General features: G+C 47.1%; 113 protein-coding genes and 4 pseudogenes (2 of these 117 running past the window's edge). 77 read left to right on the top strand and 40 right to left on the bottom strand.

The annotated features are described in order from the left end of the window. Positions 1-355, bottom strand: the 5' end (the start) of a protein-coding gene (locus MKY16_RS19725; protein ID WP_340956735.1) for an NAD(P)H-binding protein. The gene continues 524 nt to the left of window position 1, outside the view; 355 of the gene's 879 nt are visible here — the first part of the coding sequence; it begins with the start codon at positions 353-355; the stop codon falls past the left edge of the window. Positions 356-618: 263 nt separating this feature from the next. On the opposite strand from MKY16_RS19725, the gene MKY16_RS19720 reads away from it, so the two are divergent. Beyond that, entirely contained in the window at positions 619-891 is a 273-nt protein-coding gene (locus MKY16_RS19720) for an alpha/beta fold hydrolase (RefSeq protein ID WP_238437842.1), read from the top strand. Positions 892-928: 37 nt separating this feature from the next. Here MKY16_RS19720 and MKY16_RS19715 read toward each other — a convergent pair whose 3' ends face one another. The 3 genes from MKY16_RS19715 to MKY16_RS19705 form a co-directional block, all read right to left on the bottom strand. Further along, positions 929-1,669 carry a GTP pyrophosphokinase gene (locus MKY16_RS19715; protein WP_340956733.1) on the bottom strand — a complete coding sequence of 247 codons (741 nt, stop codon included), beginning with the start codon at positions 1,667-1,669 and terminating at the stop codon, positions 929-931. A 155-nt stretch (positions 1,670-1,824) separates the two neighbouring features. Next, on the bottom strand, positions 1,825-2,634 hold the full coding sequence (locus tag MKY16_RS19710) for a histidinol-phosphatase (protein WP_013311787.1): 810 nt from the start codon (positions 2,632-2,634) through the stop codon (positions 1,825-1,827). Between the two features lie 60 nt (positions 2,635-2,694). Then, positions 2,695-3,597, bottom strand: coding sequence for a LysR family transcriptional regulator (locus MKY16_RS19705; protein WP_023990132.1), 903 nt, complete (start codon positions 3,595-3,597; stop codon positions 2,695-2,697). Positions 3,598-4,026: 429 nt separating this feature from the next. Between MKY16_RS19705 and MKY16_RS19700 the strand changes: the two genes are divergently transcribed. From MKY16_RS19700 to MKY16_RS19680, 5 genes are all read left to right on the top strand, one after another. Then, positions 4,027-4,485, top strand: a complete 459-nt coding sequence (locus MKY16_RS19700) for a chemotaxis protein CheX (RefSeq protein ID WP_029518260.1) — start codon at positions 4,027-4,029, stop codon at positions 4,483-4,485. Between the two features lie 39 nt (positions 4,486-4,524). Beyond that, complete coding sequence (locus MKY16_RS19695; RefSeq protein WP_029518261.1) at positions 4,525-5,304, top strand: SDR family NAD(P)-dependent oxidoreductase; 780 nt, start codon at positions 4,525-4,527, stop codon at positions 5,302-5,304. Between the two features lie 122 nt (positions 5,305-5,426). Continuing rightward, positions 5,427-6,818 (top strand): DEAD/DEAH box helicase, encoded by a 1,392-nt coding sequence (locus MKY16_RS19690; RefSeq protein WP_029518262.1) that lies wholly within the window; start codon positions 5,427-5,429, stop codon positions 6,816-6,818. A gap of 18 nt (positions 6,819-6,836) precedes the next feature. Next, the gene (locus MKY16_RS19685; RefSeq protein ID WP_013311782.1) at positions 6,837-7,583 is read left to right on the top strand and encodes an ABC transporter ATP-binding protein; all 747 of its coding nucleotides are present in this window, start codon (positions 6,837-6,839) and stop codon (positions 7,581-7,583) included. A 2-nt stretch (positions 7,584-7,585) separates the two neighbouring features. Next, positions 7,586-8,809: an ABC transporter permease gene (locus tag MKY16_RS19680; protein ID WP_340956728.1), complete on the top strand. Its 1,224-nt coding sequence runs from the start codon at positions 7,586-7,588 to the stop codon at positions 8,807-8,809. A 111-nt stretch (positions 8,810-8,920) separates the two neighbouring features. Here the strand turns inward: MKY16_RS19680 and MKY16_RS19675 are convergent, their stop codons facing one another. Then, entirely contained in the window at positions 8,921-9,037 is a 117-nt protein-coding gene (locus MKY16_RS19675; protein WP_023990126.1) for a hypothetical protein, read from the bottom strand. A gap of 206 nt (positions 9,038-9,243) precedes the next feature. Here MKY16_RS19675 and MKY16_RS19670 point away from each other — a divergent pair, with 206 nt between their 5' ends. Next, complete coding sequence (locus MKY16_RS19670; RefSeq protein WP_029518264.1) at positions 9,244-10,521, top strand: sensor histidine kinase; 1,278 nt, start codon at positions 9,244-9,246, stop codon at positions 10,519-10,521. Positions 10,522-10,622: 101 nt separating this feature from the next. Here the strand turns inward: MKY16_RS19670 and MKY16_RS19665 are convergent, their stop codons facing one another. Next, positions 10,623-11,921 (bottom strand): aminotransferase class I/II-fold pyridoxal phosphate-dependent enzyme, encoded by a 1,299-nt coding sequence (locus MKY16_RS19665; protein ID WP_029518265.1) that lies wholly within the window; start codon positions 11,919-11,921, stop codon positions 10,623-10,625. Between the two features lie 180 nt (positions 11,922-12,101). On the opposite strand from MKY16_RS19665, the gene MKY16_RS19660 reads away from it, so the two are divergent. Continuing rightward, on the top strand, positions 12,102-12,887 hold the full coding sequence (locus tag MKY16_RS19660) for a helix-turn-helix domain-containing protein (RefSeq protein ID WP_069012637.1): 786 nt from the start codon (positions 12,102-12,104) through the stop codon (positions 12,885-12,887). 187 nt (positions 12,888-13,074) lie between these two features. On the opposite strand, the gene asd is transcribed toward MKY16_RS19660, so the two are convergent. Both asd and MKY16_RS19650 read right to left on the bottom strand, forming a co-directional pair. Beyond that, positions 13,075-13,872, bottom strand: a complete 798-nt coding sequence (asd, locus tag MKY16_RS19655) for an archaetidylserine decarboxylase (RefSeq protein ID WP_029518267.1) — start codon at positions 13,870-13,872, stop codon at positions 13,075-13,077. Between the two features lie 88 nt (positions 13,873-13,960). Then, positions 13,961-15,088, bottom strand: a complete 1,128-nt coding sequence (locus tag MKY16_RS19650; RefSeq protein ID WP_029518268.1) for a YheC/YheD family endospore coat-associated protein — start codon at positions 15,086-15,088, stop codon at positions 13,961-13,963. Between the two features lie 204 nt (positions 15,089-15,292). Here MKY16_RS19650 and MKY16_RS19645 point away from each other — a divergent pair, with 204 nt between their 5' ends. Then, on the top strand, positions 15,293-16,456 hold the full coding sequence (locus tag MKY16_RS19645) for a glycosyltransferase family 4 protein (RefSeq protein ID WP_340956725.1): 1,164 nt from the start codon (positions 15,293-15,295) through the stop codon (positions 16,454-16,456). Between the two features lie 113 nt (positions 16,457-16,569). After that, positions 16,570-17,349: a WIAG-tail domain gene (locus MKY16_RS19640; protein ID WP_340956723.1), complete on the top strand. Its 780-nt coding sequence runs from the start codon at positions 16,570-16,572 to the stop codon at positions 17,347-17,349. Positions 17,350-17,479: 130 nt separating this feature from the next. Here the strand turns inward: MKY16_RS19640 and MKY16_RS19635 are convergent, their stop codons facing one another. Next, the gene (locus MKY16_RS19635; protein WP_340956721.1) at positions 17,480-19,279 is read right to left on the bottom strand and encodes a M4 family metallopeptidase; all 1,800 of its coding nucleotides are present in this window, start codon (positions 19,277-19,279) and stop codon (positions 17,480-17,482) included. Positions 19,280-19,747: 468 nt separating this feature from the next. Then, the gene (locus tag MKY16_RS19630; RefSeq protein ID WP_340956719.1) at positions 19,748-21,526 is read right to left on the bottom strand and encodes a M4 family metallopeptidase; all 1,779 of its coding nucleotides are present in this window, start codon (positions 21,524-21,526) and stop codon (positions 19,748-19,750) included. Positions 21,527-22,085: 559 nt separating this feature from the next. On the opposite strand from MKY16_RS19630, the gene MKY16_RS19625 reads away from it, so the two are divergent. From MKY16_RS19625 to MKY16_RS19540, 18 genes are all read left to right on the top strand, one after another. Further along, positions 22,086-23,015, top strand: a complete 930-nt coding sequence (locus MKY16_RS19625) for a glycosyltransferase family 2 protein (protein WP_029518272.1) — start codon at positions 22,086-22,088, stop codon at positions 23,013-23,015. Continuing rightward, positions 23,012-23,947: a glycosyltransferase family 2 protein gene (locus tag MKY16_RS19620; protein WP_340956717.1), complete on the top strand. Its 936-nt coding sequence runs from the start codon at positions 23,012-23,014 to the stop codon at positions 23,945-23,947. Before MKY16_RS19625 ends, MKY16_RS19620 begins: the two co-directional genes overlap by 4 nt. Further along, positions 23,944-24,744 carry a glycosyltransferase family 2 protein gene (locus MKY16_RS19615; RefSeq protein ID WP_069012642.1) on the top strand — a complete coding sequence of 267 codons (801 nt, stop codon included), beginning with the start codon at positions 23,944-23,946 and terminating at the stop codon, positions 24,742-24,744. Before MKY16_RS19620 ends, MKY16_RS19615 begins: the two co-directional genes overlap by 4 nt. After that, positions 24,741-25,472, top strand: a complete 732-nt coding sequence (locus MKY16_RS19610; protein WP_340956716.1) for a sugar phosphate nucleotidyltransferase — start codon at positions 24,741-24,743, stop codon at positions 25,470-25,472. The genes MKY16_RS19615 and MKY16_RS19610 overlap by 4 nt, the downstream gene beginning before the upstream one ends. Positions 25,473-25,544: 72 nt before the next feature. Then, positions 25,545-27,005 (top strand): glycosyltransferase family 2 protein, encoded by a 1,461-nt coding sequence (locus tag MKY16_RS19605; RefSeq protein ID WP_340956714.1) that lies wholly within the window; start codon positions 25,545-25,547, stop codon positions 27,003-27,005. A gap of 118 nt (positions 27,006-27,123) precedes the next feature. Continuing rightward, entirely contained in the window at positions 27,124-27,411 is a 288-nt protein-coding gene (locus MKY16_RS19600; protein ID WP_013311765.1) for a hypothetical protein, read from the top strand. A 29-nt stretch (positions 27,412-27,440) separates the two neighbouring features. Further along, positions 27,441-27,773: a hypothetical protein gene (locus MKY16_RS19595; protein WP_029518277.1), complete on the top strand. Its 333-nt coding sequence runs from the start codon at positions 27,441-27,443 to the stop codon at positions 27,771-27,773. Continuing rightward, positions 27,773-28,123 carry a hypothetical protein gene (locus MKY16_RS19590; RefSeq protein ID WP_039272663.1) on the top strand — a complete coding sequence of 117 codons (351 nt, stop codon included), beginning with the start codon at positions 27,773-27,775 and terminating at the stop codon, positions 28,121-28,123. Before MKY16_RS19595 ends, MKY16_RS19590 begins: the two co-directional genes overlap by 1 nt. Beyond that, positions 28,071-28,430 (top strand): hypothetical protein, encoded by a 360-nt coding sequence (locus MKY16_RS19585; protein WP_039272662.1) that lies wholly within the window; start codon positions 28,071-28,073, stop codon positions 28,428-28,430. Before MKY16_RS19590 ends, MKY16_RS19585 begins: the two co-directional genes overlap by 53 nt. 181 nt (positions 28,431-28,611) lie before the next feature. After that, positions 28,612-29,703 carry a CgeB family protein gene (locus tag MKY16_RS19580; RefSeq protein ID WP_029518280.1) on the top strand — a complete coding sequence of 364 codons (1,092 nt, stop codon included), beginning with the start codon at positions 28,612-28,614 and terminating at the stop codon, positions 29,701-29,703. Positions 29,704-29,736: 33 nt separating this feature from the next. Then, positions 29,737-30,870, top strand: coding sequence for a CgeB family protein (locus MKY16_RS19575; RefSeq protein WP_029518281.1), 1,134 nt, complete (start codon positions 29,737-29,739; stop codon positions 30,868-30,870). Between the two features lie 60 nt (positions 30,871-30,930). Beyond that, positions 30,931-32,592, top strand: a complete 1,662-nt coding sequence (locus tag MKY16_RS19570; RefSeq protein WP_029518282.1) for a glycosyltransferase — start codon at positions 30,931-30,933, stop codon at positions 32,590-32,592. 121 nt (positions 32,593-32,713) lie between these two features. After that, a complete protein-coding gene (gene wecB / locus MKY16_RS19565) occupies positions 32,714-33,805 on the top strand; it encodes a non-hydrolyzing UDP-N-acetylglucosamine 2-epimerase (RefSeq protein WP_209949724.1) in 1,092 nt (363 codons plus the stop codon). Further along, complete coding sequence (locus tag MKY16_RS19560) at positions 33,798-34,784, top strand: polysaccharide biosynthesis protein (RefSeq protein ID WP_029518284.1); 987 nt, start codon at positions 33,798-33,800, stop codon at positions 34,782-34,784. Before wecB ends, MKY16_RS19560 begins: the two co-directional genes overlap by 8 nt. Continuing rightward, positions 34,781-35,635, top strand: coding sequence for a dTDP-4-dehydrorhamnose reductase family protein (locus MKY16_RS19555; RefSeq protein WP_069012647.1), 855 nt, complete (start codon positions 34,781-34,783; stop codon positions 35,633-35,635). Before MKY16_RS19560 ends, MKY16_RS19555 begins: the two co-directional genes overlap by 4 nt. Continuing rightward, positions 35,596-36,594, top strand: coding sequence for an NAD-dependent epimerase/dehydratase family protein (locus MKY16_RS19550; RefSeq protein ID WP_029518286.1), 999 nt, complete (start codon positions 35,596-35,598; stop codon positions 36,592-36,594). Before MKY16_RS19555 ends, MKY16_RS19550 begins: the two co-directional genes overlap by 40 nt. After that, positions 36,591-37,307: a glycosyltransferase gene (locus MKY16_RS19545; protein ID WP_340956711.1), complete on the top strand. Its 717-nt coding sequence runs from the start codon at positions 36,591-36,593 to the stop codon at positions 37,305-37,307. Before MKY16_RS19550 ends, MKY16_RS19545 begins: the two co-directional genes overlap by 4 nt. Before the next feature lie 28 nt (positions 37,308-37,335). Continuing rightward, positions 37,336-38,535, top strand: coding sequence for a glycosyltransferase (locus MKY16_RS19540; protein ID WP_340956710.1), 1,200 nt, complete (start codon positions 37,336-37,338; stop codon positions 38,533-38,535). On the opposite strand, the gene MKY16_RS19535 is transcribed toward MKY16_RS19540, so the two are convergent. Beyond that, on the bottom strand, positions 38,532-38,918 hold the full coding sequence (locus MKY16_RS19535) for a hypothetical protein (RefSeq protein ID WP_231109445.1): 387 nt from the start codon (positions 38,916-38,918) through the stop codon (positions 38,532-38,534). The genes MKY16_RS19540 and MKY16_RS19535 overlap by 4 nt on opposite strands. Before the next feature lie 166 nt (positions 38,919-39,084). On the opposite strand from MKY16_RS19535, the gene MKY16_RS19530 reads away from it, so the two are divergent. The 4 genes from MKY16_RS19530 to MKY16_RS19515 are packed head-to-tail and all read left to right on the top strand — an operon-like array spanning position 39,085 to position 43,011. Next, positions 39,085-40,326: a sialidase family protein gene (locus MKY16_RS19530; protein ID WP_069012649.1), complete on the top strand. Its 1,242-nt coding sequence runs from the start codon at positions 39,085-39,087 to the stop codon at positions 40,324-40,326. Then, positions 40,326-41,552 carry a sialidase family protein gene (locus MKY16_RS19525; RefSeq protein WP_029518291.1) on the top strand — a complete coding sequence of 409 codons (1,227 nt, stop codon included), beginning with the start codon at positions 40,326-40,328 and terminating at the stop codon, positions 41,550-41,552. The genes MKY16_RS19530 and MKY16_RS19525 overlap by 1 nt, the downstream gene beginning before the upstream one ends. A gap of 33 nt (positions 41,553-41,585) precedes the next feature. Then, entirely contained in the window at positions 41,586-42,806 is a 1,221-nt protein-coding gene (locus MKY16_RS19520; protein WP_029518292.1) for a glycosyltransferase family 4 protein, read from the top strand. A 31-nt stretch (positions 42,807-42,837) separates the two neighbouring features. Beyond that, positions 42,838-43,011 (top strand): hypothetical protein, encoded by a 174-nt coding sequence (locus MKY16_RS19515; protein WP_165148594.1) that lies wholly within the window; start codon positions 42,838-42,840, stop codon positions 43,009-43,011. Positions 43,012-43,076: 65 nt separating this feature from the next. Here the strand turns inward: MKY16_RS19515 and MKY16_RS19510 are convergent, their stop codons facing one another. Together MKY16_RS19510 and MKY16_RS19505 are read right to left on the bottom strand one after the other, a co-directional pair. Continuing rightward, a complete protein-coding gene (locus MKY16_RS19510; protein WP_029518293.1) occupies positions 43,077-43,499 on the bottom strand; it encodes a hypothetical protein in 423 nt (140 codons plus the stop codon). A gap of 25 nt (positions 43,500-43,524) precedes the next feature. Further along, entirely contained in the window at positions 43,525-43,872 is a 348-nt protein-coding gene (locus tag MKY16_RS19505; protein WP_029518294.1) for a hypothetical protein, read from the bottom strand. A 245-nt stretch (positions 43,873-44,117) separates the two neighbouring features. On the opposite strand from MKY16_RS19505, the gene MKY16_RS19500 reads away from it, so the two are divergent. From MKY16_RS19500 to MKY16_RS19490, 3 genes are all read left to right on the top strand, one after another. After that, positions 44,118-44,765 (top strand): DUF1796 family putative cysteine peptidase, encoded by a 648-nt coding sequence (locus MKY16_RS19500; RefSeq protein ID WP_340956709.1) that lies wholly within the window; start codon positions 44,118-44,120, stop codon positions 44,763-44,765. After that, entirely contained in the window at positions 44,758-45,384 is a 627-nt protein-coding gene (locus tag MKY16_RS19495) for a DUF1796 family putative cysteine peptidase (RefSeq protein WP_340886304.1), read from the top strand. Before MKY16_RS19500 ends, MKY16_RS19495 begins: the two co-directional genes overlap by 8 nt. Positions 45,385-45,515: 131 nt before the next feature. Further along, complete coding sequence (locus tag MKY16_RS19490; protein WP_029518297.1) at positions 45,516-46,448, top strand: NAD-dependent epimerase/dehydratase family protein; 933 nt, start codon at positions 45,516-45,518, stop codon at positions 46,446-46,448. Between the two features lie 66 nt (positions 46,449-46,514). Here the strand turns inward: MKY16_RS19490 and MKY16_RS19485 are convergent, their stop codons facing one another. The 5 genes from MKY16_RS19485 to MKY16_RS19465 form a co-directional block, all read right to left on the bottom strand. After that, positions 46,515-46,841: a PTS sugar transporter subunit IIB gene (locus MKY16_RS19485; RefSeq protein ID WP_029518298.1), complete on the bottom strand. Its 327-nt coding sequence runs from the start codon at positions 46,839-46,841 to the stop codon at positions 46,515-46,517. 29 nt (positions 46,842-46,870) lie between these two features. Continuing rightward, positions 46,871-48,307 carry a glycoside hydrolase family 1 protein gene (locus MKY16_RS19480; protein WP_340956708.1) on the bottom strand — a complete coding sequence of 479 codons (1,437 nt, stop codon included), beginning with the start codon at positions 48,305-48,307 and terminating at the stop codon, positions 46,871-46,873. A 70-nt stretch (positions 48,308-48,377) separates the two neighbouring features. Continuing rightward, positions 48,378-49,673 carry a PTS sugar transporter subunit IIC gene (locus tag MKY16_RS19475; RefSeq protein ID WP_029518300.1) on the bottom strand — a complete coding sequence of 432 codons (1,296 nt, stop codon included), beginning with the start codon at positions 49,671-49,673 and terminating at the stop codon, positions 48,378-48,380. Positions 49,674-49,691: 18 nt separating this feature from the next. Beyond that, entirely contained in the window at positions 49,692-50,060 is a 369-nt protein-coding gene (locus MKY16_RS19470) for a PTS lactose/cellobiose transporter subunit IIA (protein WP_029518301.1), read from the bottom strand. A 123-nt stretch (positions 50,061-50,183) separates the two neighbouring features. Continuing rightward, entirely contained in the window at positions 50,184-52,109 is a 1,926-nt protein-coding gene (locus MKY16_RS19465) for a BglG family transcription antiterminator (protein WP_081317619.1), read from the bottom strand. Between the two features lie 159 nt (positions 52,110-52,268). Between MKY16_RS19465 and MKY16_RS19460 the strand changes: the two genes are divergently transcribed. Both MKY16_RS19460 and MKY16_RS19455 read left to right on the top strand, forming a co-directional pair. Beyond that, positions 52,269-52,667 carry an Rrf2 family transcriptional regulator gene (locus MKY16_RS19460; RefSeq protein WP_029518303.1) on the top strand — a complete coding sequence of 133 codons (399 nt, stop codon included), beginning with the start codon at positions 52,269-52,271 and terminating at the stop codon, positions 52,665-52,667. A gap of 114 nt (positions 52,668-52,781) precedes the next feature. Further along, positions 52,782-53,687, top strand: a complete 906-nt coding sequence (locus MKY16_RS19455) for an NAD(P)/FAD-dependent oxidoreductase (protein WP_029518304.1) — start codon at positions 52,782-52,784, stop codon at positions 53,685-53,687. Positions 53,688-53,749: 62 nt separating this feature from the next. Here the strand turns inward: MKY16_RS19455 and MKY16_RS19450 are convergent, their stop codons facing one another. Next, positions 53,750-53,968 carry a DUF5316 family protein gene (locus MKY16_RS19450; RefSeq protein WP_318628028.1) on the bottom strand — a complete coding sequence of 73 codons (219 nt, stop codon included), beginning with the start codon at positions 53,966-53,968 and terminating at the stop codon, positions 53,750-53,752. 57 nt (positions 53,969-54,025) lie between these two features. Then, positions 54,026-55,054, bottom strand: coding sequence for a LacI family DNA-binding transcriptional regulator (locus MKY16_RS19445; protein ID WP_069012656.1), 1,029 nt, complete (start codon positions 55,052-55,054; stop codon positions 54,026-54,028). Positions 55,055-55,298: 244 nt separating this feature from the next. Here MKY16_RS19445 and MKY16_RS19440 point away from each other — a divergent pair, with 244 nt between their 5' ends. The 4 genes from MKY16_RS19440 to MKY16_RS19425 are packed head-to-tail and all read left to right on the top strand — an operon-like array spanning position 55,299 to position 60,627. Then, the gene (locus MKY16_RS19440; RefSeq protein ID WP_340956701.1) at positions 55,299-56,579 is read left to right on the top strand and encodes an apiosidase-like domain-containing protein; all 1,281 of its coding nucleotides are present in this window, start codon (positions 55,299-55,301) and stop codon (positions 56,577-56,579) included. A gap of 33 nt (positions 56,580-56,612) precedes the next feature. Continuing rightward, positions 56,613-57,647 carry a Gfo/Idh/MocA family protein gene (locus MKY16_RS19435; RefSeq protein ID WP_340956699.1) on the top strand — a complete coding sequence of 345 codons (1,035 nt, stop codon included), beginning with the start codon at positions 56,613-56,615 and terminating at the stop codon, positions 57,645-57,647. Positions 57,648-57,658: 11 nt separating this feature from the next. Then, positions 57,659-58,768, top strand: coding sequence for an ethanolamine utilization protein EutH (eutH, locus tag MKY16_RS19430; protein WP_340956697.1), 1,110 nt, complete (start codon positions 57,659-57,661; stop codon positions 58,766-58,768). A gap of 5 nt (positions 58,769-58,773) precedes the next feature. Continuing rightward, entirely contained in the window at positions 58,774-60,627 is a 1,854-nt protein-coding gene (locus MKY16_RS19425) for a beta-glucoside-specific PTS transporter subunit IIABC (protein ID WP_069012668.1), read from the top strand. Positions 60,628-60,718: 91 nt separating this feature from the next. On the opposite strand, the gene MKY16_RS19420 is transcribed toward MKY16_RS19425, so the two are convergent. The 4 genes and pseudogenes from MKY16_RS19420 to MKY16_RS19405 form a co-directional block, all read right to left on the bottom strand. Then, positions 60,719-61,813, bottom strand: coding sequence for a glycosyltransferase family 4 protein (locus MKY16_RS19420; protein WP_340886291.1), 1,095 nt, complete (start codon positions 61,811-61,813; stop codon positions 60,719-60,721). Positions 61,814-61,864: 51 nt separating this feature from the next. Continuing rightward, complete coding sequence (locus MKY16_RS19415; protein WP_340956696.1) at positions 61,865-62,959, bottom strand: tetratricopeptide repeat-containing glycosyltransferase; 1,095 nt, start codon at positions 62,957-62,959, stop codon at positions 61,865-61,867. A 58-nt stretch (positions 62,960-63,017) separates the two neighbouring features. Continuing rightward, positions 63,018-64,109, bottom strand: a complete 1,092-nt coding sequence (locus tag MKY16_RS19410; protein WP_318628029.1) for a glycosyltransferase — start codon at positions 64,107-64,109, stop codon at positions 63,018-63,020. Between the two features lie 198 nt (positions 64,110-64,307). Continuing rightward, positions 64,308-65,522, bottom strand: a pseudogene (locus MKY16_RS19405) (NTTRR-F1 domain); the annotation flags it as partial. A 442-nt stretch (positions 65,523-65,964) separates the two neighbouring features. On the opposite strand from MKY16_RS19405, the gene MKY16_RS19400 reads away from it, so the two are divergent. Genes MKY16_RS19400 through MKY16_RS19385 form a run of 4 tightly spaced genes read left to right on the top strand, consistent with a single transcriptional unit; the run spans position 65,965 to position 70,131 of the window. Next, positions 65,965-67,080, top strand: a complete 1,116-nt coding sequence (locus tag MKY16_RS19400; protein ID WP_029518314.1) for an ABC transporter ATP-binding protein — start codon at positions 65,965-65,967, stop codon at positions 67,078-67,080. Further along, on the top strand, positions 67,077-67,799 hold the full coding sequence (locus MKY16_RS19395) for an ABC transporter permease (protein ID WP_029518315.1): 723 nt from the start codon (positions 67,077-67,079) through the stop codon (positions 67,797-67,799). Before MKY16_RS19400 ends, MKY16_RS19395 begins: the two co-directional genes overlap by 4 nt. Before the next feature lie 5 nt (positions 67,800-67,804). Next, positions 67,805-69,196 (top strand): GldG family protein, encoded by a 1,392-nt coding sequence (locus tag MKY16_RS19390; protein ID WP_340956688.1) that lies wholly within the window; start codon positions 67,805-67,807, stop codon positions 69,194-69,196. Continuing rightward, a complete protein-coding gene (locus MKY16_RS19385; protein ID WP_340956686.1) occupies positions 69,193-70,131 on the top strand; it encodes a DUF4340 domain-containing protein in 939 nt (312 codons plus the stop codon). Before MKY16_RS19390 ends, MKY16_RS19385 begins: the two co-directional genes overlap by 4 nt. A 75-nt stretch (positions 70,132-70,206) precedes the next feature. Here MKY16_RS19385 and MKY16_RS19380 read toward each other — a convergent pair whose 3' ends face one another. Then, positions 70,207-70,404 carry a hypothetical protein gene (locus MKY16_RS19380; RefSeq protein WP_445744872.1) on the bottom strand — a complete coding sequence of 66 codons (198 nt, stop codon included), beginning with the start codon at positions 70,402-70,404 and terminating at the stop codon, positions 70,207-70,209. Positions 70,405-70,596: 192 nt separating this feature from the next. On the opposite strand from MKY16_RS19380, the gene MKY16_RS19375 reads away from it, so the two are divergent. Genes MKY16_RS19375 through MKY16_RS19365 form a run of 3 tightly spaced genes read left to right on the top strand, consistent with a single transcriptional unit; the run spans position 70,597 to position 71,852 of the window. Further along, entirely contained in the window at positions 70,597-70,953 is a 357-nt protein-coding gene (locus tag MKY16_RS19375) for a sigma-70 family RNA polymerase sigma factor (RefSeq protein WP_340956682.1), read from the top strand. Beyond that, the gene (locus tag MKY16_RS26155; RefSeq protein WP_080658658.1) at positions 70,896-71,138 is read left to right on the top strand and encodes a helix-turn-helix domain-containing protein; all 243 of its coding nucleotides are present in this window, start codon (positions 70,896-70,898) and stop codon (positions 71,136-71,138) included. The genes MKY16_RS19375 and MKY16_RS26155 overlap by 58 nt, the downstream gene beginning before the upstream one ends. Before the next feature lie 54 nt (positions 71,139-71,192). Next, entirely contained in the window at positions 71,193-71,852 is a 660-nt protein-coding gene (locus tag MKY16_RS19365; protein WP_039272637.1) for a hypothetical protein, read from the top strand. A 72-nt stretch (positions 71,853-71,924) separates the two neighbouring features. On the opposite strand, the gene MKY16_RS19360 is transcribed toward MKY16_RS19365, so the two are convergent. Further along, on the bottom strand, positions 71,925-73,502 hold the full coding sequence (locus MKY16_RS19360) for an esterase/lipase family protein (RefSeq protein ID WP_340956680.1): 1,578 nt from the start codon (positions 73,500-73,502) through the stop codon (positions 71,925-71,927). 194 nt (positions 73,503-73,696) lie between these two features. Here MKY16_RS19360 and MKY16_RS19355 point away from each other — a divergent pair, with 194 nt between their 5' ends. Beyond that, complete coding sequence (locus tag MKY16_RS19355) at positions 73,697-74,686, top strand: YhcN/YlaJ family sporulation lipoprotein (RefSeq protein WP_029518322.1); 990 nt, start codon at positions 73,697-73,699, stop codon at positions 74,684-74,686. A gap of 104 nt (positions 74,687-74,790) precedes the next feature. Here the strand turns inward: MKY16_RS19355 and nagA are convergent, their stop codons facing one another. Genes nagA through MKY16_RS19340 form a run of 3 tightly spaced genes read right to left on the bottom strand, consistent with a single transcriptional unit; the run spans position 74,791 to position 77,604 of the window. Next, complete coding sequence (gene nagA, locus MKY16_RS19350) at positions 74,791-76,011, bottom strand: N-acetylglucosamine-6-phosphate deacetylase (RefSeq protein ID WP_081317555.1); 1,221 nt, start codon at positions 76,009-76,011, stop codon at positions 74,791-74,793. Then, a complete protein-coding gene (gene nagB / locus MKY16_RS19345) occupies positions 76,008-76,736 on the bottom strand; it encodes a glucosamine-6-phosphate deaminase (RefSeq protein ID WP_340956678.1) in 729 nt (242 codons plus the stop codon). The genes nagA and nagB overlap by 4 nt, the downstream gene beginning before the upstream one ends. Before the next feature lies 1 nt (position 76,737). Beyond that, positions 76,738-77,604 (bottom strand): MurR/RpiR family transcriptional regulator, encoded by an 867-nt coding sequence (locus MKY16_RS19340; RefSeq protein ID WP_340956677.1) that lies wholly within the window; start codon positions 77,602-77,604, stop codon positions 76,738-76,740. A 357-nt stretch (positions 77,605-77,961) separates the two neighbouring features. Here MKY16_RS19340 and MKY16_RS19335 point away from each other — a divergent pair, with 357 nt between their 5' ends. The 12 genes from MKY16_RS19335 to MKY16_RS19280 all read left to right on the top strand — a co-directional run bounded on the left by MKY16_RS19335 (position 77,962) and on the right by MKY16_RS19280 (position 90,306). Then, positions 77,962-78,240, top strand: coding sequence for an acyl carrier protein (locus tag MKY16_RS19335; RefSeq protein WP_013311713.1), 279 nt, complete (start codon positions 77,962-77,964; stop codon positions 78,238-78,240). Between the two features lie 49 nt (positions 78,241-78,289). Then, positions 78,290-79,483, top strand: a complete 1,194-nt coding sequence (locus MKY16_RS19330; protein ID WP_340956675.1) for a radical SAM/SPASM domain-containing protein — start codon at positions 78,290-78,292, stop codon at positions 79,481-79,483. A 55-nt stretch (positions 79,484-79,538) separates the two neighbouring features. Then, positions 79,539-80,915 carry a peptide ligase PGM1-related protein gene (locus tag MKY16_RS19325; RefSeq protein WP_340956673.1) on the top strand — a complete coding sequence of 459 codons (1,377 nt, stop codon included), beginning with the start codon at positions 79,539-79,541 and terminating at the stop codon, positions 80,913-80,915. A gap of 17 nt (positions 80,916-80,932) precedes the next feature. Then, the gene (locus tag MKY16_RS19320) at positions 80,933-81,178 is read left to right on the top strand and encodes an acyl carrier protein (RefSeq protein ID WP_013311710.1); all 246 of its coding nucleotides are present in this window, start codon (positions 80,933-80,935) and stop codon (positions 81,176-81,178) included. A 37-nt stretch (positions 81,179-81,215) separates the two neighbouring features. After that, entirely contained in the window at positions 81,216-82,301 is a 1,086-nt protein-coding gene (locus MKY16_RS19315) for a hypothetical protein (RefSeq protein WP_340956671.1), read from the top strand. Between the two features lie 62 nt (positions 82,302-82,363). Then, positions 82,364-83,356: an ABC transporter ATP-binding protein gene (locus tag MKY16_RS19310; protein WP_340956668.1), complete on the top strand. Its 993-nt coding sequence runs from the start codon at positions 82,364-82,366 to the stop codon at positions 83,354-83,356. After that, the gene (locus MKY16_RS19305; protein WP_029518331.1) at positions 83,346-84,152 is read left to right on the top strand and encodes an ABC transporter permease; all 807 of its coding nucleotides are present in this window, start codon (positions 83,346-83,348) and stop codon (positions 84,150-84,152) included. The genes MKY16_RS19310 and MKY16_RS19305 overlap by 11 nt, the downstream gene beginning before the upstream one ends. 1 nt (position 84,153) lies before the next feature. Continuing rightward, positions 84,154-84,966: an ABC transporter permease gene (locus tag MKY16_RS19300; protein WP_340956666.1), complete on the top strand. Its 813-nt coding sequence runs from the start codon at positions 84,154-84,156 to the stop codon at positions 84,964-84,966. Between the two features lie 49 nt (positions 84,967-85,015). After that, positions 85,016-86,548, top strand: coding sequence for a hypothetical protein (locus MKY16_RS19295; protein WP_340956663.1), 1,533 nt, complete (start codon positions 85,016-85,018; stop codon positions 86,546-86,548). Between the two features lie 17 nt (positions 86,549-86,565). Next, a complete protein-coding gene (locus tag MKY16_RS19290; RefSeq protein ID WP_340956661.1) occupies positions 86,566-87,726 on the top strand; it encodes a UDP-glucuronosyltransferase in 1,161 nt (386 codons plus the stop codon). Then, entirely contained in the window at positions 87,723-88,811 is a 1,089-nt protein-coding gene (locus MKY16_RS19285; protein WP_340956659.1) for a Gfo/Idh/MocA family protein, read from the top strand. The genes MKY16_RS19290 and MKY16_RS19285 overlap by 4 nt, the downstream gene beginning before the upstream one ends. 82 nt (positions 88,812-88,893) lie before the next feature. Continuing rightward, a complete protein-coding gene (locus MKY16_RS19280; RefSeq protein ID WP_340957599.1) occupies positions 88,894-90,306 on the top strand; it encodes a type III PLP-dependent enzyme in 1,413 nt (470 codons plus the stop codon). A gap of 214 nt (positions 90,307-90,520) precedes the next feature. Here the strand turns inward: MKY16_RS19280 and MKY16_RS19275 are convergent. The 3 genes and pseudogenes from MKY16_RS19275 to efeO all read right to left on the bottom strand — a co-directional run bounded on the left by MKY16_RS19275 (position 90,521) and on the right by efeO (position 94,611). Continuing rightward, positions 90,521-92,339, bottom strand: a pseudogene (locus MKY16_RS19275) (FTR1 family iron permease). A 24-nt stretch (positions 92,340-92,363) separates the two neighbouring features. Continuing rightward, complete coding sequence (gene efeB, locus MKY16_RS19270) at positions 92,364-93,728, bottom strand: iron uptake transporter deferrochelatase/peroxidase subunit (protein WP_209949748.1); 1,365 nt, start codon at positions 93,726-93,728, stop codon at positions 92,364-92,366. Positions 93,729-93,732: 4 nt separating this feature from the next. Continuing rightward, on the bottom strand, positions 93,733-94,611 hold the full coding sequence (gene efeO / locus MKY16_RS19265; RefSeq protein WP_069011021.1) for an iron uptake system protein EfeO: 879 nt from the start codon (positions 94,609-94,611) through the stop codon (positions 93,733-93,735). Between the two features lie 304 nt (positions 94,612-94,915). Between efeO and MKY16_RS19260 the strand changes: the two genes are divergently transcribed. Then, positions 94,916-95,143 carry a helix-turn-helix domain-containing protein gene (locus MKY16_RS19260; RefSeq protein ID WP_007431813.1) on the top strand — a complete coding sequence of 76 codons (228 nt, stop codon included), beginning with the start codon at positions 94,916-94,918 and terminating at the stop codon, positions 95,141-95,143. Between the two features lie 149 nt (positions 95,144-95,292). Here the strand turns inward: MKY16_RS19260 and MKY16_RS26150 are convergent. Further along, positions 95,293-95,803: pseudogene (locus tag MKY16_RS26150) on the bottom strand (ISL3 family transposase); the annotation flags it as partial. A gap of 148 nt (positions 95,804-95,951) precedes the next feature. Here MKY16_RS26150 and MKY16_RS19250 point away from each other — a divergent pair. From MKY16_RS19250 to MKY16_RS19240, 3 genes and pseudogenes are all read left to right on the top strand, one after another. Next, positions 95,952-96,128: a hypothetical protein gene (locus MKY16_RS19250; protein ID WP_340956654.1), complete on the top strand. Its 177-nt coding sequence runs from the start codon at positions 95,952-95,954 to the stop codon at positions 96,126-96,128. A gap of 461 nt (positions 96,129-96,589) precedes the next feature. Continuing rightward, positions 96,590-99,640, top strand: a complete 3,051-nt coding sequence (locus MKY16_RS19245) for an SIR2 family protein (protein ID WP_340956653.1) — start codon at positions 96,590-96,592, stop codon at positions 99,638-99,640. Between the two features lie 21 nt (positions 99,641-99,661). Next, positions 99,662-99,778 (top strand): annotated as a pseudogene (locus MKY16_RS19240) (LuxR C-terminal-related transcriptional regulator); the annotation flags it as partial. 130 nt (positions 99,779-99,908) lie between these two features. Here MKY16_RS19240 and MKY16_RS19235 read toward each other — a convergent pair. Beyond that, positions 99,909-100,085, bottom strand: coding sequence for a hypothetical protein (locus MKY16_RS19235; RefSeq protein WP_157136339.1), 177 nt, complete (start codon positions 100,083-100,085; stop codon positions 99,909-99,911). 213 nt (positions 100,086-100,298) lie between these two features. Between MKY16_RS19235 and MKY16_RS19230 the strand changes: the two genes are divergently transcribed. From MKY16_RS19230 to MKY16_RS19205, 6 genes are all read left to right on the top strand, one after another. Next, on the top strand, positions 100,299-100,940 hold the full coding sequence (locus MKY16_RS19230) for a hypothetical protein (RefSeq protein ID WP_340956649.1): 642 nt from the start codon (positions 100,299-100,301) through the stop codon (positions 100,938-100,940). Further along, entirely contained in the window at positions 100,930-101,043 is a 114-nt protein-coding gene (locus tag MKY16_RS19225) for a putative holin-like toxin (RefSeq protein ID WP_340956647.1), read from the top strand. Before MKY16_RS19230 ends, MKY16_RS19225 begins: the two co-directional genes overlap by 11 nt. Before the next feature lie 364 nt (positions 101,044-101,407). Next, positions 101,408-101,890 carry a hypothetical protein gene (locus MKY16_RS19220; RefSeq protein ID WP_069011022.1) on the top strand — a complete coding sequence of 161 codons (483 nt, stop codon included), beginning with the start codon at positions 101,408-101,410 and terminating at the stop codon, positions 101,888-101,890. Between the two features lie 141 nt (positions 101,891-102,031). After that, positions 102,032-102,523 (top strand): hypothetical protein, encoded by a 492-nt coding sequence (locus MKY16_RS19215; RefSeq protein WP_013311697.1) that lies wholly within the window; start codon positions 102,032-102,034, stop codon positions 102,521-102,523. A gap of 86 nt (positions 102,524-102,609) precedes the next feature. Then, a complete protein-coding gene (locus MKY16_RS19210; RefSeq protein WP_029518340.1) occupies positions 102,610-102,873 on the top strand; it encodes a hypothetical protein in 264 nt (87 codons plus the stop codon). Positions 102,874-102,937: 64 nt separating this feature from the next. Then, the gene (locus MKY16_RS19205; RefSeq protein WP_340957598.1) at positions 102,938-103,324 is read left to right on the top strand and encodes a hypothetical protein; all 387 of its coding nucleotides are present in this window, start codon (positions 102,938-102,940) and stop codon (positions 103,322-103,324) included. A 73-nt stretch (positions 103,325-103,397) separates the two neighbouring features. Here the strand turns inward: MKY16_RS19205 and MKY16_RS19200 are convergent, their stop codons facing one another. From MKY16_RS19200 to MKY16_RS19190, 3 genes are all read right to left on the bottom strand, one after another. Next, entirely contained in the window at positions 103,398-104,753 is a 1,356-nt protein-coding gene (locus tag MKY16_RS19200; RefSeq protein WP_250240177.1) for a dipeptidase, read from the bottom strand. A 189-nt stretch (positions 104,754-104,942) separates the two neighbouring features. Further along, entirely contained in the window at positions 104,943-105,119 is a 177-nt protein-coding gene (locus MKY16_RS19195; protein ID WP_080658659.1) for a YjfB family protein, read from the bottom strand. A gap of 56 nt (positions 105,120-105,175) precedes the next feature. Further along, positions 105,176-107,146 carry a methyl-accepting chemotaxis protein gene (locus tag MKY16_RS19190; protein WP_340956644.1) on the bottom strand — a complete coding sequence of 657 codons (1,971 nt, stop codon included), beginning with the start codon at positions 107,144-107,146 and terminating at the stop codon, positions 105,176-105,178. Positions 107,147-107,310: 164 nt separating this feature from the next. On the opposite strand from MKY16_RS19190, the gene MKY16_RS19185 reads away from it, so the two are divergent. Then, positions 107,311-107,727 carry a hypothetical protein gene (locus tag MKY16_RS19185; protein ID WP_340956641.1) on the top strand — a complete coding sequence of 139 codons (417 nt, stop codon included), beginning with the start codon at positions 107,311-107,313 and terminating at the stop codon, positions 107,725-107,727. 219 nt (positions 107,728-107,946) lie between these two features. Here MKY16_RS19185 and MKY16_RS19180 read toward each other — a convergent pair whose 3' ends face one another. Then, entirely contained in the window at positions 107,947-109,074 is a 1,128-nt protein-coding gene (locus MKY16_RS19180) for an SGNH/GDSL hydrolase family protein (RefSeq protein WP_340956640.1), read from the bottom strand. 257 nt (positions 109,075-109,331) lie between these two features. Then, a complete protein-coding gene (locus tag MKY16_RS19175; RefSeq protein WP_340956638.1) occupies positions 109,332-110,045 on the bottom strand; it encodes a GT-D fold domain-containing glycosyltransferase in 714 nt (237 codons plus the stop codon). A gap of 215 nt (positions 110,046-110,260) precedes the next feature. On the opposite strand from MKY16_RS19175, the gene MKY16_RS19170 reads away from it, so the two are divergent. From MKY16_RS19170 to MKY16_RS19150, 5 genes are read left to right on the top strand one after another with little or no spacing between them, the layout of a single operon-like run. Next, positions 110,261-110,968, top strand: a complete 708-nt coding sequence (locus MKY16_RS19170) for a glycosyltransferase family A protein (protein WP_340956636.1) — start codon at positions 110,261-110,263, stop codon at positions 110,966-110,968. 19 nt (positions 110,969-110,987) lie between these two features. Beyond that, positions 110,988-111,968 carry a polysaccharide biosynthesis protein gene (locus MKY16_RS19165; RefSeq protein ID WP_322252280.1) on the top strand — a complete coding sequence of 327 codons (981 nt, stop codon included), beginning with the start codon at positions 110,988-110,990 and terminating at the stop codon, positions 111,966-111,968. Positions 111,969-111,970: 2 nt separating this feature from the next. Beyond that, positions 111,971-113,314: a nucleotide sugar dehydrogenase gene (locus MKY16_RS19160; protein ID WP_340887102.1), complete on the top strand. Its 1,344-nt coding sequence runs from the start codon at positions 111,971-111,973 to the stop codon at positions 113,312-113,314. After that, positions 113,307-114,182, top strand: coding sequence for a class I SAM-dependent methyltransferase (locus MKY16_RS19155; RefSeq protein WP_165148709.1), 876 nt, complete (start codon positions 113,307-113,309; stop codon positions 114,180-114,182). The genes MKY16_RS19160 and MKY16_RS19155 overlap by 8 nt, the downstream gene beginning before the upstream one ends. Further along, positions 114,179-115,294 (top strand): tetratricopeptide repeat-containing glycosyltransferase family 2 protein, encoded by a 1,116-nt coding sequence (locus MKY16_RS19150; RefSeq protein WP_340956633.1) that lies wholly within the window; start codon positions 114,179-114,181, stop codon positions 115,292-115,294. The genes MKY16_RS19155 and MKY16_RS19150 overlap by 4 nt, the downstream gene beginning before the upstream one ends. Here MKY16_RS19150 and MKY16_RS19145 read toward each other — a convergent pair. Beyond that, positions 115,286-115,343, bottom strand: the 3' end of a protein-coding gene (locus MKY16_RS19145; RefSeq protein WP_340956631.1) for a DUF72 domain-containing protein. Its footprint extends 821 nt past the window's final position; 58 of the gene's 879 nt are visible here — the last part of the coding sequence; its start codon lies off the right edge, out of view — the gene reads right to left on this strand; the stop codon is at positions 115,286-115,288. The two genes, MKY16_RS19150 and MKY16_RS19145, sit on opposite strands and share 9 nt — an antisense overlap.

The following is a 115,343-nucleotide window of genomic DNA, read 5'->3' as shown; positions in this document are numbered from 1 at the left end:
GAGGGTCAAAGATGCTCTCTGTCAGCACTTCCGGGCTCGAATCATAGACGGATAGGCTGGAGATCACAATATACCTCTTGGCTATAGCATCAAAAATGCGGCAGGCTTCGCTTGCTTCATCTGGGGAAAAGCAAATATTATCATAAACAACGTCCCACACTTGCTCACCTACGGCCTCAGCGAGCGCTTGCGGGTCGGTACGGTCTGCACAAATCCGCTGAACGCGGTCAACAAACGAATCGCTTGCTTGGCCCCGTGTGAGGATGGTAACGGAGTTCTCGGAACTCTCTAGCAGACGTTCCACCAGTCTCTTGCCAAAAAAGTGCGTTCCACCCAGTACAAGTATCTTTTTCATACTTACATCACTCCTCCTAGAATGGTTTTCATTTATATTAAGATAGACGGACTAATGAATGTAAAAGATACAGGACGCAATGAAAAAAAGGAGGATCATATGCCATACGTAGAGATTCAGGATTTAGAAATGTATTACGAAAAAATGGGTACAGCTGCGAGGCAATGTGGCTTTATATTGTGCGGTGAAGCACCCTCAAATGTTTGCGACCGTTACGACCATAGGCTGTAGTGGAGTCGCATGTCCTGAGGGGGCAGATGAATTTGATTATGCGTCAGAGCGCACAGGATTGGCGCCAATATCCGCAATTGACACGTAGTGAGTTAAGTAGCATTACGTGCCCTGCATTATTTATCGCGGGTGAACATGACGATTTCGCCACAGAAGAGCAACTCCTGGAATTATGCTCAGGGGCCCAAGACTCACGTTATCTAATTGTTCCGGGTTGTAGTCATCGACCGCACATGCTTAGAGAGAAGCCGATCTTAATCAATGATTCTATTCTTTCATTTTTGAACAAACATGCGATTCGTTGAACCAATCATTCGCATAGCGGTGGAGCACCGCCTAATCTTACTCTCCTAGAAGCTTCAAGAAATTGGCCGGCACCGTAATTTGCTGATTATTAATCATAATCTTCCGAAGCTCCTCCATGGAGTCCTCTTCACCTCTAGCGTCTTTAATCTCCTTAATTTCACGATGCAGTCGCTCCATTTGGAGATCTAGCGCATTAGCGGAGTCTGCTGCGTTCTTTAATTCACGTGTCAGACTTTCGGGAACGGACTGGTTGTACTTATAAAAGATTTTATGCTCCAGGCTGGCCCAGAAATCCATCGCAATGGTTCGAATTTGCACCTCTACGCAGACTAGCTCCTCACAATCCGACATGAATACAGGGACTTGAACCAACAAATGCAGACTTTGGTAACCGTTCGGCTTGGGATTCTTGATGTAATCCTTAATTTCCAGTACCTTCAAGTCACTTTGTCTCTGAAGCATGTTACTGACATCATAAATGTCAGAAATAAAAGAGCAAGTAATACGCAAACCTGCGATATCCTTGATATGATCTTTGATAGCATCGAGCGATAACTCGCTATTTTTACGAATCATTTTATTCATGATGCTCTCAGGAGATTTAAGGCGTGATTTGGTATGCTCAATAGGGCTGTAATCGTGCAATGCTTGAAATTCCTGCTTTAATATTTCAATCTTGGTTTCCATTTCGTCGAGCGCAAATTTATAGATGAGCATAAATCGCGTGATGTCATGCTTTAGCTTTTTGAGTTTGTCCATAGGATCTTCCAAGTGCATATGTAATTCTCCTCACACATAGATGTCATAATCTTGCTAAGCGTTCGCCTTTGCAATGGAATTATCACCTTATAAATTACAATCCCCAACAATTCCATTGCAGCAGCGTTCGTAAGATCAAATGATTTGCGGAGCGGCAATTCCCACCTTGAATTTTAAAGCGCCACAGGAATTTTACGTTTTTCTTTAAAGTAGACCCATTCCCGGAAGCCAATATCCTTCAACATTGCCTTTACTTCTTCCCAGTCATCGCCTACCCGCGAAGGCTTATGGGCATCCGAACCAAAAGTGACCTCCACACCAAAATGGTGCGCTCTTTCTAAAATAGAAGCAGACGGGTACCATCCGCCACTTAGCTTGGTTTTACCCGAAGTGTTAATTTCAATCGCCACATTGGATTCCGCAATTACCTGCAAGGTTTCATCAATGGCTTCATCAGCAGGAATGTCTGAAAAGGCTGGAAAGTTCCCCTTCATTGCGTCAATATGGCCTAAAATCTGAAACATGCCGCTTCGCGCAGATTCCTGAATGAGCGCATAGTAGGCTTGTTTGACCTCGATTTTACGAGCGTCGCTTAATTTGTTCCAACGGTTACGGTTAAAAATGCTGTCCCCTTCGACATTGTGAATCGACCCAATGAGATAATCAAATGGATAAGGAGCCAGAGTGGAACGATATAATTCAGCAAAATCAGGAAAATAATCCGTTTCCAATCCGAGGAGCACGTCAATACGGCCTTCGTATTCTTTTTTAAGCTGTTGTACCTCTTCTACGTATTCAGCAAGCTGTGATTTGGCCATATAAATTTTAGGAAAAGCCTGATCCTGTTCGCTGCCCAGGAAAGGGGAATGGTCCGAAATACCAATCGCTTGTAAGCCCGACTGAATGCCTGCTTCAATGTAATCTCGAATGTTTCCGTCTGCATGACCGCAGCGGAAATGATGGGTGTGCAGATCAAATTTCATAGCCTGTCTTCCTTTCGTAATCAGGGTTTATATTGCGTATGTTGTTCATAGCGAATTACGTTATTCAGAACTGGTGAAATTCGTCTCCGGCATCCCCTTCAGATCACTTAAAAATTGCTGCATGGCTGAGTTTAGATATCGGCCGGATTTATAAATCACTCCTACCGGATGACTAACTTCCAACTCAGGAATATGGATCATTTTTAATGTGCCTGCACGCAGTTCAGAAGTGACCGATAGTCTGGAAATAATGGCCGCACCGAGATTAATTTCGACCATCCGTTTGACTTCCTCACTGCTGGACAACTCAATCACGACATGAGGCACGATTTGGTGCTTTTTAAATACATCGTCTACGAATTTTCGTCCCACCGTATCAGGAGAGAGCAGAATCAGCGGAATTTCCCGAAGGGCTTCAATGGTAGCATGTGGTTGTGAAGCCAGCGGATGAGTAGGAGACACGACTAGCTCAAAGGAATCGTAATACAGAACCGAAGTGCTTAAATTAGGATTACGTTCGATCAGATAGCCGATGCCAACATCAATAAGTCCGTTCTCCACCTGCTGATAAATCATGGAGGAAGCCATGGATTGAATGGAGGTTTTGATGAGAGGGAACTGATCCTGAAAGTAGGAAAGCACGCGCGGTAAAATTTGAATAGCGATGGATGTTGTGGTACCCAGCGCAATGTGACCCTGTGGTGTTTCGTTTAGATCGTACAATTTTTGTCTTAATTCCTCAACAACCTCTAATATGCGCTCGGCATGTTCCAAAAAAACAGCTCCCCGGTCGGTCAGGGTGACAGGCTGGTTGCGGTCAATCAGGATGGTTTTGAACTCATCCTCTAGACTTTTAATTTGGGCGGACACCGCCGGCTGCGTCAAATTGAGAAGTTCTCCGGCTTTGCGGAAGCTCATCGTTTTGGAAATCATGATAAGTGTTTCGAGTTGACTGATGTTCATGAAGTTCCTCCTCTCTTTTCTTAATCTTATCGCAGCTGTATAGAATGAATATTTTTAGCCAATCCATAGGTTCATATGTAAAACCGTCGTTATGCTTTATTTCATTAAATTATAGGTTATTCGAGCAGGAAGGGCAATGAATCGAAGCAGAGCACCTTAAAGTGTGGTATATTGGGAAATAAAGACTAAAGTCCTGATATCCTTCAAAAATAATCAATCTAAAACCGGTAAGAAGTAAAGATATAGGACATTATTCACATTTTTTGTGGTTTAGCTATAAAAAATTACCGGGTAGCTGTCGATAAGTGATATAGAGAGCATTTTAATGAGGATCGATTCGTTTTACAGTAATATTTAATTAAAAAATTCTAATTTAAATGGGACTTTTGTTGTGTGTCTAAAAGCCCATCGTAAAGGGGCGCTTTGATCGTGAAGGCAGAAGTGATAAATCCTTTTTTGGAGTCGGCGCGACGGGTCATTGAACAATTGATCCAAGTATCTCCTTCATCCGGAAATCTTGGTGTGAAAAATGTCGAGCTGGTGGACGACCACATCTGGATTATGATCGGGATGACCGGACAGCTTAGCGGAAATATTGTGTTCGGCCTGAATGAACAGGTGGCGCTACGTATGGTATCAGCGATGATGGGCGGATTTGTGTTGACTGAAATTGATGAGATGGGAAAAAGCGCAATTTCAGAATTGGGCAATATGATTAGTGGTAATGCCAGTACGATTTTGTCCAGTCAGGGAATTGTCGTGGATATTACGCCTCCGCAGGTCATGAAATCAGAAAACTTGACCACTTTTGTGCCTCAGCGTGCCCTTTATATTCCGCTCACGGTGGAAGGAATCGGTGAGCTGGATATTCAGGTGATGATCTCTTAATATTAAAGGAGCAAGTTTCTTTAATGTGGAGGGATGAGCGTGAGTATACTACAGGACAAGATAGTTGTGATTACAGGTGCATCCAGTGGGATTGGCGCCCTTTGCGCTCAGTTGTTAAGCGAAAAGGGCGCGATTCCTATTTTAACAGCACGCTCGCAGGAGCGACTGAAGCAAGTATCTGCGGGAATCAGCGGCAGACATGAGCTTATTCAACTGGACGTCACCCGCCAGGAGCAGGTAGAGGCTGTTGCTGCACGAGTATTGGGACAGTACGGACGGGTCGATATATTACTTAACAATGCAGGCTACGGAAAGTTTGAGTATTTTAATGAAACCGACCTGACGGAGTTTGAACAAATGATGGACGTGAACTACATGGGTGTTGTTCGCTGCATCAAGGCGTTTCTGCCACAAATGACAGAGCGGGGCCTTGGACAGATTGTCAATGTAGCATCAATGGCCGGGAAAATCGGGACAGCCAAATCGTCTTCTTACACGGCGACGAAGCATGCTTTGCTCGGTTTCAGCAATGCGCTCCGGCAAGAGCTGCGCGGGAGTGGAGTGACTGTAACGACGATTAATCCGGGGCCGATCGACACACCGTTTTTTGAGTTGGCAGATCCTTCAGGAGGATATGTTCGAAATGTAAGCTGGTTTATGCTACAACCAGATAAGGTAGCACGGCATATCGTAAGAGCGATGGAGCTTCGCAAGGAGGAGGTTAATCTGCCACGGTGGGTATCTCCTTTTCTCAAGCTGTATCAGTTAGCTCCCAGACTGACCGACAGGCTGGGTCATGGGGTGATGAATAAGAAATAAAAGATGTCCCGTAAGCCATTAGCTATGGTGAGGGACATCTTTTATTTTTGTGATTTGGTAACAGGGCTATTTTCGCATATAATGGAGAGTAACGAATTTACGTATAGGGGTTGGACCTTTTCATGACATTGAATTTTGAATCGCTCGGCGTTGAACAAGATCTGTTGGACAAACTGACTGAGCATGAAATTACACAGCCTTCGCCAGTTCAGGCAGAGGCTATACCGGAAATAATGAAGGGAAAGCATGTATTGGCGCGCTCACAAACTGGCACAGGCAAGACACTGGCTTATTTGCTGCCGCTGTTGCAAGCGATTGATCCGCAGAAAAAGGCTACGCAAAAGCTGATACTAGCTCCAAGCCAGGAACTGGCCATGCAAATTGTACGTGAGGGTCAGCGCTACGGTGAGCATCGCGGAATCCGTGTACTCGGTCTGATTGGTGGGGCGGCTATCAAACGTCAAATCGAAAAGCTCAAGGATCATCCACAGCTTGTCGTGGGCACACCAGGACGTGTACGGGAACTCATCGCTTCAAAAAAGTTGAAAATGCACAATATTACAGCCATTGTTATCGATGAGGTGGATCAGATGTTCCAGCTCGGCGGAGCAGGCGATGTAACCAATATATTGGGCACCGCCCAACGCGATCGTCAATTGGTATTCCTGTCCGCAACGCTGAACGACGAGATTCAGTCGCTGGCGAAACGGGAGATGCGTGAATACGTAGAAATTGGGATTGATCCCGACCAGAAGACGGCCAGTGGACTGGAACACTATTACTTTGTATCTGAAGAACGGGATAAGGTGGATATGCTGCGCCGTCTGGTACGTCATTTTAATCCGAGAAAAGCGCTGGTGTTCGTGAATACAACCAATGCCATCGGGGAGATTGAGGCCAAGCTCAAGCATATGGGGCTGACTACGGCATCCTTGTATGGAGATGCGGATAAAGTCACGCGTAGCAATGTGTTGGCCCGATTCCGTGAGGACAAGCTCAAAGTGCTGGTCGCTTCGGATGTGGCAGCCCGTGGTCTGGATATTGAGGGCCTTGAAATGGTTATTCATTTTGATCCGGCTACGGATAGTCAAGCTTATGTTCACCGTGCAGGACGGACAGGACGGATGGGACGCAAAGGATTGGTGGCATCGGTTGTCACTGACCGTGAAACGTTCATCATGCGTAAGTTCTCCCGTGAACTGGGCATTGACATCGCAGAGCGTGCGTTGCATGGAGGTCGAGTAGTTGTGCCGCGTCCGGCGGATGCCAAGCGTGCACCTGTAAGACCCTCCGAGGCTAGATCCTTATCTAACGGAGCATCGGCGGAGGACCGAAAGGCACCTGTTCGTGCCGAAAACGGACGTCCTGGCAGGAATTCCGCGAACGGTTCAGCTCCAGGCAAGAGCAAAGGTGCAGCCTTGTCCAAAGCAGGAAAAGCACAGCGCGAGCGTGATCGCAAAAACAAGGGTGCACCAAGATGGCTGAAGGAAAAAGGATCAAAACCGAACGAGTAAGGGAGAAGAGGGGGAGCCATGGAACAACAGCCTGTGTTGCAAATTAACGGACTGACCGGCGGATATAGCGCCAAGCGCCCGGTGTTGCATCAGATTTCGCTGGATGTGAAACCGGGCGAAATGGTAGGACTGATTGGTCTGAACGGGGCCGGGAAAAGTACGACCATGAAGCATATTTTGGGCCTGATGACACCGCAGGCCGGAGAAATTCGTGTGCAGGGGCATAAGCAGGATGAAAATCCCGAGGAATATCAGGGAGCCATTGCTTTTGTACCTGAATCTCCAGAGCTGTATCCTGAAATGACGGTGATGGAGCATATGGAATTCACGGCCAGAGCGTACGGAGTTAGCGAAGCAGATTTCCGCACACGCAGTGATCAAATGCTGGACTTGTTCCGTATGCGGGATAAAAGTGGAAGTATGTCGATGCACCTGTCTAAAGGGATGCGCCAGAAAGTGATGATTATGTGTGCATTTTTAGCGGGACCGCCGTTGTATGTCATAGATGAACCTTTTTTGGGTTTGGACCCGCTTGGTATTCGTTCCCTGCTTGACTTTATGTTAGAGATGAAGCGTTCGGGTTCGTCCATTCTACTCAGTTCTCATATTTTGTCCACGATTGAAAATTATTGCGATCGTTTCATTGTACTTCATCAGGGTGCCATCATTGCGCAGGGTACGCTGGACGAAGTGACAGCACAGGCGGGTAAGCCGGGCATGCCGCTGGAAGATGCATTTTATGAGCTGGTACAGGGCAGGGAATGAGCATGGATTTGCAACGTCTGCATAAAGAAAGACGTGTAGCGTTCTGGGGACAGGTGTTGCCTTATCTGGGCTATGTCATTCAGAGCGGTCTGGCGGTGGTGTTCGGCTTTGCACTGATTGCCTTTGCCGCATGGTACACGTCGCTACTAATGCATACTCCACCGGATTTGCCCATCCGCTGGATCATGCTTATTGTGGCTATTCCGATTGCTCATGCGAGCTTTCGTACGTATTTAAACGCAGCGGATATTGTTTTTCTCCGTCCACAGGAGCACGCAATGCACTATTATTTTAAGGCCAGCCTGATTCGGGGTGTGGTGTATAAAATATTCGGTTTGCTATTGCTGTCTATTATCGTGTGGCCGCTGTATATTCGCAGTGATTCCGCGCCTAAGCCGTTGCTACTGACCCTGCTACTGTTCGTGCTATTAAAGCTGCTATTCAGCTACGGCGGCTGGCAAGAGCTTCGTATGGTATCGATTGGCGGGAGTATAGGCTATCGTCTGCTTCGGTGGGTGTTGGCTGTGCTGATGGTAGCCGCATGGCTATGGCAGCCTCCACTACACAGCGTACCATTTATCATATTGGTCGGTGTGGTGTACGTGCTTGTTCTGCGTTTTCCGGTCAAGCTGCTAGTGGCTTGGGAAAAGCTGATTCGTACAGAGGGTATGCAGGCTGCTCGGGTGATGCGCACTTTGGGCTGGTTTGTCGATGTGCCCGCCCTTACGCAGAGAGTGACGCCGCGCCGTTGGCTATCCTGGTTGGGAGGTAACATACCTTGGAACAGAAGGGGAGCGTATCGTTATCTGCTGTTTAAGACGTTCCTGCGCACAGAGCCAGCAGGTATTGTCATTCGGCTTGGGATTCTGGGGTTGTTAACTATATATATCACCCATGCTAGTTGGATTGGTATTGCAGTATATTTATTTTTCATATTCCTCATTGGTGTACAGGTCACTTCACTAAGGCAGTATCACAAGGATTCGTTATGGCTTCAGTTGTATCCGATTCCTGCGCATAGTCGTCGTGCGTCTTTTCTCGACTTTGTTGTTCGGTTGACGTTGCCGGCTGCTGTGGTTCTGTGGCTTCCTTTTCTGGCAAAGGGAACGGAAGATCTACTGTCTACACTGCTCACGTTGCTTGGGGGAGTTGCAGTAGTGTTCCTGCTACGAGGCGCTCAAGCCAAAAAATGGCGTTTGGACGGTCAGGATGAAGAAGAAGTGTGATTTGTATCTATGTGAATAAAGTAAAGGCTAATTCGCAGGCAGCACTTGCTGCTTGCGAATTAGCCTTTTTTTGTACTGCTATCATAGCCGTGGGTGCAGATATCCGTCAGCTTATATAAAGATCGTTTTGCTGATGATAACTAATAAAATGAACAGTACCAGAATTGTTCCTGTGCTTGTGAATGCGCCGTAACCACCGTAACCGCCTCTTGTTTCTTCTGCTCCCATGCTCATTCTCCTCTCGGTCATTGTGATAAAGGATACATCGTATCTTATGAAGTGGATTTTCAGATTGCGTGGGCCATTGCTCAGGTATGTTGCTGAATCGCCTTATATTTTTCATCAGATGTAGGGGAGGAGAGAGGAAAAGACACGTATTGTCGAGAATAGAAGAAGTACGTAATCATTATCACTTGGAAAGTGGGAAAGACGAGATGCTGATAGATAAGCTGCTCGTGAACATATTTCTTGTGTTTGTACCGTTATTGGTATATAGCGCTTTGTCAGATCATCGGCATATGAAACATACCCCGTTGCTTATGGGAGGGGTGCTGGGTGTGTCTTCTGTGCTTTGCCTTATGTTTTCGTATATTTGGTATGGACTATTTTGGGATCTTCGATATGTTCCTCTGATCCTTTCTGTTTTATATTTTGGTCCTAAGGCAGGGCTTCTGAATATAACGTTGATGGTGATGGCTCGTATGTATATAGATCCTGAGTCTATAGTGGTGAGTTTTCCCAGCATGATGTTGTGTTATTTGGGGCCTCTCTTGGTGAGAAAAAAGTTTATGCAGCTCAATAGTATATTGCTTCGGGTGGGCATGAATATGCTAATGAGTATATGGACCAGTATTGCCATGTTTATATTTCTGTTAATACATTCCTGGGTCAATGGAAGGCTAGATAAGGATGAGATCGAGCTGATCCGGGCAATACTCTGGTTCGGTATGATTCAATTCCTAAGCATTGGAGCCTCCTCTTTCTGGATGGAGTTTAGTTTGGAACGGGAAGAAATGAGAAGAAAGATTAAATATGCTGAGCATCTGAATACGTTAGGTGAACTGGCTGCCTCTATGGCTCATGAAGTACGGAATCCATTGACCGTTATTAAAGGGTTCTTGCAAATGGTTCAGTCAGGGCTAGAAGGGAAAAATCGCAGATATATTGCTTTGGCACTAGCAGAGGTCGATCGGGCTGAAAGAATTATTAGCGACTATCTGAACTTATCCAGACCGCAGATTGGGAACACAGAGCTGATGGATCTGTCTGGCATGGTTCAACAGATTGTTTTGCTTTTGAAACCGATGGCGACCAAGCAAGGCGTAAGACTGTATACTGAGCTAAGGAATGAAATATACGTACATATGGATCGTAATCAGCTGTTACAGGCGTTAATACATGTGACGAAAAATGCGATCGAAGCTGCGGATGATGGAGGCAGGGTATACATAAAGCTGGCGATTCAGGAAGAGAAGGCATGTCTGCATATTAGGGATACAGGAAAAGGCATGAGTCAGGAGCATCTGGAGCGAGTGGGTACTTTGTTTTTTTCAACCAAAGAGGTAGGAACGGGACTGGGAACGGTCGTCTCCTTTCGAATCATTGAAGCCATGAACGGAAGTATACACTATGAGAGTGAGCCCGGAGTCGGAACGGAGGTAGTCATCCTGCTGCCACTCGCACAAGAATCAATGCTCGCTGCTGAAGGATAGTTTGTTTCGAAGTGTGACTTACAATGGTTCAGCCCATTAAAAAGCGGTATGCCACAACATCCGGCATACCGCTAATGATGCTATATTGAATCTGTTACATATTATGCGTTCAACAAATCTTGTGCGCCACGGTAAACAATGTCATACAGGTCTTCCAGATACTCTTCCTCGATACATGAGAATGCGATTCGGAGATCATATTCACCCAGCGCAATTGTTCCTACCCCATATTGTTCCAGCAAATGTGTGCGCAGTCGTTCAGCGGACAAGCCGTTCAGCTTAAGGCACATAAAATAACCCGAATTGAAAGGATAGTAGCTCCATACATCTCCGTATTTTCCACTATCGAGCAACGCTTTGACTTTATTAGCCCGCCCCTTCATAATTTGGAACTTTTCATTTTTCTGTTGTTCAAAATCGGGTGATTTGAGGGCATCCAGGACGAAGGTTTGAGATGGGTGAGGACCGCTCGAAATCGTTGCCCGAATAATCCCTAATGTTTTTTGTTCCAGTGCGCTCAGTACATCCTGATGTTCCGAAGCAAAGGTAATAAATCCGACACGGAAGCCCCAAACGAATTCTTCTTTGGTAGCTCCGTCAATTTTGACGGGTAGAATTCTCGGATGAAGTCCAGCTAACTGACCGAATAGTGATTCATGCAGGGAGTCCTCGAAGAACAGACCAAAATAAGCGTCATCCGTCACAACTACGACATTGATGCCTGCTTCTGCGGCTTCCTGAATGGCAGCAACAATCGCTTTACCCTCTTCGACTCCCGGTGTGTAGCCCGTCGGGTTATTCGGGAAGTTCAGCACAACGATTGCTTTGCCGTATTCTTTCTGTGCCAGTAGCGCCTCGCGTAATCCTTCACTATTAAAACGTTGATCCTCTGTGAACAACGGGAAATTCACCAAACGTCCATGACGGCGAATACCGAAAGTCAGCTCATAGTTTTCCCAGTTTTTGTCTGGGTAAATGACAGCGTCCCCTTCATCCGTGAACAGGTCGGCAACGATGCTCAAACCATGGGTCAGCGCGTTCGTAACTACGGGAAGGCCATAACCTTTTCCAGCCAATGAAGGGTTTTCCTTCAGCATTTTGTCACGCCATACACTACGAAGTTCAGGTTTGCCCGCAGGGGGTGCGTAAGGGTATAAATCCTTGGGATTGTAAGCGGACAGCTTCTCCTGAATGACCTCCAAATGCATAGGACCGTTACCTTCCGTAGCAATACCAATCGTGGCGTTGTACTTTTTAGCAAGCTTCCCGGCTTCTGCGGATTGACTCAAAATCCCCTCTTTTGGGAAATAAATTTCTTTCCCTAAAAGAGAAAGCATTTGATATACATGCTCGTTGCCTGTCTGAATGTTTTGGTTTAACTGCGCTGCCAGTGGATTCATTCCCGTTTCATCCTTCCAAGTCATTTTGATTACATATTATAGCATCACACACGGTAAGCGTCACGCAAAAGCATCTGGGAGCATAAAAACGCATTTTTTTGCTTAATGAAGGCGCTGAGCTTATATTATAAATTAACGGGATAGAGGACAACCAAAGATTAACAAGAGGAGGTGCAGATTTTGCTGGATACATCTGCGTCATCGTTTATCCTGTTGTCGGCCTTCGCCAAAATTGTGTGCGAGCCGGGCTGGAAATGGCAGGTACGCGAGAAGCCGATGCCAAACTATGATTTATTCTATGTATGGAGCGGAGAAGGAACAGTGGTCTTAAACGGAACATCGTATCCGGTGAGCAAGGGGAGTTGCTTCCTGTTCAAGCCGGGGGATGATACCCGTGCCACACATAACCCGCAAAAGCCGCTCATACTTACCTATATTCATTTTGATCTCATCGAACAACCAGAGCTAGTCCCTGCAAGCTACCGTATGCTGGAGGAAACGTTCGAGGTAGAGCATATGCTTGCCAGGTACGTTCGACTGCGCCTGGAGCGTGCTTACGGAGCTGACGAGGAAGGCAAGCTGATTCTAAAACAACTGATGATTCATCTGCTGCGTGCGGACCGTAAGGAGCCGCAGGAGCAACAGGCCAGTAACCAGCTCACCGAGGTCATTCGGGAAACGGCCAACTACGTGCGTCAGCATCCGGGACTTCCTCATCGCGTCGAGGATTTAGCTGCACGGGCAGGGCTGTCACCGCGTTATTTTTCGATTAAATTCAAGGAGCTGCTAGGTGTTTCCGCGCAATCTCATATTATCAGCATGCGGATTGAGCGTGCACAGCATCTACTGCTGCATGCGGGAATGAATGTGACCGAGGTGGCAGAGGCTTTGGGGTATCGTGACATCTTTTTTTTCAGCCGCCAATTCAAGCAATACACGGGGAAAAGTCCGTCTGAGATCCGGTAATGTTATAGACGGTGGACAAGCTGTTTCGGATTTAGGCATAATGGGAGTAACGCATGACAAATATAAAGGATAAATTCCAAAAAAAGGACCCGAGCCATTACGCCGGGTCCTTTTTTATATGAGCAATTTATATCATTCGATCCCAATGCTCATATGTGTAGCTATAATCCTGTTATGATATATTCACTTATGCTTTGGGATCATGTCGAAAGCAACCCAGACGTTGTCCCATTTTCACCACATCCCCCAGCTTCAATGCGGGGTCTGGCTCAAACGTACCGTTCTCAGTTAGCAAAACGACGGTTGACCCAAATTCGAAATAGGCGAGATCGTCTCCTTTTGTCCATGAGACGGCTTTATCATCCGTATATTTGATGCTACTCACATTCATTGCGCCAACCTTAACGACCGCCACCTCACCGTATTCGTGGGCGATGTACGTAATCTGTCGTTCATTGCGGCTAAGAACTGCTCGCATATGCTGCAAGCCGAAGTCATTCACTGGGTATACCTTGCCGCGCAGATGCTCTTTTTCTACCAGCGTACCGGATACTGGTGCATGAATGCGATGATAATCCGTCGGGCTGAGATAGAGTACAAAAGCATAGCCGTGTGTGTATTTTTCAAGACGCGGAGAGCGGTTAAGAAGCTCTTCCAGCGTATAGTCCTGCCCTTTGACATTCAAAAGAGTGCCGGACGTAATTGGGCCAGTGAAAGTAATCCGTGCATCCACCGGACTGGTCATCACCTCGGCGTTCGTATCAATCGGGCGCATGCCCGCTTTTAATTTGCGTGTAAAATAGGCGTTCAGAGAACGGTATTCCTTCCATTCCTGTTCAGCCTCATGCGTCTGGATCTGGTACGTACGTATAAAGGTGGGGATAAAAAGTCGGCTTGCACCGCTTTGCGCGAAGGAGCCCACAATCCGGCACACCCACTTGCGCGATGATAGCTCCGTCATGAGCCGCAGCCACTGTTTTGCCATTACAGATCCCCCTTGTTCATTTCCGAGCCGTCTTGGCCGGAACCTGTCCGGCCGCTCTGAACTATATTGACACAGAATGTGACGTAAATCAATACAGTGGACGGCCTGGTGAACGTTCGGTATCTGACGAAGGCATCCGTTCGAGAAGCCAACGAGCGTAAGCCATCGGCTGAGTGTATGTTTCTTTCCAGACATTGTGCATGCCAGCCTGGCTGAAGCCATAGCGCTGGTCACGACCGTTGCATTCGATAAAAACAATCTTGCCTTCACGGGTAATTCCCAGATCCAGACCGACATCGGCGAGACGGGGAAGGGTTTGTGCCAGTCGGTGCACGATTTGTAACGAGAGCCGCTCCAGTTCATTCATCAGCCGGACTGCGTTCGAAGTCTGAACCGTCTCTGTTTGTGATAACACCTCCAGTAAGGAACGGGCCGTACCCCCCTGTGCCACATTGGAGACAAAGGTGTGGGAAGGAGCAATTTTAGCGAACATGCCTGTCACACCCCAGATACCGCCATATCCGCGCTGAACCGTCACACGGATATCAAACGGACGATTGTTGTACAAAGCAAGCGGTATGGTTTCCTGTACGATATGAGGCACATGCAGCAGTCGTTTGTGTAGAAATAACGGGAGTTCTCCGACATGCAAACGTAGTGTGGACCAACGCTCAGGTATAGAAGGATGTGCACATTGCAAAGTCCAGCCTCCGCGGGAATGCCGCAGACGCATAATTCCTCTACCCACGCTACCGCTACTGGGTTTAATGACAACATCTCCGGTTTCCTCCATTAAGGTATGGATGGAGGAAAGGTTGCCTTGCAAGGTTTTGGGGAGGTGGATGCGTAGCAGAGGGTCTTCCTGCAGAATTGCATGTATATGGTCTTTGGGGAAACGGTTTTGTTCATTAAAAATATAGTATCCCTTTTGTACAAGCTTGTTGATATCTCTAGCATTTTCATTTTGCCGATAGAGAGTCCGATTGTGGATGACCGGCGGCAACGGAAGAGTCATTTGCCGATACTCGTTGCCGTGTTTAACAAAAGCCCGGCATGTTCCGGTCGCTATATGAATATCCTCCAGACGAAGAAAGCAGGGGATGAGCTCGTAGCTTAACCCGGCGTCCTCGTAATTGGCGATGGATTCATATCGCGTCCTCATGGCGGGAATGCCCCGGTAGGTTGCCGGGTTGAGCATGACGCCGACATGCAACATGAGTATGTCCGCCCTCCTTGTAGCACTCCAACTGATCATACTGTGATTGTAGTCCATCATATGTATCAAAGATCGGCCAGGCATGGACGCTAGCCTTGCGGTAAGCCCAAAGTTAGAAGCGAGGCACCTTTCAGGGAGGCAGACGATATGATACAAGATGAGTGTTGCAGAGTGTTGGAATAAGGTCAGAAAGTAGGTGTGGTGATGCAGAGGCCGAAGGTAGCAGTTGTTACACCGGGCTCCTTTGTTATACCTTCGCCCCGCAGCAGTTCTGTGGAGCGGGTAATTGCCCGCATGGTACCGCTGGCTAGTCATGAGCTTCAGGCGCAGATCTATGGCATAAAGGGAGCAGAGGCATCGGATCATGGCGATGTCGACGGAATTCCCTGTATGCGTTTTACGCGGGGAGCAGGTTATATTTCTGAGGTGATTGCCGATTTAAAGAGATGGTCACCAGCGGTAGTAGATGTACACAACCGCCCGGCAGTTGCGTATGCCATTCGCGAGGCTTTGCCCAATAGCCGAGTTGTGCTGACTTTGCATTCGACCACGTTCATCCGGGAGCCTCACCTTGAACGGAAGGACATGGGTAGGCTACTGGCATCAATGGATCGCATTATTGTGAACAGTGCGTATTTGGGAGCAATCGTAGCTTCTGACTGTTCCGAAGCAGTCAGGAAACGCATCGTCGTAAACAAGCTGGGTATCCATCCTGGCGATTTCCTGCCACGGTGGACTCCAGCAGCAGAAGCGGCCAGGTCGGCGCGATTGGACGATTTCGGCTGGTCAGGCCGCCAAATCGTATTATTTGCGGGCAGACTGATGCCAGGGAAGGGCGTTCACCGGCTGCTCAAGGCCCTGCGGCATGTCGTCCGCGCCTGCCCGGGCGTACTGCTGCTCATTGCAGGTAGTGCCTATTACGGGCATGACCGCCTCACGCCGTATACGGCGTCGTTGCATCGGCAGGTGCGTAAACTAAGGTTGGGGAAGCATGTGCAATTCCTAGACTATGTTCCGCATCCAGCATTGGCCTCGCTATATCAGCTAGCCGATGTGACTGTTGTTCCTTCAGTGAAGGATGAGGCCTTCGGGCTGGTCAATCTGGAAGCTATGGCAGCAGGAGTGCCGGTGGTCGCTTCACGAATCGGCGGTATTCCAGAGGTAGTACAACACGGCGAGACAGGCTGGCTTGTGTATCCGTCTCACGGTGAGCAGGAAATGGCCGATGCCATCATCAGGCTGCTCCAGCAACCTGACTTGCGACGACGGATGGGAGAAGCCGGACTTGGCGAGGTACGGAGACGATTTTTGTGGCAGCACTCAGCACAACGCTGGGCACAAATCATAACGGACTGCGTAACGGAGTGACGTAGGCGCTGTTACGCGCATAGGCTATCTTATAGGCATTAGCCATGATTCCCAGCCGGGTGAATGAAGCGGAGCGACCGCTGGTTCACTCCTGTGCCAAAGGAGCGGTCACCATGAACCATCGTACGAACCATAGCCCTAAGGATAAAAGAACAGCACGGCGTAACCTTTCCCATGCGGTTCCCTCCCCCCGTGTTAACAAGGAGAAAGCGGCTTCGACTTCCGGCAGTCATAGACCGAGCCAGCGCGGGACGGCAACGGTCCCTGCCCCTGTAGAGAAGGATACCTCGGTTCAAGCTGTAGAGGAAGCGGCATGGAAGAAGCATAAGCTTCCCAAAACGCTAGAGGAAGCGATGCAGATGAATCGAGCATCTGTACTGCTGTTGTCTGTGCCTGAGTCAGATACGGAATGCAGGATGGATAACGATAAACCGTCTATTACGATGGAAGATCAGGCAGAGCAAGATTCATTACTGGATTGTTCCATAACCAGTATTCACATTGCGGAAGGAAGACACCGCCCAAAGCAGCGCGTGGTCTTGCCTGAGCAAGATATCGATCTAGCTTTCGATACGGAGAAAGAATTAGACTTGAATGCCATTCGCGACGGATCAGCGACCAGTGACGAGGCTTCTGACGATCATATAGCTTCACCTCAATATGGGAGCATTTCTTTTCACCTCCCCGCACAAGCGGATAGGGGTGAAGTGAGCGTTGTATTTGAGAAACCTTTTGTAGATACACAGTATGTAATCACAGCCAATGCCAGTATACCGGGAGTGATGGTATCCGTCACACAACGTCAGAGGTATTCAGCAGTACTTACTGTGGAACGCATACACTCAGGTCCGCTATGTGAAGGGTTGGTCCTTTGGATTGCGATGAGGCAATAATAAGAAGCCAGGAATATAAGTGTCCATAATCAACTTTATAGTAGAAAAAAGGCGTCCCCTAGTGGGACGCCGTATACATAAGAGAGAAGGGGGTAGACTTGTAATATCGGGGAAGTTTATATTATTACACTTATTTCACACCTACGGCATCAAAAGACTTAATAGCAGAGGTTACGGCTATTGAATTTTCACCATAACTGTCTTTGGCTGTTTGGATAACAGCAGCACGTGCGGTGGAGAAGTTAGACGTGGAAGTCAGATAATTGGTGAAGGCATTATAATAAATATATACGGCTGCATCACGTCCGATTCCATCTACCTTGACACCATGAAAAGTGCCACCTTGTGCCAGTAGATAGTAGGCTTTATTAATAATACCGCTATTAATATGGGCTCCACCATAATCCTCGTTGTTAGGATCAGGATAGAGATTGCTGTAGTGATCGACTTGACCGTATTTGACAGGATCGGAAAGGGAGCGAATGGCATCGCCCTTAATATTAGGGGTATAAGCGACTTTGCCGAAATCCCAATTGGTACGCTCAATGTCGTTGCCTATAATATCTGAGATGGCTTCACTTAATGCACCAGATTCAGCGAAATACACGAGCCCTGATGAATGCTCGGTCACACCGTGTGTCAGCTCATGGGCAACAATTTCAAGGTCGCTGCTAAAAGGGGCAAATAACGTGCCGTCTCCGTCTCCGTAAAGCATGTGAGTGCCACCCCAGTGGGCATTATTGTAGTTCTTTGCGCCGTAATGGACTGCCGAAGCGATGGCCATGCCATGCCCGTCAATGCTGTCGCGTCCAAATCTATCCTTGTAATAATCGTAAGTGCGAATAGCGTAAGCGTGGGCATCCACCGCAGCAGGATCTTCCCATACGTTATCGGAATCTGTATACAGGGTGCCGGGGAGCGTCTCGGTGTTGTGGACGTTATAAGTTAGGATTCCTTTACCACGAGTCGTATCCTTTAGTTGATACTTCTTGCCCGAGGCTGTGGTTTCAAATGTTTTGGTATCGCCGAATACACCGCGCCCTGTGCCGATCACTTCGTTAAGAATGTCATACTTGAATACGATTTTTCCGTCATTAGCGTCAATAAAGTAACGTGTGCGCAGCAGAGTGGGCTGTAGAGTATTAACTTCGGTTACATAGACGAGACGTGTGGAGTCTCCATCGGGATAGATGTACAGTTCTGCTGTAGGGTCCACGCTTGGTTCCAGATTTGCAATCTTGGGAATAGAGGATGCAGGCTCTACCACTTCCAATGTACTGTTCTCCAGTTCAGCTGCTTTATCCAAATCCAAGGAGTCCTTATCAACAGAGATTGAAAATTCATTGTTAGATGCTGTTCCGTAAGTGTCTTTACTTACACTACTTGTACCCTCGTAAGGTTCAGGAACGATTGGGGCGGAGGAAGGGAGAGACTGAACCCGTATAGCTGCATCTTTATAAGCGGTATATACAGCCTCAGTAGCACTGATTTTTGGAGTTGTATTTTCTTTAGCATCGGCTTGTTGATTTTCTGAAATGACAGCTCCCAAATAAGAGGTGATTTGACCAGACTTGTTCACATGGATGGTCTGTTCGGCTCCAAATACGGGAATTCCGTCTACATATTGTTTTAACCGATAATGCTTTGTACCAAATTTGTCACTGGTGCGATCCACGATACGAAATTGCTCGCGCACATGGGAACCGATGTGGGTATCGTCCAGACTCAATAATGTTTTTTGTTGTCGATTTAAAAAGCCCCAGACCAGATTGTCGCCTGTTACCGTTGAAGGAGACTTCCAGTTCACCGTTTGGAATGTTGGCGTAAACTGAGTCGGATCGGGAACAGAATTTTCAGCTGCGGAGGCTCCAGGCGCAATGGCTCCTAATAACATAGCTCCTCCTAGAAGTGAAACCCATACTTTTTTCAATTCATACTCACTCTCCTTAATTAATGTTGGGGTAAAAAACACCCTGTTTGCAGAAGCCTAGCGTCATATATGTAAGTCTTGTTGCTCCTTTGAAACGTGAAGAGGCTGGATAAAAATGACCTTATGTAAAATATTAAGGTTTATTTTTTTTGCAATTTCATCGTCTCGGCTCTGATATTAGCACAGAGGTTGTCGAACGAGAAGATTAATTTTACAAAATACCCCAAAATGAATCTTTAGTCCCTGATTTACGGTTTATTTGTCTTATTTAGTCGAAAATGATCGTAGGGACTCTATGAATATGAAAAGGGCGCCCCTTTGAGGGGACGCCATAAATAAGGGGGGAAGGGGCGCAGACTTGTACACTGCACCCCTATTTTTTCGTCCATTGTATGAGTAGGGCCACATGACAGTTGCACAACGGCAACGGTCTATGGACGAGAATATGAGGATTATAGCGTATATGATTTAGTTTACACCTACAGCATCAAAAGATTTGGCAGCTGCAGTTGCTTGTGCCGAGTTCGCACCGTACAGATCTTTTGCCGCTTGGATCACAGCAGCGCGTGCGTTGGAGAAGTCGGAAGAAGAAGTCAGGTAGTTCGTAAAGGCGCTGTAGTAAATTTGGACCGCTGCATCGCGACCAATTCCATTTACAGTTACACCATGGAAAGTACCACCTTCTGCCAACAGATAGTAGGCTTTATTGATAATACCACTGTTCGTATGAACGCCACCGTTATCGGAGCTGCCTTTATACAAGTCGGAATAGTGATCTGGTTGATCATACAGCGTAGGATTGGACATAGAGCGCAGAGCATCGCCTGCAATGTTTGGCGTATAAATATCATCGCCTACAAGCCAGTTTTTACGCTGAATGTCATTGCCGATGACGTCTGAGAAAGCTTCATTCAATGCACCGGACTCTCCGTAATATTCCAAATTCGAAGTATACTCTGTGACACCGTGCGTAAGTTCATGCCCCACTACATCGGGGTCCCCGCTGAAGGCGATAAATGTGCTACCGTCTCCATCTCCATAAGTCATTTGGGAGCCATTCCAGAAGGCGTTGTTGTAGCGGCTACCGTAATGGACTGTCGAACGGAGTTGCAGCCCGCGTCCGTCAATACTGTTGCGTCCGAATTTGGACTTATAGTAATCATATGTTTTGGCAGCATATGCATGGGCATCCACGCCAGCTGGATCATTCCATACATTATCGGCATCGGTCAGGAGGGTACCTGGGATGCTTTGACGGTTGGAGGCCGTGTAAGTCACGATACCGTTACCGCGTGTTGTATCCTTTAACTGGTAGCTACTGCCCGAAGCAGCCGTGGTGAATGATTTGGTATCACCAAGCACACCTTTACCTGTACCTGTCGCTTCATTAATGATGTCATACTGGAATACGATGCTGCCATCATTGGCATCAATAATGTAGCGAGTACGCAGTGGGGCAGGTTCTAAAACATTGACTTCTGTTACATAAACCAGCTGCAGGTCATCCCCTTTAGGATAGAAGTACAGATCGGCTTTAGGATCTACTTCTGGCTGCAGATTAGCGATTTTGGCAATGGAACTTTTTTCTGTCTCCACCGCTTCAATTTTGCTATCTTTCAGGACAGATGCTTTATCAAGACTCAGCTCGTCCTTATCGGTGGATATCGTTTTTCCGTTGTTAGCTGCTTCGGAGTAAGTGTCTTTGCTTACACTGGTTTGCTCCTCAGCATCTTTAGAGATGGTATCGTCGGAGGTAGGGAGGGCTTCAATTCGTGCAGCTGCTTCTTTATATGCAGTGTAGACCGCTTCAGAAGCGCTGATTTTTGGAGTTGTACCTTGCGTAGCTTCAGCTTGCTGATCCTCACTAACCACCGCTCCTAAGTAAGAGGTGACCTCACCAGATTTGCCCACATGAATAGTCTGTTCAGCTCCATATACGGGAATCCCGTTTACATACTGTTTCAGCCGATAATGGCTCACACCGGACTTGTCGCTTGTGCGATCAACGATTCGGAATTGTTCACGTACACTAGAGTCGTCCGCACCCAATAACGATTTCTTTTGCCGATTCAAATAGCTCCATACAATGTCGTCACCCGATACCGAGGAAGGGGCTTTCCATTGCTCGGCGTGAAAGGTCGGTGTAAGCTGAGTTGGCCCCGAAACGGAACTCTCCGCTGATGCACCAGACGCGACAGACCCTAACAACATAGCTCCTCCAAGAAGCGAAACCCATACTTTTTTCATTAAAAATTCACTCTCCTCGATTAATGTCAGGATGAATCATCCTGTCTTGAATAAGGCATTGCGCCATTTATGTAGGTCGTGTTGTCGTCTGGAATAGAAGAAAATGGAACATGAAGAGAAATACCGAAGTGTTTTTCATGAAGCGTACGTGAAAAGAGGGTACTGCAGTATGAAGCATGTGGCCTAAAAAGGTGACAAACTCCTCCTTTCCTGTCGTATATAAAGAAAATAGAATAATGGTGGATAATGGAAAAAAATGACTTATGCAAAAAAAACTAATGTTGATTTTTTGAACTCCCATCATCTGGCTCTGATATTAGCACAGAGAATGACGGACGAGAAGATCTATGTCACAAATTTATCCAAAATGAATCTTTAGACCCTAATAACTCACTTATTTAATAGGATTAATAAGTTATGTAAAATAAAGTCGAAAATTGCTATGTCGAAAAGACTCCACGCTTGCCGTTACACACGGCTTTTGGACCGCATAGGTTATGTTGAACTGTCCTAATCATGCTGTCCATCTATACAGCAGGAAGGGAGGTGAGACGGGAGCATGAAGAAGCAGGGAAGAGCTGGATACAAGATCAAACGGAGGCGGCATTCCGGCGCATACTATCATTCTAAGATGTGGCTGCCGTTACGAATGCCGAACATGCATAAGACCCCTGCCATGAGGGAGGTACTCGACACGGAGAGAGGGGCACAGATTGGCGAAGAGCGACCATCTGGACCGTCATCAGTGGGAAAGTTTTTCGTATCTGTCATTATTCCGGCCATGAATGAGCAAAAAACAATCGGAGCTGTGATTCGCGAGGCGCGCCGTGTCCATCCACATACAGAGGTTATCGTCGTTGAGAACGGATCACACGATAGAACGGCGAAGGTGGCAGCAGCGGCGGGAGCTCGTGTACTTTCTTTCCCGGAACCGCTCGGACATGATGTTGGCCGTCGTGTTGGAGCGGAGGCGGCATCCGGACAGATCCTGCTTTTCCTGGATGGGGATATCGTCATTCCCTGCGTTAGACTCCGGCCGTTTATACACGCCATATGTGCAGGGGCGGATGTGGTGCTGAATGATTACCATGGACCTGTGAATCGTACGCCCGTACATCCTGTAGTGGAGGCAAAGCATGTATTGAATATCTTGTCGAATCGCGCTGATTTAGGGGGAGCGTCTATGACTGGCATTCCACACGCCATTAGTCAAAAGGCTCTAAATAAAATAGGTCCAAAGCCCTTGGAGAAACCTCCCTTATTTCAAGCTATGTCCATCGCTTCCGGGTTACGAGTGGTGACTGTATATGGAATAGCTGTCGGTAAAATAAATGCGACACGTAAAAAACAGAACGGCAAGGACCCGCTGGCAGGTGTAATTGTTCAGGATCATCTGGATGCCATTGCCTGGCTTACATCGCATCTGGGAACGCGTGCAGGCTTTACGGATTTGGAGCGCAAACGGATCAGAGACGAGGTGAAACTGTGAGTAGACCGTATCGCAGAGGGAAGCGTGAAGAACCGAGCTGGGGGATCAGACGTGTTCAGCGAAAACGAGGAACGACGACTTCAATGCATAGCCGTAGGGTGAGAAAGCCCACACCTCGGGCAACAGGAATGACCGAAGTGACTCCACCTGTGGAACGCGAAGTTCCGGGAGATATTGTATTACAGGGAACCGCAGCGGCCGTGGTCAGCGCCTGTAATGAAGAGTCAACGATTGACCGGGTGCTGAGCGAGCTGGAAAAACTTCCGCTTACGGATATCATTGTCGTATTGAACGGCTGCACGGACGGCACGCGCTCCACCGTAGCCAAACATCATCCTAATGTGACTCTCGTCAACGTGCCCGATCGACTGGGGCATGATGTTGGCCGTGCAGTAGGCGCGCGTATGACGCAGGCTGATATTGTGCTGTTCGTGGACGGAGATTTGCCGATTTCGGGATCTGATTTGCTGCCTTTTCTCCACGCGGTGGATCAGGGAACGGATGTCGCGCTTAATGATCTGGGCAGACATTTGCCCCCCTATGCCCAGCAAGACAGCGTGACACGGTGCAAAGCATTCCTGAATCGCGTACTGCGCAGGCCGGATCTGGGAGCAAGCTCATTGACCGCCGTACCGCATGCATTATCTCGGCGTTTACTGGATCAGCTTGGCTCAGCCGTGCTTGCCGTACCGCCAAAAGCCCACGCCATGGCAATTCTGTATGGCATGATCGTGGCGGCAGTACATGCTGTCGATGTCATTAAAACAAACCGTAAGCGGACCTTCAATGTTGGCAAAGGGAACGCTATGGAACAGTTGATCGTCGGTGATCATGCAGAGGCACTGACGGCTGTGTTTCAGGTAGCCGGGTATTCCCCGCTCGGGCCTGTTCCAACACGGGTAGACGTTGCCAAAGGGAGGAATGCACAATGAGTCTGACGAGCATCATTATTCCGACTTATAACGGCCTGCATCTGTTAAAGCCGTGTATTGAGGCGATTCGGACACATACGATAGATGTACCGTATGAAATCATTGTTGTGGACAACGCTTCGAATGACGGAACGGATGATTTTTGCGCATCCGAGCGGCTGATCAGCATACGTCTTCCTGAAAACAGGGGCTTTCCAGCAGCATGTAATATGGGGCTCCGGCTGGCTTCGGGTGATCAGTTCGTTATTTTAAACAATGATGTGACGGTTACGCGGGGATGGCTATCGAATATGTTGGCCGCATTGCAGAGCGAAAGCATCGTGGGATTGGTGGGACCGGTGACGAATTGCGTCAGCGGTATTCAGCAGATACACGGCTTGGAAGGAGATTTGGCCAGCTGTCTGAGATATGCGGAGCAGAATAATGTAAGTAATCCCTCCAGGTGGCAGGAGGTTAAGCGGTTGGTCGGATTTTGTTTGTTATTCCGGCGTGATCTGATGGAACGGATCGGATTGCTGGATGAACGGTTCAGTCCCGGACATTATGAGGATGACGATTATTGTCTGCGCGCACGTGTGCATGGCTACAAGCTGCTCATGTGCAACGACTGTTTTGTCTATCACGAGGGGAATGCGAGCTTCTCACGCTCGGAAACTTCCTGGATCGAAGAGCTGATCGAGCGGAACTATCGTTTATTTATAGAGAAATGGAGCATAGATCCCAGAATGTTCATCGAAACTGGAAACGCTGGGGTTGTATGCACTGAACATGCTGTCGAAGGAGGAAGGAAGATATGAAAGGGGTTATTCTCGCAGGAGGAACCGGATCGCGCCTTCATCCGTTGACTACATTACTCAACAAGCATCTGCTTCCGGTCGGCAAGTATCCCATGATCGTATATGGTATCGAGAGGCTGCGACAGGCTGGGATTACGGATATGCTTATTATTATTGGTAAACAATCGGCCGGACTGTATACCGATTTTTTGGGCAGTGGCAGTGATTATGGTGTCCAACTGACCTACCGGATTCAAGAAAAGGCGGGCGGCATTGCAGAAGCACTCGAACTGGCAAGAAGCTATATGCAGGCAGAAGAGAAATTCACTGTTTTGTTAGGTGATAATTTGTTCAAGGAAGACTTGGGACCTGTGATCGAACGATTCAAGCAACAGCCCCCGGGGAGCGCCAGAGTGTTGTTGAAAAAGGTGGCAGATGCTCGTCGTTACGGGGTACCCGTGTTTGATCCTGAGCGTCCGGAGAGCATTACGCGGATTGAAGAAAAGCCACAGCATCCCCAATCCAAATACTGCGTTACGGGTATCTATATGTACGATACTGCCGTGTTCGATAAGATCCGGCAAATTACACCTTCGGCACGTGGTGAGCTTGAGATCACGGATGTTAACAACTGTTATGCCGCTGAAGGCAAGCTGGAATATGATATTTTACGGCGTTATTGGAGCGACGCAGGAACCTTCGTTTCCCTTCAGGAAGCTGGATTGAAAATGAAAGGACTTCTACCTTGATCTCAATGAAACACCATCCTACCGGGCCAGGCATATAGTATAGGCATAATGCCACCCGGAGGAGTGAACGGCATGAAACGCCTGAATATGCAAAGGAAACACAGCAAGCGGCTCGGAAAGAAAGGCTATTGGTCAGGATATAAAAGGGGCCAGGAGCAAGGTAACAGGTTGGGTCAGGCTTCGTTCGGCAAAGTATTTGAAGGCGTCAGTATTATCATTCCGTCCTGCAATCAGCTTCAACAGCTCCGTGCATGCATTCACCGTATTGAGGAGAATACGAGCCATCCTCACGAAATTATTGTAGTGGACTGCGGCTCGACGGACGGGACATCCACCTATTTGCTCCGTAAAAGCATCGCTGTGCGTTATGCGCTGTTAAAAAAGGATGTGCAAATGATAGGTAGCCTGAATCAGGGGCTGATGATGGCAAAAGGCACTACTATTGTGGTACTGGATCAAAACTCCATGGTGACCCCCGGCTGGTTGGATCGGTTGTTAGGGTGTTTACACAGCGATCCGTGTATGGGTGTTGTTGGGCCTGTAACGAATGGTCCATTCAAAGAACAGCAGATCGAGGTTCCTTATATGAACGAAAATGGAGCACGTCAATTTGCCATGACCTTCAATGTTCCCAAACCGGATGCATGGCGAGAGACCGAAAGCTTGGCTGGATTTTGTTTATTGCTGCGCAGAGAGACACTGAAAAAAACGGGCTACTGGGACGAAGGCTGCCACAGTATTGAGGAGGCCCATGCAGATTGGCTACTGCGTGTGCGTTTGTTGGGGATACGTATGGCAATTGCCGGAGATGCTTTTATCCATTATGAAGAAAGAGATCGGGATACGGTGTATGGTTTTCCTCTAACGACCGAAACAAGCGGTTCAATGGAGGAAAGCAGCCGGAACCGATCCTTTTTTGTACAAAAGTGGGGGGATGCGGATAAGCTGTTCCACAACCTGAAATTCAGTACAGCGGAGACGGACGGCCAGATCTCAACAGGTAAGGAAACACACGTATCAGCGGCAAGCTTTTACCCCATCGGAGCGATTGTTCAGGGACCGTCCGGTGTAGTATTTCGGTTAGAGCCGGGAAGAAGGCGGTATCTGCATGGAGTCAGTGCTGCGGGAGGTGAAAACGTGCAACCTGTCAGATTGTCTCAGCTGGACTTGTTGGCACTTCCCTTGGTAGGGAAGCCGGAGGTCACAGTTTCCGGCAGCACTGATGCACCTGTAGCTGAGTCGCCAGAGGAACCCTTGCCTGTGCTGGCGGCTCCTGAGCTGGGGAACATGTCCATGTTGCCCACACTTCATATCCCAGCTCAACGTAAGCGCTGGATCGAGTTACTGTATGCTGAAGGTGGGCAACTGTACCAAATCGGCAACGGCTGGAAAAGACCATTCCTTACCCTCTACGCTGTGATGAGCTGGCGGGCTGAGGACTATCCAATTCAATTTTTGTCCTCCGAAGAATTGTCGGCATTGACGGAGAAGCAGCCTATTATTGCTCCACCAGTGTTGCGAGGGCATTTGTGATGATCGAATAGGCGCTTTTAGGCGGAACCGACTACTCGCTGCGGCATACGCTGTAGTAGCGGAAAGCCCGTAGGTAATTCGTGCGTTCCGCACGGCGGAGCACATAAAGGAGGGGCTTATGCATAACGAGTTAGATGATTTGCTGATCCACATTTCGCACTCGCAGCAGCAGATGTCGAGGTTGTTGGATGCGGAACGGCAGGTGGTTGTGCGCATGGCGCAGATCATACATGAACTGCCAGATGAGGAGCCGCGTTTTGACGGAATTCCGGGCATTCTCGACAGCTCGGGACAAGTAAACAAAAGCATTGTGGCCTATCTGAACGGCATTGCCGATCTTCAGGAAGCAATGGCTGAAATGCTCGTTCGTGTCGTGAAGGAAACGGCATACCCGGAAGAGGAGTAACGTAACAACCGAGGGCAGGGAGTGAACACATGAGTAGGGAACAAGCAATGATTCACATGCTGGACGCAGCCTCCAAAATGCAGCGGAATGTGTCTATGATCCTGGAGGCCAAGGCGGTCGAAGCAGAAAAAGTGCGTAATTGGGCGCTGAACCATCTGGCGCCCCACGCCTTTGACACCGATGAAGAACAGCTGGGGCGACCTTTGGAGATTCACGAGCAAATGGTGGAAATGCTGGAGGGATTAACGCGGCTTCAGACTGGTCTTTGCAGCAATCTCAAAGCATTGCTGGATCAGGATGAGCAGCAGGGTGGCGGCATGGAAGGGATGATGGGAGGCATGGGCTCGGGGGATATGAACTAATGAGCATGAGGCGTGAACGTGAGATCAAGCTGGATATAATGGAGTCTATTGCTGCCAGCCAGCACGCCGTTGCCCGGATGCTGACCAGTCTTGCGGACTTGACGCCCCATGCGGATATGTCGGCTACCCGTCTGGAAGAAACCATTCGTATACTCAGCAACTACCAGGGCGAAATCACGCAAATGTTGGCGGGTATTCCATTAAGACGACAGGTATATGGAAAACCGACGAAGCCGTGGCTCCATGTGCCTGTTCAGAAAAATGAAACCACCACGAGAAAGCAAAGGAGGAATGAAAATGAGCACAAGGTGGGAACGCGCCACTCGGGAAAAAGCCCGCAAAAGACGTAAAGATGCCCGGCGTTCCAGCATTCGCAGATTAAAACGGAGAAGAAGACGTCTGCTTGCTCTAAGACGCCGTAAAAGAGGACATCATTCTGCACGTAGAAGACATCCTCTTTTGCGGCGGCGAAAAAAACCTCAAGCTAACCCGGTGGCAGTCCCTTCTGCGGAGAATCCACAGCCCGGGACTGTTGCATTGGAGCATGATCCGCAGGCATTTCAGCAGGGGTATGATGCAGCTTACAACGAGGGTTTCAATTCAGGCTTTGCCAAAGGTTATGAAGATGGACACCAGGTCGCTTACAAGGCTCAGTAAACTATGCAGAACATCCATGACAGCTAACCCCCGAAGCTACACAGCTTCGGGGTTATTTGCGGTTCGGCAGTTGGACGGGCAAACGCCAATTTTGTCCGGGCAGTGGCAGTCGTCCATGATGCGTTTGACCCCTCCGCATATAGTTTAGGAGTGACAGAAGTTTATCCTACAACAGGACAGGGTGAAGGATGTGAACGATCAACAAAGCGGAAATGAACGCGAAGCGTACCGATGCGGCTATCGGGAAGGACGCAGAATGGGCGGTTGCACGGCTGCTCTGTCACAGGTCGTGGCCATACAGCCTGCTGTTCGTCATTTGAAAGTGTTGTATATTCCGCAAGGTTTCGCAGCTATAGACACAGGTGTGCAAGAAGCATTAGGCCAAATATGCAGCTCATGCGCCATCGGTACGCCTGCTACGATGCTAGCTGACGCCGAGGCTCAACGTCCAGACCTCGTGCTGGTCATGAACGGGCTGCATGTTTTTCCGGCGGATCATCTGGAGCAGGTACAGCAAATACGAGCCCTAGGCATTCGGACGGCCATATGGTTTGTAGATGATCCTTACTTTACGGAGGATACGGCGTTGATCTGTCAATCCTACGATGTCGTATTTACGCACGAAATTTCTTGCCTGCCGTTTTATCGCGATCAGGGAGTAACGAGGGTTCACTATTTGCCGCTGGCTGCGTCAGCTCGTATCTTTTATCCTCGGCGGGTAGAGCGGGAGCATCAGCATGATATTTGTTTCATTGGAAATGCCTTCTGGAACCGTGTGAAGCTATTCGACCACCTAGCTCCCTTCTTGGCGGACAAAAGAGTGCTGATCGTAGGTGGGCACTGGGATCGGCTGACCCGGCGGGATGTGCTGGAACGCTTTATCCGTCCGGGCTTTATGGAGCCGGAAGAGACCGCTCAATATTATAACGGCTCCAAAATTGTCATCAATATGCACCGCCCGACAGACCCCGGACTGGATAATCGGAATACACACCAGCTTTCAGCGGAGTCCATCAATCCTCGGACATATGAAATTTCTGCTTGTGGCACGCTTCAAATGACGGATGTTCGGAAGGATTTGAGCCGTTATTACCGACCAGGCTATGACATTGAAACTTTCTCTGGAGCAGATGAATTGAAAGTGAAGCTGGACTACTATCTCAAGCATGATTGGGAACGCGAACGCATGGCCTGGCGCGCATTGTACACGACTATGCAAAAGCATATGTACTCCAATCGCATGGAAGAACTGCTGGACAAGGCGATGGCCTAAAGTAAACACCATAAACAGTGAGGAGTGAAAGTGATGACGATATCTACGACAGGACCGTATGACCCGGCTGTTCACCAGACGGCGGCAGCCTCCTGGGAAAAGGGGAGAACTGCGGGATTGCATGACGGATACGACGAAGGATATCTGCGCGGCCGTGCTAACGCAATTGTTGCGCGGATGAAAGCAGTTTTCCCTTTTCGACAAATCCATGTACTGTATGTCGTCTCAGGCAAAGGCCTTCCGTATTCTCCGCTGGATGAGGCGGTCATTACCACATTGCAGAGCATGACGGCTCAGGTTACCGTAACAGACCCACGTCAGCCGGTAGGAGATATTGCCGCTCAGCTCCGTCCGAATCTGATGCTGGCACTGGATGGAATGGATCTTCCGTTGGAGCAGGTTACTGCGGTACGCCAGTTGGGCATCCCCACCGCCATCTGGCTAACGGACGATCCGTATTACACCGACACGACGACCAAAATCGTTACGAATTATGATTATGTGTTCACGTTAGAGATGAACTGCATGGAGCTGTACCGTCAGTTGGGTTGCACGTCTGTGCACTATTTGCCCTTTGGAGCATTTCTGACTCACTATTTCCCCCTCAGCTCGCCCGCTTCGGTACGACGTGAGATTGGGTTTACAGGCTCAGCCTACTGGAACCGCATCTATTTCTTTAATCCGATTATGCCGCAGCTCATGGCTCGTAACATTAAAATCAACGGAATCTGGTGGGATCGTCTCCCGGATTATCAGTCGTATGGTGACAAAATTGAGCTGGGTCGCTGGATGTCTCCGGGCGAGACCAATGATTCGTACAACGGCAGCAAAATCGTAATTAATCTTCATCGTTCCCATCAGGATGATTCGGTGAACAACAACTCACTGAAAATTCCGGGGGCTTCGCCCAATCCGCGTACGTTTGAAATTTCTGCCAGTGGCACGTTGCAACTGACAGATACAAGAGATGATCTGGCTCGTTTTTACAAGCCAGGGGAAGAGATAGAGACCTACAGCTCTCAGCAGGAACTGCTGGAGAAGGTTGAGTTTTATTTGACGCATGAAAAGGAGCGTCGTGAGATTGCTCTGCGTGCTCTGGAACGAACCCTGCGGGAGCACACGTATGGTCACCGGATTGACCAACTGTTGTCGGTCATATTTCCATAAGGTGATTCACACGTCCGGTGGTTGCTATTTTAAAGGAGGTGAACTCCGATCAAGCCGAAAATGATGTTATTCAGCCATGTTAGCAACGTCCGCAGTATTACGGGGGCAGAGAAGCTGCTATTGCAATTTTGTCTAGATATGCGTACGTACTTCGATTGTATTCTCGTAACGCCTGGTGAAGGGCGGCTGACCTCAATGGCCCGCAAGCGCGGAATCACCGTTCTGACACAGAATCTGTTCATGCTGCATGGCATGTATACCCCATATGAGGGATTGGCGCAGGATGCGGAGAATTTGCGGACCCATGTGGCGTATGCACCGTTGTTCCAGATGCTTCGGCATGCTCGACCTGATGTGGTGCTGGTCAATACCTGTGTGAACGTCATGCCTGCAATGGCTGCCCATGAGCTTAATATTCCGGTGATCTGGAAAATTACCGAAGTCATTAACCAGAATGCGCATACGCCAGTTTCTGTTTCTATCATTGAGCGCTATAGCCAATGGGTCATCGGCATTTCTCAAGCTGTAATGCGTCCTTTGCATGGTGGGGGACTGACACGTCCGCATACGGTGTTGTCTCCCTGCCGGGATATGGATATGCCGTCTCCCAGAGAGCATGTGCTGGAACGGAAAAGGAAACGTGAAAAACTGGGGCTGCGGGATTTTCATATTTGCATTGGTTATATTTCTTCCTTTATCTACGAAGCCAAAGGGCTGTTACCTTTTGTCCAAATGGCTCTAAAGCTGTGCGAAACCAATTCGCGGTGTCGTTTCTGGATCATCGGCAGCTCGGTGGACTCGGAATATTACGTAAAATGTGTCTCTTTAATCCGCCAATCTCGTTATAGCCGCCGCTTCCAGTTCAATTCATTCGAGGAATCCGTGTCAACGGCCTATAGCGCAATGGATATTGTTGTGATCCCAAGTATGGTGGAAGAAGGCTTTGGTCTGACCGCCCTGGAAGGGCTAGTTTACGGTAAGCCCGTGGTAGCCTTTGCGCAGGGTGGACTTGTGGAATTGATGGAGGCTACCGGAAATACAGATTTTTTGGTAGAGCCGGGCAACAGCGACATGCTGGCGCAAAAAGTGGGCTATCTGCTCGATCATCCCGAGGAAGTGGAACGGATTGGTGTCCGTAACAACAGTGCAGCTACACGTGTATACGGACCTGATTCCTACCGAAGCAGTATGCACCTCATGGTCAGTCAATGGGTATGTCATCATCCGCATTGGTTCCCGTTGATTCAGCAGCCGGGTGGACCTGTATGGACGAGGGAAGGCGAAGGGCTGCGTCAGGTCACCGCTATACCGGAGGGTTATACCAGCACGATTCGAGAATTTCCTGAATCGGTGGTGTGTCAGCTGCCTGTGCTGGGTCTGCCGCCAATCGAATATGCAGCCATTCAGGGCTTGCCACAACCAGCACCCCCTTTACCTGAGTCACCACCCGAATTGCCCCGCGGCAAGCGTAGTATTCGGGCGAGATGGCCAAAGGGCCGCAAGCGTACCAGACTTCGGAATCGCAGGTATAAGAGAAGCGGCGGCAAGAGTCGCCTTAAGAAAATTCACGGGTTCCCGTTGTCGAAGGGACTTTATCCGAAAACCAAGTCCAGACAGAAGCTCAAGCGGAAAATCAAGCACCGGTCACGGCGACACAACGCGCACAAACCGAAGCGAGTCACACTCAAGGCTGGACAGCATACAAAACAACGGTCCGGGTGAACCTACGCCGGACCTTTGAGATGAACGTTAAGCTGGAGCACAGCCAGTCTGCTGGATGGCTATCCTTCATTGAACGCCACAATTCAATGAAACAACGACAGCAAAGGTGGGTTCCAAAACCATGAAAATATTGACCGTGCTCGGCACAAGACCGGAGATTATACGGCTCAGCCTGATCATTCCGAAGCTAGACCGCCATGCAGATGAACATGTGCTTGTGCATACGGGCCAAAATTACACCGAAAGCCTGAGCGGGCAGTTCTTTCGCGAACTGGGACTGCGTGCCCCGGATTATGTACTTCAGGAGAAAGCGGGGACACTGGGCAAACAGTTGTCCGCCATGTACTCGCAGATGGAGGATATTTTAAACAAGGAACGCCCCGATCATGTGCTATTGCTCGGTGATACGAACAGCGCTTTATGTGCCTTACTTGCGGAACGTATGGGTTATCCGGTCGTGCATATGGAGGCGGGGAACCGCTGTTATGATCTGGATGTGCCGGAGGAGAAGAACCGGCGTGTCATTGATGCGATATCTACCATTAATATGCCTTATACGGAGCAAAGCAAGCAGCACCTACTACGCGAAGGCTTCCCAAGCCAACGAATCATACTGACTGGAAATCCGATCTACGAAGTAATGCAGCACTATGAGAAAGAGGTAACCGGTAGTGGGATTTTGAAAAAGTTGGGACTGTCGCCGGGAGAATATTTCCTGGTCACTGCCCACAGAGCCGAAAATGTCGACCATCCACCGCATTTGCTGGCTATTTTAGATGGTCTTAACCGGGTAGCCCAGCAGTTCGGGCAGCGGGTCATTTGCAGTATTCATCCCCGGACTGCCGCCCGGATCGCAAGCCATCCGCCGATCCAGCTTGATCCGCTAGTGGAATTTCACGAACCGTTCGGTTTTTTTGACTTCGTTCTGCTGGAGCGGCATGCCCGCTGCGCTTTGACAGACAGTGGTACCGTACAGGAAGAATGCTGTGTCATGGGGGTGCCGACGGTTACGATGCGCCGGACGACTGAACGGCCGGAAACGGTAGATTGCGGCAGCAATATCGTGTCCGGCCTTGATGGCGAGGTTATAGCAAACGCGGTAGCCATAATGACCGGGATGACCCATAAGTGGCAATGTCCCGCAGGCTATCTGGTGGAAGATGTGTCGGATAAGGTAGTTAAATTTCTGCTTGGAGGGAAACGGCATGTTTGAAAACCAACGTATCTTGGTTACCGGCGGTACCGGCTCCTGGGGGCATGAGCTGGTTGCCCAGTTACTGCCGCGTAACCCCAAAGAGGTCATTATCTTTTCACGCGGAGAATCCAGTCAGGTTGCCATGAACAGGCAGTTTGAGGATGAACGACTCAGCTTCTGTATTGGAGATATTCGGGATAAGGATGCGCTGACTACCGCTTGTCAAGGAGTGGACTATGTATTTCATTTGGCAGCGCTCAAGCACGTACCCGTCTGTGAGGATCAGCCCTACGAGGCACTCAAAACCAATGTCGTAGGCACTCAAAACGTAATCGAGGCCGCTGTCGTTAATCAGGTCAAGAAAGTCATTTATATATCGACCGACAAGGCCGCGAATCCGTCCAATTTTTACGGCATGACGAAGGCAATAGGAGAAAAACTGATTGTTTACGCCAATCTGCTGAATAGCGATACGCGTTTCGTGACGGTGCGCGGCGGTAATGTTTTGGGCACAAACGGAAGCGTGGTGCATCTGTTCCAAAGCCAGATTCGCCAAAAGGGCAAGGTTTCGATCACAGATATGAACATGACGCGCTTCTTCCTAACCTTGCGTGATGCGATCAGTCTCCTGTTCAAAGCCTCGGTGGAAAGTGTAGGCGGGGAAATTTTTATCATGACCATGCCAACCTGCCGTATTTTGGACTTGGCTGAGGTGCTCATTGAGGATTCAGGTGTGGAAAACGTAGAAATTGTAGAAAAAGGTGTGCGTCCCGGTGAGAAAATTCATGAGATTTTGATGAGCGATTTTGAAAGCCTGACGACGGTAGTCTATGACGAGCAATATTTAGTCATTCTCCCAACGCTGAATATTCCTCAATTAAAGGACCGCTATAATCAGTGCCCTCCCGTGTCATTCAGCAGCTTTAGTTCGGAGTTTAATTTGATGTCGAAAGAGGAGATTCGCAGCATTCTCCAAAGCGGGGGGTTCATCAAATGAAGCTGCTTATTTTGGGTGGTAACGGCATGGCGGGCCATGTTCTGGTGAAGTATTTCCAAAACCAGAGCGGGTATAACGTGTTCTACACCACCCGTGATCCCGAAAATAAAGGTGGTCTGCTGCTGGATGTAAAGGACAGCTTTATGGTGGAGCAGCTGGTACGGAGTGTACGGCCAGACGTTATTATTAACGCGGTAGGTGTACTGAATCAGCATGCCGGGGAGGATCAAATTGCAGCATACCAAATTAATGGGTTGCTGCCACATCTTCTCCGGCGGACAGCGGACAGTATCGGTGCCCGATTGGTTCATATCAGCACGGATTGCGTATTCGAGGGAAATCGGGTACCTGGTTTATATAAGGAGACGGATCAACCCGATGGGACAAGTGCCTATGCTTTGACGAAAATACTCGGAGAAGTAAAGGCCGCAGGGCATCTGACTATCCGTACCTCCATTATCGGGCCGGAAATTCGGCCCAGTGGCATTGGTCTGCTGCACTGGTTCTTGCAGCAGAGCGGAGACGTTAACGGGTATCGCCGGGTCTTTTGGAACGGGGTTACGACGCTGGAATTAGCAAAGGCGATACAGGTGCAGATGAATGAGCCGCTGGACGGACTCATTCATCTGGTTCACCCTGAACCGATCAGCAAGCACGATTTGCTGCTGCTGTTCAAAGACATCTGGAATAGGGAGGATATTCGGATCGTGCCGAAAGATGAGCCGGTGCAGGACCGGACGCTTCGTTCTACCCGGGCCGATCTGCTCTACGATGTTCCTCACTACAGCATCATGCTGAAGGAGCTGCTGGAATGGACGGAAGCACAGCGGAACAACGTCGGCCTGTCATAGTCATTACCGGAGCGGCGGGCTATACCGGGATGCATGCCTGCCGCCATTTTGCAAAGCTCGGCTGGGAGGTAGCGGCGCTGACTCGCACTGCCGCTTCCGTCTCAGAACTGATCTTACTGGCTCGCGATGATGAAAATAACAGCCCAGAGGCGGAGACTCGCAACTGTATTACGCCTTATGTGTGTGACTTGCTCGACAAGAAACGTCTGGGCGAAGTAATTAGACAGATTGCTCCGGATTATGTGCTTCACCTGGGTGGTAAAAATTCCGTCCCTGAATCTTGGGAGAGTCCCCTGCTATACATGGAATCCAATGTACTGTCCACCCTGTATCTGCTCGATGTACTGCGACCTTTCCCCAAAGCCAGAATTGTCGTGGCGGGTTCTCGGCTAAAGACGGCTTTGCAGGCTCCGTATCATCCAACACATCCATACAGCCTTAGCAAAAGCCTTCAAGAGGCAGTCGCGCTCTCGTGGGGCGCGCTGTTCGAACAATCCGTCATGCTGGCAGAGCCTTGCAACTTGATCGGTCCGGGTCCATCTACCGGATTTTGTGCATTACTCGCGGGGTATATCGTTCAGACGGAACGTAGGGAGGGGCAGTCCGCAACTGAAACTGTCCCGTTCCGGGTATCTTCCCGACATGCGCAACGTGATTTTCTCGACGTTCGTGATGCCGTTCGCGCATACGGTGTGCTATTGGAACAGGGTGTGCCAGGCCGAGTGTACTCGGTCTGCACAGGCCGCATTGTGGAACTGGGCAATATCGTGGAACGTATGGTTGCGCTGGCCAAAACATCTATTCCCATACAATGGGGGGATGTGGCAGAGTCAGCATCTACCGAGGCATACCGTGCGAAAGAGCTGGAGGACATGGGCTGGAAGCCGACCATACAGCTGAGGCAATCTCTGGAGGATATGATTCAATACCGCCGAGCCGGAAAGGAAGGAACGATATGAGACCGAAAGTAACGATCGTCATTCCCTTTTATAACTGTGCATATGTGGATCAGGCTTTGCAAAGTGCACTAGAGCAAACTTATGGCCCACTCGAGATTATTGTCGTCGATGACGGGTCCACGGAACATGTTGATATGCTTCAGGCCTATCTTCCTTATATACATTATTTAGGGAAATCCAATGGTGGAACAGCCAGCGCTCTGAATCATGGTATCCGACATGCCAGTGGCGATTATGTTGCGTGGCTCAGTTCCGACGATACCTATCATAGGGATAAAATTAACAATCAGGTTTCTTTTATGGTGGAAAACGGTGCGTACATCTCCCATACCAACTTCAATTTCATCAATCAATATAGCCAAGTCACAAGCTACCAGGCAGCCGCCGTGTTTCCGTCTATGACGGAGTTTTACCGTTTTTTTCAACAAGGAAATCCGGTCAATGGATGCACGGTTATGTTTAAAAAGGAGCTGTTTGCACATATCGGTTTGTTTGATGAATTGCTGCCGTACACACATGATCTGGATATGTGGTACCGAGTGATGCTGGCGGGATATCCATTTCCTTTTCTGAACGAGTCCTTGGTTAACTACCGTTGGCATGATGAAATGGGAACCAAAAAATATTGGCCCGCTGTGGAGCGGGAGTACAACATCACCCAAGCACGTTATCGAGATCGCTTCAGTCAGGTATTGAGTGGTTTATCCTCATGAAGCCGAAAGTCTGTCAGGGGGGATTGATATGGTAGATACGGGGATTGTTATGCCACTGTACAAACAGGATATCGGCTATCTGCAAGCTGCAATCTCATCCGTACTAGCCCAGAGCTACAGGGCATTTCGCTTCATCATTGTTATTGACGGAGCGCCGGAAATGGTGGGACCAGCGCTCCACGCAGCAATGGGAGACCCGCGCGTTCAGTTGGTTACACTCCCTCAGAACCAAGGAGTATCCCACGCCCTAAACCGGGGATTCGATGAGTTGTTTAAAGATCCTGGGATCAAGTATGTGACCTGGGTCTCCAGCGACAATGTTTATAATGCTTCCTTTATTGAACGATTGCGGCAAGAGCTGGAGCAGGGGCCAGACTCACTCGGCCTTGTGTTCTCTACCTTCCGCCAGGTTGATGCATGTGGGAACCCGTTGTACGACGAGCAGCATCAACAGGCATTGATCCGGTATCAAAGTCAGCCACATCATGAATTATTGAACGCCAGCATTGTTGGGGTTTCATTTATGTACAAAAGCAAATATGCCCTCCAGATTGGCGGCTATCGGCTGCAACCCGTTGAGGATTATGATTACTGGCTGCGGCTGACCGAGACGTGCAATATGAAATTCATCCCGGAGATCCTGATGGATTACCGGGTGAATTCCACATTTAGTGTATCGGCCGGCCTACACAGCCAAAAGGAGCACCGACGCTGGCGGCGCGCATTCCAAATCGCCAAATATGAGGCGAGAGCACGCCGGGGCATCCCACTTGAAATGACGATTTTAATGCCTGTCACGGATATGGCTCAAGCTGAATCATTGCTGGATAATCTGCTGGAGCAGCACTACAGCAATTGCGTGGTACGGCTGCTGGATTTAACGCCAGAACAGGAAGCTAGCGCTTTCCTGTCGATGATGCTCGACCCTCGGTTAATCGTAACATCACGGCAGCATTATTCGATCCAGGAAGCACTGGTTCAGGCTATTGGTGAAACCACGACTCGCTTTGTTGTATGCTTCGGTGTCAAACCTTATATTGCCGTGACGGATCTACTGTATCTCACGGATTTGTTGCGCCCATTACAGGATACACATGCCTTTTCCTACTATACAGATGACCATTCCACCATCGGCAGCGGACGAGGGGTTCAGTCCGTACCGCCAGAATGGAATTACGTGTATTACACCCACAGATTGCATCAGGCACTGGAACAGGGTGGCTTTTAAATAACAGGGGACAGTGCAGGGATTGTGGTCAGCTCGGACTGGAGAACACGGTGCTCCTGTACAACATTACCAAACTGATCCAGTCCAAAGTTGGAGAGCACGACATTCGCTGGAGCAGCGGAGGCCACGTTGTATTGTACCTCATAGGCAAGAACCCCTTGTATAAAGAAGGTACGGCGGGCAATGGAGTTTGCAGGCAAGTTAACCGATGTCACATACAGTGGTGTCTTGGTATCCGGTACCAGCGAGAAAAAAATTTGGATGGTCACGGTTGCCGCATTTACTGTGTCCTCATTGACCAAGTTCACAACAACATTGGAGCAGGCAGTACCAAAATCTCTAGTGTTCGTCATATAACCGGTTGTAAAAGCCAATCGAATCATCCTCTCAAAAAACAGAATATTGGATAACCCTTGAAGGGATGCTTTTATACTATGAATCTATTGAAAAGAAAGCTTGTATGGTTGTCTCTAGGCTGTGCTGAAAAAAGTACATTTTGATAGAAATACTTCAGGCGTATCTATTTATATAATGAAGGGAATGCTCGCGATGCCTTTGAATTTTCAGGTGACACCCAGCGGCCTGCCCAAATTTGAGCCTAGTGTTGCTGTTAATTTACTGAATCCGAATATTGTTATAGCTGTAGCTGTTGATTTTAGCAGTGGGCCTCCCTTGATTGGACTGTATCGCTCATTGGATGCCGGAGCGAACTGGACGGATACTTTACTGCCAATTCCACCGGGATATACAGGAGCCGAGGCAGGAATGGTAGCCTATCTGTTCCCCAATATTTTTATCGTATCCGCGCATGTATTTCCGGGCAATGAAAACGGGGCTGTCGTGATCTACCGTTCTACGGACGATGGAGCCACCTTTGATCCTCCAGTGGTCATTAACCCGGGCTATGGAGATTACATTAATAATGACTGGACTAATATTACGACGGATAATGCGGGGGCAAGTCCCTATCTCGGGCACGTCTATGTCACGTATAACCGCCAATATAATGTGGATTTTAATGCTCAATCTGCGGCCTTCTACCAGCGTTCCACCGATGGAGGACTAACTTGGGACCGACCGTTAATGCTCTCCAATATCCAATCCTCAACGGAGCGGCCTGAGCCTGCGGTCGACAAATATGGAAGCGTATATGTCAGTTGGATTCGTACGGGACCGCAAACACCAGCTTTTTTTATCCGACGCTCCTTTGATGGCGGGGCAACCTTCAGCGGGGATATTCTCGTATCCAATATAACGCTTGTGCCCAATCCTTTGCCCGTTCCTGGTTATGACTTTCGGATATTGAATTTCCCCAGCTTGGCCGCGGACTGCTCGGGTGTGCCTTCCACAACAAATACGCTATATGCCGTGTGGCAGGACTTTGGTCAGGGATACAGCAATATTTTGTTGTCCAAATCAAGCGATTTTGGCGGTACCTGGAGTGCTCCGGTCATTGTGACAGACAGCCCGCCCGGCTCGCAAAATTTTTTCCCTGCAATTTCAGTGTCGCCCAAGACGGGACTGGTCGTTGTCGTGTACTATACCAATCGCGTGGACGGCTTTAATCTGGATGTGTTCGCCGCAGAGTCGTCCGATGGAGGTAACACCTTTACGAACAGTCGTCTCACGACGACCTCCTTTAACCCGAATGTCGGTGGAGGCGAATCAGAGCTGATCGGTGATTATATTGATGTCGCCATTGTACCGCCGAACAGCTATATTACCGTCTGGACAGATACGCGCACAGGCAGTTTGACGATATTTGCGGGTGTACCGGGGGGTGGAGCCTGATGCCGAACGTACAGCTTACGCCTAACGGAAGGCTGGCCCAGGAGCCGAGTGTAGCTTTCAACCTGCTCGACGGTACCATTGTGTCTGCGGCTATCGATTTTACGACAGGGCCGCCGTTGACGGCGGTATACCGTTCAGGTAACGGCGGTGCCTCTTTCACACAGCAGATTTTACCGCTACCAGCCGGCTATGTAGGGGCGGAATCCCATAGCGTCAGCTACGGTTTTCCCAACTTGTTTGTCATAGCCTGTCACGTATTTACCGCAGACGGTTTGAGCGGTACCATCGCCACTTATGTGTCGAGAGACAACGGTAATACATTTGATCCGCCTGTGATTGCCCAGCGAGGGTATGGGACATTTGTCAATAATGTTGAGGTCAGCGTGAAATTCGATACTTCTCAGGTCAGCTCCTATACCGGAAATATCTATTTATGTTATACGCATCAGTACAATCCTGACTTTTTCGGCGGATCAGTCATGTTCTTCCAACGTTCGCAGGATGGAGGGATCACATGGGGGACACCCGTGGTGCTCACCGCTGGCTCCAATCAGATTACGCGGGGGGAAATCACTGTGAGCATTACAGGGGTGATTTATGTCGGGTACATTGTCACGAATCCGGTTAACCAATATCAGGTCATTGTGTCCTTCAATGGAGGGACAGCATTTAGTTCCTCGCTACCTGTATCTTCTGTGGTCCCGGTTCCGAGTCCGTTGCCCGTGGCCGGCTTTGGTTTCAATGTGCTGCCGGCAGCTAACATTGCCGTGGATCGCTCTACGAGCCCGAATCAGGGAACACTTTATGCGGTCTGGCAGGATAATCGGGCAGGGTATGCTGATGTACTGCTCGCCCGGTCGGTGGATGGTGGATTAAGCTGGACTGCGCCGCAATCGGTGACAGGGACCAGTGCAGGAGCACAGCATTTTTTCCCGGCCATTGATGTTTCGCCTGTGACCGGCGTGATTAAGATCGTATATTATACCAATCAAATAACGACCTCTTTATTAGACGTATTTGTGGCCGAATCAACAGACGGAGGGAATACATTTACGAACCTCAGAATAACAGACAGCTCCTTTAATCCTAACGGGATTAGTCCGGTTCCAGTCGTTACAATCGGTAATTTTATTGATGTAACGATCGTGCCGAATAATGGTTTTTTTGCGGTCTGGACAGATGCGTTATCGGGTTTCCAGCAAATTTACGGAAGCAACGGAATGTAGCTCAGCGTACGAGACAGAGGAGGTGAGGCTGTTTTGAAAATTTTGTTGGCTACGTACTGGCCGATTCCTCATTTGGGTGGCGTATGGCCCTTTATGATGCAAATTAAACGGAGACTGGAGCTACTGGGCCACACGGTAGACTTGATGGGGAACGGACCGGATACACCTAAATACCATATTGTTTTTGAAGATAGGGAGCTACTGAAGGATCAACTGCTGCCCCTGCTGGATACGAAGCTGAATGAATCGGCTGTCCCTGTATTACATTTGGATTCATGGGTGCAGACGGTGGAAAAGGATCGATACTGTATGGAGCTGGCAGCGGCGTATTTCGGGGTCGAGCAGTATGATGTGATTCACACGCAAGATGTCATTGCGACGCGTGCGCTAAGTCGGGTCAAACGCAAAGATAGCGCGTTGGTAGCGAATATTCATGGCTCGCTGGCTCGTGAAGTTATGATGGCTTTGGAGCGGGATCATGAGGAGGGTTACCGTGAGACGCTGATGTGGAAGTATTATTGGGCGCTAGAGCACTATGGCGCTCTATCCGCGGATATTACCATTACGTCTACAGAATGGATGAAACAGACGCTTGTGCGTGAGTTCGAAGTGCCTGAGCAGCAGATTGCTACTTTCCAATACGGATTGGATACCGAGTACTTCTGGGAAGTCCACGCCCGGGGAACAGACATGATACGACCTGAGGGGAAAAAAGTTATCATTTGTCCTTCACGGCTGGTCTATATCAAAGGGCTGCATTATTTAATGAGCGCTCTTGGCTTGCTGAAAGCAAGTCGTACGGATTGGGTTTGCTGGATTGTCGGGGAGGGAGATAAAAGGGAAGAGCTTCAAACACAGGCGAAGGAGCTAGGGCTGGAAGAAGACGTGGTTTTTCTGGGGCATCGTGAAGATGTACCTGCTCTTTTACAACTGGCGGACCTTTTTGTTCATCCAAGCATACAGGACAATCAGCCGTTTTCGGTCATGGAGGCGCAGATTATGGGGCTTCCGGCAGTGGTATCGGATGCAGGCGGACTGCCGGAAATGGTGAAGCATGAACACACCGGACTAGTCTCCCCGGTTGGCGATGTGGAGGCACTGGCAGCTCATTTGCAGCATTTGCTGGCACAGGATGAAGTGCGGATAGTCATGGGAAATCGTGCCAAAGCATGGGGGATCGCGCATTGGTCTCTGGATGTTATGATTGAACGACTCGTGAATATTTATGGGCAAGCGCTGAATCAAGTACGTTGAATACGTTGATTCAATAGTTAGGAGGGAGAGCATGACTTTTCCTGTCGTTGGAGACTTGTACAACCGTATTTTTGAAATCCAGCAGTCACACCCGGATTTGAAGGTCGATTACGCAATATGGAACCGAATTAACACTTCGTTGCCAGAAGATTATACGCTGCCGGACGCTGACATTTTAGAATGTCTGAAGCAATCCGCGCCATGAGAATACAGACCCTATAAAAAGGCAGGTTGGGCTTAAAACTCCCACCTGCCTTTAGTTATTTCAGCTCATTGTCCATCCGGGTTTTCGTCCATCGAATCTACATACACAGAGCCTCGAACCATGAGTGGTCCTGTAACAACAGCACGGCGGTCGGCTGATTGTACGGTCAGGCAGTATACATAAGGCTCTCCCTGTGTTCCCGTTTCCTCATAGATTAACTCGGCAAATCCCTCCTGATAACAGGAATCCTGCAACCAGTCCAGCATAGGTCCCCGCTCATCGTTGCGACGCAATCGAATATCCAGCTCCCCGATATCCCAGTTGAGCAGCGGATTTTCCCATGCCAAAGAGACTTCAATGACAATACGTCCTTCAGCTTCACTTGCAGGAATGATCAATGTAGAGAGCACGCTCTCCTGATCGGTAACCTGAAAAGGCAGTGCATATGTGCCTGGCTCAGCTTTGTTTTGAACTGAATATTTCAACATACCTTCTTCCTCCTCTGCCCGTTCATTAGGGTGTCACGGTAAAATGACTGGCTGTACGCTTAGCGACAACGTTCCCGTTTTCCAAAAATTCAGCCAGGATAAACAGCGTTTCTGGATTGTAAATATTCGTGATCACTCGCAGATAAAACGGATTTTGGGCTGCCTCCATATCCTTGAGTTCTAGCACGGAGTCAGCTTCGGGAGAAGGGCCCAGTCGAAGAAGTTGCCGCCTAAAAACGCCACTGTCATTCCCCATTTCCAGCAACACATCGACGGCCCTCTTTTCACGATTGAAAAAGGTCACATGGCAGCTTTGTATATGGGCGCTGTGGTAAGCGAGATGGTGATCGATGGTTAAAAGAAACACGGACATATGATGATGCCTCCTTGAATTCCGTTAGGTTACCAGCCTTAATATGATATGAAAAATAACCGGGATTGGACTGGATAGTTGTACGCCTCTTTGACAAAAAGCGCATCGGTGTCCAACCCTTTTCGCCGTGCTGTGCATGTAATGTAGAGTGGAACAAACTACGGCCTGAAGTCCCTTTTTCGACTACAGAAGAAGGATAGAGTAGGAACTGAGAGAAGGGTCGTATTAAAAAAGGAGGCACGGCTATGAGACTCGCACAGCTGGCAGGGGAATATGAAGCGGTCTTCAGTCTGGGGCAAAACTGTACACCTGCCATTCAATTGGAAAAGAACCGTTTGCGGCCGTTTGCCGGGGTACTGGATTGGATGATGTCTGACACGCTGTCCGATGTGAACCGCTTGCTTGAAAGTCGGTTTGCCGGATTTATGGATTTGCCCAATTTAAGTGTCGTTGGTACGAGCCAACTGAATTATATGGTCAGAGATATCGCTTATAATGTGATCTCGGTACATGATTTTCCGCAGGAGCGCAATACGTCCTCAGATCTGGTGACCTATCCCGAGTTCAAGGAAAAGATAGACCGTCGTATTGAACGTTTTTTTGCAAAAACACAGATGGCGAAGCGCAGCTTGTTCGTCCGTATGCTGGGAACCTATGAAGAAGTAGAGAAACTGGAACGTATTTTGTCAGGCATGGTAGCGAATGAATTTCGTTTGTTGGTAGTGAATTGTTCCGGCGTAACGGAGTTGACGGAGGTGGATTGGCAGCTTCCGCATGTATGCGCGGTGGAAATCCCTTTTGCCGATGTATGGAATTACAAGAGTGATCCGCATTGGCGTACTCTTTTTAAAGGGATGACCTTGTCTTCGGAAAGGGGAGGGCGTCGTGCTTGAGCGGTTGCAGGGGGATTATGATGCTGTATTCAGTCTGGGTGGACATTGCTTGCCTTCCATTCAGCTGGATAAAAACGGACTGCGTCCCTATGCGGGTCCGCTGGACTGGATGATTTCCGGTAACTTGTCACAGATCAGTCGCTTGCTGGACGCCCGTTTTGCCGATTTTATGGATGTTGACAGTCTACGTGTCACGGGACATGATTACGGCGAACATAACTTCATGGTCGAGGATGCAAACTATGAGATTATAGCGGCACACCATTTTCCGGTTAGCCAAAATACATCGGAGCAGCTGACTTCCTACCCTGCATTCAAAACGACGCTTGATCGCCGCATCGCACGTCTACTGGATCAATTCACGCTTGCGTCCCGTCTGCTACTAGTTCGTCTTGGAGGCAATCGGGAGCAAGCGGTGGAACTACATGATGTGTTATTACAGAGGATTACACATGATTTTCGCTTGTTATACGTGGATTATACAGGGACTGATGGTGTGACGGAGTTGGATTGGGGATTGGAGCGGCTGGTTTCAGTGGAGCTGCCGCCTGAGGATATATGGAACGGTCAGGATGGGATGTGGCGTTATATGCTGGAAAATGTGAGACTGCACGTCTGAGGTGCTGAGATTCCACAGGCACATTATAGATTGTCTTCGGACTGTGCGTGTGCCTGCGCCAAGCTATAGGGAGTCGCATAACATGATGCGAAGGGAAGTCATATGCTTCGGTTCAAAAGGAGGGTGAGCTAGTGAAGGCTTTGGTCACCGGGGGAGCTGGATTTATTGGTTCTCAGCTGGTACGTGCGCTTGCTGATTCGGACATCAGAGTACATGTGCTGGATAATCTGACGACCGGAAATATGGCAAATGTGGACCCGCGCGCGGTCATGCATATTGCGGATATTCGCAGCTCTGAAGCTAGGACGTTGCTGATTCGGGAAAGCCCGGATATTGTGTTTCACTTGGCCGCACAGGCTGATGTGCAGCAATCCATCCATCAACCCGATGAGGACGCGGATGTGAACGTGCTGGGGACGATTCATTTGTTGCAGGCTTGTCATGAAGCTGGTGTGTCAAAATTCATATTTGCTTCCACATCTGGCGTATACGGAGAGCTGCAAAAGCAATGTATACAGGAAGACGATCCCGTGGAGCCGATTTCAGGCTACGGACTGTCCAAGCTGACCGCAGAATCGTATATTCGACTTTTTTATCGGCTGTACGGTATGAACTACACGATTTTGCGTTATGGAAATGTGTACGGTCCCGGTCAGGCTTCGAAGGGAGAGGGTGGTGTTGTCGCTCTTTTTATGGAGCGGCTGAAAAAAGGAAGCCCCTTGCTCATTCACGGCGATGGGACGCAAACTCGTGACTTTGTGTACGTCAAGGATGTAGTTCGAGCGAATATGGCGGCTATTCATGCAGCGGATCAACGCACAGTACATGTAAGTACGGGACGAACGACGTCCATCAATCGACTGGCCTACGATTTACTGAAGCTGCATGGTTCGTCTGTCCGCCCTGTGTATTCACCAGCGCGAGCTGGAGACATTCACCATAGCTGTCTTAGTAACGCAGTCGCCAGACATTGGCTTCGTTGGGAACCGCTATACGGCATTTCTGCCGGTTTACAGGAAACGTATGTGAGTAGTATGGGCTCAGGCAAAGAAGATATGTCGTGATAAAGAGCGCGCAACTCAAGAAAGAGACTGAGGGAATTCTCAGCCTCTTTTTCATTTGAATAGCAATTAGATGTTCTCGCCAGCCAGCTTAAAGGCTTGATCTAGGATAGCTGCACCGTTCCCTCTACCATAAGCCAACGTGTCAATGACATCTACTGGGATACCATAGGGAGCTGCAATTTCGGTGACTGCCTTTTTACGCATCCGCACTTGAGGTCCGAGCAAAATAGCAATCACGGAATCTGTAATGCCTTCCAGCTCTTCCTTGATGGTGCTTTCGGGGATGGCTTCGATGTTCAGCTCTATGGATCTTGCTGCTGCTTCTTTTTTCATTTTAGAAACCAAAATGGATGTGGACATACCCGCAGCACATGCCAAAATAATTTTTTTCATATTTGAGCGCCTCCAGAATTCATTTTTAACTACTTGTACTCTTCATCCAGATCAGCAATAAATGAGCGTTCTTTGATCGCGGCCTGATACCAGTAGCCGGATTTCTTCAAATGTCGACTTCGATCATTGTCCAGGTTAATTTCTACCAGTCCATAGCGATTTTTAAAAGCATTCATGGGAGAAACGTTGTCTGTAAAGGCCCACAGCATATAACCTGTACAGTTGGAGCCCGCTTCTACAGCTTGTAATGTGTAGTACAAATGCTCTGTTATAAAGTCAATACGATAGTCGTCCTGAATGATGTGTTCCTCATTTTTGAAAGCAGCTTCATTCTCAATACCCATACCATTTTCTGCGACAAACCACTCGATATTGTGATATTCGTTCTTAATGCGCATTCCCATATCGTAAATGATTTTAGGATAAATCTCCCAGCCCCGTGACTTGTTCATTCTTTTACCCGGAAGATCAAAATGCTCATAGTAGTAAGAGGGGTGGAAGGGGGTGTTTTCGTTCCACGCTTTACTCTGCGCTTTGACCCGATGGGGATAATAGAGATTGATTCCGACGTAGTTAACGGTATTTTCCTTAATCACGGCCAGATCTTCCGTTGTAGCTTCAAATGCAATATCATGCTTGCCCATGAGATCGAACAATTCTTGTGGGTATTCGCCTTTAATAAGCGGGTCCAGAAATACTCGATTGTAAAATAAATCATACACATGTGCCGCATACTGGTCATGAGGGGCGCTTGATCGGGCATAAGTGACTTCAGGATTCAGAATAACGCCTATTTTAGCCCCGTGCTGACTATAGTTTTTTGCTTTGAAAAGCTGTACGCACTTTGCGGTTGCCAGCGTTTTATTATAGTTCCATTGCATCCACTTCCGCGTATTTTGTTCATAGGGATAGCGAAGGGCATCTAGATAGACACGAGTCTGTACAACAATGGGCTCATTAAACGTAAACCAGTGCTTGACCCGATCGCCGTACCGTTCAAACACTTTTTCCGCATATTTTACAAATAACTCCACTACATGCTTGGAAGACCAGCCTTCATATTTATCCAGCAGGTAGGCAGGGACCTCATAGTGTTCCAGACAAATCATCGGCTCGACTCCGCTTGCAATCAGCTCATCAATGACCCGGCCCATATAATCCGCATACGTTTCATCCACCACTACATTCTCATAATCCGTTAAGAAGCGGGACCAATTAATAGAAGTACGATAATGGGTTAAGCCAATCTGCTTCATCAGCGCAATATCTTCGGTATAGCGATTATAAAAGTCGGTTGCAACCGCGGGTCCATATCCATTGTGCCAGACATAGCGGTCATTTTTGTACCATTGGTCCAGGAATGAGTCCTGGCCTTCTTTTTTACCGCTCCATCCCTCTGTCTGCCAGGCGGAAGCCGCTGCACCCATGATGAAATTCGATGGAATTTGTATCGTATGTTTAGCCATGACATGTTTCTCCTTTTCATTGTATAAAGAATGCGTTTTCAATTAATTAGTGTATTTCTATAGTAGCGCATTATTCAGTCGTTCGCTTGTTGGCAATTTTGACGAACGGGAAATAAATGATAATCGCTACCACAATGCAAACGATCTGAGTGACGACGGCTCCAATGCTTCCACCTGTAGACAGGTAGGCATTAATAATAGGCGGAGTAGTCCATGGAACCATGACGACGGCTTTACCTGCAAATCCAAGCAACGTCGAGAAGTAACCAATCGTTCCTGTGATGAGCGGAGTAATAATGAAAGGGATAGCCATCAATGGATTCAACATAATCGGAAGTCCGAAAATGACAGGCTCATTAATATTAAACAGACCTGGGCCGAGCGAAAGCTTTGTTATTTCCTTCATATCTTCACGCTTGGAAGCGATCATAATACAAATCAAGAGGGCTAGCGTAATCCCTGAACCACCGATACTCATATATACGTCCCAGAAAGGCATCGTAATAATGTTCGGAATGGGCAGTCCTTGCTCATAAGCAGTCATGTTGACAGTAATCGCGCCAAGCAGCAGGGGTTCACGAATGGGCTTTACCATTTGGTTTCCGTGAATACCGATCACCCAGAAGATTTGCGCAACCAGCATCAGCACCAGTATACCTGGCAGTCCCTGTACTACGGCCTCCAGAGGTTTTTGCACCACATTATAGACAGCATCGTACAGATAGAGTCCCGTAAACTTATGAAAAAAGAATCCAAACATGGAGAAGACAGTCACCGTAATAATGGTAGGAATGAGTGCGGAGAATGAAACGGCCACATTGCTGGGAACACTTTCAGGCATTTTGATTTTTAGCTTGTCGGACTTACCCAGTTTGCTGTATAGCTCGACGGACAGGATGCTTATGAAAATCCCTAAAAACAAGCTCTTGGTATCCGTAAATTGACGGGCTATGACGTCTGTTACTTTTTGCATGTCACCGTTAACCATCAACTCTATCGTGGTTGGTGTCACAGAGATAAAACAGATTAAAGCAAGCAAACCGGGGAAAAGATTTTTCTCACCATTAATTTTTCCTAGCTCCAGACCAATCATGAAAACAGCCAGAATGGTAAGGATATTCAAGCTGGCATAGTTAATGCCTGAGAAAATCGGTTTGTACTCAGCCAGGAATGAGAATGGCCTAAAATGGGCCAAACCATTGACTGGGTCCATGACCATATTGGAAATCAGTACAGCAAAGGCCCCGACAATAATAACGGGCATCAATGTGATAAAAGCTGATTTGATCGCTATAATATATTTAAAATTGTTGATTGCATTTGCTACCGATGTGAGGCCGTCAACCAGTTTGTCTTTGAATGCCATGGGATAGCGTCCCTCCCTCTACGATTTCGGTACGAATTGATCCATGCGTTCATACAGGTCTACAAACTCTGAGGCCATATCGCGAATGGTGAGTGCATTCATCAAATGATCTTGAGCATGTACCATCATGACAGACATCTCTGTTTTTTCACCCGCTGCTTCCTTACGGATGATTCTGGTTTGAATCTTGTGGGAGGACACCAGTTCTTTTTTTGCTGAGGCTAATTCTTCTTTGGCTTCACGAAATTTCCCCGCCTTTGCAAGCTCAATCGCCTCCATGGCGGAGCTGCGTGCATTCCCTGCGTATAATATAATTTGGAATACAATCTCTGTATCATCCATGTCCTCCATGTTCACGTCGTGCTCTGTAGATTCATCATGATTCACGTGATCCTCTCTCCTTTCAATCATCTCGTTCGTATGGCTATTATAATTTGGAATCGCTTTCAACATAACACACATTATTTCCTCTTCTTAACGGAAATCAATCGTTCTTCATACTCCTTATGTTCAACTATTTTTATGCAACACTTCTATGAATTCTGTATACGTTTTGCAGCGAATAAGCTGCTGGACGAGCTGTTCATTATTTAAAATTTCAAGCAAGATATGATACATAGTCTGTAAATCTTCTGATTTCGTACGCTGTATACAGAGCATACAAATAAACTGTACCGGCTTGCCATCCCAATCGATTGCTTTTTGTAATGTACAGATGGCCCAAAATGTGGAATCTGCGAAAGGTTCCATCGGATGCGGGATCGCGACCAAGTTGCCAAATGAAGTGGGGGAAACGGCTTCACGCTCTATCACGGATTGCAGTAGAGGGCCTTTTACAAGATCTGCTTCGTGTATTTTTTCGGCTATAAATTCAAGCACTTGGAGTTTGTTCTCAAACTTCTGCTGAAGGAAGACCAATTTTTTTCGTACATACTGCACAGCAGGAAGTCTGACCTCAGAAATGGCTTGTTCAATTTTAGTAATATCAGAACTGCCCAAAAATGTATTCACATGGATCATAGGGATAGAAAGCGGTTCTGAAATGGGGATCGTGCTAATGACAAAGTCCAGTGTATCCAACGGCATTTGTTTCAGCTTATAAAGTTCAGTGGTTCCCACGATATCCAACCTTGAACCGAAGACCGATTGAAGCTTATAATACAGCAGCTTAGCACTGCCGAGTCCAGAAGCACATACGATCATACATCTTTTGGGTGCATCCTCCATTTTCTTTCTTTCCATCGCGACTCCGATATGAATGGCTAAATATCCAATTTCATTTTCCTCGATGTGTATATGAAGCCGCTGCTTGATGACCTCCGCAGCAATGATACCTGCTTCAAAGGCAAGCGGGTAATTGGCTTTGATTTCATCCAGCATAGGATTACGCAAATTCATTCCGTATTGATAACGGTTGATCACTGGTTTGAGGTGAAGGCAAAATGCAATCAGCAATTCTTGATCGTGTTGAATGTTCATCTTCAACTGCTGATCAATTTGGTCTAGTATTTCGATAGTCAGTTCGTAGATATCTTTATCAATGATCTTTTTAATCTCCACTTCATCCATACGTGCACTAACGACGGTCCTTACACCCAACAGGTGAACAGCAATGTACGCAACTTCAACAAGTGGAAAGGAGGGCTTCATGTTTTGTTCCAAGGCGGATACGATCTCAGTCGCCACCCTAAACTCTTTTTGCGCTTCGATTTTTTTCATCTCTTGCGGATAATACGACACATACCTTTCTTCACGAATTCGCTTACATGCTATAGCAATATGAATGACCAGATTGTTCAGGGCAATGTCCGATAACTGAATATCATGGATCTCAATACGATCCAGAATCACTTCTCTTATGAATTCCATCTCTTCGTTAGAGATCAGAGAAGGGTGGGACATCTGCTGCTCGCCTATTTCATCTGTCCTACTGAATATATAGTCGGAAATGCAATAACGCAGCTTGGCCTCATTCCCTTTGACTCGAATACCATGATAGGGTTTATTCTCCAGAGATAGTCCGTAAGTTGCCAGCAGCTTGCGCAGTTCTTTGAGGTCATTCTGTAAAGTGGATCGACTAACATACAGGATCTCGGCTAAATCATCAAGTTTGACATATGCATTGGTAAGCAATAGCTTTTTCATTAAAAAACGATTTCTAGCTTCAGAAGAACTCGCTAATGGATAGGGCCCATTATTTTCATCATCCTTTAATTGCTTCAGCAGATGATGAAATGCTTGTTCGTCCCGAATCTCTAACTTGTAGCCTGTTCCTTTAAGGGGTTTAACTGCTGCTCCATGCTTTGACAACAGCGCACCCAATTCCTTTAAATCCGTTCGTATCGTTCGAGAAGATACCTTCAATGCATTTGCCAAGTGTGCTCCTTTGACCATCTGTTCAGCAACCAATATACGAAGAATATCAAAAATACGCACAACGAGCCCCCTCTCTTAGCTGTTTCTGATGAACAGTATACAACGGTTAGAGCGTAACCAAAAGAAGGGTTGACAACAGCGTGAATCCTAGATGATCTTGACACACTCGCAGATTCGGCGATATAGTAGATACAATAAGTCTTTGATTGAGGTGTAGTTATGAAATTTACAAAAGCAACGAATTATGCTCTGCACACTATGCTCATGCTCGTTACTGATTCGTCGGTTAAGCCGGTAGGTGTTCAGCAACTGGCTGAATCCCAAAATGTTTCACCAACTTATCTTTCAAAAATTTTGACGAGGCTTGTGAAGGCTGGAATGATCGAATCCGTTTCTGGAGCCAATGGAGGTTATCGCCTATCCCGTCATAAAGATGATATTACTTTTTTGGATATTATCCATGCCATTGAAGGTACGAATTCTTTGTTTGAATGTGATTTCGTCCACGGTTCTGAGTGCCTGATTCAAGCTGTAATGAGGGAAGCAGAGGAGAAAATGGAACGACATCTAAAAAATACGAAATTGGTCGATTTGGCGCAAAAGCAAGCACAAGTGTAAAGTGAGCGATTTTATATAGAAAGAGGGTGGTTGCCAGTTATGTAAAACGGTGTTTTTTTGGTTCTATCGCAGACATAAAGAGTCTTTAATATCTTTTAAAAGGAGTTGGGTGTTATGCTATACGATTGCGCTATTATTGGCGGAGGGCCTGCTGGGTTGAATGCAGCCCTCGTGCTGGGCAGGGCAAGGAGAAGTGTGGCCTTGATTGATAATAATCGGCCCAGAAATGCGGTTACGCATGCGTCGCACGGTTTTATTACAAGAGATGGCGTAACGCCATCTGAGTTCCGCCGTGTAGCTTATGAGGAAGTGCTGCGTTATCCGTCTGTTCATCATTTGCAAACCGAGGTTGTTTCGATTATGAAAAACGTATCCGGATTTGAGGGGTTTGATTCGTCAGGCCTTCGCGTTCAAGCGCGAAAATTGATATTAGCGACGGGCGTGAAGGAGATATTCCCCAAGATCGAAGGTTTTTATCCGTTATACGGGAAAAGTTTGTTTAATTGCCCTTATTGCGACGGTTGGGAGCTGCGGGATCAACCGCTTGTCCTTGTCTCTGAATCGGCGGCTATATTTCATACAGCCAAACTACTCCTTAATTGGAGCAAGGATTTGATCGTCTGTACGAACGGTCATGCATCCCTGTCGGACGAGCAAAAAGAACGGCTTCAATCCAAGGGGATAGTAGTAATAGAGCAACCTGTTGCGGCGTTCATCGGCCACAATGGAAAGCTTGAGCACGTGCGCTTTACGGATGGCACTCAAGTCCCGAGGATCGGCGGCTTCGTGACTCCCCAGTTTGTACAAAGTGCACCGTTTGGAGAACATTTGGGCTGTGAAAGAACGGAGTCGGGCGGGATCAAGACGGATGAAGCGGGGAGAACCTCCATACCTGGTGTATATGCTGCTGGGGATTCATCGTACTTCATGCCTTCTCAGTTGATTTTTGCCGCGGCCGACGGCAGTCGAACTGCTGCGAGCGTAAATATGGATTTGACAGAGGAAGATTTCAACGAATGACGAGAAATTGGAAATGTCCAATATGGAATCCGATAATAGAAAAGGCCGCCAATATGGCGGCTTTATTCTAAAATCATAGAGAGAGCAAGCAATAATAAACCAATGATCATAAAAATAAAGGACCATTTCCATCTGTTTTTTCTATCTTTCCCCTCGGGATCAGCTGCCTGTTCAACATAAAAGTTAGCCCGCATGCGGTCACCGCTGACCCCTGTTCCACTTAATATAATAGCCAGTATTATGCATGCGGCACCTGCCCACCATAAATAATCATATATCATGATGATCCCCCCATTCTTATCTTCTCTATTACCCCATTTCGTGCACCATATCATAGGTCATTCTGTGACTAAACAAGACCTTCTTTCAATAACCTCTGTATTCACAAGAACCTGAGTATGATGCCCCTGATGATGGTTAAGCCTCTCCATAAGCAAGTTTACAGCCGTTCGGGCCAAAATATCCTTTTTCACATGAATGGTTGTGAGTTCCGGGCTAATGACCTTCGCTTCATGTATATTATCAAAGCCCATGATGGAAATTTGTTCAGGCACTCGAATGTTCATTTCCTGAAACGTTTTAATGGCACTGATCGCCATATAATCATTTTCGCAAAATAGGGCCGAAGGTAGCTCGTCCAATTCATGAATAGCTGTTCTAAATGCGTCCTGTGACATCACAAGCATGGGATGCATATCAAATGTAAGCCCATTTTCTATGGAAAGATTGTGCTCCTCTAAAGCCGCCATAAACCCTTCCTTTCGTTTTTTAAAGTTCAGAATTCTGGTACTGGATTGTACGTATCCTATCTTTCTGTGTCCTGACTGAATTAAATATTGGCCTGCCTGATACCCACCGAGATAGTTATTAATAGATACGAAACTGGCATCGACGTGTTCAAAGCAAGTATCCAAAATAACAATATTGGAATGAATGGATTGTATGGAATGAATAATCTCGGAAGTTAAATTGGTGCCAAGTAGAAGTATGCCTGAAGAGGGCTGATCTTTTTCCAAAGCAGATAATTCTTCTTCGAGGCTATGGCTATCAAAAGACGAAAAAATCAAGGTGTTTCCATGTTCTCTCACCTGATTGGTAATATGATGAATTAATTCGTTAAAAAATGGAAGTGAATCATAGTGCTCTGTTACGATGTCTGTATTTTTACAGGCCACAAAACGAATCACATGATGATTTTTAATGGCTTCCTTGTTTGTCTTCATGGTGCGTGGTTTATATCCATGCTCTTGGGCTATTTTTAGAATGTGCTCCTTGGTTTCTTCACTGACTCCGGGTTTGTTATTAAAAGCAAGAGAAACAGCAGATTTAGAAACACCTGCAAGCCTTGCAATATCATCAATTTTCAATGTGGAACCCCCTATTGAACTAAACTACATAAATTATATCATTACTCAGCAAGAAAGTTTAGCTCATAAACTAAACTAAACTAAATAACTAAAAGTAAAAATTTGTTGACCTTTTATAATTTATAATGTTAATATTCAAGTGTAAAGCGCTCTAATTTAGTTTATTTCACGTAAAAAACACATAAGTTTAGTTTTTTATTTAGTTTTGTTTAGAGAATTTTGCGCATACAGCAAGAGAGGAACGGTGATTCATTTGAGTTTAAACATGGCTGAAAATCAAAGAAGTTTTACCAAAGAGGAAAAACCTTTTTTTTATTTGGCAGATACGGTGTGGAGTGTATTTACCAACGCGACGATAGAGGAGTGGAGCGATTATCTTGACTATCGGAAGATGCAAGGTTTCAATGTGTTGCAAATCAACATACTCCGACAATGGGACGCAAGTGAATCGGATCTGAATCTACAGCCGTTTGCATTAATGGAAAATGGGGATTTCGACTACCATACATTAAACGAAGCTTATTTTGACCGGGCAGAAATCATGTTGAAGATGGCTACAGAGCGTGGATTTGTTCCAGCACTGGTTCTGTTGTGGTGTAACTATGTGCCGGATACATGGGCTGAGATGTTCCAAAAAGGTAATAAAATGCCGTTTGAATGCGTTGAACCCTATGTAACGTACGTGGTAAACCGTTTTTCTCCATTTGATCCTATTTTTCTGATTAGCGGGGATAGTGATTTTCCGACCGAACGTGCCAATTCCTATTATTTAAAAGCACTGGATATTGTACAACAATTAAGCCCTGCAAGCTTAACTACGCTGCATATTCAAGGAAGATTGAGAGAAATTCCTCCAGCCTTTGAGAAACACCAGGGTCTTGGATTCTATATGTATCAATCAGGACATAATTCCGAGTTCCAACATATAGCCCATGAGATTGCTCAACATTTCTATTATAAGCCGGATATACGGCCTGTCATTAATGGAGAGCCATGTTATGAACAAATTAGTTACAGCCGCAATGTGTATGGCAGATACACAGCACTGGATGCCAGAAAAGCGGCATGGCAAAGCCTCCTTGCAGGCGGGGGTGCGGGCATTACCTACGGAGCGCATGGCATTTGGAGCTGGCACAAGAAAGGAAAGAAATTCGGCATTGTAGAAGGGGAAGGATTCGATAGTCCCTATGATTGGAGAACTGCATTGCAATTTGAGGGCGCATGGGATTATTCCTTTATTAAATATCTGTTTGAAATGTACAACCTGATTGGCGTAAAGCCGTTGGATATTGTTTTAAACAAGACAGAGGAAATCAGAGCTGCGGGGAACGAGAATACCATTGTGTTGTATGTCCCGGTTAACACAAAGGTACGACTAAGTATCAACGTGCAGGAATACAAGTTTACAACGATTGATTTAGCCGGGAAGCGGTTTGCTCAAACCGACGTGTCCGTCCAAAAGGATCAATCGGTGCTAGACATGCACAGCTTTGAAAGTGATGTTGTAATCATCGGAACGAAATAAAAACAGAGAAGAATGTGGATGGAGTGAAGCAACATGTGGAAAATCGGCGTTATTGGAACGGGATATTGGTCGGAGAAACATATCAAAGCATGGCAGTTTATCTCGGATGCAGAAATCAAAGGATTTTGTGATCGAAATAAAGGCTTACTTTTTGAAAAAGCAGATCAATTCCATGTACCTACTGAATATTGTTATACCAGCCTGGAGGAGATGCTAAGCGAAGCGGATATTGATGTCGTGGACATCATTACACCTCCTGAGACACATCTGGAACTGGTTCGACTGGCGGCCGCAGCCGGAAAACATATTATGTGCCAAAAACCTTTTGCCCGTTCTGTTGAGGAAGCTGAGCAGATAGTAAGTATTGCTGAAGCAGCAGGAGTCAGACTTATGGTGACAGAAAATTGGCGTTGGCTTGAACCTTTTCAAATTATAAAAAAATTGCTGGCAGAGAATATCGTTGGAAATATGAATGTTATACGTTATACGCATACCGATTTTTATTCACCGAGGTTTGCTCCGGAAAAAGAGCTGCCGCAGCCATTTTTCAGAGATATGCCCAAGCTTTTGTTTTATGAAATGGGAGTTCATTGGCTGGATACTTGGCGTTTCTTATTCGGTGAACCTCGGCGTTTGTATGCGGAAACCAAGCGGGTCAGTCCATACACACAAGGAGAAGACACGGGCATTATCATGTTAGGTTATGAACATTATTTCGGTCTTATGGACATGAGCTGGGCGACTCGCAGGGAACTGGATGGGCAGCTGTCGGAACAGGTTCTTCCCGATCATAAAGAACAACTGGTGATTGAAGGCGATGAGGCTACCCTAAAACTGTACAACACAGGTAAATTATGTCTCATTAATAATCAGGGAGTCGAAAAAGTATTGGTTGAAAAGACTGAATTAAACTATGAGGAAAGCCATAAAAAGCTACAGGCTCATTTTATAGATTGCCTCAACACGGGAAAAGAATTTCAAACGAGTGGTCACGACAATATCAAGACCCTTCAGCTTGTATTCGACATCTATGACAGCGCAGAAAATCATAAAGTTCATGTGTATTAAGAGGCAACAGGATGTCCATTAACGATATTGTGATGTATGTTATCGCTCTTTTTTTAGTGTTGGGTGCATTGGATGAATGTTTGGGAAATCGCTGGGGTTTGGGACAAGCCTTCAACAATGGGTTTATGACCATGGGCTCTCTTGCTCTGGTCATGATAGGGATTGTTTCCTTGGCCCCTGTACTGGCCGCGTGGTTGATCCCCATTGTTTCACCGTTATATGTGGCAATGGGTGCCGATCCGGCATCCTTTGCTAATACGATATTGGCGGTAGATATGGGGGGATACGCACTTGCGGCAGAAATGGCGCACAGCCAGCAAGCGGGCGTGTTTTCATGGGTTTTTCTAGGGACCATGTTTGGCCCAACGCTCGTATTTACGATTCCGGTTGCCCTCGGCATTTTGGAAAAAGGGGATCATCCATATTTTGCAAAAGGTATCTTGATCGGTATTAGTACCATTCCCGTTGGCTGTTTCATAGGGGGAATGATCGCCGGATTTGACGTGATTATGATTTTAAAAAATCTGATCATTCCCATGCTTCTTTCAATAATCATTATGCTGGGTTTACGTCTATTTACGGAGTATACGATCCGATGGTTCAAGTGGTTTGGTAACGGCATTAGGCTTCTATCCCTTGTCGGTTTGGCAGCGATTGGGGTCGAAACCTTAACTGGATTTGTGATTATTCCCAATATGGCTCCGTTGTCTGTCGGTGTGCAAACGGTTGGAACGATTGCTATTGTATTGGCTGGTGCGTTTCCGTTGGTTGCTTGGATTACAAAAATATTTAAAAATCCGCTTCAACGGGCAGGACGTTTGCTAAACATAGATCCATCGGCTACTGCGGGTCTTGTGGCTAGTCTTGCTCATAATATTCCTACCTTCACTTTAGTTAAAGAGATGGAGCCCAGAGGAAAAGTGATCAGTATTGCCTTTGCTGTCAGTGGATCTTTCGTTCTCGGAGGACATCTTGGCTTTGTAGCTGGAATGGACAAGAATATGGTGATTGCCATGATCGTGGGAAAACTTACAGGCGGGATCAGTGCCGTAATTGTCGCAGTTATTGCACATCCAGCTACTACGAATAGAAAAATAGAAAGCGCATCCAAGAAGGAGTGAACATGATGGATCATAAAAAAACAGCCAAAGAAGTGTTGAGAGCCGTGGGCGGAAATGAAAATGTGAACAGTGTCATTCACTGTGTCACTCGATTGAGATTCAAACTGAAGGATAATCAATTGCCAGATAAAGAAAAGATCAAGCAGATTGACGGTGTCATTACCGTTGTAGAAAGTGGTGGCCAATTTCAGGTGGTCATCGGGAATGAGGTTCCCAAAGTATACGAAGCTCTTTTGGACACCATGGGAGTAAAGCATGGAGATCAGATGGTTGAAGACGATCAAAAAAATGAAAAAGCGAGCCTATTCAGTCGATTTGTCGATGTCATTTCAGGTGTGTTCATGCCCGTTGTGGGTGTGCTCGCTGCTGTGGGGATTCTAAAAGGACTATTGGCCTTATGCACATCCCTGGGCTGGATGACGGATCAGATGGGCACGTATAAAATTTTATATGCGACAGCGGACGCTATGTTTTATTTCTTTCCGGTTATTCTAGGGTTTTCAGCAGGTAAAAAGTTTGGAGGAAACCCGTACCTGTCCGCTGTTTTGGGGGCCGCCTTGGTGTATCCGACCATTACTTCGGCCTTTACGGATAAAACGGCGCTGTCCTTTTTGACGATACCTGTCGTTCTAATTAATTATACTTCTTCTGTTATACCTATCATTATTGGGGCGTTCTTGGCAGCTAAGGTCGAAAAAATGATAAGCAAGTTTGCACCTGCTTCCATTAAAATGTTCATTGTTCCTTTTCTGACCTTGGTCATCATATCACCGATTGTTTTTCTGGTTGTCGGACCGATCGCAACTATTATCAGCGATGGGTTAGCCAAAGGCTCTATGTGGATTTACCAGTTAAGTCCGGCTGTAGCTGGTCTCGTTCTGGCCGGATTCTGGCAGGCTATTATTATCTTTGGTCTCCATTGGGCGTTTATTCCAATTCTCTTGAATAATGTAGTTACGAACGGGTTTGATCCGATTAACGGTATGTTGTTCTGTACTACGTTTGCCCAAACAGGTGCAGCTTTTGCCATTGCTTTGAAATCACGGGACCCTAAATTAAAACCCATCGCCACTTCTGCCACAATTGCGGGTTTGATGGGGGTTACTGAACCAGCTATTTACGGGGTTACGCTCCCCACCAAAAAACCGTTTATTTTAGCCTCGATTGCTGGAGGTATAGGAGGAGCTGCAGCAGGCTTACTCGGCTCAACGGCATATGGATTTGCCTCAGGTGGTATTTTTGGTATACCTCTATTCATTAATCCAAAAGGCATGGATGCAGGCTTCATCGGCTTTATTATATCTTTGGTTGTAGCTTTTGTAGTCGCATTTATTCTGACCTATCTTATCGGTTATAAAAATGCACAATCTGCGTCTGAAATTAAGGTTGCAGATGAAAACAAAGAAGAAGAAAAAACGATATTCAGTCCTCTACATGGTCAATTGATTCCTTTAACCACAGTGAAAGATGAAGCTTTCTCCAGTGGTGCGATGGGTCAGGGAGCCGCAATTATCCCCCGAGAAGGAGTAGCTTACGCACCTTTTAACGGAACTGTTGTTACCGTTTTCAAAACAAAACATGCGATTGGACTGATCTCTGAGGATGGAGTTGAACTGCTCATTCACATTGGAATTAATACGGTCAGCTTGAAGGGAAAACATTTCACTTCCTTTGTGTCTGAAGGAGATACGATTCAAAAAGGGGACAAGCTGGTTGAATTCGATCCCAAAGCTATAGAGGATGACGGATATGATATTACCACATCCGTCATTGTAACCAATACAGCCGTGTACACGGATATTTTAGTTGAAGATTCCAAGGATATTCATGCAGGAGACCGCTTACTAAAGATTAGATAGATTCCAATTCCAATATTCAATAATAAAAAAGGCAAGATAAAGCTGACGATGCCCCGTATATAAAAAGGGTTGTCGTCAGCTTTTTTTTTAATTACCTCACACCTAGCGTGTTCATCATCTGTCTGAAGGAACGCACATATTTATCCGGTGCCAACAGGTTAACGATTCGCGCCAGTCCTTTCTTGCGGATAGATTCGCGTTGAGGTACGTTGTTCATCAGGTCTAGTCCTTGCAGTATCGCCTGCAAGATGTCCCCCTGCTGATAAAATTTACCGGTTTCGTTGTGGTCAATGAATGCTCGTACTCCGTCTGAATCAGAGCTTAATACCGGGCAACGACAGGCCATCGCCTCAGCAACTGCATAGCCGAATCCCTCCACCAATGAGGTCGATAGCAAGTAGCCGCCTGAGTCGCCAATCATGGAGTAATACAGGGGCATATTGGCATGAGGTACGCTTTTAAAACGCTCGATAATGGAGGACATGCCAAGCTGAGTAAGCATTTTTTCGAATTGTATTTTATCCTCCGGCTGTGACAATGTTTCATCATAAAACATCCAGATTCGAAGATCCGCACGGTTTTGCAGCATCCAGTAAGAAATATCGACAAAATGCCTCCAGTTCTTGTTGGGCTCTAGCCGTCCAACCCAGGCAATAACCGGATTAGTTGGAGGAGTGTTAGGTACATAATTAAATACGCGGGTATCCAGCACGTTTGGAAACACATAGCGATTAAGCCATGGACACATGGTGGAGAAAAGATTCACTAAATGAGTCGTATCTGGTAGGAGCACTGCATCGGCGTAATTTTGAAGATACGGAACTGCATCTGCAACAACCCAAGCCGCTTCTTCGTGAGGGCCAAAGCCCTGCGATTCATAGATCAATATCCCCTGATAGCCCAACATTCGCAATCTGGGGAGCATAGGGTAGTCCGAAGAGACGATAATTGCATCGTAGCGATGAGTCTCCACCAGCTTTCGAATTTCTTCTTCAGAGGAAGTCGTGAACACTGGAATATCGCCGTGCAGGTTTTGCATCCCTGTACCCTGCTGATAATAGAGAAGATGACATTCGATCCCGTCCTGAATGAGCGCTTTACAACGCTGGCGGTTCAAGGTTTCTACGCCGCCGCTGGGTATATAAAAAGTAAATAGAACTTTGATCTCAATAACCTCCTTTGCCAACCACAAGCTTTAATACCAAGTTATTCAACCAACAGGACGGGGTGTGGGTTTCTATGGAAGCCTGGATTGAATTAGCGCATAATTATGACTGAGGCGAGAATCTTCCGGGGAGCGTTCTGTTGCTTCTTTCGCAAATTCACATGCTTTGTGTAAAAGGCCTAACTCGTAGCAAGCGAGGGCACCAAGATCATACAGCGTGGCGTCCCAGCAAAAATCCTCTTGCATGTACGTATCCGGTCGTGTAGAAATTTGCAGCGCTTCTTCAACCATATGATAGACGGCGGGCCAGTTCCGCGTATGATAGGCCAGCTGAGCCATTTCCGTGTAAGGTTCACGTAAATACGGTGCTTCCGCAATAGCCCGGTATAACCAACGTGTTGCCTCTTGCCATTGTTCACTTGCTTTATAGGCTCTAGAAATAAAGCGCATCGAAGCACTGCGTTCATCTGCCCAGCGTGCCTGCGGCATGGCAAGATGTTGTTGCAGCGTAGCAATGCACTCGTCCCAACGGCCATGATACATATATTCCCGCCCCAAGTAATGCATGTTGCGGTCATCCTCGGGAAACTCGCGCACAGACTGCTCCAGCAGTGGAAGGTATTGGCTGCGGGACTTGTGCGGATCGGGATCATGATACAAGCGGAGCTGGTCTGATCGGATGTTGCGTTCTTTACCCTCTCCGATATATTCAAGCACCTCGTGAACTGGGCGTACCCAGCGGTACCCGTGACGAGTGTGTATTTTTTCTTTCCAGAACCATGTATAAACGGTATCTTGCCCAGGCTGTCCATGTGTAAAGGCATATAGCATCCGGGTAGTTCCTTCCTTCCAGTTGCGTTCCAGCCGCGACCGCCAACCCTCCTCCCAGACTTCGTCCAGATCCGTACAGACACAAATATCTATATCATCAGGGACCAGCCGTAGGGACTCATTGCGAGCTTTGTCAAAACGCCAAGGAGTTACCTCTATACGATGCACCTCTGCACCCGCTTCGTGTAGCAGGGAAACAGTATCGTCTGTAGAGCCGGTGTCCGCTACAATGACAACATCGGCTTCACACATGGTGTGCATCCAGCGTTTGGCGAATCGGGCTTCATTTTTGCTAATGGCATAGACAGCTATTTTGTACCGATTCGATTGTTGCATTCCGCTTGCTCCTCCTTTGACTTACTTAAAGATTAAGGGGTGAGTGTGTGGGACATTTTTATTGGGGAGGATTCAGGATTGGGCTGAAGAACTGTCGATTATGCAGGACGTACGGGTCGTTGGGAATGTAAATGGCAGCTTGCTCGTTGTGCCAATTCGCACGTGTGTAATCCTTCATCCGAAAATGGCAAATGCATAGCTGGATATGAGGAAACCACGTTTGGTACGCGTCTTGTACCGGGCCCATCGTGTCGGGAGGATTCAGAGTGGTAGCCATGTCGTACCAGTAAATAGCTTTGGAGATCTCATTTTTATGCAAAAAATAATGACCCATCCGACAGCACAGATCAGCCCTGGGCGTATCGAAGGTCAAACTATGGAGAGCCGCCGTAATGCTTTGCTCCAGCTTGCCAAGCTGTTGTAGACAATCAGCCATTTTGCTACATGCACTAATCGCGTCCTCTGCCCAGCATTGTCCAGTATACAGAAAATCCTGGTAAACCTGCACAGCCTGCTCATATCTTTTATTGTCTCTTAACTCGTTAGCGTAATAGTAGAGGTCACGAGGAGAGAAGGCATGACCTTGGGCGAGCAATTTCTCATAGATTCGCAGGTTTCGTCCTGGAGAGACCGTGTGTGTTCTAGTGTGAGTTATGGCGATATCGGCATGTTGAATATTCCCGTTTACGGCGAGGTACTCATGCACGGCTCCGTGCCAACGGAACCCGGCTGACCTTCTAACTAAGCGGTTTCGACGAAAATGTAGGGTGACATTGCCATGATCATCAAAGGCATAGTGATAATTCATAGACACGGAATCCACGATTGGTGTGGCTGAGGAATCAAGGGTTTGCTTCAGCTCAAGCAGCTTGACGGCGTCCTGTTCCTTCAAAATATCATCGGCATCCAGCCAGAGAATGTATTCCTGCGTAGCTTGTTCAAACGAATAGTTACGTGCAAGGGCAAAATGATCTACCCATTCAAATGGAAAAATTCGATCTGTAAAGTTGCGACATATGTCAATGGTCTGATCCTGTGAACCCGTGTCCACGATGTTGATTTCATCCATAATAGGATGGATCGATTCCAGGCAACGGCCAATAGTATTTTGATCATTTTTGACGATCATGCACAGGCTGATACTGATCAATTGAGTACCACTCCTTTGGGAACCTTCTAAGGATTCAGGTCGAACATAAAGCTTTATTTATCAAGAGGTCTGATTATAGAAGCCCTGCCGCAATCGCGGCAGGGCAAGGATGACAAAGCCTAAACGGGCTGTGCGGCTTTGTCGATAAGGTATGGTACGTCGCTTAAATATAATGTGGTAGAAAAAAGAACGTTAGAGTCCGGTAGGCCCTGTAGGTCCAGTCGGCCCCGTAGGTCCGGTAGGTCCAATCGGTCCTTGTGGACCAGTGTCTCCTGTTGGTCCAATCGGGCCAGTAAATCCAAGGCCAAACGGTCCGGTAGGTCCAGTCGGCCCTGTTGGTCCAGCGGGTCCCGTAGCGCCTGTGTCGCCAATAGGTCCGACAGGCCCGATAGGTCCAGCAGGTCCGGTAAAGCCGGTGGCACCCGTAGACCCGACAGGTCCGGTAACACCTGTGTCACCCGTGGCGCCTGTAGGTCCGACAGGTCCAGTAGCACCTGTATCACCCGTGGCACCCGTAGGCCCGACAGGTCCGGTAACACCAGTGTCACCCGTGGCCCCTGTAGGTCCGACAGGTCCAGTAGCACCTGTATCACCCGTGGCGCCTGTAGGTCCGACAGGTCCAGTAGCACCTGTATCGCCCGTGGCACCCGTAGGCCCAACAGGTCCGGTAACACCGGTGTCGCCCGTGGCGCCCGTAGGCCCAACAGGTCCGGTAACACCGGTGTCGCCCGTGGCGCCCGTAGGCCCAACAGGTCCGGTAACACCAGTGTCACCCGTGGCACCCGTAGGCCCAACAGGTCCGGTAACACCAGTGTCACCCGTGGCACCCGTAGGTCCGACAGGTCCGCTAACGCCTGTAGCGCCTGTGGCACCCGCAGGCCCTGTAGCACCCGTAGGCCCGGCAGGTCCGGCTGGGCCCACAGCTCCAGCTGCACTTGCTTTAACAAGAGCAATAGAATCAATGGCTACATCAGCAGTGTTAGCCAAGGCATTTTTACTAATAACCAAAAAGGCAAAGGCTGCGTTGGCTGGAACAGGAGCTGTTACTTCATACAGGCTTTGCCATGTTCCGTTCACAGCGTCTGGCAATGTGCCTGCGCTCAAATAGGTAGTCAGCCCCGTGCTAAGGAAGCTAAAGGTTGCGTCATAGTAATACAGAAAAATGTTAACTTGAGGACTGGACAGGCTTCCTATTTTTGCAGCTGAGAGGCTTAATGTATAGCTTTCGCCTGGTGCAGCAAAAACGACCTGGGAAAGAGATGCATCTACTGCGCCTCCTGTCAGGATCGCACTATAAAAGTTTGTCTTTTTTACGGATAAGTTAGTGACGGTCACATTTGCAGCGTTCCAAAAAAGGGTAGATCCAGTCTCGAAGTCGCCGTTATTAACTAGATTGGTAAATAGTACGGTCATCGTTTTTTATACACTCCCTTCACACGTTGTAATGATAGTAGATGCGAATCCACGCCGTGGCGAACCGTACAAGTTTACGAGGGCAGATGCGCATTTCCATGTTCACATTTTAGACACATTATTTTAAGCTTCTATTTAAGTGACGTTAAGCTGGAGTTATATGTGGGGGGGTATCATTAGAGTTTAAAAGTGTAGCATGAGGCGAGGAGAGACCGTTTCGCGAAGGCTTTGGGCTTCCGATCGCTGGTGCTTCTCCAGCTCCAAACCCTCCGCTCCACTGCTACCCGCTACTCATGCAACATTTTAGGTGGGAGAGTAGTAGGATGAGAGCGCTCGCCCAAAGATTGATTTGGTCGTCCAAATCTATCGCTATGGAGTTTTTTTGATATGTGTGTGTAGTTCGATATGATTTGTCAATACGATAAAGGAAAGGGTGGAACATGTGCTCAAAGTACAGCAGGTGAGCAAGTGGTATGAGGGCAACCGGGGTGTACATAAGCTGGATTTTGAAATGCAGCGCGGTGAAATTGTTGGTTTCCTGGGGCCGAATGGTGCGGGTAAAACGACAACCATGCGCATGATTACAGGGTATCTTCAACCCAACGAGGGAGTGATTACGATTGATGGTATCCCGATTCAGGATAAGGGCAGACAAGCTCGTTCCAAAATCGGTTATCTGCCGGAGACGCCCCCTTTGTATGAGGATATGTCCGTAAGATCCTATTTAAAGTTTGTAGCTAGTATTCGTGACGTGCCTGCGAGAGAGCAGAAGCTGCGTATTTCGGAGATGATTTCCAGGCTAGGACTGAATGGGCGGGAAAAACAATTAGTCCGCAGTTTGTCCAAAGGGTATAAACAGCGCTTGGGACTGGCAGGTGCGATTATTCATAACCCGGATTTACTGGTGCTCGATGAACCGACCTCGGGTTTGGACCCCAATCAGATTTTGGAGATTCGTCAGCTCATTCAGGAGATTGGCGAAAATCATACGGTATTGCTTAGCACACATATATTGCCTGAGGTGGATGCGTTATGCAATCGTGTTCTCATCATTCATGAAGGGAAACTGGTCATGGATGGGCGCCCTGACACGCTCGGCGGTTCGATGGAAGATGGATTCAAGGTGAAGGTAGAGGTTAAAGGCAAGCGTGAGCAGGTGATGGATGTCCTTCGTACTTGGGGAAAAGTAGAGGTTGAATCTATGGCGACCACGCTGCCTTCAGCGAACACGGAGCTAAGTGCCGCAGAGTCAGATATGACTGGATTGCTACTCACAGGAGCCTCCGGTGAGGATTTTCGCGAAGAACTATTTTATGTGCTGTCTGATGCGAAGCTTCCGATTTTGGAGATGAAAAAAGAAAGCCTTAGCTTGGAAAATATCTTCCAGCAGTTAACGACACGCGAGACGGAAGAAGGTCAGGTCGACGATCCAGCAGTACAAGACCTACATTCCTCGAAGAATGCAGCCCCTACGGCTATCACGGTGGAGCATGGAGATGCTGCGTCCGGGGACGATAAGGCCGAAGAAGATAAGGATACAGGAGGTAATCGGTCATGAGGCGTTTGTTCGCGGTTTGTCAAAAAGAGCTGCAAGCCTATCTGTGGACACCAACGACGTATTTTGCGCTTGCAGTGTACATGCTGCTGACGGGGTTACTTTTTTATACCAATTTTGTTATGTATCAGCCAAGCATTCTGGACTATCGGCTGGTACTCGGTGACACCTTGTCCATGCTGGTGTTCGTCGTCCCATTGCTCACGATGAGGCTGGTTGCGGAGGAATTCAGGCAAGGTACGGATGAACTGCTGCTTACCTCACCTGTGAGTGTGACGGAAATGATCGTGGGTAAATTTTTAGCGTCGTTGGGCATGTTGCTCATATTAGTGCTGTGCAGTCTAGCGTATCCGGTCGTGATGTCCTTTTATGGGTCGCTGGATTGGACGCTGGTATTAACATCTGTGATCGGTCTGTTTATGCTTGGCGCAGCCATGATGGCGATCGGCTTATTCGCTTCGACGCTTTCACAGCATCAGATGATGTCAGCGGTCGTCAGTTTTATTATTTTACTTGTGTTCTGGATGCTGGATTCGTTTGGTGGACAGACGGGTGCATCTGCGGCGGTACAGCAATGGCTGGAACCTTTTTCACTAACCGCACGGTTTGACAGTTTCACCAAAGGATTGCTGAATGGAGCCGATGTGATGTACTACGTGACGGTGGCGGTACTCTTTTTGCTATTCAGCATCCAAGTGGTTGAACGGAAACGGTGGAGGTAATGTATATGAAAAAATGGCTGGGTCATACCAATAGTGTGGTACTATCGATTGCTGCTGTAGGGATTTTTATTTTATTGACGTTATTTCTGCGTTCGCTGGGTGGCTTTCAACTGGATCTGACGGCAGGGAAGCAGTATACGCTGTCTGACCAAACGTTGACGACCATCCAGGATGTAAAGGAAGACGTACGATTGATTGCCTTTACCGTATCCACCTCGCAAAATCAGAAGCTGAACCGGGATGTTACGGATATGCTGAATGAATACGCCAAGCGTAACAGCAAGCTCAAGGTCGAGCAATACGATCTGAATCAGGAACCGATACTGGCCAAGCAATATGGTGTTACTGCAGCGTCTATTGTGTTGGTGCAGGGGGAGAAGAAACGGGTTATAGATATTGGGAGTCTATTTACGCAAGCTCAGGGGAGTGGTGAAGGGGCATACCAATTTACGGGGGAAGAAAAGCTGACGAGTGGATTGTTGGGATTATCATCTACCCGTCAAGGAAAAGTGGCCTTTCTAACTGGACATGAGGAAATCCCATTGTCCCAAATGACTGAATTAAGTAGCTCACTGTCACAAGATAATGTGAAAACAGAGGAAGTTCAGCTCAATCAGGCGGGTAGTGTACCCAAAGATGCGTCTGTATTGGCTATTGTTGGACCAGAACGTGATATCAGTGCAACAGAACTGAAGAGTATTCGTACGTATCTGAATGGTGGCGGAAAGCTTTTTATGGCACTAGGCTTTCACCCGAACATGGGGTCCGATTGGAAAAACCTTGATGCATTAGCGGCTGATTATGGAGTGAAGGACACTCATGCCATCGTGGTGGATCAAGAACAGACGAATACACTTGGACCGCTATGGACGGTTCCTACCTTCGGCAGTCATGCGATCACCGATAAGTTAGCGGCCTCTAATCTGTACCCGGTTCTTTCATTGTCTATTGCCTTGCAGGCAGGAGAGCAGAAGAATTTGAAGACGACGCTTTTGATGAAATCCTCTGCAGCCAGCTATGGTGAAACGAATATCCAAGGGCTGCTGAACAACGAAACGCAGAAGGATGACAAGGACCCGCAGGGGCCGCTGAATCTCGGTTATGCGGTAGAAGGGAAAGACAGTAAGCCCAAAGCCGTTATTCTCGGAACGTCTGCCCTCTTAAGCGACACTGAGATCAGTACAGGAGGCAATCGAGACTTTGTGCTAAACAGTCTGAATTATGTGCAGGAGCATTCTGATGGGCTCACTATTCGTCCTCGTCAGGAGCAGGATTATAAGGTAGCTTACTTGACTCCTGCACAAGCGAAGACGATATTGACCATATCTGTCATCGGATTGCCGTTGCTGTTCGCGGTCATCGGAATCTTATTATGGTGGAGGCGAAGAAGAGCATGAGAAAATGGATACCCACAGTGCTGCTGTTAGTTGTATTGGGAGCGGGTATAATCTATGCAAAGAGCCAAAACTTTTTTCATGAACAAGCGCCGGCTGCTCGTCAGCTGATTCAGCTTACGCAAGAGAATATTACGTCTTTCGCAATCACTGGAAAGGACGGCAAGTCGGTGGAACTTGAACAACATGATGGCCAATGGAGTATGAGCAAGCCACGGACTTACCCGCTAAACCAATATACAATAGACCATTGGCTAGCGGCGATTCAAAATGTAAAGTTGGGTGAAGTGGTGGAATCTTCCCCTACAGACGTAGCCAAATATGGGATCTCCGCTACCCATGATCAGATTGAGATTAAGACCAAGCAGGGTGACGTTCGTACCTTTGCTTTCGGTGAAACGTTGCCTTCCGGAGATGCTGTTTATGTATTATCAGACAAAAAAGAGATAGCTTCTGTACCTATAGATACTCTTTCAGGGTTATTGCTGGGTGCTGAAGATTTTATAGATACAACGCCGTTCGATTGGGACGATACCAAGCTGAGCGGAATAGAGTGGGAAGGCCAAAATGCTTCATGGATGCTCAAATCCTCCGGTAACAGCGGGACCGGAGACAGTGCCTCCACATCTTGGACGCTGAACGGAAAGTCAGTAGCCAGCGACACGGCGACTTCCCTCTCGCAGCAGATCAAAAACCTGGCCAGCAGTCAGGCCTTGCGCAAAGCCTCTGAGCTGAGCAAGCCTGTCCACCGCTTTACGCTAAGTGTATCGCTGGGTAAGGATGATTCCCAGCTGGTCTATCAAGGCTGGACGCTTAAAGATGATCCAGATACCGTATGGGTTGTACCGCCACAGAGTAACTGGGCTTATGGTCTGTCAGTATCTGACGTAAACCGTACTGAACAGAATGGCCACGACCAAGCTCAGGCTGGAAAATAACCATTAGTAATTAAATTAGCTGCACAAAGAGGCTCCAACGGCGGATGATCGTCGTGTGGAGCTTCTTTGTGTTCGTTATTCGTCAGGTTTGCTGCTTTTGGAAGAAGAATTGTTAGTGTCGTTTAAATCTTGGATTACTTGAATCAGCTCATGAAGTGAGAGATCCAGCTTATCCAGCTTTTCTTCCATCGTGTGCAGGATGTGCCGCAACAAAATAAAACAAAGTCCAGCCGGAAAGCCTACGTTGGTAACCAGAGAAAGAGCATCATCCATTTGCAATGTATTCCCTCCTTTTTAGCCATATATAAAGGAAGGTAAATTAAAAGAACCATATACAACTGCATGTAAAAATAGTATAATAAATAAGAACAAATGTTCTGTTTTTGGTTGTGAAATAGGTTTGGAAATTACCCTATAGTATGAGGATTAGAAAAAGTCAAATCCAAAGAGAAAGGGTGATTTACAATGGATCAGTCTCAGCTAACATTGGTAGAACAATATCGGAAGAAGCTGTACCGCATTGCCTGGAGAATCCAGTATCGTGCTCGTGTACAAACCAATCATGAATTTGTAATGGAAAAGAACGAAGCCGTCAGTGTCCCATCCTTTACAGAATCTTCAAACTCTAATATGTACACACTACAGCTTATCAACTCTCTATCTTCTGAGATCGGAAAAATGATCATCTTTGACCTTTACATACTAGATAAAACCGAAGCACAGATTGCAAAAGAGTTAAAGCTATCCCAACAGGCGGTGAATAAATGGAAAAAGAAAATGCTGAAAGAGTTATTTCGGATGCTGAGTTCGTCCAATTGCTAAAATTAGTACAAAGTGGAGATCAGGAGGCCATGTATAGGATACTTCAATTGTTCGAGGAAGACATTCAAAAGACCAGTCGATATATTCGTATGTCCCGTGAAGATGCTGTCCAAAGCATTGTGACTGATTTTATAGAAGAACTGCGACAAGAGTTAAAGACAGTGAAAAGTGGACAATGGATATAGCCTTGGCTATCCTTATCCGTAGGTTTACTTATTTAACGGAGGGCTTATAAGTTTATGATTGATAACAGGGCTTCTTTTGAGAAAAGTATGAAGATGTATCCAGTCAACAGTATTCGTTCCAATGTCATCATTCTTGTTTTATTACTGTTAGATCTGTTTCTGGTTATCCCCTTAGTGGGAAATCCATACATTGCAGTTTACGTGTATGTACTGTTGCCACCGATTGTTTTGATAAACATTTGGGCTCTAGTACTGGTCATCATGCCACGCAAATTGCAATTGAATTACATTTTATTCCGTGGTGTATTTGGTTTGATTTGTTCTATGGGCTTCATGATCATGACACAAAAGTTTGCTTATGGCATGTTGGGTCTGGATACTTCATGGTATTTTATAGGTTCTTTTGCCCTTTATGGAGTCGCTTTGTATTACTTTATAAAATATAATTTGGCGAAATTCAAAGATCCTTCAAAACATAAGAAGAAACCAAAAGTTAAGAAAAAAAACAAGAGAGCGCCTGTAGTGACGATCACCACATTTACTGGGGCTGGTTATCTGATAGCGAATGTTTCCCTCGGATTTGCTACACAACAATTAGTTGCCACAGTATTGATCAGTGTATACTCCATGCTGGCATTTGTTCTTTTTCATTTTATTATGGATTTACACCGCTACTATTGGCTTCATAAGCTGAGGAATCAGACAACAGATTGAACACAATGAAAAAAAGCCTGCAAATGCCCCAACTTAATAGGAATTCGCAGGCTTTTTAGGCTGTAGATTTATTTAGTCGGCATACTTGTTGCCGTCTGCATCAATATAAATGGATTGAACAGCTGTACGGCGGTACGGATAACCTGCCTCTGTGGTGCCGCTAATTTCATAGGTTACAGAATAGATGCCGGGCTTGTCCGCTTTGGATAGCTCAATTTGCCCGTTAGGTTTAACCGTTTTTTGCTGTGCCGTCAAACCTTTAGGTGCAGAAGTGACTCCTTGCTGCGGATCACCATAATATTGAACTTGGTAGGTGACTTGTGTCACGCTGTCCGGGGAATCCTGTGTTTTCAGGTTTAGCTTCGGACCCACTGCATTCAGATTGTATTTCAGTTCAGGAACTTGAACAGCCTGGTAACGTGCAATCAGGAGATACGCTCCTTGATCAGGAACTGTGACGTTCAGTTTATAGGTGCCCGGTTTTGGATTTTGAATGACGGCGTTATGATGCCAGGCACCAGCAAAAATATCGTCATCATAGCCTGCTTTCAGATTAATAATTTCACTAGTACCGTCAGGCTTGGTTAGTTCCAGCTGACTCACACGTTTATCGCTGATCCAGTCCAGATCAATGGATTTGACACCATTTTCAACAGTGAGGGTTTCTGAGGCTTGTCCATTATAATCGCCGCCTCGAATAAAGTATGAATTGTCGATCTCGCTATAGGTGGCTTGTACAGCAGAAGCAGTCAGGGAAGATGCTGAAAGTGATTCAGTTTCCTGATTCAATGCTGGAGTGTTTGCTTGGAGGTAGGGTTGGATCAGGGAGAAAACGTAGGAGCCAGTACGAACCTTGGCATGATCCCAAGATCCGACTTTAACTACACGTCCGCCGGGAAGCTTAGCGTTGTCGACTGTGACCACTCCATCATTCTTACCAAAGGATGAGAGGTAAAGTCCGCCCATTATGTAGGAAGCAGTGCCACCAGACCAGTTATCACCAGCAAACGTGAAGAATGGAATTGTAGTCGCATTACTGAGTGCATCGGTCTTGGATCGGAAATACTTCATATAAGATGTTTGTAAAGTGGAGGTACCGGGATTTTGTGAGCCGACGATATCTGCCAGCCATCCGGCCCAGCTACTGTAGGCGAGATCTGCAAGTTGTGAGCCATGATGAGGACTGCTGAGGGTGATGACACGTTGTACATAGGGAGCGGCTCCGTTATATACGAGAGCGGTTTGAGTATCCACTCCACCTTTGCTGTGGGCGATAACGATAAGTTTTTTTCCAAAGTGATTACTGATGACCTTAATTTTGTCGGCTAAAAGCTTACCATTGTCCCACATATCTTGGGAGGTGCCATTTGTATCGTACAGATTAATGGTGGCTGTCTGGTATCCGGCGTCACGTGCACACTGAAGCATATCGTTATTATTCTTGGTCCAGACTTCAGCACTACTGTTCAAACCATGTACGAACAAAAGTGCTGGCTTGGTAGGATCAACGCGATTAGGTGGTGGGCCTTCTACCCAGCTTCCAGCGGGATCTTTCGGGGGTTGGGGGGTAGTGGAACCTGCAAAAGCGCCGACGGGGACAAGAGTTATTGATAACAAAAAAATGAGCATTAAAACAGTGATCTTTTTCAAACTGAAAATCCTCCTTTGTAAAATAAAGTATTTTTCAAGCTTATTATACATGCCATCTTGTGGTAAATCATCAATTGTATTTCATATTTACATTAAAATTTTATTTTTTTAGTCATTTTTTAGTCAGGATATCCCCATGATCCATGGCGCATGATAATCTCGTCACACATTTTATATGTATGGAGGATGAGTTCATGCCAGGAACTAAGAAGGTCATTAGTTTGACGATTTCTGCTGCTTTACTTGCAAGCATGGCTACTTTGACAGGATGTGGGACTGCGAATCATAACGTCCGCACGAACGCTACCCGCTATAACGCACAAAGCACGCACCATATGGATGGAGTGAATCGTTATGGCTTGGATGGTGTGAACCGTAATGGTATGGATGGTGTGAATCGTTACGGGGTTAAGTCGAATGGTATGGACGGGATGTCATTGAATGAAAATGGCAACCGAACCGGACATCCAGTCCGTAATCTGCAAGTCGATCGCAATTTGTCCAAACGTATATCCGAGATGCCGGATGTAAAGTCTGCGACAGTGCTGGTCGGTGAACGACATGCCTATGTAGCCGTTTCCTTGAAAGACCAAGCCAACGGAACAGGTGTCGGTGCTCCAAGTATTGACGGTACTCCAAGTGCAAACAGTACTGGACGTAACGGGAATGTACCGAGTGTGAATGGCGTTAATGGCACTAGAGGAAACCGTACTACGGATACTACAACGCCTGGAATGACAGACAATGGAGTTACCGGGAATGGAACACCTGCGCGTCGTGATGACGGTTTATTTGGTACGATGGGTACAGGATCGTACGGTATGTTGCGTGGCTTAACGGACAACAACAATCGCACAGATAACGGAAACACCACAATCGAGGGAGCAAGAACTGCATATGAACCAAGTGATGCAGTCAAGAGCCGTATCGCGAATAAAGTGAAGCAATTTGCACCTTCGATTGAACAGGTACATGTATCCGCTAACCCGGACTTTGTCAAACAAGCCACTGACTTTACACACAGTGTGCAAAATGGTCATCCGATTAGAGGCTTGAGCAATGGTATGATGGATGTAATTGAACGTGTATTCCCGACCTCGGCGGCTGATACAAACCGTCCAATGAATAATACAGCACCCACACGTCCACAAAATCATACCCCTGCCCCGATGAATCATCGCTAATTCAAACCCTATAATTGTGCAATGCCAAAGAAAGAGCTATCCATCTCAGCGAATACGCTGGTGGATAGCTCTTTAGTTTTGGGGGAATGATAACTATAACTGAATTATTTGCGCAATCCTTTAATCCATACGCCTTGCAGCTTTAAGTCTCCATCCAGTAACAGGATATCTGCTTGTTTACCTGCTTCAAGCGAACCTGTACGATCAGCAATGTGCAAGGATCGAGCCGGATTCAGGCTGGCCATTTGTGATGCCGCAGGAATACTCATACCCACGTGTTGAACCAAATACCGGAAGCCTTCAATCATCGTTAGTGTGCTTCCGGCCAATGTGACGCCATCCTCCAGTCGTGCTACATCGCCCTGCACAATCACTGGCAAATCGCCGAGTGTATATTTCCCGTCTTCGAGACCAGTAGCAGACATGGCATCGGTGATGAGAATGAGATTATGATCCTGTTTTAACCTAGCGAGCAGGGAAATGGCGGCGGGATGCACATGAATGCCGTCCGCGATGATTTCTGCTTCAATGCGCGGATCAGCAAGTACGGCTCCGGCGGCTCCCGGCTTGCGATGATGCAACGGAGTCATCGCATTAAACGCATGCACCGCATGGTTCAGCCCTGCCGTCGCTGCCTGTTCAACCTCTTCATACGTAGCATCCGTATGACCGAGAGCTGCGGTAATGCCATGGCTGCGCAGCCATGCAATCAGTTCCAGCGCTCCTTCCCGTTCGGGCGCAAGCGTGAGCTGGCGAACAAGGCCCGGGTAGCGCTGCTCCCATTCTGCTACCCATGAGAGATTCGGTGGCACGATATGTTCCGGGTTTTGCGCTCCCGGCCACTTCGGACTGATGAACGGTCCTTCCAAATGTACGCCCTCCAACTGAGCATAGGGCATAGGTAGTGCCATGTATGCGTGAACTTCACTCAATACCCGGTCAATCTGTTCCTTGGGCGCGGTCATCGTGGTAGCCAGCATAGCTGTCGTACCTTGTGAACCGTGAAAGGAGGTGATCGTATCCAGCACCCTCGGATCGGAGTCCATAAAGTCCTCACCGTTCCCGCCGTGAACATGAATATCAATAAAGCCTGGCAGCAGATAGCCTCCTTCCAAACGCACAATTTTGGCGGTTTTCGCTGCGCTTTCTTCCTGATTTGCGAAGACTAACGCTGTCCAATCGGCGGGCAAATTCGCTTCTGAACCAGCGTATACAATGGATTGCCCCTCAATGACGACAACCCCTTTTTCAATGATGTCATTCCCAACGACAACTTGCCCATACAGTAGCTGGGGTACGGTACCACTCATTTCATCTGACTTCAATTGAACCATTCTCCTGCCTCCTGATCTAATAAAATAAGTACGTTGGGATGGCATTGCAGCAGGGAAGCCGGACACGCTGTCGTGACGGGTCCAGTTAAAGCCTGCTTTATAATGTCAGCCTTATCCGCACCAAAAGCCACCAGTATAATTTGCTTCGCCTTAAGAATCGTGCCTACTCCCATCGTAACTGCTTGCCTGGGTACAGCATCTATTTCGCCAAAAAATCGAGCATTCGCCGAGCGCGTACTTTCTTTTAAATCTACAACATGTGTAGCTCCAGCCAAGCTGTGACCAGGTTCGTTAAAGCCGATATGTCCATTATGACCAATGCCAAGCAATTGCAGATCCACGGGGCCATGATCCAGAATAGCCTGCTCGTGCGCTGCACATTCTGCTGCCAGATCCAGTGCATTCCCGTCAGGGACACGTGTGTGGGATATCGGAATATCGATATGTTGGAACAAGTGCTCATTCATAAAGCTTCGATAGCTCTGCGGATGTTCTGGGGGAAGACCAACATACTCATCAAGATTCACGGAATAGGCGCGTGCAAAACTGACCTGTCCCTTGCGGTACATATCTGCAAGATGTCGGTAAATGCCAATCGGCGTACTACCGGTGGCCAGGCCAAGCATGGCCTGTGGTTTGGATTGCAGCAAGCTAGCGATCACAGCGGCGGCAGTAGCGTTCAGGTCTTCACGGCTGTTCAAAATGCGTATGTTCATCTTAGTGACCTCCCGGTTGTTTTTTGAGCTTGCTCACTTGTTGATATGAACCTTCCAATCTCGGAATATATTTGTCAAAATCCGCGCTCACCATACCTGTAAACAGAATATCTATGATATGAAGCTGGGCGATGCGGGAGGCCATATCCCCACGTCGCATTCCTTCCTCCAATGAGGAGGAAAATAGCGCAATATCCGCAAGGCCTGCCAGCGTGTTGTTTCCGAAGGAGGTCAGGGATAGTGTCTTGGCCCCTTGTTCCTTGGCGCAGCGTAGAGCCGCAATGGTCTCCTGGGTTTCTCCTGAATAAGAGACGGCAAAGGCGACATCTCCCACTCCGAGCGAGGAGGCAGAGGTAATCTGCATATGTGAATCTGCAAAGGCAGTGCTGTTCTTGCCAATACGGATGAGCTTCTGGTAAAAATCCTGCGCCACAATCGACGATGTCGCCATCCCATAGAGATCAATGCGGCTCGTGGCTGACAGCCATGCAATAGCCTGCTCCAGCTTGTCGTAATCCAGCAGTCGGGTCGTGTCTGCAATGGATGCGGTGTGGTTCGCCTGAATAGCTTGCACGATTCGGGGAAGTGAATTTCCGGCGACAATATCCTGATAGGATTCTTCACCATTACGGTTGGAATGGGACAACTCGGCGGCCAGCTTCATTTTGAAATCGGGATAGCCTTTAAAATGTAGTGATTTGCAAAACCGCGTAACGGTCGCTGCACTCACACCACAACGCTCTGACAGCTCCCGAATACCCAGATGCAACACATCTTCCGGGGATTGCAGGATGGATTCCGCCAGCTTGCGCTCCTGTACGGGAAGCAGCTCCAGTCTTTGGGCTAATGTATGAAGAATGGGGGACATGAGCTGTGCTCCTTTGGCTGTAGAGTATTTGTGTGAAAATAAATATCGTTTATAAGAATGATATTAAGAAAAACATTTTCACGTGTATTGTAAAATAATTCTGTCGCTCATGCAAGAGATGTGAGAAGAATTTTTATTAAATTTTGCGAAAAAATAGCCAGCGAAAATTGTAGAAGTTATCATACATTAATTTACATATTGCGAGTTTTACTTACAAAACAACCTATTGACTTGTCTCTTCATTGGAGGAGTATAATTGAATAAAGTTCCAGTGAAGGAATTTTTCTAGGAGCTTTCTTTGCAGAGGGCATCGTTGGGTGGAACGAACAGAATCTCATTCACAAGGAGGAGTTTGCTATGCAGAGCCAAGTGATTGAAATGATCAGCGCAGTCAAGGAAGATCCTGAACTGGTCGCAAAGCTGGATGGACATTCGGACATTATTCATGATGCGGGACTGGATTCGTTGCAGTTGGTTCATTTCATGCTGCAAGTGGAGGATGCATTTGATGTGGAGATTGATTTTGATTCCTTTGAGCTGGAGCATTTGAGCTCGGTAGATGCGTTTTGCAGCTACATTCAGGGGATCAGCGATGCGGAACAAGCGCCGCATCTGGAGGGAATGGAGACGGTCTGACGTACAGCTAGGTACATGTGCCTGAAAATCCATTAAACGAGGTGTTAGCATGCAGCCCAAAAGCAATGTGCTGATTGATGAGAAAGCGTTCAAGCTCATCAAGCGTAACCTGAAAAACGCTTCTGTATCTTACCGTAACGCCACACAGGACCCTACTTTCAAAACGGACATGCCCCAGACGATCGGCATTAAGCTGACTAACCGCTGCAACCTGAGATGTACACACTGCTTTGAATGGAACGAGGAAGGCTACCATCACCAAATGGATAAAGAAGAACAAAACATGGATCTTGCTCCGGACATGCTCCGGCAAATTTTGAGCGAAACCAAGGAAGCCAAGTCCAGACTGTACATGTGGGGCGGCGAACCGATGTTTCATCGACGTTTTGATGAAATTTTGGACGTGCTGGCGGAAGATCGGCGCGAAATGACCTTTTGTACAAATGGGTTACTTATTGATAAATATTTGGACCGGATTTTGGATTTGTCCGAAAATCTGGAGTTATTAATAGCGATTGAAGGTTTTGAAAGAGAACACGATTTAATCCGCGGTAAAGGCACTTTTCAAAAAACAATGCGGCAGATGGATAAGCTGATTGAACTGCGCGACCAGGGATTGTACAAGGGACGGGTGACTGTCCATGCGGTCATTAACGATAACATGATCGGACGGATGTACGAATTTCTGCAAATGCTGGAGGACAAAAGGCTGGATCTGGTGCTGCTGACGTTCCCCTGGTACATTTCCAAAGAAACCTCCCTCAAAATGGATGAATATTTTACACGTAATTTCTCCTGGCTCCGACAACTTGAAGAACAAAATATTAGTAGCTGGCATGCTTTCAAATATAAAATCAACCCGGATAACATCGATCCTCTGATGCATGAACTACAGCGGATCAATGAGCGAGTATGGAACATTCGCGTGCGCTATCAGCCCGGTTTGGATTATGAGGAAATTGATAAATTTATCCATGGCGAGGAAATGGTCAGTCGTTGTTCCAATCATTGTTTGGCGCTCACCTCCAGAACAGATATTTTACCAGACGGGAAGGTCATGCCTTGCAAATTTTTCAGTGAATTCACGATTGGAAGCATGCGTGAGCATAGTTTGAAGGAGATATGGAACTCGGATGCGTATGAGAAAACTCGTCAAAAGATTAATCATGAAGGATTGACTCCGGTGTGCTCCAAATGCAGCGTATTGTATCTGCATGGAGCAGGTTCTCTGAAGTACATTTAGTTTTCTATGGATGTTGTTTATTACTGGATGGAAGAGAGAGGGATGATGACAAGACGTGACGACTAAAACTATTAACCTTGTGGAAGCGCTTGCGCATGAACGAGACCATGGAGTCCTGATTTGGCTGTTTAATATCGGCGCAGAGCAAGTGTGGCATCCATCCCCCCGCAAGGGGGGTATGGTAGACCGGGATGAACAGCAAGTCGTAAACCGGATGGAGGAAATGAATCTCCTGCTATGTCGAAGTCAGGATGTCATTGTACTTCGGGAACAGCCGGATGAGGCGTTTCTGGACATGCTTCAACGGTTGGGCTTTAGCCTGCCGCGTATTGAGGTGCCGGAGCCTTCTGATCTGCTAACGCCGATTTCAGAGCTGGTGCTGGCGGATAAGGCGCTTTTGGCACGACTGCGTACGGTTGCAGATGCAGGCCACAGCAGCGGCGGAGCCAAAGCGTGGCTCGTCCCCTATGCGGTCACACCGCAGGAGGAAGCGATCGCGGAGCTTTGCGGGCTAGAGCTGATCGGCGCTCCATCCGCGGTCAGTGCTCAGGTGAATGATAAAATATTCAGCCGCCTGACCGCGCAAAAGCTTGGTTTTGCTGTCAGCGAAGGCGCTGTATGTGCAGACGAATCGGCGATCCGCAGGGAGTGTGCCAGACTGGCTGACTTATCGGATGGACCTGTGAAGCTGATTATCAAGCAGCCGCACGGTGCCTCGGGACAAGGCATGTATATGCTGGACGAGCTGTCCAAGCTGGACACGCTGCTGAGTGTGATGAGGCGCTTTGGCGGCTCGTCGCCATCTTCCGGCGGCTGGCTGGTGGAGCGCTGGCACAATAAGCAGATGGATCTGAACTACCAGCTCTGCATTGACGAGGGCGGTGGTGTGACGATGTTTTCGCTAAAAAGGCAAAACGTGGATGGCACCGTATATATCGGCTCTCAAGTGCCAGCTGAGATTGGTGATGCGCTGGAGGAAGAAGTGAGACGCTGCGCCTATCAGCTGGGTACGTATCTTTATTCCATTGGGTATACGGGAATGGCCTCTATTGACGGTTTTGTTGACGAAGAAGGTTTGCTGGTTCCAGTCATTGAGATTAACGGTAGGTTTACGTTGTCTACCTATATTTCGTTCCTGTCATCCGTCCTGGGAGAACAGCATAAAACATTATCCCGTTATTACCGCAACGTTACCGCTACACCTCTCACCTACAGTCGCTTGTGCGGGCTGCTCGCGGAGGAAGGCTTGCTCTATACGCCCGAACGTCCAGAAGGGGTGTTTGTGTATACTGCGGGTACATTGTCTGGTATTCCTGTGAAGCGGGGCTATGTGAACCGGATTTTCACACTTATTTTGGCAGACAGCTGGCAGGAAGCTGATGCTTATGCGCACAAATTGGAAGGTATCATTGCTGGATTAGGATGCTCATAAATGGGAGGGAATCAAAAATGAAAACAGATGTATACCATGTAGTACCCTTGCTGGAAAAGGTTTTGAAGCTGGCTCCGGGAGAGCTGGAACAGTTGACTCCGGATCAGGATCTGCGAACCTTGGGGCTGAATTCCTTATCCGCTGTGGAATTAATTGTAGAGTTGGAAAATGAGCTTGATATTACGATGGAGGACGACGATCTAGTGCTGGAGCATCTATCTACACTGCAAGGCATTGAGCGTCTGCTGAGCAAATATGCATAAAGGCGCTGAAAAGACAAGGTTGATGCAGGAATCCGATATGAAAACTCGTCATGATTCCGTTGTGGACTATGGTGCAGAAGAAGTGGCAAATGCGCTTCCGGGGAAGCATTGTGTATATTCTTCCCTGCGTACCTCATTGCGGAGGTACGGGGTGACCATGGCCGAATCCGAGCTATTCATGCTGTGTGGGAGTATGTGCGCAGAGTATGGTGGAGATTTGAAGCGCTTCGGACCTGAGAAATATCCAGAGCAGCTTCAAGAAATGGCAGCTAGTGGCGGACCTGTTATTCGGGTGGAACCGTGGGTCGCTGGTGTCAGTGATGAAACTGACCTGTTGCGAGTACTCACATCGGGCTACGGTACCATGCTGCATACGTCGAGCACCGCCTTAACCTATCACGATGTATATGTAAAAAATTACCCAAGGGGCCACGTGATAGAGTTGTGCGGATTGGACTTGCAAGAACGAACAGCACAGGTGAATGATAGCTTCCTGCTCGATTCCTCGGGACATGCCATGACTTATGTGGGCTCAGCCCGGCTCGACGATCTGATGCAGGGCATTATTGAGTATGCATGGCTGGTGGAGCAGCCTGCCCCGCTTTCGCCAAGTGAGATGCATGCTGCGTGTGCTCATCATATTCGACAGTATTTGACTGGACACGAAGCCATCTGGAGAGGCGTACCTACGTCTAATGAGTCGGAAAGTCAAACAGGGAAAGCTGTAACAGGCAATCAGGTCAAGCGGGGAGATGAGGGGTACCGGGCATTTGTTGATGACTTCCGTCGGTTGGCAAACATGGAGGATCAGGATTTTCGGACGTACTGTCATGAAATCTATTACAATCTGCGATTGGGCAGTGCCCTTCATTTGACGGATTATACAGCTGATTATTGCATGCTGCATCAAGCCACGCTGGGGCCGCAAACACAGCATGTAATTGAATTGGCGCAGGCACTGTACGCGGATTGGCACAAGCTTAATCTGCATATTTACAAAACAGGGCTTCAACTGCGCAAGCATCGGATGCCTGAAATCACGGAACGAGCTTTGCATTTAATTGAAAGACAGCGGCATATGCTGGAGGAACTGATGATTTTAGCAGAGCAAGCAGCCGAGTAGTCCAAGTATTCGGCCGTATCAGACACAGGTGTCCTGCACAGAGGAAAGAGGAGGGGAATTGATTGCCGTCCATTACATTAAACCAATTGTCGAAAACATTTACGTACTACAAAAAGGAGCCGGGCGTGCGCAAATCGTTACAAAACTTGTTCAGGCGTGAGCAGCTGACCAAAGAGGCTGTGCAAAATGTCAGCTTTAGCATTGAGGAAGGCGAAATTGTCGGATTTCTCGGTCCAAACGGGGCGGGTAAAACAACGACGCTCAAAATGCTGTCTGGCATTCTCCATCCCACGGACGGGGAGGCATCGGTACTCGGCTTTACCCCGTGGAAACGACAAAAAGAGTTTAAACGTCAGTTTTCCATTGTAATGGGACAGAAAAACCAGCTCTGGTGGGATTTGCCTGCAAGTGAGTCATTCGAGCTGAACAAGCTTATCTATGAAATCGATGAAAACCGTTATAAAGAGGCGCTGGATGAACTGGTCACTCTGCTTGGGGTGGAGGAGCAGCTTCATGTGCAGGTTCGGCGGCTGTCTCTCGGCGAGCGTATGAAAATGGAACTGATTGCAGCGCTGCTGCATCGTCCACGGGTCATTTTGCTGGATGAGCCGACCATCGGACTGGACCTTGTCTCTCAGCGGCGGATTCGAGAGTTTTTCAAAGCCTATAACCGCACGCACCGGACGACCATCCTGCTGACAAGCCACTATATGAAGGATATTGAGGATTTGTGCAGTAGATCCATCATTATCAGCGGGGGCAGATTGGTCTATGACGGAGATTTACACCAGGTGAATGAGGTCATCGGTGCTCGTAAATTACTTAAGGTTCGACTGGAGACCCCCGTATCCAACCTAACGTTGGCGAGCCTCGGCAAACTTCGCTCTAACTCGGAGCTGGAGGCGGTATTTGAGTTGGACGCAGAAGATACCTTGGCTTGGTCCAAAAAGATTTTGGACGCACTGCCTGTCGTTGACTTTACGATTGAGGACGTCCCGCTGGAAGAGGGGATAGCCAATTTGTACGATGGGGGCAGGCTGGCCGATGCGAAATAACAAATATGTGAAGGTGCTCCAGCTTGGCATGCAAAACGAAATGGAGTATCGGGCTAATTATTGGCTCCAAATGGCGGGATTTATGCTGCCGATCATGACACAAATTTTTCTCTGGCTAGCTGTATTCGGTTCTTCGGGACAAGCAAGAGTGCTGGGCTACTCTCTGCCAGAAATGCTGGTGTATGTGGTCATGGCGGGAGTCACTGGGAAACTGATCGCTACGGGCTTTGAATACGAAATTGCTACAGATATCAAGGAGGGCGGACTGGCAAAATTCATGGTACAGCCTGTGCATTATTTCGCTTACCGTTTTTGCCGGTTTATCGGAGGCAAAGTCATACAGTCCGCGGTCGTGCTACTGGCGGCTGCTATTTTGCTGTTATGTCTTAGCCTGGAAGGACAAATCAGCTTCGGGCTATCGTACATCTTGCTTTACATATTGGCGTTGCCGGGAGCGCTTGTGCTTAATTTTGTGGTCTATTATGCGCTGAGCGGCATAGCCTTTTGGGTGACGGAATCGGCGGGACTATTTTATACGCTGTCGCTTGTCATTTACGTAGCTAGCGGTACCGTGTTTCCGCTGACGATTTTTGGAGATGTTTTGGCCCGTCTGTTCAGTCTGCTACCGTTCAGCTACACCGTATTTTTTCCGGTGAATGCGTTGACGGGCAAGCTGACTGTGCTGGAAGCCGCTAAAGGCATTGGCGTACAATGGCTCTGGATTGTAGCGCTGGCGGCCCTATCACGCTGGGTGTGGCAAGCCGGGGTCAAACGCTTTGTCTCGGTGGGGGGGTAACATGAAAAATGTTTTCCGAAACGTTAGGCGCTACGTCAGACTGTACTGGAAATTTGTCCAGTTTTCCGTCATGTCGCAGATGGAATACCGCATTAATTTTATAACTGCATTTCTGGTTGAAACGGCTTATTTGCTCATCAAGCTGCTTTACGCATCAGTTCCATACCGCGCCGGGACAGACATTAATGGCTGGTCTCCTGACGCCATATTGTTATATATCGGCGTGTTTACGATGATGAGCGGATTTTATAGTGGATTGTTCTACAGTAATTTTACAAGCCTGCCTGACAAAATTCGTACCGGCTCACTGGATGTGCTCATGACCAAACCCGTATCGCTGCAATTTATGGTGACACTGCGTCAATTTGAACTGGGCTATACCGTGCCGAATGTAATTGGCGGCGGAATTATGACGGGGATCGGCTGGTATCGACTCGGATTGCCGTTTAATTTTGAAACCGCAGGAGGGTTTTCTGTGCTGCTCGGATGCGGAGTGCTTACGGCATACTCCGTATTTTTGCTCCCCCAACTGTTGGCCTTCTGGATTATCCGGACGAACGGTGTTACAGAGCTGTCCAACAGCATATTCGAGACAAACTATGTGCCGATGGCCGTATATAGTAATCTGATTCAACGTATCGGTTTGTTCGTGCTTCCGGTGTTTGTCATTTGTAATTTTCCGCCCATGTTCATTCTCGGCAAAATGGAAACCGGGTTAGTGGTATGGGCATTTCTCGCACCTCTCTGGCTGCTGGCGATCATCCGCCTGATATGGCAGTTTGCTCTACGTGATTATACGAGCGCGAGCCAGTAGCGCTACCGTGTAGTAGGCCAATAATGAAGCAGGAAAGGAAGCGAATCATATGAATGCGATACCGAATCAGCGTCATTTGTATATGGGAACGTTCGAAGCGGAGGTTTACTGGCGGGATGCCCAGTTAGCTTCCCTGCCAGCCCTCCCTGACCGGGCTTCTTCTGCGATTGTAGCAGCCATGGATGAACTGCTGTTCAGCTTTTGCCAGCCAGGAGATGCGTTATTGACCCGTTATGCCATTTCGCCCGTACATCGTCAGTATATCGCGCAGTTGGGCTTTCATCCGGCTGTCAACGAACGAGATTTGACCGACGGAATGGAGCGTGCAGGTAACGTATCAGCCGCTTCAGTATTTGAACTGCTGGGCAGTCGTAAGGCCGATGCTGGAGAGGGGTTTCCTCAACTGGAAGGCTGTGTGCTTAGCCCGTTTGCGGGTTTACCGCATGTGGAGGAGGCTGCACGTGCTTGGGGTATAACACTGCATCAGCCTCCGCTGGAAACGATTCGCAAGGTAAATGCCAAAACGTATTCCTCTGATCTGAAACGCAGTCTCGGTCTGCGCAACCCGGGCTATATTGTGACTTCGTTTGCAGATGTCGCTGAGGCGGGGCGTAAGCTGCTGCGGGATGGAAGCTTTTTAATCAAGGATGATTTTGGCGTATCGGGCAAAGGAAACCTGCACATTACCTCGACACAAATGCTGGACCGGATCGTATCGTATTTGCGTGGACAGGAGCGTAAAGGCAAACAGGTGCTTTTCCTTTTGGAGCCTTTTCAGGAGAAAAAGCAGGATTTTTCATGCCAATTTACGATTGGTGATGATGGAAGTGTCGATATCCTATCTGTACAATGGCTGGCTAATACTCAATTCTCTTATCGGGAATCCTTGTCGCCGGACGTGGCTTTTTTAGAGCGGCTGGAGCGCGAGGGCTATTTTAGCTTAATGCAGGATGTGGGACGGCAATTGTATCAGGATGGTTATTATGGCGATGTATGCATTGATTCCATGACACTTCGTGGTGGGAAGCTGGAGCCTATTATCGAAATTAATGCCAGAAAGTCGATGAGTTTGATCAAGCATCAGCTCGATACCTTTCTGGCCGGGAAAAATATGCGTGGCACGCTGACGAATTATTCACTGTCCCATGATGGCAGTTTATCCTATGAAGAACTGCTGGAAGGGCTGAAAGGTGAAGGATTGTTGTTCACAGGTGAACGCGAAGAAGGTGTCATGCCTCTGGGTGCCAATACATTATATGTGAACACAGGTGGACGAGATGGCGAGAACAAGATTGTGGGCCATACAAGCACGCCAAGCAGAAATGCAACCGGGCGCGGAGGCAGATCGCCTGCCAAGCAGGTTCGTGTGAGCGGGATTGGGGCCAGCGATGGCGGATCAGAAGGGAACGGCATGGCTAAGCCGGACTTGAATGGTAAAAAAGAAACGGATGGAAGCGAACGGGCACGAGGTAAGGGGCGTCTTTATGTAGAGCTGGTTGCTGCGAGCGATGAGGATAAAATGCGATTGACTACAAAGCTGGAGCGTTTTTTGGCAGAGCATCATTTTACAGTGCTGAATTAAACGGGAGGCGTATGAGCATGCGTAAGAGTACGGATAAGCTTATGAAGGTAACGATTTTGTGTTCCGGTTTCGGATTGGGCTTTTATACCCCTGGCTTGTTGTTGCAAGCGGGTCTTCGCAGGCTGGGCGTGGATACGGCGATTCATGTATTTGAAAATGTACTGCCAGAATCGGCCCGACTCAAGGTCGACAAAAGCCGCAAAGCTTACCATGACAATTTTGCGGTGGCCTTAATGTCTCAGAAGGTTCCGCAAGATATGCGTAATTCACTGGATTTCGCTGCGATGGAAGTGCTGCTGAACCAATGGATGGAGGAGGATCGGCGGTATTTTATATGCTTATCCGGTCATTGGATGTATGTACTGGAGGAGTATCGTAAGCGCAGAGAACCGGAGTCGGTGCATGTGGACATCGTGTACATGGATTCGACACCTTCTCCTTCCTGGAAAAATCTAGCCAAGCATAACCCGCGTTTTGCGGATGGCTGTGGAGAAATGGCCCTTTTTGAAAATGATAAGAATAGAGTCAGCCACTATATTGATGTACCGGCCGTGGAGTATGTACCGTTTGAAGCACGGCAATCCCGCTTATTCGTACATGGTGGCGGTTGGGGGATGGGCACCTACCGTGACAAGGTTGGACGGTTGGAAGAAGCGGGCTGGGAGCTGGATCTGCTGTTGTATGATCAGGATCAACCGGATGAACAGCGGGACAGTATACGCTATTTTCAGATGGATCCGCAGTGGAGGACATGGCAGCGTAATGAAGCCGGGGAGCATACATTTCCGCCTTTCGGAGAGGTGAAAAAGGGCGAGAAGACCGTGTATCAGGTCGGACCGGATTACCATAACATGCTGGACCAAGCATGTCGTGTCCAGGCCATTGTCAGCAAGCCAGGAGGTGGTAGCCTAACCGATTCGTTCGCTACAGCCACTCCACTCATTATGCTGGAGCCATTTGGTGTACATGAAAAGCATAATGCAGATCTATGGGAACGGCTGGGACTTGGTATGCGGTACGATACGTGGATACAAACCTATGATGGCAGTGCTCAGATACTGGAGGATATGCATCGCAGGATCGTAGAGCTGCGCAGTCGAACGCCGCGTTATATAGAGTCCTATGTGAATAGCATCCAAATGCCAGCAGGCTCACCGGGAATGGAGCAGGGATCATGAACGCTGCGACGGCTGCGCAAGAGCCTGCGATGCGAGATATTCGCTTTGGGATCATTGGCTGTTCTGCCATTGCTCCCCGTGCGTTGCTGGAACCGATCCGACATGTTGCAGGGGCACGCGTGACCGCGCTTGCGAACCGCACGGTTGCCAAGGCAGGAGAAATGGCAGATCGTTTTGGCGTCAGTGTCGTTTATCGGCATGCTGAGGATATGCTAAAGGACCCGGAGATCGATGCTGTATATATTGCGCTCAGCAACGACTTACATGCCGAGTGGATTGACAAAGCACTACGGGCTCATAAGCATGTGCTGGTGGAAAAGCCGTTATGCCTGAATACGGCCGATCTGGCTCCCTTGGCAGCAACAGTCGAACAGAGCAGTGCTTACCTGCTGGAGGGAGTCATGGTGCAGCACCATCCTTGGCAGCATGAGCTGCGGAGGATCGTAGAATCGGGGCGTTATGGTCGCTTACGCTCCATAGAGACGAGTCTATGTATTCCGGCAAAAGAAGGACATGTGGACAATTACAGATCTCGTCCGGAGCAGGGTGGGGGATGCTTTTGGGATCTGGGCGTGTACTGGCTGCAGCTGCTTCAAGCGGTCGTTGGATTGGAGCAGGCGGAATTCCACAGTCAATCGGATTTCGATGGTCCTCATGGCTGTGACTGGACATTTCGTGCGCAAGCCCGTTATCCGAGCGGAATAGAGGCATCTGCCCTCTTTTCATTCGAGCGGCCCTATCACTGTGCTCATGTACTGACCTTTGATTCGGCAGTAGTCACCTTGAAGGATTGCTTTCGGGCAAATTTAGGCTTTTACAAAATGACACTCAGGACGGAAATAAAGAAGGATATCATGCCGAATATAACAGATATGGACGCACTGCCTGTGTTATCACAGACATCTTCGCATACCAAAACGGTTTTCGAGCCTATGAACTATTATGTTAATCAGTTGAATACCTTTTGTAGCATCATCCGGGGAGAAGCGGAGCCCATTCCATTTCGCGAGGCTGCTGAACGCGTCAGACTGCTGGCAGCCATTCATGAAGCAGCACGCTCGGGCGAGACGATTTATGCAGTATAGTATGATTGTGTTTTCGAGCGGAGGGAAGCAAATGATGCAAAATACGGAGTATCAAGGCAAAGAGAGGAGGGGAACTCAGGTGATGGATAAAAAGGACGAAGCCTTACTGGAGCGTTTCGGCGAGCATCCGACGCCATTTTACTATTATGACGGGGACGCGCTGCATGCTCATGTCAGCTCGTTGCTGTCCCGATTGCACCCGGCTGTGCGTGTACATTACGCGCTCAAGGCTAATGGTAACGTAGCCTTGGCTGGGTTGCTGCGCTCGTTAGGTTGTGGTGTTGAGATTGCTTCGGCCGGAGAAATGTTCGTCGCTATGGAGGCCGGGTATGCTGCGGAAGACGTGCTGTACGCCGGACCGGGAAAAACAGTAGCCGAGCTGAACGAGGCGATAGCCTATGGAATCGGCTGTATTCATGTCGAATCGGTGAGGGAGCTGCGTCTGCTGGAGGACATTGCGGCCCAAGCGGGCCAGCTTGTCAGGGCAGCGGTTCGCATCAATCCTGATAACGATCTGTCTGGAGCAACGATTAAGATGGGCGGCGTTCCGCGCCCCTTTGGAGTAGATGAAGGACAGCTGGATCACTTTTTTAAGGTGCTGGAAGATTGCCCACACGTCCATTTTCAAGGTATTCAGGTATATACAGGTACGCAAATGTTGAAATCGGATCAGATTTTAGCTTCATTTGCGAATACGCTGCAGTTGGCAGAACGGGTACAGGCTCAGTATGGTGTGGCAATGCATACGGTCAATTTGGGCGGCGGGTTTGGCGTACCTTATTTTGCTCATGAGGAGCCGCTCGATATGGATCACGTCATTGACGGACTGAACGCACTCGCGGAGCAGACCCGAACCCGCATGCCCGGGGTTAAGCTAATCATCGAAAGCGGCAGGTATCTGGTTGCTCAATCGGGCATGTATGTCTGCCGAGCATTGTATACAAAGGAATCCAAGGGAGAGAAGTTTGTCGTGGCTGATGGTGGCATGAATCACTACGCCGCAGCTACTTTTCGAGGACGCCGCATTAGGGACAACTACCCGGTACGAATTATGCGCAGGCAAGTGGGAGAATCGAAAGAACCCAAAGAACGAGAGTTGGAAGCAACCCTACGGATGGGGCAGAGAGACGTTTCTGCTCAAACGGCTGTTGCTGTCGAACAATCATTAGAAGAGATTGCAAGCCGAACAGGAGGGCCTTTGGAAGAAGCATCCATGGAGCTGGAGACGGTAAGCATTGTCGGTCCACTTTGTACACCCGAGGATTGTATTGTGAAAAAAGCGCAGCTTCCTCCGATTCACGAGGGCGATTATATTGCTTTTCCGAATGCAGGAGCCTATGGATTAAGCTATAGTCCACTACAATTTCTGGGACATGCTACCCCGGCGGAGCTGCTCGATTTTCGTGGGGAGGTACATGTCATTCGTGAACACGGTGACCGCACGGACCTGCTGCGTCATCAGCGCATGATTCCGTTGCCTGAGGATGTGGTATAAGTGAGCATTTTGCATAAATCCCAAGAGCGTTTTTAAATCAGCAATATATAGATCGAAACGCTTTAGTTCGTCTATATATTGTACTTAAGAACGTTGAGAATCGAATGATGCAAAATGCTGAAGTATGTAAAAAAAACGCCAAACCCATGGGAACCGATACAAATCGGACCTGTGATTTGGCGTTTTTTTACATGATGAGTAGGGTAGTATCGACTTAATGTTGCTTGGAGCTGCGCATTTCCTGACGCACAAGCTGCCATACCATAAAGATCAGTACAGCGATTTGTGGGACAAATGTTTCCCAAGTTGGATACATTCCCAGCCAGCTAATGGACGGAAGCGAGGAGGCAGTGTGCCCCGAAAGCTTGCCAGCCACCTGAAGCGAATGAATACTTTCGCCCAGAAATCGGAATACGAGATAGTAAATCAGTACAGTGGCAGTCAGGAAAAAGGCGCGAATCGGCAACCGTACACTAAATTTAATGATCGCAAACGCCAGAATGACCAGAATAAACGTCGCCGAGCTAATGCCGATCAGCAATTGCGAGGTTTCGATGGCTGGAGCCATACCGACATAAAAGATAGCTGTCTCGGCTCCTTCACGCAGAATTGCGAGCGCAGAAACCGCAAATAGCGACCACAGGCTTCCCCGTGCTAACGCGTTGCCCACGCTGTTTTCCACAAAGCGGTTCCACGCGGCAGCATTGGATTTGCTATGCAGCCAGCTACCAACGGTCAGCATCAGCACGACCGCCACCAGCCCGGTGACACCTTCCAGCAGCTCACGCATGCTGCCCGATGCGGCAGCTGCCACCAGCGTGGTGAACAGCACCGCCAGAATTCCGCTCAGCACCAGCCCCTGCCCATATCCATCGTCCAGCCACGGCTTCGCCGCTTTTTTTGGCATACGCCAGCAGAGCTGCGAGCACGAGGATGGCCTCCAGACCCTCACGCAGCAAAATCAGTGCGGCATCCCACGCAGTGTAAGAACGTTCTTCCGTCAACGGACGGAGCCTGTCCAGCATCTGATCAAGAGTCTGTATGGCTTTGTCTGTATTCGGTGGAGAAGACAGCAGATATCCGGAAGCCTCGGTCATTTCATTTTCAATCGCAGTGTAAGACGTCGGATCAGAAATTTGTACATGTCCTTCGACAGAAGGCCACAGAGCGATAAACTGCACTACCTTGTCAGCCGCTTGCTCTGATTGATTAGCTACAGCATCTTGGCGTGCGGATTCGAGCAAGGTGACTGCATCGCCCAAGGAAGCTGTCGAACCATTCGTCGTTCCGGTAGCCGTATTGCCTGTATTCGTTCCTTGACCTGTGTTCACAGATTTGCCCTGACTATAATCAGACAACAGAGTCGTTAATTCCTGCATTTCCCTGAGAGCCTGTTCTTGGCGAATGGGCTCAGCTTGCATGGAGATGCGAATGAGACTGATTTTAGTTTCGAGCGAACTGTATACCGGAAAATTGTCCAAACGAATCGGTGTTTCTACCTGATACCAGGCTTTGACGATTCGGTCGTAATCCACCCGGGCGGCAGCCCAATCGCCTTTTTGCATGGCGGCCAGACTGCCCTTCGCCATGGGAAGCAGTTTTTCCGCTGCTTTGGCTCCAGCCGGGGCTGGTTTGTCCCCTTCGGCAGCAGTGACGTACTCATTGACCGAGCGCGCTAGCACGGATAAGGCAGCTTTCGCTGATTCCCCGCCGCCACTGGCGAGTGTCTGCTCCGCATCGGTGAGTGCTTGATCTACAGTCGCGATGTGAGCTGAATCTCCACCATTTGTCTTGGCGGCCTCCCACAGCGTGCGGAATTCTTTCAGATCCTTGGAGGCTTCCGTCCATTGGGCTTGTCCCGCCTCCACCAGCGCTCCGCCCACTACAGGCATTAGCTGATCATTGGTGACAGCTTTGGCATCTGTTTGTGCAAAAGCGACCGACCCGGAACCGGAAATGAACGGAGTTACGGTCAGCAGCAGAGCAGCCACCAACCCCAACACCCATCCCAAGCTTTTATTACGCCGATTCATATAAATCCCCTTCCTTGCCTGCTGCTAAAATAACGTATCCCCGATGTAGCCGCCTTGCGATACACCTGGGAAGCAGGCGAACACCGCACTGCCTTTGTGTACAATGTATTCGTTCAGCTTGTCATTGCGTGCAAGTTTCTCCTGAATATGAACGAACTGCTTGAACAGATCACGCTGGTAGCTGATGAACAGCAGCCCGGCATCCAGCTGTCCAGTTTGCTTGTCCAATCCGCTTGAATACGAATAAGACCTCCGCAAAATGTTAATGCTCCCGTCCCCATGAGCCAAAGCCACATGAGAGGTAGGAGGCGTAACTGGCTTGCCTTCCGGATTTTTGGCTGCCAGATCAAGCTTGTCGAACTCCTTGACCTTACCGAGTGGGGCCCCGCTGCTGCGATGACGTCCAAAAGTATCCTCCTGGTCGCCCAATGTTGAGCGATCCCACACCTCTACCCGCATGCGTACGCGGCGTACAGCCATATAGCTGCCGTCGCCCATCCATGCTGGTCCGTCACTGGTCTGTGTCCACACCAGCCGATTCATCTCGTCTGCCTTGGAGGTGTCCGGGTTCCCCGTACCGTCCTTGAAGCCCAGCAAATTGCGTGGTGTGCTTCCCGCAGGATCAGCTTGTGCAGTCCGCTGAAAGCCTTCCTGCGTCCAGCGAAGCACCGCCGTTCCTCTGGCGATACGCGCCAAATTACGCAGGGCATGGAAAGCGACCTGCAAGTCATTGGCACATACCTGCACTCCGATATCGCCACCGCACCATTGCTCCTCCAGGGCATCCCCTTGAAAACGGGGCAGCTCACGGAACCCGGCAGGTTTAAGCCCTGCCAGGCCATATCGTCCATCAAAAAAGGATGGGCCCACACCAAAGGTGATCGTCGTGCGGGATGGCGACAATCCTGCCGCCTCGCCCGTATCGGACGGAGGGAGGTTGAGGTTTTCATTATCGTTGCCAAGGAGCACGCCAGAAGTCATTGTAGCGCTTGCTTCCGTCCAGGCTTTGAAGAGGCTACGCACCTGTTCCTTGTCGCTGGTTGTTAGATCGAAAGCGGCGAAGCAGATGAAATCCTGTGCCGGAGTCACAATACCTGCCTGATGCTTCCCGTAAAAAGGGATTACATCTTTGGTATCCGCATCCGTCATCATGCTTTCGAGACGTTGACCGGCTGACAGCACGGCTCCCACGCCCCCGCCGCCAAGCAGGAGACCTAGTCCACCTACCCCGGCCAGCTTCAATAGGTCTCGGCGTGATACGGATTTGCTTTTTCCTGACGGATCATCTTTCACTAGCTTCGCATCCTTTTTTACCAGATCGCCCTGTTCATTATGGGATTCCGCATACTGCGGCTTTTCTTGCCCTTTTTGCCGCTTAAAGCCTTTCATATCATTACACTCCTAACAATTTCCCCATTTGGGACAACGGTTCTGCCAAGGCATCGAGGTTTTGGCTCAGCTTTTTAACTTCTTCCGGTTTCAGTTTTGTATACGATACATAGCCTTCTCCGTCCTTGAAAGGAGCCAACTCCTGCTGTAAGGCCGTAAAGCGCTCACCGATTTGTTTTTCCAACGCGGCATCTTTTTGGTTCAGATCTGTTTTCAAAATGTCATATATCTTTTGTGCGCCCTCTACATTGGCTGCAAAGTCATACAAATCCGTATGGGAATATCGTTCCTCTTCACCCGTCACCTTCGAGGTAGAGACTTCATTCAACAACTCGACTGCACCCGTTACCATCAGGCTGGCGTCAATATTAACTGTTTCTACTTTGGCGCGCAGCAGCTTGGCATCACTCAGTAGTCGGTCGGAGAACTCGTCCATTCCTTTGGTTGTGTTTTCTTCCCATAATGTTTTTTCAATCCGGTGAAAGCCGCGCCAATCCGCTGCATCCACATCACCGTCACGTGCATCAATATTTGGGTCAAGATCACCCAGCGCTTCTGCAATTGGTTCAATCCGTTCATAGTACATGCGTGCAGGAGCATACAGCGCCTTGGCTTTATCCAGCTCGCCAGCTTTGACCGCGTTCGTGAATTCTTCTGTCTTCTTCACAAACGTATCGCATTGCTCGATGGCATAGGTGCGGTAAGCTGCTACCGCTTGATCAAAATTGGGAGCAGAAGCGGCAGGAGTCGTTGTCTGTGTTGTGGCTCCTGCATCTTTGGTCGTTGCAGCAGGCTGTTGAGTAGTAGTTCCGGTTTGTCCGCAACCTGCGAACAGAATAGAAGAGACCAGCACTCCGGCCGGTACGGCATAACGTAGTTTCATAATCAATGAACACCCTTTCTGGCCAAACTGGCCTTGAACCATAGTCTGTTGCGATATCTATATCAAATTATCATTTTGATAATGATTATCAGTCGCGGTTTTTCTTATCATAAGGCTGGCCCATATGCCTGTCAATACATAAATTAGACGCAGAGTCCAACCCTCCATCAAAGGGAGTTAGTAGGGTGCCTATGCCCATTTTTATCCGCATATTGAACCATACCTAAGCGCATGACATAAAATGTGTTGACTGTATCCCTTAACCTTGTTACACCACACAAAACCCGAGCAAGGAGGGGTGAAATTGACGAAGGGTAACGACCATAAAAACAAGTTTTTGTTAACTCACCGTGAACGTGAAGTATTTGAACTGCTCGTGCAGGACAAAACAACACGTGACATCGCCGGACAGCTATTTATTAGCGAAAAAACGGTCCGAAACCATATTTCCAATGTAATGCAGAAACTGAACGTAAAAGGTCGTTCACAGGCGGTCGTGGAATTAATCAGGCTTGGAGAATTAAAAATCTGACCTCTCGTTCCTTGCGGGGTACAAAGTCTTCTTGATGATCCTTCGACAGTGAAGGGTGGTCGGGAAGACTTTTGTTTTGTCAGGATTTTGAAAATATAAATTTTAGCTTGAATAAAAAGGGCTCAATCTAGAAATCAGTGGTTGATATTTTAGCCGGATAAGCGGTGCCGATTACATTCACTAAAATACCAGCTTTGTAGAAAAAGCGATTGCGCGTAAAATAGCGTCTCCGCTGATAGGATTTAATGCGATTATGGCGGCCTGCTACTGTTGCATTTGTCTACCGACAACGATGGTAATTGATGATTTCATTCTGCCAATTACGCATGGTCTTCGAGGTACTTTGAACGGTTACATGATCCATGTTCTCGCCTTGCTGAAACCAACGGTGAAAACCCTGGGTGGCGATCTGAACATTCGGTGAGTAGTTCATACCAGCGGGAAAACGCTTCTTTCCACTCCCAAACCTTGCGTAGCAGAGGAGGAAAAGGCAAGTAGGGCATCTAGCTGGACCTTTCTCTTTTCAGGAAGATGGTCACCCGGAGGATTCAGTAACCGATGATCCCTTTTCAAGATAGCCTTAGCCCGAGGAGCGAGCGTGTGCTGCACCGATTTTCGGACCGCCTGGACACATTCAATGACATAGCCATGATGTAGTCTTAAATAACCATCATATCCTCAAATTGACGTACACGACTGTTCGGGCTTGGTTTGACTGCTGTCCAAGGATGAAGGAAGTGAGTGCGTAAATTGTTATTATATGGTACGGTATAGTTGTTAAGACCTAGTTTCAAATGGAGGGAGAAACATGCCATCCCCTTTAACGGAGAAGGAAGTTAACCGATTATTTCAATTGTTAGATAATAATCAAATGAACTTCTTACAGAGCTACTTGAAGCAAAGTAAAAAGAGTAAATGGCTGGAGAAACTCGCTCACAAAAAAGGAATTGTGTTGCATTCCAGCACTTCAGTAGATGACATTTGAGAAAGACTGAACGACTGGGAACTTAACGAGACACTAGACGGCGGTTATGGAAACCGACCTTATAAATGTGAATGTGGAATAACACTTAGATATTGTTATATCGTTCATCATCGTAAAGAGAATAAGACATATCAGCTTGGTGAAACTTGTCTAGGCAATTATACGACGTTGTCTGCGAAACTAATTAAAGATATTACGAATGGATTTCATAAAATTGATCTTGAGCGTGATGAAATACTTCTTAGACATGGGCAGGGCTGGAAACTGCCGCCTGATTATAATGGGTTAATTTTAACAGAGGATTTGAAAATACAACTCAGATGTTTGAACTGTTATATTATTTTAATTGAGGCAAATAGAACATCGTACAAACGATCAAACTGGTCATTGAACACTAAGACCAATTATTTGTTTTTGCAGATTGGAAAGATTGATCCATTAAGAAAAGAGGTGCTATCTCAATGTTAATTAAGAAGAATTTAGATATTGAGGCAATATTGGAGGCGATGAATAGAGAGAATCTTGTATTATTTGTCGGTGCAGGAGTTTCAGCAAATTCTAACTTGCCCAGTTGGACGGGGCTTGTAAAAGAGTTTGCAACTGGATTAGGTATTAATAGAGAGATAAACTCAGATGACTTTTTAAAAATTCCACAATATTATTACAACCAGAGAGGGAAAAACGAATACTTTAAAAAGATAATTGAAATTTTCGACACACCAGTGTCTCCAAATATAATACATGATTACATTTTGAAGTTTAAACCTAGACACATAATAACAACAAATTATGATAACTTAATTGAGCAAGCAATTGATAAACATTTTATGTTCTATGATTCAGTAAAAGAGGATCTTGATCTTCCCTATGCATCTAATGGAAGAATGCTTATAAAAATGCACGGGGATTTGACCAAAAAAAATATTGTACTAAAAGAGGATGATTACTTAAATTATTCCGATAATTTCAAATTAATAGAATCGTATGTGAAATCAATTTTTATTAACAATACAGTTCTTTTTGTAGGCTATTCACTTCAGGATTATGATTTGAAATTAATATTGAAAAATTTGCAAGGGATATTAGGTGACCATTTTCAAAAAGCCTATTTGATTGATTCTTCAGAAAGCCCTAAACTTTCTGTGGAAAAAGATTATTTCAAGAATCTTGGTGTCAATTTAATTGATATATTTGATATTTCAAAAGAGTATTCTTATAAAGAGATTTCTGAACTGAAAGCTCCTCAAGGGAAAAACATTGCCAGAATTTTAGATTATATTCTTCAATATAGGGAATCAGTTAGTAATCCTTTAGATTTTTGTTATGATAAATTTCAAGCTTTTGATAGTCTGAATGCAATTAGATTGAAAGATATTATTAATTTACTCGATATAGGTAATTATTTTATTGAAGAAAGAACAACTTTGAAAGTGTTTCCCACCAAAGATGATAATTTTTTTATTGATCTTATCAATCGTTTAAATGCCATAAAAAAGTCATATGAACAACAAGATTGGGAAACTAAACGCAAATATGACTATATTAATTCTACATTTGCAAAAACAAAACTGTCAAAAATTAGTGTTGGGGGAAAAGATTTTATACCTGATTTATTATATCAAAATGAGCCAAACATCATCAAAAGTCTATTATTTAACGATTATTATTCAATAAATCTTGTAGCTAAACAAGATTATAAAATAATTAGTGACTCCGAGAACAAAATTATCAATGAACTAATGAGAGCGTATGCAAAATACTTAGTCAATCAATTTGTTTCTGCATTTGTAATACTTGAGAAAATTTCAATAGAATCGTATCGAAATAAAGATTTTATTCTACTATATATCATTGAATTCAACAAGAGATATTTGATTAGAAAACTTAAACTTAATAGGACTGGTGTTCGTAGGGTAATTTTGGGGACTGACTTTGGAGAAACCGTTTTCGTTGAACAAATCACTAAAATTATTGAGGCATATGAAAGTTCGAACCTCAAAATAAATGATGTATATGAGATGTTGGCCCGAAAAGATAAAGATAAAGTGAAATTCATACATGATTTATTGCAGGAACAGGGATATGTATCACAACAACTACTTCGTATTAAAGAGTCAACTGAGAAAGTGGAAAAAGATTTAAATACCAGATTTAGTAGTCCAGATTCTACCTCAGTTAATAATATGGTAAGTGTTGTATATGAATTTTTTGATTATACGCATAATAACTTCATTATGGTAGATCAATATTCAGAAGTGAGAGAGTATTACTTTTCTTATATAAAATCACTCCTCAGTACTTATTCAATCAAAGAAAAGTCGGAAACTCAAACAACTGAAGATGCTCTTTTTTCTGGATTTTTGTTTCATAGGTTACCCAATCATCGCTTATCAGGTAAAGATGTCATCATAATCTTGAAGTACTTAGATTGGAAAAAATTAAACGAACTATTTGAAGAATATAACATAGATGAAATTGAGATATCATTTCCAAGTATTCATTTAAAGGGACTATTCTCAAATTTAATAACAAGCTATTTAGAAATTGAGTATACTATTGCTTTGAGAGAAATTTTAAAAAATATGTTCTGCTTGTTTGGTAAGATAAAGATTAATAAAGAGGACTTAAATGAGATATTTGATAACTTGTTAAGGTTGTTCAGTTCCACATATGTGGAACATGAAATTTATACCACATTGTTAAATTTTTCATATGCCCAGAAGAAAAACCAGAATATAGAAGCGCCGTTAATTGCTAAGTTAATCGTAACCTTTGTTAACAAATTATTAGATTTAAAGTATAACGGAAATCAAGGAGGATTCGAACTTGAAGCGCTCAATAATAACAATTACATTCAAGGACTAGTCAATCTAATCGATGAGAGTGAATATGACAATATTAGTATTGAAATTGATATTAAGAAGTTAATCCTCTCGATTGAACATGGAAATCTATCAAATAACAAGTGGAGTATTTTAATTCGAGTTCTAATACCGCTGTATAGATTTTTGGATCCAGTAGATCAGAAGTCAGTAAAAGCAATTATAGAAGAGTTCTTATTACAGAACTTTGATGTTAAAATATATGGTGCAGCTTGTGACGCTGATATTTTACTTTCAACTGAGAATTATGAAGAGAAGCTATATTTAAAAGTACAACAAACAAAAAATGAAATCGTAAGAAGCTCAGTGAAGAGTTATCCTAATCCTTTAAGAAGCGAATTAGGGGTCGTGGTTGTACTTTTACGGCATAACAAAATAATTAATAAAGAGCCTTTCAAAGAGTTTATTGGAATTGATGATTTTTATGATTTAGTGATACAAGAGGATAATTTTGATTATCAGAAATTTAATTTGGATTGGTTCCCATACCTCAGTAAGGCTGAAATTAAGAAGATTCTTAGTAACTCGAGTAATAAGGAAATTTTAAGGAGAAAATTTGTTAAATCACTTGTAGAAGACGAATTAGGGCATCAGATTAAACGGTTTTATTTGGACTACTTTGAGACGTGATGCATTTGAAATGATTTTACTAGATGTGTTTCAATCCATATTTCCAACGTAATGCAAAAATTGAACGTAAAAGGTCGTTCACAGGCGGTCATGGAATTAATCAGGCTTGACGAATCTCTCGTTCCTTGTGGGGGATAAAGTCTTTCACGGTGGTCCTTCAACAGTGAAGAAGGGGGAGGCTTTGTTTTGTAAGATGACTATAATTATGTTTAACAAAGTTCAAAAATCCCTTGAGTACTTATGTGCTCAAGGGATTTTTTTTGTATCTCTATTTTATGAGCTTGATGAGCTGAATTTGAGATTGTTTGGGCAGAGAATCGGAGTGTTCATATACACTGATTAAATAACTGACAACATCATTTTCATTACTCAAACCTAACTCTGTTTTTATGGATTGTAATTTTTCTTTTATATCTTCATATACCATAACACTTTTTCTTTCCAAAATGGATTCGCCTCCCTAAGAGAAAATATATCACACGAATGAATTCAAAAAAAACGAAAATGAATTTAAAAAGGACATTTTTGTGTTCAAAAACAATTGACTATGTATTCTAAAATGGTTATTATGAATGCATAAGTGACCTAAATGAATTCAAAAGATGTAGAGATGGTCTCTAGAAATTATTTTCATAAATTAAAATGAAGGATGATACATATGACAAAAAAAGAAAAGACCAACATAATAGCCATCAAAGACATCGTACGCATGGAACAGGTTTGGGAACAAGAAGAAAAAGATGAGACAGGCTTATATTACTTCCACATTACAGATGTCCTTAACCGCAAATGGCAGACGATCGGATTAAACGTATCAGACGCTATTCAAGTGTTTGAAAACGGAAATGATGACGTGTGGACACGTATTATTAAGGCAGCTCCATTTAACTTTAATCTTACTGCCAACGATTTAATCAACACGCTCGATATTGGACCTGATGCTTGGCGTATTCGTAATGCTATCCAAATCATACTGAATACTGTTGAAAGACGCAATGAATTCGTTAACAAGATTAAAAATATAAACTTACATGATATTGCTAATTTACTCTATAAAATGAAAAGTCAGTATCTACGGTACACTCAACTCCCTAATGAAGAATTTATCAAAATGTATGTCGCGAATCCAGTGGAGGCATTGTCTGTTTATTTCCTAGAGACTGTTGATGTGCATACTTTTTGGGAGTGGCGTGACGCTGATGGTACTTATGAAAAGGCTATTGAGTATAAACGAGAGCAACCAGATATGACTCTAATTCAAGCTATTGAAAGAGCAGAAGATGAAGCTTGTGGAGGTTAAAGATGCTCTGACATTAATGATGATGTTCGGTACGTTATTAGTTACGCTGATCGGATTACTCGTGACCATTGTTATTGCATTGAACCAAAACAAAAAGAAATAAACAGCTTATTCTGACAAGGTGACGAAAAATAAAACGATTAAACCGCTGAAATATGTGGGAAATTGCGTGTAAATGATGTACTATATATAGAAGGAAGAAACTACCATTGGAGATCATGGTAAACTAGCAGAAGTGATCAAATCAGAAGAATTACCACAAAGTTATACAAGGCTAGAAATGCATTCGGTGATAGTCTAAGAATATAAATCCGTACAAAAGTAGTATTCAGCATGACGACAGGATGGAAGATGGATTGAAGAAGAATCACAAGGCAGAAAAAGCTCATTGCTTAAGGTAGCCGGAAGTAGCTTTTGCCTAGAGCTACCTGTGGTATATTCTTGATCGGAGGTGAACGTTAAGACATATGACACCCAACCAACACTTGATGACTTATACGCTGAACAGCGGTATAAAGGGAACTGTCGACCTAACCAGTAAGCAGGTGCAGGAATGGATCAAAGCATATCGAATTGGCAGCAAGTTTGTAACGGTTGTGGGAAAACAGTATTTTGGTTTAAACCCTGAGTTGGTAGCAGATTTCAAGGTACATAATGAATACTCGGAGCAGAGAGAACACATATTCATAATACAGCCTGTAATGGAACACAAAGCTGTAGAGCTGGACCCACTGGTAGAGGCGTACAGCCAGTATAAAACATTAATTCAGGTAGAATGTAAATGTGGTGCTTCCTATATAGAAGAGTCACCGCATAAAAGAACCAAGTGGTCATGCAAGGAGTGTAATAACATTGTGTTCCTGGATCGTAAAAAGGGCATGGTGGATACGGATAAAGGCAAGGCGTGGTACATGACCAACAAATACTATGTGGAAAGACAAAGCAACTGACAGATTGTCAGTTGCTTTCTAACCATATACTCACAATTCTTGTGTGCCTACCCAAATGATATAAGTCTTTTGGCAAATAATAAAATTGATGTTTTTTGCGCTTTGTAGTACATTATCAAGTGTATTATAAGGAGGCTTCTCATGTACGGACATAGACAAGATGATACTTTATACATCATGACTTACACATTAAATAGTGGTATCAAGGGCACAGTGCCTTTGTCTAATCAACAGATACAGGAATGGCTTGAGTGTTACAGAATCGGTAAGAAATTTGTAACCGAGATTGGCAAAGAGTACTTTGGACTGCATGCGGAACTGGTGGCTGATTTTAAAGTGCATAATCAGTATTCAAGCTATCAGGAGGTTATTATCCCCATTCAACAACCGGATACTGGCCTAAAAGAGTTGTCCCAGGCTTACAAATCAACAGAAACTTTAATTAAAGTAGATTGCAAATGTGGTACATCGTATGTTACAGAATCTCCCTTTAAGCGGACCAAGTGGTACTGCACCAAATGCCGGGAGATTGTTTTTCTCGACAACAAAAAGGGAATGGTGGATACTTCCAGAGGCAAGGCCCATTATATGACCAATAAGTATTTTGTGGAACGGGAAACAACTGGCGTATAAGCCGGTTGTTTTTTTGTTCGCAAGGTTTGTGTACGTCCTGACTTTTCAAAGCCATTGCGCTATAGTGAAAAAGGGGGCTTATGGAAATGTGGAGTATTTTGCTGAATCACGTTTTGTTGATAGGATTCCTGGCTGTTTTGATTCAACGGATCTATAAGCATCGCTTTCATCAGCAAAATGGTAGCAATTTTCTGCTATGCTTGTGGGGGATCTTGCTTAATCGGTACAATAGCTTGTTTGAACTGACCACGTTATATACGGTGTATACCGTTTTTTTTGCTGTAGGAGCATTGTGGTTTGGAGGTTGCTGGCTTGTGCAGCTATTGGAAAAGGGGAAAGATAAAGCTTGATATAAATGATAGTCAGGTGGTGAACGTCATCCGGGAAGATCATACGAATGGTGCAAGAAACCGCATGAGCACGAACAATGTGTACATACACGAAACGCTTCATTTGGAACAAATCATAAGTGACCTGCGGGTGATGGGCTATGTGGCTTTTCATCATCATCCGCAAATCACAGGTGACCTTGAAGAGCTGGAGGCGTTAAAAAAGCAACTATTGTCGTTTTTCCAACAGCATCATGTATTGTGGATTGAGCTTGACCCGCTAACACAATATGTGGTGGTGAATAACATGGGGAAGGCCACGGTGCTGAAACTCATGGGTCGGAAAATGAACCCGCTACGGGATCTGAGAGCAAACGCTGCTTTGGCTGGACAGCCGCTGCATGAGTTGGATCGGGAGATAGAACGGCTCAATCGGCTGGCTCATCTGTTGCGCTATACTCGTTTTTATTAAGCGACAGAACTAACGAAAAAAAAACATTCACGAAGCATGGGTGGTCCCATGCTGTGAATGCTTTTTAGTTTACTTATACCGATTTCAAAAACTCTACAATCGTCAGCAGACCCTTGTCGAAATTCTCCAAATTAAAATGCTCGTTGGGCGCATGCAGGTTCTCATCCGGCAAGCCGAAGCCCATCAATACAACTGGAGCAGTCAGCACACGGGAGAAGGTTTCCACGATTGGGATGGAGCCTCCATCCTTGGTAAAGAGGGCACGCACACCGTATACCTTCTCAAAAGCATCGGCTGCCGCTTGCAGAAACGCGTGGGACGGGTCGATGTTAAAGGCGTTCGCTTTCTCACCCTGTTGAATATCCAGAGTAGCTCCTGCCTGAACATGGGCGCGCAAATGGCGCTCGACTTTGTCCAGAATGTCTTGCGGGTTCTGGTTAGCCACCAAGCGGCACGTGATTTTAGCGTGAGCTTCTTTCGGAATGACCGTTTTCGTGCCTTCCCCTTGGAAGCCGCCGTACACACCATTCAGCTCCAGTGTTGGACGCGCCCCCACACGCTCAACGAAGCTGAATCCTTCTTCGCCATAGAGGGAATCAAGTGCAAGATCTTGTTGCAGCTTGCTCTCATTGAAGTCTTGCTTCACGAATTCTTCTCTCATCTCTGCCGATAATGGAGCAACATCGTCGTAGAATCCTTCGACGCTTACGCCGCCTTTGTCGTCATGCAGGGTTGCCAGCAAGGACACCAGAGCATGCAGGGCATTCGGCACGCCGCCACCGAAAGAACCGGAATGTAGATCTGTGTTCGCCGTGTGAATGGCAACTTCCAGTGAACATAGACCACGCAAACCTGTGCAAATGGCAGGCTTTCCTTTTTCGATCAAGGAAGTGTCGGACACCAGTACAGCATCGGCAGCCAGACGTTCAGCTCCAGTTTGCAAAAACTCAAGCAAGTTCGGACTGGACACTTCTTCCTCGCCTTCAATGCAAAATTTAATGTTTAACGGCAATTTGCCTTCCTGCTTCAAAATGGCCTCAACTGCCTTAATGTGCAAGAAAACCTGTCCTTTATCATCTGTCGCTCCGCGCGCATACAATTTTCCATCACGGATGGATGGCTCAAACGGTGGCGTTTCCCACAGGTGAAGCGGGTCTACGGGTTGTACATCATAATGTCCATACACGAGGATCGTTGGTTTACCAGGTGCGTGCAAATGATCGGCATATACCAGCGGGTGCCCTTTGGTTGGAATGATTTCAACGTTTTCCAGACCGGCAGCAGTCAGTTTGGCAGCCAGCCAATCAGCTGCTTGGTTAATGTCCTTTTTGTGCTCCGATAATGCTGAGATACTTGGAATGGACAACCACTCCTGTAACTCGCCCAGTTGCTGCTCTCTGGCTTTTTCAAAATATTCAGAATAACTCATAAACTATGTATCCTCCTTTTTCAATGTAAATCGTGTGAATGTTGCGCTATCCTCCGAACCAAGGCCGTGGACGATATGTCTAGTTTACTACGTTTTGTACTGAACGAAAAATAGGGAGATAAAAAAAGATTCTACCCGGGTCTGTCCAGACCTGAGCAGAATCGCTCTTAACCAAGCATATGGACGCACTTATGCGCGAATGTCCAGTTGACCGCCAAGATGAGGCTGTACGCTTTTTTCCATCATCTGCACTAAAGCCTGTCCTTGTTCACTAGCCTGATCCTTAGCCATACTTAATACCTTCACACTTGCAGCTTGAGCCAAGCTGGCCTGACTCATACCTGTTGATAATGCTGCGATATCCATGTTCCAACCCTCCCTCATTGTGAAGACTCTTTCTCTGTATTTATCGGTTGGAACGGTTATTTTGTTTCATCTAATTGGAATTGTGTCAGTAAATCTTGAAGCTGCTCTGCCAGACGGGTCAAGTCTGCGGCAGACGAACCGATCTCTTCCATGGAGGCGAGCTGTTCCTCTGCGGCTGCGGACACGGTCTCCGTATGGGAGGCCGCTTCTTCAGCAATGCGTGTAATTTCCTCCATGCTACTAACGACTGTACTCGTTCCATCTGCGACGCCAGCGGTAGAAGCTGCGACGTTATCGAGCTGCTTCGCTGATTTGGCTACCGCTCTACGGATGCGAGAGAAGGAGCGACCGGACATGTCTATGGAATTGATACCTTCGCTTACACGTTCCTTGGCGGATTCCATGGCAATCAGGGCTTCAGATACACCGCTCTGTATCCCTTGAATCTGTTCACGAATTTGTTGTGCGGAATAAGCTGAGTTTTCAGCCAGTTTGCGAACCTCTGTGGCCACGACAGCAAAACCTTTGCCATGCTCCCCTGCACGTGCCGCTTCAATAGAAGCGTTCAATGCGAGCAGATTAGTCTGGCTGGCGATTTCCGTAATGACAGTGACAATTGTTCCGATTCGTCCAGATCGGTCATTCAAAGCACTGATAATGGCATCCAATTCTTCCACGGTAGTGCGAATGCCATCAATGGAAACGACGCTGTTGCCGATATGCTCACTGCCTGCATCCGACGCCTGAATGGCCTGTGCGGAGTAAGTAGTCATTTCAGCCATAGTTTCGGTCATAGCGGTGATGTCTGTTGCCATGCCGCTAACCCGTGTCTGATTAGCTTTAGCACTGCCCACTTGGCGTTCGCTGCCAGCAGCCACGTCTTGAATGGCTATGGTCACATGCTCGATAGCCCGGGTCGTTTGTTCTGCACCTGCTGCAAGCTCTTGCGAGGATGCCGACAAATTGCCAGTCATCGCTTGAATTTCTCTAATCATGTTACGCAGGTTATCTACCATTTGCTGAAAATATCTTGATAATTCACCAATTTCATCTGTACTGGTCGTAGCCACGTTAATCGAAAGATTACCTTGGCTGATGGCATCCATAGAATTACGCAATCTTTGGATAGGCTTAAGTATACTGCTGATTAGCCACATTGCGAGCACACCAATGATGATGGCTGCAATCACCAACACTACGATCGTTGTGATAAGAATCGGTTGGGCGGAGGCACTGGTTTCTGCTTTGTCCATCGTTCCGGAAATTTTCCAGCCTGTCAGCGCATTGGTTTTGAAAATCAGGTGTTTATCTACGCCATTAAGATCGTAATTAAAGCTGCCTTCCTTAGAGTCAAACAGTTTGGGTATCGTTTCTCCCATTTTGGTACTTCCGCTGACTTCTGTCGGGTGGGTAACGATACGTTTGGTACCATCTAATATCATAATATAGCCATTTTGTCCGATTTTTAAATTTGTGATTTCTTTCAAATTTTTCAGGTTCAGGGAAAGGCCGAGAACACCGCTGTTGTCGGGAAGTGTACGTGAAATATACACAACGGGGATCTTAGCCGTATTGAGTCCAACAGGGCTGATTACGGTTTGACCGGGTTTCTCCAGGGCCTGTTTGTACCACGGGCGCTCTCGAGGATCGTTTGTGGAGCCTACGGCTTTGCCAATAATGAGTTTTCCTTCGGGAGTTCCTACAAACATATCAACAGCTTCCGCATGCATTTTCAAATACACCTGTAACCTTTTCAGGATGTCTTCATCTGCTTCGGCACTGTTATCACTAGCCGTCATCGTTGTAGAGTAATATTCGAGATCAGCGATTTTGGCTTGAATGGTTTGGGTAACTGCACGATCGGATGCGGTAACACTAGTTGTCGCACTATCAAGTAATTGGCGGTCCGTCTGGTTATATGCTGCTTGATAAGAAAAAGAACTTACAATAATACTAGGAACAAGCATGACCAGAAGGAATGCTGCGGTCAATTTCTTGCGTAGTGTTAATGTTTTCAGTCGTTTCATCTAACCCCTGCTTTCTATCTATATATTCATTTCCAAAGCTTATATCATATGTATTTACTATCGGTTTTTTTGAGCTGAATTGATAGATTTATTACTAATTTGTCCAATACGCCAAAGAATTTCTTGCATAACATGGAGTATCTTGCAATTTGGAGGGATAAGGTATGGGTTTTTTTCTGGATATGAGAAGCTCCACCCATTCATCAAAGACAGGTGAAGGTCCCGATATTCAACTGGGTCCTATACCGGAGCGATTCGGTTTGATTACTCTGCGAACCTTTCTTGTGCCAGGTCCGATTGTGACTTTTAGTGGTTCCATTGGTCTAATCGGTGAGCTTGGCGATACGTATGCAGTTGAAATCGTGCGTGGAGCCGACTATGATCCGAGCGAGGTAGTCTACCGCGCCGAGGGGGTACTGGGCGTGACCGGATCTAATGAAACGCAAGCTTTTAATGCACAGGATCTATCCGCTCCATTGGCAATACAAACAGTATATTCTTCTTATATTTCTGGTGTTTCGACCACTGTTCGTAATGGTCCAGAGGTATTCACGGGCATCACTTCGACTCCGTTTCTGTAAATATATCAGGTGAATATTTCTTTAGTAAATACTCGCTGCCTGTTCGTGGTTCTCCTAGGATAGGCCGCTGCGCAGAAGCTTAACTAGCCACGAGCATAGACAGACAGCTGCTACAGACTCGTGGCTATAATTCTCAACAACACCCAGAGCACAAATGACCTAGTTGTTGTAATTTCCTTTATGAGCGTGTTCTACAAAGTTGATCGTGCTTCTCGGATTCTATTTCTTAAGAATCTCTCGCAAATACACTGTCAACTCATCTGCCGCTTTGGTATGGGCGGGGAGCCCGGGATGGCTGCGAGACCCTATCGTTTCTTCCGTCGTGTTAGGCAGTTGGAATACAGACACATTCCCATCCCTCGTTCTTTTCTTGTATGCATCTACTGCTCGGTAGATTGAGGGCATCATAGGAGTACCCAGCATCCCATAGGCCCATACAATATGAGCCGCAGGATTGCAATTCCGAAGCTTGACAAGAAAACATTCGATAGCGCTTTCAAAAGCTTGTAAATCTTCTTCATTGAATGTGCCGTCCTCGTTCAAGCGTTGCTTGTACACTTCACCGCTTGCTGGGTCCGTCCATGCAGGAGAATAAAAGGCTCCCCCGTCATTAGTCCCCAAATTCACTACGACCACGTCCGGCTGCCATGAGGTAAAATCATGATCTGAAAATGCCCCTAATGCTTCGTTTCTCTCACCGGTCAGCACACCACATATCTGTTCATAATATGCCGGTATGTTCGTATCCGGATTATTATCCCAGCCCGTTAGGACACCCCAGCCGCTTTGTGATAACACTCGGTAGTCCGCATTCAGTGCTTCGGCTGTTATGGCTGTATAATTGCGTAGTGCTGTGAACAGCATGGGAACCCAGTCTGTCTCGTCCTTCGCTCCAATCGTTCCTTCTCCCGAGGTAATGCTGTCACCGATAAATTCCACCTTGAGGGGCTTATCAGGGACGGGCAACAATTCCCCGTCAACCTTCAGGGCATGAATTTGCAACAAGCAGCGCGGGTCCGAACTCATAGGCTGGACATCCTTGACCACACGGACATTTTTGACTGTATCAGGGTTTAACCCTCTCAAAAGACAGATCCAATGCCGTCCTGCAGTCACCATCAGGCGACTCATCGGGACACCATTGATGACAATACTGATCCAGGGCTCATACACCTGGTAATCGGCCTCAATTTCAATCCACAGCTCTGAGCCTTTGATATTCAATTCAATGCCACTTCCTGTCCAAAATAGAGTAAGCGGTGTACGTGTTTGCGTAGTTCGACCATGAACCTTTATATGCTTTGCTTTTGTAAGTGGGTATGTCTTCAATCTCTTGTTATGTGACATTTAAACACCCTCCTTATGGTTTTTAATGAATGCTAGTTTCTGTAATATTGTAAAAGAAGTTACAGGAAATCTCAAATTCTATTTCTAAACAAGCAAGGGCTCAATGCTTTATATGGATTATCCTTTTTGATCACGCTTTAGAACCACATATGATATCAAAAAGGCACCAGCAAAATTGAAATTTGCTAGTGCCTTTTCGATATACGGAGCAAAGATTACTTGCTAAGTATATTTTTTCACAAATATTATTTTATCTATTAATTAGCTTTGCCGAACATGACGATATTAGTCGCCTTGCCGAAGTCTATACCTACTTTGCCAGTGATTTCTGCTGTTTTTTGTGCTAACACGACTGCATTGACACCACAAGAGAACAGGGCAATGTCAAAGTCATCTTTGTGTGCTGCGATCCATTGGAGTGTTTCAGGCATTTGTTCATATTGATGAAATGCCAGTGTGTGGGCGATATGCAGCCTGTACGGATCGGCCTCAAGAACAGGCTTTACTTCAGTGGCCGTCCGGGTGACCAGCAGAATGCGTCGATTTTTCAGCATGTCCCAGAAAGCGGGTGTCCCAGCCAAATACCGATTCAGGCAGGCGTGGCAGGTCAGCGGGGGTGAAAGAGCATAGTGAGCAAAGACCTGATCGGTCAGCTCCCGCTTCATATAGGATGGTGCTTTAATAGAGTCGTCATCATATGGCAAAATGCCAGTAATGCTGGCTTTGCTCACTGCCTCAGCCACCGCGTCCCGTAGTTCCGTATTTGGTAGAAACAGTCCCTTTTGACCGAGATTAGCTTTGACCGCCCAACGTTCCTGTAACACCTTTTCCATCGGCCAGACGGTATCCTGCGCCAACACCAAATTTTCACCATCTCCAATACGAATGAGCGAAAAGGACTGGTGCTGATCGAGTGCCAGCTTCAAACGTTTCAGTACCTCGTCCATCTCCAGATACTTTGGATTCGTCATATCATGTTTCCTCCCTGTCGTTCCTGCTTGTTCAACTTTTCAGATGGAGTAAAAAACTTTGTATTCTATCATATGTCGAAAGCGAAAAGGTTTTTGTATGAACGGCTATTCTTTTTGGATTCTACCTATTTTTACAAGATTCGTTGTATCTGTACGTGCCGTTTCAGGAGCGTCTTCATAACTTGAGAGAAGACGGTTGAAAGGGAGGAAGATCAATGAATCGCAAGGTTGTAATTGAAATTAATTTTAATAACTATGGGATGAATCCCAACCGCCTGACACGTGAGTGGATCAGCGAGCGACTGGATATATTCAGAACCTTTACGCTGCGTAGTTTACTCAGTCAGACAAATGCGGATTTTCTATCTGTCGTCAAGCTGGCGGGCGGATGCAGTGACATCGTGGAAGAGGAGCTGGCCCGACATGAGCTCATTCCCGAAAACATCCGTTTTGGTACGAGCATCGAAAGTAAACGTCGTATCCATGCGTACATCGAAGGTGCGGACGAACTGCTCATTGCTCGAATAGATTCCGACGATTTGTATCACCAGTCCTTTGTACAACAGTTGCATGATTACAAGTTTCAACCGGAGACGGTTGCACTGGTGAACCAGATGGGTTACCTGTGGGATGCGGTTGAGGGGCAGATGGCACCGGTGTTTCACCGTTCGCCTTCTTTTTATGTGTTTCGCTATCAAGTGGAAGATTTTCTGAATGATTACCGTGTGGTCATTCCTGGAAAGGGTACGCACGGATATGTAACGGAGCTGCCGCATGAGATCATTCCACTTCGCAACTATGTGAACGTCATTCATGCTGCCAATACTTCGGTGAAAAAAGTACCGGCGAAGGATCGGCTGTCAGAGAATGAAATGAATGCTGTGCTGGCAGAATTTCTGGGAACAGGCATTGCCAATTCGTAACGGTCAGGAGGAGATTATATTGTTCAAAGGAAAAAAACTGCTGGTGACCGGAGGAACGGGATCTTGGGGGCAACGCCTAACCGCTGAATTGCTGAAGGAGGACCCGGCGGAGATTCGTATTTTCTCACGCGGTGAATTTGCACAGATTGCCATGCAGCGGCAATTTCTATCGGATCCTCGCCTGAATTTCATGATTGGAGATATTCGAGATCTTCAGGCATTGCAGGAGGCATGTCGCGGAGTGGACTATGTATTCCATTTGGCGGCATTAAAGCATGTCCCTGTGTGTGAGAGACAGCCGGAAGAGGCTTTCAAGACGAACGTACACGGTACGGAAAACGTGATCCGGGCCAGCATTGAGCAGGGAGTCGCCAAGGTAATTGATGTCTCTACAGACAAGGCAGTAGATCCGGTGAATGTATATGGCATGACGAAGGCGATAGGTGAAAGACTGATGATCCGCGCCAACACTTTAAGTGAGCGTACTCGCTTTGTGTGTATACGCGGCGGCAACGTGTTGGGGACGAGTGGAAGTGTCGTGCCCCTGTTCAAGCGCCAGATCGCGGATGGGCAGGATTTAACGCTGACGAGCCCAGATATGACACGCTTTTTCCTCACGCTCGGAGAGGCGATTGGCTTGCTGCTGAAGGCTTCTGTCACGGCGGTTGGGGGAGAGACGCTAGTGATGAAAATGAAGGGCTGCAATATTGCAGATCTAGCAGAAGTGATGAAAGAACAGGCGGGGCAGCCTGCGTTGAAAGTAAAGGAGATTGGTATACGTGGTGGGGAAAAGCTGCATGAGGTGCTGATTTCGCCCTATGAGGTGCCGCATACGTATCGCTATGATGATCGCTATTTTGTTATTCTTCCCCAGCAAGCAGACAAGCGCTTACTGAGCCAATACGGTGGATTGGAACGAGTGAGCTTCGATCAATATCGCTCGGACGATGAGTTAATGGATCGCGCTGGAATTGCTGAGCTACTGCGAGGCATGGAGTAATGATGAAAGAGGTGGGTATTTTGCAGCTTATGGAAAAAATAACTAAAGGAACTATAAAGGTTGCGGTAATCGGCCTCGGTTATGTAGGGCTGCCCATGGCAGTGGAAATGGCAAAGGCTGGTTATGATGTATATGGTGTGGATTCCGATCCCGTCAAAGTAGCCAAGCTGCTTCAAGGAAAGTCGTACATCATAGACATTGGTGATGATGCATTGGAAGGTCTGATTGGACAGCAATTGCATCCGGTTACGGATATCAAGGTACTGGAGCAAGCGGATATCGTCGTGATCTGCGTGCCTACGCCGCTGACGGACGGACACCAGCCGGATACGTCCTATATTGAAACGGCTATTGATCAGGCTATACCTCATTTGCGTAGACAAACACTGTTGATTCTGGAAAGCACCACCTATCCGGGAACGACCGAGGAACTGATTCGACCGGTGATAGAGCAGCGCAGGGGCTGGACGGTAGGTAAGGATTTCTATGTGTGCTTCTCGCCGGAACGTGTGGATCCGGGTAGCGTTCATTTTAACATTCGCAACACACCCAAGGTGATCGGCGGTTGCACGCCGGATTGTCTGGCAGTGGGAGCAGGGTTTTATGGGTCCTTTTTGGACCAGATTGTTCCGGTAAGCTCGACGACCGTGGCGGAAGCCGCCAAGCTATTCGAGAATACGTTCCGCAGCGTCAACATTGGAATGGTCAATGAGTTGACAGCCGCCTGTGAGAAAATTGGCATCAATATATGGGAGGTACTGGATGCAGCGGCCACCAAGCCATTCGGCTATATGCCTTTTTATCCGGGACCTGGCATCGGGGGGCACTGTATCCCGGTTGATCCGCTATACTTGTCATGGAAATCCGAGCAGCATGGTTTTCCATTGGAATTCGTGGACTTGGCAGATCGCATGAATCGGCGTATGCCGCTGTATATTGCGGAGCGAATTGAAGCTATGCTTGCTCAGAAAGATAAAGCCATAAACAAGGCCAACATCATTCTGGCAGGTGTGGCCTACAAAAAGGATATTGATGATGTTCGCGAATCCCCGGCTCTTGTCCTGTTCGAGCATTTAACTAAAATGGGTGCTTCGGTTAGCTTCACCGACCCGTATGTATCGAGTTTTAAGCTGAACGGCGAAGAAATCCCATCTCGGACGGCAAATGCCCAGCTATGGGAAAGTGCAGATATCGTAGTCATTACGACAGACCATTCTGTGGTGAACTACCAACAGTTGGTCGACCATGCCCCGCTGGTCTTCGATACACGTAATGCGACTGCACATTGCACAGGTGGACATGTCGTGATCTTGGGGCATCCCGGAGGGGGCGCCGCTGTTGGCTAACCGTGATCAGGTAAACGAACGTTATTACGGGCAGATTAATTCGGAGGAATCTCATGAAGCCACCCGCAATAGAATTCACTGGATTTGTCGCCATGTACAGGGTCATACGGTGTTGGATGTTGGGTGCAGTCAGGGCATAACGGCTATTTTGCTCGGGCGGGAAGGCTTTGAGGTAACGGCAATTGATTTGGAAGAGGGCAGCATTTCTTATGCAAAAAAAGAACTTCGTCAGGAATCCGCACCCATACGGGGACGAGTCCACTTTCAGTTAAAGGACATTTCACAATTTGAGCGTCCTCCCGGTGGATTTGACACCATTATTTTAGGGGAGATTTTGGAACATTTTGCGCATCCCGACAACCTGCTGGCTCATGCTTACCGCTTGTTGAATAAAAAGGGTACGCTCGTCTTGTCTGTACCTTATGGTTACCATCCGTTTCATGATCACAAGCGGACTTACTATGCCGGGAGCCTCTCCCGTGTGTTGTATCCTTATTTTGATGAACAAGCGTTGGAGGTGCATCACAAATATTTGTGCTTTGCAGGCCGCAAGAAGTCGAAAGAACTGCGTGAGGTCAAACCAGAGGCAGCGCATCTGAATGAGTGGATGAAACTGGACGAGGAGCAATTTCGACTGGTGGAGCAGCAGCATGTTCGCAAAATGAATCAGCGAAAGGCCGCACTCGACAAGGCGGTACAGCGAATCCGGTATATGGAGGAACAACTTTTGCCGATGGAAAGGTATGCACGTGTCGAACAGTTAGACAAGACGCAGGCTGAAAGGAGAGTTGCATATACTGCTGGCGAGTCTACCGGAAAAACGAGGGGAGAATCAGCCAAAGGTAAAGGGGATGACGTGAAGTCATGACTGAGCATCCAATGACCATCAGCTTGTGCATGATCGTAAAGAACGAGGAGCACACACTTACCCGCTGTCTGGATTCGGTCTCAGACCTGATGGATGAAATCATTATTGTGGACACGGGGTCGACGGATCAGACGAAGACGATAGCGGCGCGCTATACGGATCGGCTATATACATTTGAATGGAAGGATGATTTTGCAGCCGCCCGTAATGAATCATTTGACAAGGCGACGTGTTCCTACGTCATGTGGCTGGATGCGGACGATGTGCTGCTGGAGCCGGATCGTGAGCGCCTGCGTGCCTTGAAGCAGCGTTTGTCTAAGGATATCGACGCAGTGGTGATGCCACTTCATTTGGCAGAGGGGGAGCAGGGTGAACTGTTGTTCACCTCACGCCGTATCCGTCTCGTGAAGCGCGAGCGACAATACCGCTGGGAAGGGCGTCTGCATGAGGATCTGGTGATACCTCAGGGGCAAATCGTTCATTCAGATGTGGCAGTAACACACCGCCGAATGCAAGACCACATGCTCCGTAACCAACGTATTCTCGCCCGGTGGATCAGCGAAAGCGGCAAGCTGGAGGGGCGTCTGCTGTATTTGCACGCCAATGAATGTTTTGACCGTAAAGAATATGCCGAGGCGGTAGAGGCGTTCAATCTTCTGTTGGAGGAGCCGAGCGGCTACCGTGAGGATCGGATTACCGCTTGTGCGCGGTCGGCGGAATGCTATCTTCACCTCGGGAAGCCGGAGCAACAGCTGGATCGTCTGTTACGTTCCTTTCGATACGGTGTACCGCAATCAGACTTGTGCTGCATGATCGGTGACTGGTTTTTCACAAGAAACGAATGGAGCACTGCCGCGTACTGGTACGAAAAGGCATTGGAGCAACAGCATCACCTTCCGGGTATGCGACCTGTTCCACTACCATGCTACTCCTGGTTACCTCATGTGCGGCTCAGCCATTGCTATGCCCATGTAGGTCAGCTGGACGCTTCGTATGAGCATAACCAGACCGCTTTACGCTATTTACCTGACGACCCGCATTTACTGGATAATGCACGCAAGCTCAAGGAGGCTATCTCCAACTCCTCACCCTCAGCCCGTTCCTCAAAATAGTTCAAGCTGTTCCGGCCCGTTATCCTCTTCGTGTGGCTTGCGAGGGGGA

The sequence above is a fragment of the Paenibacillus sp. FSL L8-0641 genome, assembly GCF_038006265.1.
Lineage (GTDB): Bacteria > Bacillota > Bacilli > Paenibacillales > Paenibacillaceae > Paenibacillus > Paenibacillus polymyxa_D.
The sequence above is the reverse complement of the archived record's forward strand: the minus strand, read 5'-3'. Positions and strand labels throughout refer to the sequence as shown.

Coding starts and splice junctions, on each gene's coding strand:
- MKY16_RS19715 (WP_340956733.1), bottom strand. CDS start 1,669: ATGCACTTGGAAGATCCTATGGACAAACTCAAAAAGCTAAAGCATGAC.
- MKY16_RS19710 (WP_013311787.1), bottom strand. CDS start 2,634: ATGAAATTTGATCTGCACACCCATCATTTCCGCTGCGGTCATGCAGAC.
- MKY16_RS19705 (WP_023990132.1), bottom strand. CDS start 3,597: ATGAACATCAGTCAACTCGAAACACTTATCATGATTTCCAAAACGATG.
- MKY16_RS19690 (WP_029518262.1), top strand. CDS start 5,427: ATGACATTGAATTTTGAATCGCTCGGCGTTGAACAAGATCTGTTGGAC.
- MKY16_RS19685 (WP_013311782.1), top strand. CDS start 6,837: ATGGAACAACAGCCTGTGTTGCAAATTAACGGACTGACCGGCGGATAT.
- MKY16_RS19680 (WP_340956728.1), top strand. CDS start 7,586: ATGGATTTGCAACGTCTGCATAAAGAAAGACGTGTAGCGTTCTGGGGA.
- MKY16_RS19675 (WP_023990126.1), bottom strand. CDS start 9,037: ATGGGAGCAGAAGAAACAAGAGGCGGTTACGGTGGTTACGGCGCATTC.
- MKY16_RS19670 (WP_029518264.1), top strand. CDS start 9,244: ATGCTGATAGATAAGCTGCTCGTGAACATATTTCTTGTGTTTGTACCG.
- MKY16_RS19665 (WP_029518265.1), bottom strand. CDS start 11,921: ATGAATCCACTGGCAGCGCAGTTAAACCAAAACATTCAGACAGGCAAC.
- asd (WP_029518267.1), bottom strand. CDS start 13,872: ATGGCAAAACAGTGGCTGCGGCTCATGACGGAGCTATCATCGCGCAAG.
- MKY16_RS19650 (WP_029518268.1), bottom strand. CDS start 15,088: ATGTTGCATGTCGGCGTCATGCTCAACCCGGCAACCTACCGGGGCATT.
- MKY16_RS19645 (WP_340956725.1), top strand. CDS start 15,293: ATGCAGAGGCCGAAGGTAGCAGTTGTTACACCGGGCTCCTTTGTTATA.
- MKY16_RS19640 (WP_340956723.1), top strand. CDS start 16,570: ATGAACCATCGTACGAACCATAGCCCTAAGGATAAAAGAACAGCACGG.
- MKY16_RS19630 (WP_340956719.1), bottom strand. CDS start 21,526: ATGAAAAAAGTATGGGTTTCGCTTCTTGGAGGAGCTATGTTGTTAGGG.
- MKY16_RS19625 (WP_029518272.1), top strand. CDS start 22,086: ATGAAGAAGCAGGGAAGAGCTGGATACAAGATCAAACGGAGGCGGCAT.
- MKY16_RS19615 (WP_069012642.1), top strand. CDS start 23,944: ATGAGTCTGACGAGCATCATTATTCCGACTTATAACGGCCTGCATCTG.
- MKY16_RS19610 (WP_340956716.1), top strand. CDS start 24,741: ATGAAAGGGGTTATTCTCGCAGGAGGAACCGGATCGCGCCTTCATCCG.
- MKY16_RS19605 (WP_340956714.1), top strand. CDS start 25,545: ATGAAACGCCTGAATATGCAAAGGAAACACAGCAAGCGGCTCGGAAAG.
- MKY16_RS19600 (WP_013311765.1), top strand. CDS start 27,124: ATGCATAACGAGTTAGATGATTTGCTGATCCACATTTCGCACTCGCAG.
- MKY16_RS19595 (WP_029518277.1), top strand. CDS start 27,441: ATGAGTAGGGAACAAGCAATGATTCACATGCTGGACGCAGCCTCCAAA.
- MKY16_RS19590 (WP_039272663.1), top strand. CDS start 27,773: ATGAGCATGAGGCGTGAACGTGAGATCAAGCTGGATATAATGGAGTCT.
- MKY16_RS19585 (WP_039272662.1), top strand. CDS start 28,071: ATGAGCACAAGGTGGGAACGCGCCACTCGGGAAAAAGCCCGCAAAAGA.
- MKY16_RS19575 (WP_029518281.1), top strand. CDS start 29,737: ATGACGATATCTACGACAGGACCGTATGACCCGGCTGTTCACCAGACG.
- MKY16_RS19570 (WP_029518282.1), top strand. CDS start 30,931: ATGATGTTATTCAGCCATGTTAGCAACGTCCGCAGTATTACGGGGGCA.
- wecB (WP_209949724.1), top strand. CDS start 32,714: ATGAAAATATTGACCGTGCTCGGCACAAGACCGGAGATTATACGGCTC.
- MKY16_RS19560 (WP_029518284.1), top strand. CDS start 33,798: ATGTTTGAAAACCAACGTATCTTGGTTACCGGCGGTACCGGCTCCTGG.
- MKY16_RS19555 (WP_069012647.1), top strand. CDS start 34,781: ATGAAGCTGCTTATTTTGGGTGGTAACGGCATGGCGGGCCATGTTCTG.
- MKY16_RS19550 (WP_029518286.1), top strand. CDS start 35,596: ATGGACGGAAGCACAGCGGAACAACGTCGGCCTGTCATAGTCATTACC.
- MKY16_RS19545 (WP_340956711.1), top strand. CDS start 36,591: ATGAGACCGAAAGTAACGATCGTCATTCCCTTTTATAACTGTGCATAT.
- MKY16_RS19540 (WP_340956710.1), top strand. CDS start 37,336: ATGGTAGATACGGGGATTGTTATGCCACTGTACAAACAGGATATCGGC.
- MKY16_RS19535 (WP_231109445.1), bottom strand. CDS start 38,918: ATGATTCGATTGGCTTTTACAACCGGTTATATGACGAACACTAGAGAT.
- MKY16_RS19530 (WP_069012649.1), top strand. CDS start 39,085: ATGCCTTTGAATTTTCAGGTGACACCCAGCGGCCTGCCCAAATTTGAG.
- MKY16_RS19525 (WP_029518291.1), top strand. CDS start 40,326: ATGCCGAACGTACAGCTTACGCCTAACGGAAGGCTGGCCCAGGAGCCG.
- MKY16_RS19515 (WP_165148594.1), top strand. CDS start 42,838: ATGACTTTTCCTGTCGTTGGAGACTTGTACAACCGTATTTTTGAAATC.
- MKY16_RS19510 (WP_029518293.1), bottom strand. CDS start 43,499: ATGTTGAAATATTCAGTTCAAAACAAAGCTGAGCCAGGCACATATGCA.
- MKY16_RS19505 (WP_029518294.1), bottom strand. CDS start 43,872: ATGTCCGTGTTTCTTTTAACCATCGATCACCATCTCGCTTACCACAGC.
- MKY16_RS19500 (WP_340956709.1), top strand. CDS start 44,118: ATGAGACTCGCACAGCTGGCAGGGGAATATGAAGCGGTCTTCAGTCTG.
- MKY16_RS19485 (WP_029518298.1), bottom strand. CDS start 46,841: ATGAAAAAAATTATTTTGGCATGTGCTGCGGGTATGTCCACATCCATT.
- MKY16_RS19480 (WP_340956708.1), bottom strand. CDS start 48,307: ATGGCTAAACATACGATACAAATTCCATCGAATTTCATCATGGGTGCA.
- MKY16_RS19475 (WP_029518300.1), bottom strand. CDS start 49,673: ATGGCATTCAAAGACAAACTGGTTGACGGCCTCACATCGGTAGCAAAT.
- MKY16_RS19460 (WP_029518303.1), top strand. CDS start 52,269: ATGAAATTTACAAAAGCAACGAATTATGCTCTGCACACTATGCTCATG.
- MKY16_RS19455 (WP_029518304.1), top strand. CDS start 52,782: ATGCTATACGATTGCGCTATTATTGGCGGAGGGCCTGCTGGGTTGAAT.
- MKY16_RS19450 (WP_318628028.1), bottom strand. CDS start 53,968: ATGATATATGATTATTTATGGTGGGCAGGTGCCGCATGCATAATACTG.
- MKY16_RS19435 (WP_340956699.1), top strand. CDS start 56,613: ATGTGGAAAATCGGCGTTATTGGAACGGGATATTGGTCGGAGAAACAT.
- eutH (WP_340956697.1), top strand. CDS start 57,659: ATGTCCATTAACGATATTGTGATGTATGTTATCGCTCTTTTTTTAGTG.
- MKY16_RS19425 (WP_069012668.1), top strand. CDS start 58,774: ATGGATCATAAAAAAACAGCCAAAGAAGTGTTGAGAGCCGTGGGCGGA.
- MKY16_RS19415 (WP_340956696.1), bottom strand. CDS start 62,959: ATGCAACAATCGAATCGGTACAAAATAGCTGTCTATGCCATTAGCAAA.
- MKY16_RS19395 (WP_029518315.1), top strand. CDS start 67,077: ATGAGGCGTTTGTTCGCGGTTTGTCAAAAAGAGCTGCAAGCCTATCTG.
- MKY16_RS19390 (WP_340956688.1), top strand. CDS start 67,805: ATGAAAAAATGGCTGGGTCATACCAATAGTGTGGTACTATCGATTGCT.
- MKY16_RS19385 (WP_340956686.1), top strand. CDS start 69,193: ATGAGAAAATGGATACCCACAGTGCTGCTGTTAGTTGTATTGGGAGCG.
- MKY16_RS19380 (WP_445744872.1), bottom strand. CDS start 70,404: ATGGATGATGCTCTTTCTCTGGTTACCAACGTAGGCTTTCCGGCTGGA.
- MKY16_RS19375 (WP_340956682.1), top strand. CDS start 70,597: ATGGATCAGTCTCAGCTAACATTGGTAGAACAATATCGGAAGAAGCTG.
- MKY16_RS26155 (WP_080658658.1), top strand. CDS start 70,896: ATGGAAAAAGAAAATGCTGAAAGAGTTATTTCGGATGCTGAGTTCGTC.
- MKY16_RS19365 (WP_039272637.1), top strand. CDS start 71,193: ATGATTGATAACAGGGCTTCTTTTGAGAAAAGTATGAAGATGTATCCA.
- MKY16_RS19355 (WP_029518322.1), top strand. CDS start 73,697: ATGCCAGGAACTAAGAAGGTCATTAGTTTGACGATTTCTGCTGCTTTA.
- nagB (WP_340956678.1), bottom strand. CDS start 76,736: ATGAACATACGCATTTTGAACAGCCGTGAAGACCTGAACGCTACTGCC.
- MKY16_RS19340 (WP_340956677.1), bottom strand. CDS start 77,604: ATGTCCCCCATTCTTCATACATTAGCCCAAAGACTGGAGCTGCTTCCC.
- MKY16_RS19335 (WP_013311713.1), top strand. CDS start 77,962: ATGCAGAGCCAAGTGATTGAAATGATCAGCGCAGTCAAGGAAGATCCT.
- MKY16_RS19330 (WP_340956675.1), top strand. CDS start 78,290: ATGCAGCCCAAAAGCAATGTGCTGATTGATGAGAAAGCGTTCAAGCTC.
- MKY16_RS19320 (WP_013311710.1), top strand. CDS start 80,933: ATGAAAACAGATGTATACCATGTAGTACCCTTGCTGGAAAAGGTTTTG.
- MKY16_RS19315 (WP_340956671.1), top strand. CDS start 81,216: ATGAAAACTCGTCATGATTCCGTTGTGGACTATGGTGCAGAAGAAGTG.
- MKY16_RS19305 (WP_029518331.1), top strand. CDS start 83,346: ATGCGAAATAACAAATATGTGAAGGTGCTCCAGCTTGGCATGCAAAAC.
- MKY16_RS19300 (WP_340956666.1), top strand. CDS start 84,154: ATGAAAAATGTTTTCCGAAACGTTAGGCGCTACGTCAGACTGTACTGG.
- MKY16_RS19295 (WP_340956663.1), top strand. CDS start 85,016: ATGAATGCGATACCGAATCAGCGTCATTTGTATATGGGAACGTTCGAA.
- MKY16_RS19290 (WP_340956661.1), top strand. CDS start 86,566: ATGCGTAAGAGTACGGATAAGCTTATGAAGGTAACGATTTTGTGTTCC.
- MKY16_RS19285 (WP_340956659.1), top strand. CDS start 87,723: ATGAACGCTGCGACGGCTGCGCAAGAGCCTGCGATGCGAGATATTCGC.
- MKY16_RS19280 (WP_340957599.1), top strand. CDS start 88,894: ATGGATAAAAAGGACGAAGCCTTACTGGAGCGTTTCGGCGAGCATCCG.
- efeB (WP_209949748.1), bottom strand. CDS start 93,728: ATGAAAGGCTTTAAGCGGCAAAAAGGGCAAGAAAAGCCGCAGTATGCG.
- efeO (WP_069011021.1), bottom strand. CDS start 94,611: ATGAAACTACGTTATGCCGTACCGGCCGGAGTGCTGGTCTCTTCTATT.
- MKY16_RS19250 (WP_340956654.1), top strand. CDS start 95,952: ATGCCATCCCCTTTAACGGAGAAGGAAGTTAACCGATTATTTCAATTG.
- MKY16_RS19245 (WP_340956653.1), top strand. CDS start 96,590: ATGTTAATTAAGAAGAATTTAGATATTGAGGCAATATTGGAGGCGATG.
- MKY16_RS19230 (WP_340956649.1), top strand. CDS start 100,299: ATGACAAAAAAAGAAAAGACCAACATAATAGCCATCAAAGACATCGTA.
- MKY16_RS19220 (WP_069011022.1), top strand. CDS start 101,408: ATGACACCCAACCAACACTTGATGACTTATACGCTGAACAGCGGTATA.
- MKY16_RS19215 (WP_013311697.1), top strand. CDS start 102,032: ATGTACGGACATAGACAAGATGATACTTTATACATCATGACTTACACA.
- MKY16_RS19210 (WP_029518340.1), top strand. CDS start 102,610: ATGTGGAGTATTTTGCTGAATCACGTTTTGTTGATAGGATTCCTGGCT.
- MKY16_RS19205 (WP_340957598.1), top strand. CDS start 102,938: ATGAGCACGAACAATGTGTACATACACGAAACGCTTCATTTGGAACAA.
- MKY16_RS19200 (WP_250240177.1), bottom strand. CDS start 104,753: ATGAGTTATTCTGAATATTTTGAAAAAGCCAGAGAGCAGCAACTGGGC.
- MKY16_RS19195 (WP_080658659.1), bottom strand. CDS start 105,119: ATGGATATCGCAGCATTATCAACAGGTATGAGTCAGGCCAGCTTGGCT.
- MKY16_RS19190 (WP_340956644.1), bottom strand. CDS start 107,146: ATGAAACGACTGAAAACATTAACACTACGCAAGAAATTGACCGCAGCA.
- MKY16_RS19185 (WP_340956641.1), top strand. CDS start 107,311: ATGGGTTTTTTTCTGGATATGAGAAGCTCCACCCATTCATCAAAGACA.
- MKY16_RS19180 (WP_340956640.1), bottom strand. CDS start 109,074: ATGTCACATAACAAGAGATTGAAGACATACCCACTTACAAAAGCAAAG.
- MKY16_RS19175 (WP_340956638.1), bottom strand. CDS start 110,045: ATGACGAATCCAAAGTATCTGGAGATGGACGAGGTACTGAAACGTTTG.
- MKY16_RS19170 (WP_340956636.1), top strand. CDS start 110,261: ATGAATCGCAAGGTTGTAATTGAAATTAATTTTAATAACTATGGGATG.
- MKY16_RS19160 (WP_340887102.1), top strand. CDS start 111,971: ATGAAAGAGGTGGGTATTTTGCAGCTTATGGAAAAAATAACTAAAGGA.
- MKY16_RS19150 (WP_340956633.1), top strand. CDS start 114,179: ATGACTGAGCATCCAATGACCATCAGCTTGTGCATGATCGTAAAGAAC.